Origin of the sequence: Halarcobacter sp. (assembly GCF_963676935.1) — a bacterium.
GTDB lineage: Bacteria > Campylobacterota > Campylobacteria > Campylobacterales > Arcobacteraceae > Halarcobacter.
This window is the reverse complement of the sequence record NZ_OY781470.1, coordinates 1,325,754-1,441,096: the sequence shown is the minus strand read 5'-3', so window position 1 is coordinate 1,441,096 and position 115,343 is coordinate 1,325,754. Positions and strand designations below refer to the sequence as shown.

The window sequence follows — 115,343 nt, the reverse complement described above, 5'->3', positions numbered from 1 at the left end:
AACAAAACTGGAAAGTGCAGATGAAGCTAAAAATTTAGTTCAATCTTTAGTAAATGAGTTTGTTAAAAATGGTGTAAGCAAAGATGAACTGGATTCAGCTAAAAAGTTTTTATTAGGAAGTGAACCTTTAAGAACTGAAACACTTTCTCAAAGACTAAATAGAGCTTTTACACTTTTCTACAAAGGCTTAAGTCAAGATTATAATAAAAAAGAGTTAGAAAAAATAGAAAATCTTAAATTAGAAGCTTTAAATAAATATATTAAATCTCATAAAGAGATAAATAATTTATCATTCTCAATAGTAAGGAAATAGATTGTTAAGATTTGCTGTAAATACAACAAAAGATTTAAGTGTATCTAGTTTAAGAGTGGCTCTATTTAATTATATGTTGTCAAAAAAAACTGATGAAGAATTGATTATTAGAATAGAAGATATTGATAAAAAGAATAATATAGAGGGAAAAGATAAAGAGATTATTGATTTAATCAATCTTTTTTCAATTGAATACTCAAGTATAATTTATCAAAGCGAGAATTTAAAATATTATCAAAAGTTAGCAATGCAATTAATGGCTCAAAAAAAGGCTTTTGCATGTTTTTGTTCTGATGAAAAATTAGAAGAATTAAAACAAAAAGCAGAGGAAAAAGGTAAGAAATACAGTTATGATGGTTTTTGTGAGACTTTATCTGACGAAACTGTATTAAATTGTAATGCACCTTTTACTGTAAGAATTAAAAAGCCAAAAGAAAGTATAAGTTTTAATGATGAATTAAGAGGTAAACTTAGTTTTAAACCTTTTGAAGTAGATTATTTTAGAATTTTAACACATGATAAGTTACCTACATATAACTATGCATGTGCCATCGATGATATGCTTTATAATATTTCTACTGTAATTAGAGATGAAGATTTCATTTCTGATACACCTAGACAAATATATTTAAGAGAATCTTTAAATTATGATAAAGAGATTAAATATATACATTTAGCAAAATTAGAAAATGATGTTTTAGTAAAAGATTTAATTGATGAAGGTTTTTTACCTAGTGCAATTGCAAACTATCTATTATCTCTTGGAAATAAGACACCAAAAGAAGTATTTGAATTGGAAGAAGCTTTAGAATGGTTTGATATAGAAAAGTTTCCAAAGAAAAGTGTCAAATTTAATATAGAAGAATTAAAAAATTTAAATAAAAAACATCTTGAACTTATTGATGAGTTAAGACTTTCAAAAATATTAGGGTTTGCAGATACCGATATTGGAAAGCTTGCTAAGCTTTTTTTAACTGAAGTAAGTACAATAAAAGAAATTAAAACAAATATAGAAAAAGTATTTTCATCTAAAACTATATATGATGAAAATCAAGAAACTTTTGATAAATTAAAAAATTGTATTAAAAAAGCTCCTTATTTCGAAAGATTAGATTCTCTTCAAGATTATATATCTAAAGAAATTAATTTATCAAAAGATAAATATATTAAACCCTTAAAATATATTTTAACAGGAAAAGAAAATGGACCAGATATTTCTGATATTTATCCATTAATTAAAAACTATTTAGGAGAAATTGTAAAATGATAGATGCATTTTTAGGTTCAGTTTTTACAGTTATTTTAGCTGTTATTTCACTTTATAAATGGGTAATTATTATCTCAGCATTATTATCTTGGGTTAGACCTGATCCATATAATCCTATTGTTCAAATGTTATATAGATTAACAGAACCAGCATATGCTTTTGTAAGGAGATTTATCCCTACAGTTGTTGGTGGTATGGACTTAGCTCCTTTAATCGTTATTTTTGCATTAATTTTCCTAGAAACTTTTTTAGGACGACTATTTATGGGAATGTAATTTAGTTTAAAATGAGAAAAATTTTATTATCATTATTCTTAGCACATTTATTATGTGCTAATGATATAATTGAAACTTCACCTTTACAAGAAAATATTATTAATACTAATAATGAATTAAATTATGACTATATTTCTAATATGAAAAAAGGATTAACAAGAGATTTTTATATTAATGAATACTTAAAAACTGACATCTCTAGTAATGAAGCTTTTAATATACTGAATTTAATTGATAATATTAATAATAAATTATTTTTTAATTTTTCTAGAAAATATGATCATGATGAAACAAAAGCAGTTGCACAATGCATGCAAATGGATTACAAACAATTAATCCATAGCTACTCTGATTGTATAGTAAATGGCTTAACACTAAAAAAAGCTTCAAAACTATCATCTCTAGAGCTTAATACTATTATTCAAAAGATTAAAAACAAATACCCTTTATTTAGTAATAAACTTAAGGTGCTAGCTTCCCCTATCCCTTTTACAAAATTAATTGTGCAAAATGAAGATATTTTTTATGATATATTTTTAGGGGTAGATGAAAGATTTAGAGAAAATTATTTTAATTATAAAATTCCAAAAAGAACATTAAAAAAAATTCATAATAATAGTAAATTTAAAGAATTCTTAAAAGTTTCATTAACAAACCCTACTTTGAATCTTCTTCAAAAAACATTTAAAGATTTCGAAGATACTTCAAAATTAGATAGTGAATCTTTATTTTATTTTGCTATAAACTCTATTATTTTAAAAGATTACAATAAGGCATACAAATATTTATTAGATGCTAAAAAAAATGAAAAAAAGCAATTCCAAATTGATAAAATAGACTTTTGGTTATATCTGATTACAAAAGATAATAATATACTAGAAAAATTATCAATAAGTAACAATTTTAATTTTTATTCATATTATGCAAATGAGCTATTAGGGAATAAATTAGATGATTCTAATATTAATATTTTACAAATAGATGAGATTAATAGTATTAAAAATGATTATAATCTTAAAAGAGTAGCACTACTTTACTCTTTTGCAAAAATAGAATCAAATTTTGATAGAAATAAGATTTCTAAAGATTTTAATGTAGGCATATTTCAATTAGACTCTAATGTTATAAAAAAGATTACATTACAAAATAACTTATCTTATAATATCAACAACTTTTTTACAATAGAAAATAATATTAAATATATGAATAAATATTTAGATAGTTTAGCAAATCAAAATAATAATGATGTCTTAAAGACTTTTATCTCTTTTTATAATGCTAATAAAGAATTGAATAAAATAAAAACTTATAAATTAGAACACTCTTTAAGTAAATACTTAAATTTTGAATTACTTAACATAGATAACAAACAAAACTTTGTTCTTTGGTACGTCTTATATTATAATAAATTATCAGAAAATAAAAAAGATTTTACTACTATTAAGGCTATTTTAGAAACTTTATAATAGTTTGACCCCACACTGGATGAGTTAATTTTAAATTTAAATTTTTTACTTGATCATCAATATTTTTAAAGTGTACAAGATAATAAGAAGCCCATTTATTTTTTAATGAAATATTTTTTAAAAAATCTGAGTCTTCTTTTAATTTAACTAAACTTAGAGGAGCTTCTTCATTAAGAGTTAATAAGAAACGATTTTCTATTAAATCATTATTATCAACATTTGCATAGTGTATTCCCACAATAAAACTATTTAATTTTTCATTTTCATATTTTGTAGAAATTTTATTTAAATATGTGGCAAATATCATTGCTTTTACTTCGTTATTATGTAATATATCTCTTTTTTTTGTGTATTGAACGGATAAGGCACTTTCAGGATTTTTTGTAAAATATTCCATAGATGTTTTGCTACTGCAACCTGATAAAACCATAATTAAAAATATAGGTAAAAGTGAATAATATTTATTCATTTAATTATCTCCAAATAATTGATAAATGAAATTCTACACTAAAGTTACTTTAACCATGATTTGGATAAAATCACCCTTATGAACAAGGAATATAAAAAGTTAGCAATTGCATTTAGTGGACCATCTAACAGTGGAAAAACAACTTTAGTTGTAAAAGTATCTGAACTATTACAAAAAAGTGGTTTTAAGGTTTGTATAGTTAAACATGATCCAAAAGACAAAGCAAATTTTGACGTACCAGGAAAAGATAGTGATAAATTTTCTAAAACAGGTGCAGATGTTGCGGTAGTAAGTCCCACGAGAACTACATTATTTAGGCAAAGCAGTTCTTCTATTGATGAAATAATTGAACTTTTTGATGAATTTGATTATTTACTTGTTGAAGGGTTAAAAAACTTACCTCTTCCTCGAATTTCAGTATTTAGAAATAAATTAGATGAAAACTATTTTTCTGTTACAAATGCTATAGCGTTTGATGAAACAATTGATGAAAATCAAATACCATCAGATATAGATAAATTAAATTTAAATAATCCAGAAGAGATAATTACTTGGATTGAAAATAATGCAAAGAGAGTATAATGAAAGAGATTTTAGAAGCAATTAAGACTGCTAGTATAGAAATTAAAAAAGTTATCGATAAAGGTGACACAAGTAAAAGTGAAAATGAAAACTCTACAGGAGATACCCAACTAAAACTTGATATAGCAAGTGATGTAATTATTGAAAAAATATTTTCTAAAATTTCGTCAATCAAAGAGATTGTAAGTGAAGAGCAAGAGGCTATTGTTCCTTTACATGAAGATGGAGAATATTTAATTGCATATGATCCTTTAGATGGTTCTTCTTTAGTAGATGTTAACCTTTCTGTAGGTTCTATTTATGGTATTTATAAAAATGAGTTCAATGCAGAAAATATTATTGCAGCAGTTTATGTAGTATTTGGCCCTAGAATTGAAATGGTTGTTGCAGCTGAAAATTGTGTTAAAATGCATAGACTTCATAATGGTGAATTTAAATATATTCAAGATATAAAGTTAAATAAGAAAGGTACTTTAAATGCAACAGGTTCTACACAAATGTGTTGGCCTAGTCATCATAGAAAACTACTAAATGATATGTTTGATGATGGATATTATTTAAGATATTCAGGAGGGATGGTTCCTGATTTACATCAGATTTTATTAAAAGGTGGTGGACTTTTTTCTTATCCTGGTACTACAGATAAACCAAATGGAAAATTAAGACAACTTTTTGAAGTTTTCCCTTTTGCATTAACTTATGAATTTGCAGGTGGTGCAGCTACAGATGGATTTAAAAGAGTTTTAGAAGTTAAAACTTCACACATTCATGATACAACTCCATGTTTTTTTGGTTCACAAGAAGAGATTTTAAAAGTAGAAGAAGTATATAAAGAATATGCAAACTAGCCAAGAATTAGATGAATGGGAACAAAAGCTTGAAGTAGTTCTTGAAGAATTAAAAGAGTGTCAAAAATCAAATAGTTTAAGTTCATGCACTCCATGCGAAAAGTTTTTTGAATGTGAACTTAGAAAAAAATATATTTTAGCCGTTTACGAATCTATGAACAAAGGTTCTGGCGGTGGATTTGAATTTTAATTAAATAAAAAGGTAATTATATGGAAAATAGTTCTAAAAATGTTTATATCACAACTCCAATTTATTATGTAAATGATGTTGCACATATTGGGCATGCTTATACAACAATTATTGCTGATATGTTAGCTAGATATTCAAGGTTAACAGGAGAAAAAACATTTTTTTTAACAGGTACTGATGAACATGGTCAAAAGATTGCACAAAGTGCTGAAGCTAGAGGAAAAACTGCAAAAGAGTATGCAGATGAAGTTTCAGGTAAATTTAGAAAACTTTGGGATGATTTTGACATTACTTATGATAAATTTATTAGAACTACAGATGAAGAGCATAAATTAGGTGTTCAAAAAGCATTTGAGACTATGTATAACAAAGGTGATATTTATAAAGGTGAATACGAAGGGTATTATTGTGTATCTTGCGAAACTTTTTTTACTGAAAAACAATTAGTTGATGAAGAGTTTTGTCCAGATTGTGGTAAACCAACTAATATTGTAAAAGAAGAGAGCTTCTTTTTTAAATTATCAGCTTATGAAGATAAACTTTTAAAATGGTATGAAGAAAACGAAGATTGTATATTACCTAGATCAAAGAAAAATGAAATAGTTAATTTTGTAAAAGGTGGATTAAGAGATTTATCTATATCTAGAACATCATTTGATTGGGGTGTTAAATTACCAGATTCAATTAATGAACCAAACCATGTAATGTATGTTTGGCTTGATGCATTATTAAACTATATTACTGCACTTGGTTATGGTAAAGACGAAGAGAATATGGAGTTTTGGCCAGCGAAAATTCAACTTGTAGGTAAAGATATTCTAAGATTTCACTCTATTTATTGGCCAGCTTTTTTAATGTCACTAGATCTACCTTTACCACAACATATTGCAGCTCATGGTTGGTGGACTAGAGATGGTGAAAAAATGTCTAAATCAAAAGGTAATGTGGTAAACCCTAAAGAGGTTGCTGATGCTTATGGTTTAGATGCATTTAGATATTTTATGTTAAGAGAAGTACCTTTTGGTCAAGATGGTGATTTCTCACAAAAAGCACTTATTGATAGAATAAACTCAGACCTTGGAAATGATTTAGGTAACCTACTTAATAGAATTTCTGGAATGAGTGGGAAATATTTTGATTTTAAAATAGATTCTAAAGATGTTGAAAAATTCCATAAAAAAGAGCTTGATGAAGTTAATGAAATATTAGCTGATGTTGAAAAATATATTTATAATATGCAAATAAATAGATATTTAGAAGATATATGGAAAGTATTAACAATAGCAAATAAAGCTATTGGAGATTATGAACCTTGGGCAAAAATGAAAGAAGGTAAAGAAGATGAAGCTATGGCTTTAGTTGCTTTAATTACTAATATAATGGCTAAAGTTGCCCTACTTTTAGATTCTGTAATGCCAGAAAAAATAGGAAAAATTGCAAATTCTCTTGGAATTACAATTAACACTCAAACATATAATAAGCTTATTTTAAACAAAGAGTTAATCTCTGAAACAGTTATTACAAAAGTTGAGCAATTATTCCCAAGAATTGAAGATATATTGTTAGAGCAAGCTAAACCTACTGATGTTTCAAAAACTGAAGTTGAAACTAAATCTTCTAAAAAAGTAGAAAATGATGAAGAACCTGACAATTTAATTACAATTGATCAATTTTTTGAAACAACTTTAAAAGTAGGAACTATAATTGAGGCAGAAGAGGTACCAAAATCAAAAAAACTTCTTAAATTACAAGTTGATTTAGGTGAAGGTAGAAATAGACAAATATTAGCAGGAATTAAAGAGTTCTATTCTGCTGAAGACTTAGTTGGGACACAAGCATGTGTTGTAGCTAACTTAAAACCTGCAAAATTAATGGGTATGCTTAGTGAGGGTATGTTAATGGCAGCTAAAGATGAAGATGGTTTATGTTTAATTAGACCAGAAAAATCGAAAAAATCTGGAACAAAAATAAGCTAGTGCAAATTTCATCTATTATTGATATTATTGATGGGAGATTATTAAATCGACCATCAATCTCTTTTATCTATTCAATTAAAACTAATGCAAAAAAAGTGAAAGAGGGAGATCTTTTTATTGTACAAAATGACGAAGATATCACTTTTGCTGTAAAAAATGGTGCATTTGCATTAATAGTTGATGAAAAATATGAGATTATAGATAATGAAATAGCTTGGATTCAAGTAAAATCTATAGAAGAAACTATAAAAAAACTAATAAGATATCTTCTTTCTACAAAAAGACTTACAGCATTTTATTGCAATGATGTATCTTATGATTTGTTTAATATCCTTAAGAAACCTACTGTTCATACAAATATAAAACTTGTTCCAAAAAATTTATCAAAATTTTTTAAAATATTAGATGATTTAGAAGAAAATGATACAATAATTTGTTCAAATCAAAGTGTATTAGAAGATATCTATCCTGTAAATTTTAAATTTAATACAAAAGATTATGAGATAAACAACTTAATAGAACATTCAATTTTTGAAACTACTTTTAGTTATAAAGAAAGATATTTTTCTAAAGTAAAGCTTTCAAGTTTATATATAAAAGAATTTTTAGATGTATATAGTTTCTTAGGTTTTGATGGGGACTTAAACAAATTAAAAAAATTTAATTGTTTAAAACCCATATTTGTTGATAAATTGATTAATCATACAGATTATGGACGAACAGATAAATTTTTAATTGCTCAGGACAATGAAGATTTAATTGAAAAAGAAGTTAAGTATTTAAAAAACAAATATAAATATGCAAAAATTTTATATCTTACAACAAATGAAATTGACGACAATAAAGATATAGATTATACTTTTATAAACTCATTAGATGAGATTAAAGAGTTTTTAAAGAAGGTTTCATTTAATGCTGTATATTTTATCGGTGTTAGTTATGATGAACTAAATGACCAAGTATCTAAACAAAATATTGAACCCTCTTTAATATAAACTTTTTTAATATATCATTCCAAAAGTGCTAACAACTTTTCCCACTACGAATATTTCATCTTTGTCTAAAATTTGTATTGGGTAATCCTTATTATCTGAAATTACATCAAACTTACCATCTATTCTTCTTTGAATTCTTTTTACAAATAATCCATGCGTAGTTGTAAATGCATAAATTCCATCTCTGCTTAAATCATTTTTTGTTTTATCAATAAATATTATATTATCACTATTTAAAGTTGGTTCCATAGAATCTCCAACTACATTAATAGCATCAATATTTTTTAAGTTCTCTTCTCCACCTAACATATTAATAAAATAAGGTGGCACTTCCAAACTTTCATATGAATCTTCAGCTTCATAAGCACCCCCACCTGCACTAACATTAACTTCTGGATAATATCTAATCCAATACTTATCAGTAGAATCTACAAGAGAACCTGGATTTTGATTATATAAAAGCCAATTAATAGAGATTTTCTTTTTTGCACAAAAATCTAAAATATTTGAGTAAGGAATTTTACCTCTATTTTTCATAGTCGCGAAATTTACTTGACTTAAATCTAATGCAGTAGCAACATCTTTATCAAAAATTTTTCCTAGTTTTCCATCTTTACTTAATATATCTTTTAATTTTTCAATAATTTCATTTACAACAAGCATATTTTCTCCTTTTTGTAATTATATTACATTTTGCAATATTTTTCAATAGTTTTTTAAAAAAAGTATAAAATTTTGAAAAATTAGTTAAAAGGAACTAAAAATGTCACAAAAAATTGAAAAAGCAGCAAATGGTTTAATTAAAATTTTATATAAACTAGATAACTTTTTACTATTATGTGGTAACAAAATATTATAATTATTATTTTGACATTATTTTGACATTAAATTATTAAATTTACTAAAAATTAATTAACATATAAATTTTACTAAAGCTTATTTAATATACAATACCATTACAAATTCACGGTGGTAACCACGGGGAGTAATATGGAAACAAACTTAATTGCTGAAGCATTAAAGTTTATGGTCTTAGGTATGGGAATTGTATTTACTTTTCTTATAGTCATGGTCTACGCTCTTAAATTACAAGCTAAGATAATAGGAAAGTATTTTCCTGAAAAGAAAGTAGAACCAAAAAAACCACAAACTACAACAACTTCAACTAACAACAACACTGCAAAAATGGCCGCTATCGTAGCTGCTGTACAACATCACAAAAATCTAAAAGGTTAATTTATATGGCTAAAAAATATATTGACGTCATGGATACTACATTTAGAGATGGATTTCAATCTGTCTTTGGAGGTAGAGTTTTAATGAATGATTTCTTTCCAGCTGTAGAAGCTGCAAAGGAAGCTGGTATAACACATTTCGAATTTGGTGGGGGAGCTAGATTTCAATCGTTATTCTTTTATTTACAAGAGAATGCATTCGAAATGATGGATAAGTTTAGAGAAATTGTTGGTCCAGAAGCTAACTTACAAACTCTTGCAAGAGGTATCAATACTGTTATGTTAGATACAGGTTCAAGAGAATTGGTTGAGATGCATGCAAAAATGTTTGCAAAGCATGGTGTATCAACTATTAGAAATTTTGATGCATTAAATGATGTTCAAAATTTAGAATATTCTGCTGAATGTATTAAAAAGTATGGCTTAAATCATGAAGTTGTAGTAACTTTAATGGATTTACCTCCAGGGTGTGAAGGTGCACATGATGTACCTTTTTATGAAAAAACATTAAGAAATATTCTTGACGCAGGTGTTCCTTATGATTCAATCTGTTTTAAAGATGCTTCAGGTACTTCATCTCCACAAAAAGTTTTTGAAACTATTAAGATGGCAAGAAAATTAGTTGGTGAAGATACACATATTAGACTTCATACTCATGAAACTGCTGGTGTATCTGTTGCTTGTTATTTAGCAGCATTAGAAGCGGGTGCAGATGGTATTGATTTAGCTGCATCGCCAGTATCAGGTGGTACTTCACAACCAGATATATTAACTATGATGCATGCTGTTAAAGATAAAGGTTATGACTTAGGTGGTTTAGAACTTGAAAAAGTATTAAAATATCAAGAAGTTTTAAATAATTGTCTTAAAGATTATTTTATGCCACCAGAGGCAACTCAAGTTTCACCATTGATTCCATTTTCACCAATGCCAGGTGGTGCTTTAACTGCAAATACTCAAATGATGAGAGATAATGGAACTTTAGATAGATTTCCTGAAGTTATTAAAGCTATGAGAGAAGTTGTTGAAAAAGGTGGTTACGGAACATCTGTAACACCAGTGTCACAATTTTATTGGCAACAAGCTTATGCAAATGTAATGTTTGGACCATGGAAACAAATTGCTCCAGGTTATGGGAAAATGGTATTAGGTTACTTTGGTAAAACTCCAGTAGAACCTGATTCTGAGATTATAAAACTAGCATCAGAAAAATTAAAACTTGAACCAACATCTGAAAATCCTTTAGATATTGCAGATAGAGATGAGAAAAAAACTTTTGTTTATTGGGAAAATAGATTAAAAGAAGAGAATATTGAAGCAACAGAAGAAAATATATTTATTGCTGCTGCTTGTGATGAAAAAGGTATTGCTTTCTTAAAAGGTGATGGTCCTTTAAGTGTAAGAAAAAATGATGATTCAACATGTGAAAACGATAAAGAATGTGTAGTAGGAGAAAATAAAGGTATGAGTAACGCAACTGGAAATTATACTGTAGTAGTAGATGGACAAAAATTTAATGTAACTGTAGCAGAGGGGAATGCTGATATTCAAGTAACACCTGCAACTGAGGCACCAGCAGCATCTAGTGCACCTGCACCAGCAGGAGGAACAGAGATTCCTGCAACTGTAGCTGGAAATGTTTGGAAAATGAATATCAAAGTTGGTGATGCAGTTAAAAAAGGTGATGTTGTAGCAATTCTTGAGGCAATGAAAATGGAAATTGATGTAGAAGCTCCTTGTGATGGAACTATATCTGCTATTTTAGCAAATCCTAGTGATCCAGTAGAAGAAGGTCAAGCAATAGCTACTATTAGCTAATTGTTTGAACAACTATTAAATTGGAGTATTTTAATGAATAAAAAAATTATGGCGTCAATGTTTTTGATTCTTTTTACTATTTTCTCAACTAGTCTTTTTGCTAGTGAAGCACATGTTGTTGCAGAAGATAGTGCTACAGAAGTTAAGCATGAATATAAGCCAAAATCAATTACAGATTTAATGGCATCATTTTATGAAACTACAGGTATAAATGCAATTTTAAACCCTAGTGATGATGTTATGACTTCTGAGCCAAATCCTGCTGATGCTAGAATTATGACTACCTTTGAACAAACATGGGGAAGAATTATCATGTTTGGTATTGTAATAGTGTTATTTTATCTTGCAATTGCAAAAGGATTTGAACCATTATTATTATTACCTATCGCATTTGGTGGCTTACTTGCGAATATCCCATTAGCAAATATGGGTGGGCCTCATGGAATGCTAGGAATTATTTATAATATGGGTATTGCTAATGAATTCTTCCCTCTTCTCATATTTATGGGTGTTGGAGCTATGACAGATTTTAGTCCATTATTAGCAAATCCAAAAGCAGCTATTTTAGGTGGTGCAGCTCAATTTGGTATTTTTGGTTCACTAGTTGGTGCAGTTGCATTGGGATTTGATTTACAAACTGCATCAGCAATATCTATTATTGGTGGAGCTGATGGGCCAACATCTATTTTTATTGCAAATAGATTAGCCCCTGAAATGCTTGGTGCAATTGCTGTTGCAGCATATTCATACATGGCATTAGTTCCTGTAATTCAACCACCAATTATGAAAGCATTAACAACAGAAGCGGAAAGAAAAATTAAAATGCCTAAATTAAGAAAAGTGCATAAGTTAGAAAACCTTTTCTTACCAATTTTAATTTTATTCCTTGCAATTATGTTTTTACCGGAGTCTACACCACTTATTGGAGCATTTGCATTTGGAAATTTCTTAAAACAATCAGGAGTTGTTGAGAGACTTTCTGATACAATGCAAAATTCATTGATAAATATTGTTACAATATTCTTAGGTCTTGGAGTTGGTTCTAAACTTGCGGCGGATAAGTTTTTAGTTTTAGAAACTTTAGGAATTATGGTTATTGGTCTTATTGCATTCGCTGCAGGTACTGCAGCTGGTGTTCTTATGGCAAAAGTAATGAATAAATTTTCATCTGAAGAATCAAAAGTTAATCCACTTATTGGTGCTGCAGGTGTTTCAGCTGTTCCAATGGCGGCTAGAGTTGTAAGTAAAGTTGGACAAGAGTATGATAGATCAAATGTATTATTAATGCATGCTATGGGTCCTAATGTAGCAGGAGTTATCGGTTCTGCCGTAGCTGCTGGTGTACTTTTATCAATTTTTAAATAAAAAAGAAAAATAGGGAAAAAAATGTCAGAAATCAAAGATACACTTGGACTAGAAAACGTAGGGACAGTGTATAGAAATCTTGATGTTGATACATTAATTCAACATGCTGTTGAGAATGAAGGAGCAAAGGTTTCTTCAACTGGTGCTTTAATGATAGATACTGGTATATTTACCGGTAGAAGTCCAAGAGATAAATTTTTTGTTAATCAAGATCCATCAAATAAGTATATAGCTTGGGGTGATATTAATTTTAAAGTATCAAAAGATGTTTATGAAGCGTTAGAAGTAATTTCTAAAAAACAATTAAGTAATAAAGATTTATATGTTACTGATGTATATTGTGGATCTTCTTTAGATAGTAGAAAGTCTGTAAGATTTATTACTGAAGTAGCTTGGCAAGCACATTTTATTCAAAATATGTTTATTGTTCCTCCAAAAGAGGATTTAGAAAATTTTGAGCCAGAGTTTACAATCTATAATTCATGCAAAACTATGGATATGGCATATGCTAGTCATGGTTTAAATTCAGAAGTTTTTGTAGTATTTAATGTTGAAGAAAATACTGCATTAATCGGTGGAACTTGGTATGCTGGAGAGATGAAAAAAGGTGTTTTCTCTATGATGAATTACTGGTTACCATTGGAAGGTAAATTATCAATGCATTGCTCTGCCAATGTTGGAAAAGATGGTGATACTGCCCTATTCTTTGGATTAAGTGGTACTGGTAAAACTACTTTATCAACTGATCCTCACAGAGCACTAATTGGTGATGATGAACATGGATGGGATGATGAAGGTGTATTTAACTTTGAAGGTGGTTGTTACGCAAAAGTTATTAACCTTGATGCTGAATCTGAGCCAGATATTTACAATGCTATTAAAAAAGGTGCAATTCTAGAGAATGTTGTTGCTGATGAAAATGGTGTTGTAGACTATACTGATGGTTCAAAAACTGAAAATACAAGAGTTTCATATCCAATCAATCATATTCCTAATCATAAAAAAGATATGAGGGGTGGACATCCTAAAAATATTATTTTCTTATGTGCAGATGCATTTGGAGTATTACCTCCTGTAGCAAAACTTGATAAAAGACAAGCAATGTATTACTTCCTGAGTGGATATACTGCAAAAGTTGCAGGAACAGAAAGAGGAATTACTGAACCTGTAGCTACATTTAGTTCTTGTTTTGGGGAAGCATTTTTACCTCTTAATCCAACTGTATATGCTGAACTTCTTGGAGAAAAAATAGATAAACATAACGTTAATGTTTATTTAGTAAATACTGGATGGACTGGTGGTCCATATGGTATTGGTTCAAGAATGAGTATAAAAAACACAAGAGCTTGTATTAATGGAATTTTAGATGGTTCTATTAATAATTCAGAATTTGAGACATTACCTATTTTTAATTTAGAAATCCCAAAAACTTTAAATGGAGTAGAAACAAAAGTTTTAAATCCAAGAAATACTTGGGAAGACAAAGAATCATATGATGAAACTGCAATAAAACTTGCTAGTATGTATATTGAAAACTATTCTAAAAAGTATTTAACTTTAGAAAGTGATTATGATTTTACAGCAGCAGGTCCTAAAATCTAATAAATTTTTTATTTATTTATTTTCAAAAAGGAGTGGAATTAATTCCACTCCTTTTTTTATTTTATAAAGGGTGTTATTATGCTTATTTCAAATTTTTTAAATGATTTAAAAGACAATTCAGATGAAATTGTTTATTTATGTGCTTTTCATATGTTAAATAAACAATTTGATATTGAATCAGATGAATTAAAGAGTTTGGAGATAATTAATTTTTTTATTGATTATAACAATTATGATAAATATTTAAATGATTATGCAAATGTTATTTATAATAAATATGAATCATCTAATAATGAGGTTTTTGAATCTTTATGTAACTATTTTAATGAAAATCCTGATAATAAATACCTTTATAAATATAGATTAAAAAGAGTTATCAATCAAGATCCAAAAAAATATTTAACTATTGAAGATTCTGAAATGAGAAACAATGCAATTTTTAGAGTTGAGGATAAAATTAAAGTTATTGAAGAGTCAGAATATTATAAAAGTAATTTAGAGACTTTAGATAAAAGTAAAATTGATGATTTAAAAAAAGATATTGTTTTAGTTAAACGAGCAGTAGGTCTTTAACCTACTACACTTTTAACACTCTATTTGTATCTCTTCAACTATTTCTAAACCAAATCCATTTAAACCAACAAAAGAGTGTTTACCTCCACTGGTCATAAGTTTGATTTTCTTTACATCTAAACAGTTTAATATTTGAGCCCCTATTCCATAATCCTTTTGAGATTCTTTATGGGCTGTATCATCATTTAAAAATACTAGTAGTCCATTTTTTGCTTGTAAAAAGTTAATTGTTTTTAACATAGAATGTAATTTTTCATCATTTAAGAAAAGTTCAATATCTGGAATTATAGTATGAAACTTAACATGTGTTAAGTCATTTAATTCTCCAAATTGAATTGCTGTATGAATTTGCCCAATATGGTCTTTAAATTCTTTTTTAATCACATCTGTATTAAAAAACTTTATTTCTTCTGAAGATATTTCTTCAACAAGCTTTTCATGAGATAGTCTATATTCAACTAAATCTGATATATAGATTTGTTTTAAATTGTGTTTTTGTGCAAATATATCTAAGTCATCACGTCTTGCCATTGTACCATCTTCTTTCATGATTTCGCAGATAACTGCTTCCCCATTAAGACCTGCTAATTTACATAAGTCTACTGAGCCTTCAGTATGACCCGTTCTTACTAAAACTCCACCATCTTTTGCTATAAGAGGAAAGATATGTCCAGGTCTTACAAGTTTTTCAGCCTGTGAGATTGGATTAGCTAATATCTTAATTGTATCATCTCTCTCCCCTGCACTAATACCTGTTGCAGCATCTACTGCATCTACTGATACAGTAAATGCTGTTTCATAAGATGATGTATTAGATGCTACCATAGGGTTTAATTCTAATCTATTTGCAGTTTCTTTTGTAACAGATACACAAATTAAACCTTTTGCATGTGTAGCCATGAAATTAACTTTCTCAGGAGAGCTTAGTGGTGCAGCGTAAACTAAGTCCCCCTCGTTTTCTCTATCTTCATCATCAAGCATAATAACCATATTACCTTTTTGAATCTCTTCAATTGCTTCTTTTACTCTTTGTATTGCATTCATAAATTCTTCTTTTATATTTTATTTTAAAAATTATATCAAAAATTTCAAAATTTAATCTAAAAACTCTTGACAAAAGAATAGATTTTTACTATAATTTCGGCACTTAAAAAGTTGGGGTATCGCCAAGTGGTAAGGCAACGGTTTTTGGTATCGTTATTCGCAGGTTCGAGTCCTGCTACCCCATCCACTTTTTTAAGTTCAAGTCGCGGAATAGAGCAGTCCGGTAGCTCGTCGGGCTCATAACCCGAAGGTCGTTGGTTCAAATCCAGCTTCCGCAACCAATTATTATATATGATGTCTTATGTCAAGGTAGCTCAGCTGGCTAGAGCGCTGGTCTCATAAGCCGGAGGTCGAGAGTTCAAGTCTCTCTCTTGACACCATAAAAAATCTGAAATCGTCAGATGGATAGACATCATTTTTCCATTCTCTTTTTATTGTTTGATAATAATTAATCTACTTAAATGAAGAGAATAAAATGCTGGTGTAGCTCAGTTGGCTAGAGCAGCTGATTTGTAATCAGCAGGTCGGGGGTTCGACTCCCTTCACCAGCTCCATTTTAGGCTCATTTGCGAGAACCAAAGTTGAAACAGAAAACTGAATAAAAATAAACTTTTATATAATTGAAAAATTCCAATGCTTTATATTCTGTTTCTTCTTTGTAATAACTCTCTTAATCACTTGTCGCTTCGTTTATTGCTTCTTTAGTATCTTCATATACTTCTACAGAAGTCTCTTTTGTTTTTTTCCAAACTTTTTTGCTAGTTTTTTTAGTTGCTTTCCATGCATCAGAAGAGTCCTTTTTAGCACCCTTCCAAGTAGCACATCCATTAAAAATAAAAATTATAATTGCAAAAGAAAATAAAAACTTCATCTTATATCCTTATATTGTAATCTCTTTAATATCAGCAATTTTTTTAAATGCTTGATAAACTTTACCAATAATATTCTTTCTATTAGTTTTTATTTTAATATCTTCATGATTTACAAATACATTATCAAAAAATGCATCAAGATTTTGTTTTAATCCAAATAATGCTTCTAATTCTTCATCATAAGTTGGATAATCTTTTGAAATAATAATATTAAAGCTTTCAACTAACTCTTTCTCTTCTTTATCTTCAAGTAAATTAGTATCAATCTCTAATTCTTGTTCTACATCAATATCTTTTATTATATTAGCAACTCTTTTAAAGGTTGCAGAATATTCTTTAAAGTTGTCACTAAGAACAATAGGGTTTAAAGCACAAAGTTTTTGAGAGACTTTATATATATCACCCTCTTTACTACCTAATACTGCTTTTAAAACAGATGGATTAACATCAAAAATTTTAAATAATCTTTCATTAAAGAATTCTAGTAATTGTTCTTTTTTTAAGCCTTTATAATTATTAGATAAAGAATCAATAATTTTCTCAAGATTTAAAGGTAGTTTATGTTCAATTGCTATTTTAACAATACCTGCTGCTGCACGTCTAAGACCAAATGGATCTTTTGAACCACTAGGAATTTTACCTACGCTAAATAATCCCATTAGATTATCAAGTTTATATGATAAGGCGATAATAGATGAGAATATATTTGAAGGTAATTCAGAATCTTCTCCATCAGGAAGATATTGCTCTTTTAAGGCAGTGCAAACTAAAGTGTTTTCTTTTGCAATATTTGCATAATAGTATCCCATAAGACCTTGAAGCTCTGTGAATTCATAAACCATTTCAGACATTAAGTCTGCTTTACTTAACATTACCGCTCTTTTTACAAGCTCTTTATCTTCAACATTAAAAATATCTGCTAAATAGTTTGCAATAACAGCTTCCCTTTCACATTTATCATACATAGAACCTAAACCTTCAACAAATACAAGTTTTTTAAGCCCTTCATTTGACAAACCATTATTTATATCATTTTTCCAGAAGAACATTGCATCTGCAAGTCTTGGTCTTAATACTTTTTCATTACCAGATATAATATGGGAGAAATCATCAGTTTTTGAATTAGATACAACAATAAAATTATTTGATAATTTTCCATCTTTATATACAGCAAAATATCTTTGGTGTTCTTTCATTGATGTTACTATTACCTCTTCTGGTAATTCTAAAAATTCTTTATCAAAAGTTCCAATTAATGCAGTAGGAAATTCAGTAATAGCAACTACCTCTTCTAATAAATCTTCATCAATCTCAATTTTAACATTGTTTGAAACTTCTATCTCTTTCATTTGAGAAAGAATTGTTTTTCTTCTCTCATCTGGGTAAAGAATAACACCATTTTTATCTAATTTACAAAAATAATCTCCTGCAAAGTCAAAACTAAATGGCTCATAAGATACCATTCTATGAGGGTATGAATTGTTTGATGACGTTACACCAAAAAGCTCTGCTTCAACTTTTTCTTCACCTAATAATATTGCAAGGTTTCTGATTGGTCTAATAAAGCTATCACTTCTGTTTGCCCATCTCATTGATTTACCAAAATTTAAAGAGTTGATAAATTCATTAAGCATTTCATTTAATAAAAGATTAGATTGTGTTCCTACAACCTCTCTTTTGAAGTATAAAACTTCCCCTCTTCCTTGGTCAATTTTTTCAAGTTCTTCAACACTAACACCACATTTCTTAGCAAAACCTATTGCAGCACCTGTTGGTTCACCATCTTTAAAAGCTATTTTAACAGGTGCACCAAACATCTCTTGAACAGAATCTTCTTGTTTAATTTGGAACTCTCTATGCCATAATACTAATCTTCTTGGTGTATAAAAAAAGTCAAATTCACACAATAATCTATTTTTTTCTAATATTTCAGCCCATTTTTTTTCAATATTTGGAAGTTCTTTTAAAAATGGTATAGCTGGTAGTTCTTCAACACCAATCTCTATTAATAGTGGTTTATTCATTAATTTTATCCTTATCAGAGTTCTTCTTTTCTTCAATTTCATCAAGTTTTTTTGTATGTTTTTCTATTTGTTGTTTATTAAAGCCTTTAATAAACATAAATATCATAAAAACAAATAAAACGAGTACAATTACATCTAAAATTTCTTTCACATTTATCCTAATTATTTATTATAAAAGGTAAATATGTTATCGAATTTTTGCTTATTTCTAGATTAGTGATTTTTGGATAAATAGATTAAAAAAGCCCCAAAGTAAACACTTTGAGGCTTTTAAAAAGTTTAAAATGATAGTATTAAAGAATATTTTTGAATAAAGTAACCATACCCCATCCAAAATATATTGCCATCCAAACAATCATAATATAAAGTGTGTAGTTACCAAGTCTTGTAACTGCTTTATCTTTTGTTCCATCAAATACACCTTGGATTTTTCCAACTTTCCAAGCCATAGTTAATAAATAAGCAACTCCAATAAATCCCATAATTACAAATGTAAGTAAAAACATTACAATTGATGGTAATTCTAAATTTACTGGATAATCATAAATGTTGTATCCTAATCCTGTCATCAAATCGAATCTAATTAATTCTCTTATTGCAGATATTAAAAGTGCTACAACAACTAATATACCCGTTGTAATATAACTATTACTATTTTTATAAGAAAAGAATAATAATATTAAAACACCTAAAATTGTTGTTAATGTTAAAGGATGTAATAAATAATCAGCTTTTGTCATCCAAATTACAAATGTTATAGCACTTATAATTAAACCAACTACTGCTAATTTTGTACCTAAAGTTGATGTATAAGAGATAAACTCTTTACTGAAATCCTCTCTAGTACTTAAAAATCTACTATAATTTTGAAGAAAAATACCAACTACTGGAATAGCTAAACTAACTAGAAATACTAATCTTGCTATATCCATATTAAATGTCCATCCACTATTATCTACAATACCATTTGGAGCATACATATTCATCCAGTCATTTGGCATAATAGAAGTTACTGCAAAGTTATGCATTAAAACACCTGCAAAAACTAAAATTAAAAATGAAAGTGTACCTATTAGTTTACCTCCACCCTCTTTTGCTTTATTTGCATAATAATACCAATAATAGAATGTATAACCTATAAGTAAAGTATAAATAAAAATAAATACCCACATACCAGAAAGTGTATTTGCTACATACCAATTTGGGTCATAAATAACTTGTGTAAATAGTAATGGTGCAACACCTAATACTATAAGTATAGAAACACTTATTTTACCTGTTTGAATTAAATGTGGTGTTAATATTTTCCATGAAGAATCACTTTTTTGATTAAAAGTACCATATAGTGACAATCCCATTGAACCTAAAGCTAATAAAACAAAAGCGGCATGTAATGCCCAAGTTAAAACATAAAGCGCTTGAAATACAACAGGATAAAAAGGTATACCTGCAGGATCTCTAAGAGCTAATAATACAGATGCGTCCATAAAACCTCCTTAATATTTCAAAGATGCAATATATTCTGCAATTGCATCGTATTCTTCGTCTGGAAGCTTAAGTTTTGGCATATAAGGAAAGCCTCCATCACCTATGGCATAAAGTATAGCTTTTACACCCTCTTTATCCATTCCTGTTAATCTATCTCTTAAAGGTCTAAATACACCTGTTTTTTCCAATGAATGACAATTTGAACATGACATCTTTGTAAGTAGTTCACCCACTTGAAGTTTATTCTCACTTGTTATTTCTCTTAAGTTCTCAGGTATAAAAGGGTTTACTTTTAATAAACCTTTTTCGGCAATAATAGGTAATTCACTTTTTATATTTTTCCCAGGAACATCCCTACTAATAATCTGATTTGAGTAAATATATTGTCCTGCAACATAAGGTTTTCTCATAGATTCTCTAAGCTTTTCACCTGGCCATAACCCAGCTAATAATACAACTGCTATCATAATTGATGCAATTGGAGTATTAATAATTTTTGGTTTAAAAATTGCAACTAAGAAATAAGCTGAGAAAAGAATTGAAAGTATAATTCTATTTTGAATTACAGAATCCTTACTTACTTGGAAAACAGCATGAGCATTGTCTGGTAATGTACCCATATACCACATAAAGAAGAACATGGTAATAAAACCACCACCTAAACTTACAAGCCCCATTTTTTTGGTTAATTCAGCTGAAACTTCAGGATTCTCTTTTTTCATTGCACTAGATATAACTAAACCAATCACACCAGACATCATAATCATAAATCCGATTCTTAAAAACATGTGAGGGAAAGTATTGATACCAAAGAATGCATCACTTGCACTACCTGTTTCATAATAAGCATTTGTTCCAGGCCACATCATAAAACTAATAATACCAATAATTAACGCCAAAGTACCAACAGATGCTAGTGCAAAAGTATATGTTAATTTTAAGTGTGATTTTCTATCTATCCTATCAATAAAATAGACTAAAACAAATACACCTATAACTTCATATACAAAAAATACCCATTCTGTAGCCCAAACCCAAACAAAGTTATGTATGAGGGCACTTATACCTCTTGGACTTGCAGCGGTTGCTGTATACCAAATTCCAGGTCCCGTAATTGAACCTACTACATAAGAGAAAATAAGTAGAAACATTCCGTATTTTTTCATATACGGATATAAATCTGATCTATTTTCTTTATATGCTTTAAAAGCTAAAAATGCAAAAAGCATTGCAGCACCAACAGAAGTGTGTGAAGCAAGTATATGTATCGTACCTGTAACACCCATCATCCAAGCACTTCCGTACTCAGGAAAATAAAACAATGGAAATTGCCCTATTATGTCCATAAAGCCTCCTTAATAAAAATTAGAAGAAATTATAAAAGTTATATGTTAATATTATGTTAGTTTATTTTTTTAAATTATTTTTAAGTAAATAGTAAACAAATAAAATGTTTACTATTTATTAAGTAAGTAGGAATATATTGCACCATCAATTTCACTAAGTGCAATTTTTTCAATTTCGTCATCTGATTCAATTATTGCTAAAATTTTTGAATCAAACATATAGTTTTCAGCTATTTTTTGTATATTTTTTGCAATTTTTCTATCACAAATAATATATTTAGAATTTAATGCATTGCAATATATTGCTTCTTTGATACTTGATATAACTACAGCGCAACTTATATGATTTTTTCTACAATATAAAAGTAGATTTTCATCATAATTAAATATAAGTGTAGAGTTAGGTTCTGTATGTTCAATATCCATTATTGAATCTATAAAGAAACAAGCTTTATGCGGTATTAAATTATCTCCGATTAAAATCATATTAGACTCCACTATTTATTTTGAAGACATTCTTTTGAACAAAAATAGTGTCCATTACTTAAAATACCCTCTTTTTTAGAAACAAAAGTTCCACAAGTTGGACATTCTACCATTTCATCTTCAATTTTCTCTTTTTTTACTTTAACCTCTTTTTCTCTATTTTTTTTAAAAAAAACTAAGTAGACAAGAAATAAAACAACTGCAACTGCAAGTATTTTAAAAATCATTATTTTCCTTTTTTATATAAAGATAATTTCTATCTTTTCTATTTACCACATCATAATTATTTATTTTTACTTGTTGAATCTCATCTTCTAGTAAAGTTCCTTTATAAAAAAGATATGCAGTATCATCTTTTTTAATATTTGTAGTTAAATCTAAAAGAAGTTTTGTATTAGTTACTGCTCTTGAAGTTATTAAGTCAACTTTTATATCATTAATTTTTTCTACTCTATTTGCAATTACTTCTACATTTTTAAGCTCTAAAGTGTTTTTTACAAAATTTAAAAAAGAAACTCTTTTTAAACGTGGTTCAATTAAATATGCTTTTGCATTTGCATTAGCCATAGCTAATATAAGTCCAGGATAACCTGCCCCAGTTCCAATATCAGCAAAGCTTTCATATTTTTCAATAAATTTTAATGGATAAATTGAATCTTCAATATTTTCAATAATATCTTCTTTATCTAATCTTCCACTAAGATTGTGAACTTTCCCCCATTGTTGTAACAATGTAATAAAGGTTTGGCATCTATGCTCAAACTCTTTATCAATATTTATCTCTTTTAAAAGTTCTTTTAATGCCATTAAAACATATGTCCCATCTGTTCTTTTTTTGTATTAATATAATGTTCATTAAATTTATTTGATTTTGTAATAGCTGGTATTCTTTCTACAATATCTACACCAAGTGATTTTATATATTCTATTTTTTTAGGATTATTTGTGATTAATTTTAATTTTTTAATATTTAAATCTTTTAATATCTCTTCAACTATACTATAATCTCTATCATCTTCTCCAAAACCAAGTTCTAAATTAGCTTCAATTGTATTTCTACCTTTGTCTTGCAATGCATATGCATTTACTTTATTTAGAAGGCCTATATTTCTTCCTTCTTGTCTGTGATAAATTACTAATCCACCATGTTGGGCTATAAACTTTAGTGCTAAATCTAATTGGTTTTGACAATCACATTTTAAACTGCCTAATGTATCTCCAGTTAGACACTCTGAATGTACTCTTACAAATGGAGCATCTAATTCCTCAAAATTTTGACTCATGATTGCTAAATGTTCTTGATTATTTTGTTTATAAGCTCTTATTTTAAATTTTCCATATTTTGTAGGTAAGTTAGCAATATTTGATTTTTCTATATTCATATCCTTTTAAACCTTAAATTGTTAAAATGTCGAGATTATAGCAAACAAAGGTAAATTTTATGTTTAAAAGATTTAGAAGATTAAGAATTAATGAGACTCTAAGAAATTTAGTACAAGAAACTACATTAACAAAAAATGATTTTATTTATCCACTTTTTGTAAAAGAGGGAGAAAATATTAAGATTGAAGTAGAATCTATGCCAGGTGTATTTCAAATGAGTATTGATGAGATATTAAAAGAGTGTGAATATATTAGAACAATTGGATTAAAATCTATTATTTTATTTGGTATTCCGGATGTAAAAGATTCAGTTGGTAGCGAATGTTTGTGTGAAGAGAGTATTATTGCAAGAACAATAAAAGCTATAAAAGCAAAATTTCCAGATATGTTTATTGTTACAGATTTATGTTTTTGTGAATACACAGACCATGGTCATTGTGGAATATTAGATCCAAAAACACAAACAGTTGATAATGATAAAACATTAGAAATTTCAGCACAACAAGCGATAGTTCATGCAAAAGCTGGTGTAGATATGATTGCTCCTAGTGGAATGATGGATGGAATTATAGAAACATTAAGAACTGCATTAGATGCAAATGGTTATAAAGACTTACCTATTATGGCTTATTCAACTAAATTTGCAAGTGCTTACTATGGGCCTTTTAGAGATGTTGCAGAATCAACTCCATCTTTTGGAGACAGAAGAACTTATCAAATGGATCCTTCAAATAGATTAGAAGCTTTAGAAGAATCTTTAGAGGATGAAAGACAAGGTGCAGATATACTTATGGTAAAACCTGCATTAGCATTTATGGATATTATTAGGGATTTAAGAAATAATACAAATCTTCCAGTATGTGCTTATAATGTTAGTGGTGAGTATGCAATGATAAAAAATGCAGGTGCAGCAGGACTTATAGATTATGAAAGAGTTATGATGGAAACTTTAATTGGATTTAAAAGAGCTGGTGCTGATTTAATAATTACTTATCATGCAAAAGAGGCTTGTGAATTATTAGATAAAAAGTAATTATTTATGGGACAAACCTATCAAGAAGCTATTGAAAACTCAAATATAGTTTCAAAAACAGATACAGATGGTATTATTACTTTTGTTAATGATGAATTTTGTAAAATATCTGGATATAGTAAAGATGAGCTTCTTGGTAGTGACCATAATATAGTAAGACACCCTGATGTTCCAAAGGAAAACTTTACAATACTTTGGGAAACTATACTTAGTAAGAAACCATACAAAGCAACCGTAAAAAATATTTGTAAAGATGGTTCAACTGTTTATTTAAATACAACAATTACCCCCATACTAGATAAAAATGACAATATTAAAGAGTTTATTGCAATTAGATATGATGTTACTAAAGAAGTAGAATTGAAAAAGACTCTTCAAAAGAAAGAGGAAGAATTAGAAGTTTTAAATAAAACTTTGGAACAAAGAGTTTTGGAACAAACCACCCAGCTAATAGAACTAAATCAAACTTTAGAACAAAGAGTAGAAGAAGAGATTGCTAAAAATGAAGAGAAACAAAAGATGTTGTTTTGGCAGTCGCGTATGGCAAGTTTAGGACAAATGTTAGCAAACATAGCACACCAATGGAGACAACCACTAACTGAATTGAGTTTAACAATGTTCAATATTAAGAAGAGTGCTAAAACTTCAAATTTAGAAAAATTAAATGAATATTATAAAGATTCAATGGAAATTATTGATAATATGTCACAAACTATCGAAGACTTTTCAAACTTTTTTAATCCTAATAAACCTAAAGAAAAATTTTTATTATGTGATTCAATTGAAGAAGCATTATTAATCACTAAAAAACTTTTGCAAAAAGAAAATATTCTTGTAGAAAAAGAGTTTGAAAAAATAGAACTTTTTGGAGTATTAAATGAATTATCACAAGTTTTAATTAATCTAATTCAAAATTCAAGTGAAGCTTTTAATATTAATAATATTGAAAAAAGAAAAATTTTAATAAAAAGCATTAAAGATAAAAATGGTGTAACACTAATATTTAAGGATAATGCTGGTGGAGTAAGTAATAAAAACTTGGAAAAAGTATTTGAACCCTATTTTACAACAAAACACCAAAGCAATGGTACTGGTTTAGGTTTGTTTATGTCAAAAATGATTATTGAAAAAAGTTTAGATGGAACAATAGAAGCTAAAAATAAAGATAATGGATTACTATTTATAATAAAAATTCCTATAGGAAGTGTAGTTTGAGAAATAATGAAAATATATTAAAAGAATTAAAAGTTTTATTTGTTGAAGATGAGGTAAATATCTCCAAATTATTAAAAGATGCAATTTCTGACTATTTTTTTTCTTTTACAATTGCAAATAATGGTGAAGAGGGCTTAGAAAAATATAAAAAGATTAATCCAGATTTAATCATTACTGATATTATGATGCCAAAATTAGATGGTTTAGATATGACAAAAGAGATAAGAAAAGAAAACGAAAATATTCCTATCATTGTACTTAGTGCTTTTTCTGACAAAGAAAAACTATTAAAAGCAATAGATATTGGTATAACTAAATATTTTATAAAGCCTTTTGATCCAGATGAATTATTAGAATATATAATTACTATTGCTTCAAAATTAGATAAAAGTAGAATTATATGCTTAAATAAACATTTTACTTTTGATAATAATACAAATAATCTTTTTGAAGATGAACAGCTGATTAATATTACAAAAAGAGAAAAAAATTTTATATATCTATTAATACAAAATAAAAATACTATTACAAGTACAGATGAATTAAAACAAAAACTTTGGGAAAATGAGACAGTAACTGATGAAAGAGTTAGAACTTTTATAAAAAGATTTAGAAAAAAAACTTCAAAAGAATTAATAAAAAATATTTCAGGACAAGGTTATTTAATCTCTGTAGATAATATTTAAGTGATTATTTACTTTAGTTTTATCAAAAAAGTTTATTGATTTTTTCATATTTGTTAAGTTTTCAACTTCTAAAAAATTTTGAATAAAATAGTCATTTTTGTATCCAATTTTATGCAAAGTTTCCTGCATTTCATTTATATCATTTTCATTTAATAAATCTTTATGAAGTGTTGTTCTAACTTCGTAATCTACACTTGAATTAAGTAAAACATCTAAACTTTGTATAAACTTGTCGTAAAAATATGATTTTGTAATTTTATTAAAATTTTTTTCATTTGATTTAAAGTCCAACGCAACAAAATCTAATAAGTTATTTTTTATAAGTGTATTTAATAATTTTGGATTAGAACCATTGGTGTCTAATTTTATCTTAAAGCCAAGATCTTTTATATCATTACAAATAGTTTGTAAATCATGAAGTGTAGCCTCTCCACCACTTAAAACTACAGAATCTAATAACCCTACTCTTCTTTTTAAAAAATCTATTAAATCCTCAAGAGTATATTCACCATTTTTAGAATTTACTATATTAGGATTATAGCAATACCTGCATCTCATATTGCATGATATAAACCATACAATACAAGATAAATGATCTTTATAATCAACAGTTGTAAAAGGTGTTATATTATAGATAATTTTTTTCAATAAATTTCACCCTTTGAGAATGTTCACCCTTTTTACCGATATTGAAACTTTCAACTGGTCTATGGTAACCCATAACTCTAGTGTATACAATACATCTAGTTCTCTTTTCTTTTAATTTACTAGGCTCTAAGCTTTTCATTATTTAACTCCTCATCTAAAATTTCTTCATCACATTTTGGACAATATTCATATTCTCCATCTATATAGCCATGTTTTGGGCAAATAGAAAATACAGGACTTATTGTTATATATGGCAAAGTGTAATTTGATATAACATTTTTAATCAATTTTCTACAAGCTTCTATTGAACTTATTCTTTCTCTCATATAAAGATGTAATACAGTTCCACCAGTGTATTTGCCTTGAAGTTCATCTTGCAAATTTAATGCTTCAAATATATCATCTGTAAAATCAACTGGTAATTGAGATGAATTTGTATAAAAAATATTTTTCCCAAATCCTGCTTGATGAATATCTGAATATCTTTTTTTATCTTCTTTTGCAAATCTATATGTAGTCCCTTCAGCAGGTGTTGCTTCAAGGTTATATAGATTTCCTGTTTCTTCTTGATATTTAATCATTCTCTTTCTCATGAAATCTAAAATCTCAATTGCAAAAGATATCCCTTCATCTTTTGATATATCATATTTCTTTTCTGTAAAATTAATAATCATCTCATTTATACCATTTACACCTATTGTTGAAAAATGGTTATTAAAACTTGGAAGATATCTTTTTGTGTATGGGAATAATCCTCTTTCATATAAATCATTTATAAAAACTCTTTTTTTCTCTAAAGTTGATTGTGCTAAATCCATAAGCTCTTCAAGTCTATTAAGAAGGGCTTCTTTATCATCTTTATATAGATACCCTAGTCTTGCCATATTGATTGTAACAACACCTATACTTCCTGTCATCTCCGCACTTCCAAATAGACCACCACCCCTTTTTAATAATTCTCTTAAATCTAATTGTAATCTACAACACATTGATCTTACATGCCCTGGTTTATAAGCTTCGTTATTTGGTATAAGTTTCCCATTTTTATCTTTTATATATTGACTACCTATAAAATTTTGAAAATAAGATGAACCAATCTTTGCAGTATTCTCAAAAAGTAAATCTGTATTTTCTCCATACCAATCAAAATCTTCAGTAATATTTACTGTTGGAATTGGAAAAGTAAAAGGTTGACCTGTTTTATCCCCTTCAGTCATAACTTCATAATAAGCTTTATTAATCATATTCATCTCAACTTGAAAAGCTTTATATGTCATATTCTCTAAAGTATCAAAACCTCTTTGTTTTGCTTTTTGAAGTAAATCTTTATCTTTTATATTAGTAAATAGATGTTTCTGGTTTTTTGTTGGTGTTTGATCTTTTAAATCACTAGGTACTGTCCAATCGATAGTAATATTTGTAAAAGGACTTTGTCCCCATCTTGCTGGAACATTTAGATTATAAATAAAACTTCTAATATTTTTTTTGACATCTTCAAAAGATAAGGCATCTTTAAATACATATGGTGCTAAATATGTATCAAATGAAGAAAAAGCTTGAGCTCCGGCCCATTCACTTTGTAATATACCTAAAAAGTTTGCCATCTGACCTAGTGCTTCTCTAAAATGGTTAGGAGCACAACTCTCAACTCTACCTCTTACACCATTAAATCCTTCATCAAGTAATACTCTTAAACTCCAACCTGCACAATATCCACTTAAACAATCTAAATCATGAATATGATAATCAGCATTCCTATGTGCATAACCTTCTTCTTTAGTATAAATTTTGTCAAGCCAATAATTAGCTATAATCTTCCCTGCACTATTATTAATTAGACCTGCATGGGAATATCCAGTATTTGAATTAGCATTAATTCTCCAATCAGTACCATTTATATACTCTTCTATAGTTTGTGTTGAATTTATATAAGTTGTATCTTCATTAAGTCCTAAAATTTGTTCTCTTTGCATTTTATGCATATGTCTATATAACATAAAAGATTTCATAACTTCAAAATATCTTGCTTTGTATAATTCATTTTCAATTAAATCTTGTACATCTTCTACTGCAAATACTCTTTTTTTATTTAATTGTTCAATTACATTTAAATAAACAGTAGCATCATAAGTTGTATGTACGCTTTTAAAAGCTTTTTTTATTACATCTTTTATTTTGTATGCTTGAAATTTTTCATAAGAGCCATCTCTTTTGAGTATATTTTCTATCATATTGATCCTTTTAAAAGTGTATAATAGGAGTATTCATCTTAAAAAATAATAATATAAAAAGTCACTAAAGTGTCACGAAATGGGCTTTAAAGAATAAATAATAATTTTTATGAGTACCTTTAAAAGAGAATTCATAATTTTTAAGTTAATAGTAAATGGTTTTTGGTTAAAATTGATTCTTTTTTAAAATGAAAGGTTAAATCATGAGACACTTTTTAACATTAAGAGACTATACAAAAGAAGAAATTTTAGAAATTTTAGACTTAGCAGCAAAAATCAAGAAAGAGACTAAAAATAGAGTTTATAAAGATTATTTACCAAGATATACTTTAGGTATGATTTTTGAAAAAAGTAGTACAAGAACTAGAGTTAGTTTTGAAACAGGTATTTATCAATTAGGTGGAATCGGACTTTTCTTATCTTCTAATGATATTCAACTTGGACGTGGCGAACCTATGAGTGATACAGCTAGAGTTATTTCAAGAATGGTTGATATGGTTATGATTAGAACATTTGAACAAAGTAAATTAGAAGAGTTTGCTAAATATTCAAAAGTTCCTGTGATAAATGGTTTAACAAATGAATACCATCCTGTACAACTTATGGCTGATTATTTAACTATTCAAGAAAAAGGTTTAGATAAAAATCTTGTAGCAGCATATGTTGGTGATGGTAATAATATGACACACTCTTGGCTTATGCTTGCATCAAAACTTGGTTTTGAATTAAGAATAGCTACTCCAATAGGTTATGAAGTAGATAAAAATATTTTAGATGATGCTTACGCTTTTGCTAAAGAATCAGGTGCAAAAATTATTGTTACAAATGATCCTAAAGAAGCAGTTAAAGGTGCAAATGTAATAACTACAGATACTTGGGTTTCAATGGGACAAGAGGATGAAAAAGAGAAAAGAATAAAAGACTTTGATGGGTATATCGTAGATGATGAAATGATGAAATTAGGTACGTCAGATGCAATATTCTTACATTGTTTACCAGCTTATAGAGGTTATGAGGTAAGTGAAAGTGTAATTGAAGGTGACCAAAGTTTAATTTTTGAAGAGGCTGAAAATAGACTACATGCACAAAAAGGTGTTATGGTTTGGTTAGATAGACAAAATACAAAATAAGAAGATATAATGATTGATTTTAAAAAATTTGAAAAATATTCAAAACCAGGGCCTAGATATACTTCATATCCTACAGCACCAGAGTTCTCTGAAGATTTTACTGAACAAGATTTAAAAGAGTACTATAAAAATCAAAGTGATGATAGAAATTTATCACTTTATATACATTTACCTTTTTGTAGAAGTGCCTGTTACTTTTGTGGATGCAATGTTATTTTTACTTCAAAAGAAGATAAAAAAGTTAAATACTTAGAGTATTTAAAAAAAGAATTGGATTTATTAAAAGATGCATTAAATACAAATAGAACTGTTACTCAAATGCACTTTGGCGGAGGAACACCAACTTATTTTTCGCCTGAACAATTAGATGAAGTTATAACTATGTTAAAAGAAACTTTTCCTAATTTTAGTGAAGATGCTGAAATTTCATGTGAAGTTGACCCAAGATATTTTACTAAAGAACATATGGCAGTATTAAAAAAAGGTGGATGTAACAGATTAAGTTTTGGAGTACAAGACTTAAATGAAGAGGTTCAAAAAACTATTCATAGAATCCAACCTTATGAAACAACTCAAAATGTAATGAATATAGCAAGAGATGCTGGGATTCACTCTATAAATGTAGATTTGATTTATGGACTTCCTCATCAAAATAAAAAAACTTTTCATGAAACAATTGAACAAATTATAAAATTAAATCCAGATAGATTAGCTGTATTTAACTATGCCCATGTACCATGGCTAATGAAAACTATGAGAAAGTTTGATGAATCAACTTTTGCACCACCAACAGAAAAATTAGAGATTTTAAAAGATACAATTGATTTTTTTACTACAAATGGTTATAAAATGGTGGGAATGGATCACTTTGCAAAGCCTGAAGATGAATTATTCAAAGCAATAGAAAAAGGCGAATTACATAGAAACTTCCAAGGATATACAACAAAAGGTGGTGCAGATTTAATAGGAATTGGTGTGACATCTATTGGAAATGGTGTTGATTATTATGCACAAAATTTTAAAGATTTAAAACAATATGAAGCCTCTTTAGATGAAGGGAAACTACCAACATTTAAAGGTTATAAACTTAGCGAAGATGATATATTAAGACAATATGTAATTATGGAATTAATGAGTAATTTTAGTTTAAATATAAAAAGAGTAGAAGAGAAGTTTAATATAGATTTTTATGACTACTTTAATGAAGACTTAAAAATGTTAACTGAGTTTATTGAAGCAGATTTAGTTTCTATTGTTGATGATAAAATACAAGTATCTCAAACAGGAACAATGTTAATTAGAAATATATGTATGCCATTTGATGCATATTTAAAAAAAGTACCAGAAAATAAAAGAAGGTTTAGTAAAACGATATAATGAGTGAAATTCAAAAATTTGATTATACAAAAATAAGTGATGATTGTGTTAAATGTGGTAAATGTAAACCAGTTTGTACAATTTTTAATATAAATCAAGATGAAACTACAAGTCCAAGAGGTTTTATCGATCTTCTTGGTGCTTATAAGCGAGATGAACTAGAATTAGATAAAAATGCAAAAGATATTTTTGAATCATGTTTTTTATGTACAAATTGCGTAGAAGTTTGTCCTAATGATTTACCTACTGATATGATTATTGAACAAGTAAGATCTGATATTGCAAAAAAATATGGTATTGCTTGGTATAAAAGAGCATTTTTTTATCTTTTAAGACATAGAAAAACTATGGATTTTCTTGCAAAACTTGGGTGGGTATTTCAAACATGTGGTTTAAAAATAGATAAAGCCAAAGAGAGTGCATTACCTAGATTTTCTTTACCAATTGTAAAAAAAGATAGAGCTCTACCTTTTGCTGATAAGAAAACATTTTTAAATAAATATCCTGAAAATATACCTGCAAAAAATCAAGTAGAATTAAGTGATGGCAGAAAAAATAAAGTTGCAATTTTTATAGGTTGTATGGGTAATTATTCATATACAAATATTGGTGATGCTTTAGTTGATGTACTTAAAAAATTGGATGTAAATATATTTATTCCCAAAAAACAACTTTGTTGTGGTGCTCCTGCTTATTTTACAGGAGATTTTGATACAGTTGATTATCTTGTGAAGAAAAATATTGAATATTTTGAGACATGGATTGATGAAGTAGATGCTATAATAATTCCTGAAGCTACTTGTAGTGCAATGATTAATCAAGATTGGGAACACTATTTACATAATCAACCAGAATGGAAAGAAAGAGCAGCAAAAATATCTAAAAAAGTTTTATTAGCAACAAAATGGTTAGAGAATTCTACAAAATTAAAAGAAAAATTAGCTGCATCAAACAAAAAAATCAATGAAGTTATTACATACCATGACCCATGTCATGCAAGAAAAATGCAAAATGTTTGGCAAGAACCAAGAGAACTTCTTAAGCAAAACTATGTAATTAACGAAATGAGTGATCCCAATAGATGTTGTGGATTTGGTGGTGTAACTATGCAAACAGAAAAATACCATTTTGCGAAAGCTGCTGGTGTACCAAAAGCTGCAATGATTAAAGATACAAAAGCACAAATTGTAAGTGCTGAATGTAGTGCCTGTAGAATGCAGATTACAAACTCTTTACACCAAGCTAATGTTGATGTTAAATTTAAAAATCCTATTGAATTAATAGCTGAAGCTTTAGATTAGGGAAAATATGGAATTTTGGCAAAATATTTATTCTAACTTTAATCCAGTTGCATTTAATATAGGTTCTATTGCTGTTCACTGGTATGGAATAATGTATGCCCTAGCACTAATCTCTGCAATATTTATTGCAAAATGGTTTATAAAACATGATAAGTTACCAATATCAAATGAACTTTTTGATTCATATATTTGGTGGGCAGAGATTGGTGTAATATTAGGTGCTAGATTGGGCTATGTATTATTTTATGATACTCAAACTATGTATTATTTGACTCATCCTTGGCAAATATTTAATCCATTTATTGATGGTGTATATACTGGTATATCAGGAATGAGTTATCATGGTGCATTTATAGGGTTTTTAATAGCCTCTTTACTTTTTTGTAAAAAACATAAGGTATCCTTCTGGTTTATTACCGATATTTCTGTTTTAGGTATTTCGGGAGCTTACGTATTTGGAAGAATAGGTAATTTTTTCAATCAAGAATTAGTTGGTAGAGTTACTGATGTTCCTTGGGGCATATATGTAGATGGTATTTTAAGACATCCATCTCAACTATATGAAGGGGCTTTAGAAGGTATTTTAGTTTTTGTAATACTTTTTATTTATAGAAAAAGAAAAACTTTTGATGGACAGTTAGCAATAATGTATGGAATTCTTTATTCAATAACTAGAATAATAGCTGAATTTTACAGACAACCTGATATTCAACTTGGGTTTTTATATGGTGGATGGCTAACTATGGGGATGCTTATCTCAGGAATATTTGCTTTTTTTTGTATTTTACTACTACTTTTTATTTCAAAAAAAACAGCGTCTAAATAGTGATTTTACCATGCTCCTTTTCATATGTAGCTATTACATCTTCTAAATCGCTGATTTTCTTTCTATATTCATCAATATAACCTTGTAAGGTTTTTATAGCTTCTTGAGATTTTTGTAATTTTTCTGTTATTATTCCATCTCTTTTTTTAATCTTCTGATACTCTTCTGCTGCAGTTATTGCAGTAGAATGAAGTTTCTCTATTCTTGTTTGATATCCCTTTTGAAGATCATCATTTTTATCTAGAGCATTTTTTAAGTTTTTTTCTAAACCTAATACTCTCCCTTTTTCATCTGCATTTTTTGCTCTTAGTATCTTAATTTGTTCATTTAATTCATGAATAAATTTTGCTACTTGTTGGTCTTTTTGCATTTTGGCATAATGTAAGGCATCATCAAATTCATCTTGAAGCTGTTTTTCATGTTTTACTTGTTGTGTTTTTTGATGCATTATGTATTTTTTTAATTTATGTCTTTCTTCCTCATCTTCAGTGATTAGAAATCTACTTGCAACATATTTTTCAATATTTCCATCTTCATCTAAAATAGGAAAAACTGTAGATTTGACATAATATGCAGAACCATCTTTTGCTTTATTCTTAATTTTTCCCTTCCAAACTTGTTTATTTTGGATAGTATTCCACATATTTTCATATATTTTAGGTGATACATCAGGGTGTCTTACTATATTATGGTTTACACCAATTAATTCCTCTTTTGTGTATCCTGAAACTTCACAAAAAATATCATTAGCGTAAGTTATAATACCATTTAAGTCTGTTTCACTAACTAAATTTTCTTTATCTAAAATATCTTTATAGATTTGAAGTTCATTTTTCTGCTTCAAAACCATTTTTTGATTATGTTTATTTATAAGTATCTTATTTAATATTTTTAATGTAGCATTCATTTGCATAGGTTTTACAATATAATCAGATACATTAAGTTTAATAACTTTTATAAGCAATGAAACATCATTAAATGCAGTTACTACAAGAACTGGTGTTTCATCATCTTCTTTTCTAACTTCAGTGATAAATTCAATACCATCCATTATAGGCATATTTATATCTGTAAGTATTAATTCAATATCTGATTTGTTTTCATGGTAAATGTCAAGAGCTTCTTTACCATCTTTTGCAATAAATACTTTTTTGAAAAATCTTTCTAAAATTGAAAATGTTTCATTTCTAATAAGTTCATCATCTTCAACATATAAAATTTGTGATTGATTTAATATACTATTATCAAGTGTAATATTAGTATTATTTTGTTTCAATGAATCCATACTCTACTGCTAATTCATCTATCTTTTTTTGCAGTAAATCAATTCTCCAACCATGTCTATTTGCGAAGTTTTCTATCTCTTTTTCTCTTTCTTCAGGAGTACTAAATATAAAGATTCTTTTTAAAAATGGTTTTGGAACTTGTATTGCAATCAATTGAAAATAGTTCTCTTTACAACTACGCGAGCAAAATGCTTTACTCATAGCTATTTTTTTTCCACAGTATGGACAGTGTGACATTATTTATTTCCCCTCTTTTGGTTTTAACTTATAGAACTTTGCATTTGTTACATCTTGCAAAAATTTAGGATCTATTTCATGAAGTGCGATAATTTCCACTTCATAATCACCCATCATCCAACCTTTCCCAGTATCAAGTAATTTTTGATCCTCGAAAAGTTGAATAAGTTCCTCTTTAGATACAATTTTTTCTTCCATTGAATTTATTAATATTAATTTTACAATTGACTATTTTTTCGGACTATCAATTGTATAACCTTTATTTGAATGATTCTTTATAATTTCATAGTAAGTTTTTTGTCTAATTTTATTTACAATATTTCTCATTGTATAAATAGACATATTTTTACCTTTCCAAACTACACTCTTGATTGTATCATAATCTACAATATCACCTTTTTTACTAATTAGAAGTTTCATAAAACCTTTTTCAAGTCTTGTAAAGTCAATAAGTACACCACCAGGTTTAAAGAATTGATCTCTATATTCATCAAAATAAATACCATCTTGGAATTCTATTTTGTCACCTCTTTTTGTTTGATTTAAACACATTATAACTGCCAACTTTATATCTTTTGATTTTAAAGGTTTTGTTAAAAATGTGTATGCACTACTATTTATAGCTGTAACAATATCATCATTGTTATCATTATTTGAAATAATAATTTTAGGTAATGATGGTGCAGCATTTGATATAGCAGAGCATGCTTCTTCAAAATCTTTAGCAGAAACATCAGTATCAATTATAATCATATCAAAATTTGTTTCTTCTAGTTTTTCTATTGCTTCATCTGAGCTTTCTACCAAAGATAATTCTTTGAAGTATTCATCAAATTCATTTTCTATAGTTGTACTTAATGAACTATCATTACTAACAAAAAGTAATTTTGCATTGTACAATTTTCTAATGTTTTTTAATGTTTTTATCATGTTTGACTCTTTTGTAAATATTTTAGAAACTTATTTTAACAAAATTGAATTCAAATGTCAAAAGAAAATTATTAAAAAATAAAGAAAAAGTAAATATTTTTAATCTATTTAAGTTCTTGCCAAGACATTCCTATACTTTTTGAGACCTTTAGAGGTACATTTAATTTATATATATTTTCCATTATATCTACAATATCTTTCGTTATTTTATCTACTTCTGATTCTTCTATTTCAAATATTAATTCATCATGGATTTGCAATAACATATTGATTTTATCGTTGTTTTTATACTTTTTATATATATCAATCATTGCTAGTTTTATTAAATCTGCTGCACTACCTTGAAAAAGTGTATTTACTGATTCTCTTAAAAAAGCAGCTTTCATCATAGCATTTGCAGAATCAAAATCAAAAACTCTTCTTCTACCTATTAAAGTCTCTACAAAACCATTTTCTAATGCTTTATTTTCAATAGATTTTAAATATTCTTTAACACTAACAAAGTTTTCAAAATAAGCATCAATATATTGTTTTGCTTCTTTTGCAGGTATTCCTAATGTATCTCCAAGTTTTCTACTACCCATTCCATAAAGTAATCCAAAGTTTATTGATTTGGCGATAGATCTTTTAGAATCAGCTAACTCTTCTCCAAATATTTTTACAGCTGTTTGTCTATGAATATCTTTATTTGCTTTAAATGCTTCAACTAAAGCTTCATCTTGAGAAAAATGTGCTAAAAGTCTTAATTCTATTTGTGAATAATCAATACCAACAAGCTTATATCCATCTTTAGGTATAAAGGCACTTCTAATTAGTCCCCCTGCTTCACTTCTAACAGGGATGTTTTGTAGGTTTGGATTTTTTGAACTTAATCTACCTGTTGCAGTTCCGGTTTGTAAAAATGATGTATAGATTCTATTTTTATCATCTTTTTTTGCTAAATTTAATAAGGGTTCAATATATGTAGATTGTAATTTATAAGATTCTCTGTAGTCTAATAATAAAGGAACAATCTCATGAGCATCTTTTAGTTTTTGAAGTACTACTTCGTTTGTACTATAACCACTTTTTGTTTTCTTAGATGGTGGAAGTTTTAATTCATCAAAAAGTAATGTACCTAATTGTTTAGGAGAATTGATATTAAACTCTCTTCCTGCTTTTTCATAAATTTTTGATGTTAATTCTTGAATATATATATTGCTTTTTTGTTTTAATTCTTTTAGTTTTTCAATATCAAGTTTTATTCCATTTTCTTCCATATTTTCTAAAACATAAATAAAATCAAATTCATAGTCATGAGCGATTTTTACCAAGTTTTCTGCTTGGATTTCTTTAAATTCTTCTAAAAGTTTAAAATAGATTTTATAAGTAAATAGTGCATCTTCAGCAGCATAATTACAAGCTTCATTTATATCTACATTAGAAAAATTTTCACCTTTTTTAACTACATCTTTAAAAGCTATCATAGTGTGGTCAAAATATTTTGAAGCTAAAGCATCAAGCCCTACTCTTTCACTACTGTTTAATAACCATGCTAAAATCATTGTATCTGCATAAAGTTTTAATTCAATATTTAGTTCATTTTTAATAATTGAAAAATCGTATTTGAAGTTTTGCAAAACTAATTTTTTAGTATTTAATTTGTTTATAGCTTCAGAAACAATTTCAAAAGAGATTTGTGCAGGTGCACCTAAATATTGGTGATTTATAGGGATATAATATGCTTTGTTATTCTCAAAACAAAATGAAAAACCTACCAATGAAGCATTTTTTGTATCTATATCTGTTGTTTCTGTATCAAAAGCAACAATTGTATCTTCAGGAATTGAATTTATAACTTCTAATAATTTTTTTTCATCATCTAAAAGTATATATTCATAATTTTCTACTTTTTTTTCAATTTTTATAGGAATATTAGTTTTATAATTTAAACCCTCTTTATTTACTCTATCAATGATTCTATTTAAATCATATTCCAATAAAATATCAGCAATCCTTAATATTGGATTTTCTTTTGGTAATTGATATGTTTCTATCTCATCAATACAATGACAATCTGTATTTAATGTTACTAATTGTTTTGAGATATAAGCCATCTCTTTACCTTCAGTTAAAAGATTTTTCCATCTTGTCTTTTCTATATTTTCAAGATTTTCATAAATCTTATCTAAAGAACCATATTCTTTAATCAATGCTTCTGCAGTTTTTGCACCTACACCCTTTACTCCAGGCACATTATCAGCACTATCACCTAAAAGTGATTGATAATCTATAAACTGTGAAGGTCTCACCCCATATTTTTCAAAACACTTATCTTCATTAACTATACTTTTTTTAATTGGATCAAATAGATATATTTTATTATCATCAATTAATTGATATAAATCTTTATCGTGTGACACAATTCTAACTTCTAAATCTTTTTCTCTTGCATCATGTGCAATTGAAGCAATAATATCATCAGCTTCAAATCCTGTTTTCATAGCTGTTTGAAATCCCATTTTTTCTATCCACTCAATTGCAATTGGTAATTGTTTTAATAAATCTTCAGGTACATCAGGTCTATGAGCCTTATATTGGTCATAAATCTCATTTCTAAAAGTATCACCTTTTGCATCAAGAGCAAATACTAAATAATCTGTTTGAAAATCTTTTCCTATGTTTGAAACAAAATTCATAAATCCAGTTAAAAGACCTGTAGGAAATCCACTCTTTGATTTTAATGGTGGTAAAGCAAAATAACTTCTAAATAAAAAGCCAAAAGTATCAATAATTGTAATAGTTTTTTTCATTAATATCTTCTTTCATATGGTTGTTTAAAGATTTTATAATATAATAATATCACTTAAAAACAAGGTTTTGTATTGTCTTTAGAAGATATTGAAAAATTAAAAAGAAACAACAAAGAGTTGCAAGAAATTATTAATAACTCATGGGATGGAATAGGTATAATTGATAAATCAACAAAATTGATCTATGTTAATAATGCCTTTATGCCAATTCTTGGATTTAATAAAGATGAATTAATAAATACAAAACTTATAAATTATATGAAAAGCGAATTTATAAACCCTTTTTTGGAGTTATTAAATGTCGATACTTCTCAAAGTAAAAAATACAAAGCAGAAATAGATTTAGTATGTATAAGAAAAGATAAAGAGAAGGTTTATCTTAAAATTACAATCTCAACAATGTTAAATAAATCTTTGTTTGTAATAAATACAAAAGATATTACATCACAAGTTTCAGACGATGAAATTTTAGATGATTATGTAGTTTCGATGCATATTGATTTACATGGTTACATTACAAAGGTTAGTAATGCATTTTTAAAACTTTTTGGATATAAAAAAGATGATATCATAAACACCCCATATAAAAAACTTTTAGATGAAAATACTGATAAGATTATATTTGAAAACATTGATAAGACTTTAGAAGCACAACAAGAGTTTAGTGGGAAAATTAAAGCTTTAAAATATAATAATGATTCATTTTTTATTAATATAAAAATCAAACCAATGTACAATAAATATGGAGATGTTACCGGTTATACTTCTTTGATATTTGATATATCAAATCAACTTGATCTAAAAGATGAAGCAATAATTTTAGAACAAGAGATTCTTAATGCAAAAAAAGAGATTATTGAAAAAAATAATATTTTAAAAAACCAATCAAAACTATTGATTATTACAGAAACTTTACAAAAATTATCACATGAATGGAGACAACCTCTAAATCTTATTTCAGTACAAGCACAAAAATTAGAACTTGATTACTCTATGGGAATTAATCCTAATCAAGATGATGCCATAAAATCTTTAGATAAAATAAAAAATGAAGCAGACAAGTTATCTAAAACTATTGAGAACTTTCAACATTTTATAAAAAATAATTCAAAAGAAACTATTACAAATGCAGAAAAAATAATAAATACTGTTCTAAGAAGAATTGATATAGATAAAAATATTAATATAAATACAAAACTTGATAAAGATTTTGAATTTTCAACATTTGAAGAAGAATTAATAACTGTACTTACAAATATATTAATAAATTCTAATGAACAATATAAAAGAAAAAGTAAAAATAATGCAAAAATAGAAATCCTACAATACCATAATGAGGATAAAATTATATTTGAAATAAAAGATAATTTGGGTGGTATTTCAGAAGATATACTACATAAAATTTTTGAACCATACTTCTCAACAAAAGAGAAAAAGCATGGTGTAGGATTAGGACTATACATAAGTAAATTAATTGTTAATTTACAATTGCAAGGTGTTATTACAGTAACAAATGACAAGGATGGAATTTTAGTTAAAATTTCTATACCAATAAATTAAGGATTTTATATGATTATTATACCTGCACGACTTAATTCTAGCAGATTTGAAAATAAAATATTAGTAGATATTTTAGGTTTACCAATGGTAATAAAAACTGCAAAGCAAGTTAGTGATTTAGATGAAGTAGTTATAGCAACAGACTCACAAGAAGTTATTAAATTAGCACAAGAACATGGATTTAAAGCCGTATTAACTTCAAGTGAGCACCAAAGTGGTACAGACAGAATAAATGAAGCAGCAAATATTTTGAATTTAGCTGAGGATGATATTATTATAAATGTGCAAGCAGATGAGCCATTTATAGAAACTAGTGTAATTGAAAAAGTTATAAATAGAGTTAAGCGTGTAAAAGAGAATAAAGAAGATATAATGATTGTAAGTTGTTATAAATCAATTAGTTCAGAGTTAGCAGATGACCCAAATCATGTTAAAGTAATTTTAGATGAACACTTAAATGCTATCTATTTTTCAAGAGCAAAAATACCATATCATAGAGACCACTATGAAAACTCTTCTTATAATGGACACTTGGGAATTTATGGTTTTACTAAAAAATCATTAAATAATTTTTGTAAGTTATCTACATCTAAATTAGAAAAAATAGAAAAATTAGAACAATTAAGAGCCTTGGATAATGGTAAAAATATAGCAATGGTAAAAGTTGAATCGAAGTCATTTGGTATTGATACTGAACAAGATTTAAGAAATGCTTTAAAAATTTTTGTAAATTAAATAATTTATGATACAATAATATCTTATATTTTTTTAAAGGTATATATTAGTATGAATAAAGAGATTTTAAAAGACATTAATGTTTTATATGTAGAAGATGAAGATGAAGTTCGTGAATTTACAAGTAAAACAATTAGTAGTATAGTAAATCAGGTTGTTGTTGCTAAAGACGGTAAAGAAGGACTTGAAAAATATTATGAAAATAGTCAATTAAATCTTATTTTAACAGATATAAATATGCCAAGAATGGGTGGACTTGAGATGTGTAATATTATTAGGGAAAAAGATAAAGAGATCCCTATTGTTATAACAAGCGCACATAGTGACCCAAATTTTTTAAAAGAAGCAATTGATGTAAAAGTTAGTTCTTATGCTATGAAACCAATTGATTTATATCATTTAATTGATAGTATGATAAAAGCAGTTGAACCAATATTTTTAAGAAAAAGATTAGAAAAAATCACAAAAAACCTTGAAGATAAAGGTGGAAGAAGTAACAAAACAAACTAAACTTCTTCTTGATGCTCAAGATAATATTGTCTTTTTAACAAATTTTTCAAAGATAGTTGAAGTTAATAAAAAGTTTTTAGAGTTTTTTAATGTTTCCTCTTATGAAGATTTTTTAAGTACAAAAAAATCAATTGTTAGTCAGTTTAAAGAGGATAAGAGGTTTTTTAATAAAGCTATAGTTGATACAGATAGTCATTGGATTTTAGAGATTCAAAAACTAACTGAAGCTGATAGGGTTGTTAAAATGGAAAATAAAGATGGTGAAGATAGAATTTTTACAGTTACTATTGATGATTATGAAAATAAAAAAGAGCATTTTGTTATATCATTAACTGATATCACATCATTAAAAGAAAAATCAAACCTTTTGGAATATCAAGCTAGCCATGATCAATTAACTGGTTTATTTAATAGACAAAAATTTAATGATATATTTTTAAAAGAGATAAAAAGAGATAAAAGATATGATAATGCTTTATCTATTATAGTTTTTGATATAGACAACTTTGTAGATCTAAATAATGAATTTACAAAAGAAACATGTGATAATGTATTAAAAGATATTGCACAAATTATAATTAATAGTGTTAGAGAACATGATATTGTCGTAAGATGGGCAACAGAAAAATTTTTAATATTACTTCCACAAACAAAAGTTCCTGGGGCAAATAAAGTTGCTCAAAAAATTTTAGAGAGTATTCAAGAACATAAGTTTTCAAATATATCAAAAGAGATTACTACAAGTTTTGGTATATCAAAACTACAAGAAGAAGATAATGATATATCTATTTTAAAAAGAGTTGAAGAAGCTTTAGCAAAAGCTAAAAATGAAGGGATAAATAGGATAGTTTGTAATTAAAAATTAAAACTTTCTCCTAAATAGTGTTCCCTTACACTTCCATCACTTTTAATTTCATCTGCATTACCAGACGCAAGTAAAGCTCCATTTTTCATAACATAAGCTCTATCACATATTTCAAGGGTTTCTCTTACATTATGATCTGTAATTAGTACCCCTATCCCAATTTTGGTTAATTCATGAATAATCTCTTGAATATCTTTAACTGCAATTGGATCAACTCCAGCAAAGGGTTCATCAAGAAGTAAAAATTTAGGTTTAGATACCAAAGCTCTTGCTATTTCAGTTCTTCTTCTCTCCCCTCCTGACAAAGACACACCTTTTCTTTGTCTAATTGGTTCAATATTAAATACTTCAAGTAACTCTTCCACTCTTTTATGTTGTTCTTTTTTATCTTTTGTAACTATTTGTGCTGCTAACATTAGATTGTCTTCTACAGATAAATCTTTAAAAATAGAAGACTCTTGGGGTAAATATCCTATCCCTTTTAAAGCTCTTTTATGTAATGGCAAAGATGTGATATTCTCTTCATCAAAATATATTTTACCAGCGCTTGGAATTATTAGCCCACAAACCGTATAAAATGTAGTTGTTTTACCTGCACCATTTGGTCCTAAAAGTCCAACAATTTCTCCTGAATTAACCTCTAAAGATATTCCATGCAAAATTTGTGTTTTTTTAATACTTTTTTTTATATCTTCTACTCTTAATTTACTCATTTATTGTATATAACCTTTTATTATCTCTTTTTTCAATATTTAGGACAATGATATTAAATCCATATGAGTTTAATATCTCTTCTAACTTCTCATCACCCCACTCTACAAAGTGCACGCCCTCTTTTTCAAATTCTTCAAGTAATCCTAAAGATATAAATTCTTCTAAAGTTTTATTATAAACATCATAATGAAATATATTTTCACTATATATAGATTGTAAAGAAAATGTTGGTGACGTAACAAGTTCATCTACATCAAGAGACTTAACAAAATTTTTAACAAATGTAGTTTTACCACTAGCTAAATCTCCTCGCAGAATTACCACACAATTAAAATCTAAAACTTCTAATTTCTCTTTTAATTTTTTTACAATTTTATCAATCTCATTTAATTCTAGTAAAAAAGTCAAATTCTAAACCAACTGTGATGATATTTTTATTAATTCTTCAAGCTTTTCTTTCGCTTTATTATTATTAATTGTATCTTTGGCAATTTCAATTCCCTCTTTTATGTCTCTTGCTTTATTATCAACAACTAAAGCTGCAGCTGTATTTAAAAGTACAATATCTAGTTTTGCACCCTTTGTTACTCCAGTTAAAATATCATATGTAATTTTTGCATTTTCTTTACCATCACCACCAACAATCTCATCTTTAGGAGCTAATTTTAGTCCATACTCTTGTGGGTCAATAACAAAATCTTCTATTTTTCCATTATCTAACAATGTTGCATAAGATATATCTGATATTGATATTTCGTCCATGCCATCATTTGATGATACAACCATTGATTTTTTAGCTTCTAACATATCTAAAGCTGTTGCAATTTTATTAATATATGATTTATCAAATACACCAATTAATTGTTTTGAAACTGAAGCAGGATTTGATAAAGGACCTAAGATATTAAAAATAGTTCTATGTGGAATTGATTTTCTAATTGGCATAATGTATTTCATTGCTGGATGGTGATTTTGTGCAAACATAAAACAAAAACCAGTCTCTTCTAACATTTTTACAGAATTTTCAATTGAAAGATTTAAATTAATACCTAATGCTTCTAGCATATCAGCACTTCCAGATTTACTTGTTATACTTCTATTTCCATGCTTTGCCACAAAACAACCAGCTGCAGCTAATAGTATTGATACTGTACTTGAAATATTAAAACTATAACTTTTATCTCCACCCGTTCCTACTACATCAATAGCTTTAGATTTTAAATCATAATGTATTGGAAGAGGAATCATATGATCTCGCATTGCACTTGCTGCTGCAGCTATTTCTGCTGCTGTTTCTCCTCTTTCATATAATTCAATTAAATATTCTCTAACTTCCTCTTCTGGTAATTTGTTTTCAAATATATCATCAAATTTTAATTTAGCCATATTAAACATTTTTTATCCTTGCATCACTTCAACATATTCTGACATTTTAGATTTAGGTGTAGATTTAGTAACTGGTATTTGAAGAACTTTAAACTTATCTGTTCTCTCAAGATATCTAATCTCTATAATATCCCCTATTTTAACCTCTTTTGCTTTTTTAACTGGAAGATTGTTTATGAAAACAACTTTATGTTCTAACATATCTTCAGCAACAGCCCTTCTTTTTGTAATATTTACTGCATTTAAAAATTTATCTATTCTCATGGCTTAGATTATATCTAATTTTTATTAAAAACTTTTTTGTTTATTAAAATATTACTTGTAAAGAAAAATATTCATATTTAATTCATTTAATAGTTTATTTTTGATAAAATATGCGCTTAAAATCGATTATCATAGGAATTTTATTATGAGTAAAAAAGAAGTAAAAAAAGTTGTATTAGCTTATAGTGGTGGGCTTGATACTTCAACTATTTTAAAATGGCTTCAAGATGAATATAATGCAGAAGTTATTACATTCACTGCTGATTTAGGACAAGGTGAAGAGGTTGAGCCAGCACGTGCAAAAGCTTTAGCTTGTGGTATTAAACCAGAAAATATTTTTATACTAGATATTAAAGAAGAATTTGTTAAAGATTATGTTTTTCCAATGTTCCGTGCAAATGCAATATATGAAGGAGAATATCTTCTTGGTACATCTATTGCAAGACCTTTAATTGCAAAAAAACAAATTGAAATTGCAAATAAAATGGGTGCAGATGCTGTATCTCATGGTGCAACAGGTAAAGGTAATGACCAAGTAAGATTTGAACTTGGATATTTAGGACTAAAGCCTGATATTACAGTTATTGCCCCTTGGAGAGAGTGGGATTTAAATTCAAGAGAAAAACTACTTGCCTATGCAAAAAAACATGGTATTGAGATTGATAAAAAACACCTTGATGCAGATGGTAACCCAGCAATTAGTCCATACTCTATGGATGCAAATCTTTTACACATCTCTTATGAAGGATTACATTTAGAAAATCCAAATAATGAGCCAGAAGATTCAATGTGGTTATGGACAAACTCTCCTGAAGAAGCTCCAGATGAAGCTGAATATATTACAATTGGATATAAAAATGGAGATCCAATTTCAATAAATGGTGAAGAGTTGTCACCTGCAACTTTACTTAAAAAGTTAAATGACTATGGTAATAAACATGGTATAGGAAGAGTTGATATTGTTGAAAACAGATATGTTGGTATGAAAGCTAGAGGATGTTATGAAACTCCAGGTGGTACAATTATGCTAAAAGCTCATAGAGCAATTGAATCTATTTGTTTAGATAGAGAAGAAGCTCACTTGAAAGATGAATTAATGCCAAAATACGCAAAACTTATCTATCAAGGATACTGGTTTTCTCCTGAAAGAGAGATGCTTCAAGCAGCAATTGATAAAACTCAAGAAAATGTTGAAGGTACTGTTAGACTTAAACTTTATAAAGGTAATGTTACTGTAGTTGGTAGAGAATCATCAAAATCTCTTTACTCAGAAGCTCACTCAACATTTGAAGAAGATGAAGTTTATAATCAAAAAGATGCAGAAGGATTTATTAGATTAAATGCATTAAGATTTATTATTGCAGGACAAAAACAAAAATAGATTACATTCTGTATAATTTTTATAGAAAATGGTTATTTAATGACCATTTTCTGTCTCCATATTGTATCAAAAGCCTAGTATAATAATTCTAATCGATATATTAATGCTTTTGCTTATCAAATTCTATTAAATATAAGATTTCTATATTCTATTATTATGGAAAATTTTATGAACTACTTAAAAGACTTAGAAAAAATTATCAATATAAACTCTTATACCCAAAATAAAAATGGTGTTGATGAAGTTGGAAATATTATGAGCTCATGGCTAACACCTTTAGGTTTTCAAATGACTACTTTTAAAAGAGAACTAATCGGTGATCACTTATTATTTAAAACTACAAAAAAAGAAGGGAAAAAAATACTTCTTTTAGGACACAATGATACTGTTTTTCCTCAAGGATATTTTGAAAGCTTTAAAGAGGATGACGAATGGGTTTATGGCCCTGGTGTTTGTGATATGAAAGGTGGCAACATTGTAGCTTTACAAGCTTTAAGAAATATCTATGAAAAAAACAAAGAGATTATTAATATAGATTTCTTATTAGTATCAGATGAAGAAACAGGAAGTGATGATTCAAAAGAAGTTACCTCTTCAATCGCAAAGGATTATGATTATTGTTTTGTATTTGAAGCTGCAGGGGCTAATTTAGAATTAGTTACAGCAAGAAAAGGGGTAGGAAGATATATTATAAAAATTGAAGGAAAAGCAAGTCATGCTGGAACTTCGTATAAAAAAGGCATAAATGCTAATTTAGAAGGTGCTATAAAACTACAAAAATATCATGAACTAATCAATTTTGAAGAGGGAACTATCATTAATGTTGGAAAAATAGAAGGTGGTATTGGTATCAATACTGTATCTCCACACTGTGAACTTATGATGGAGTTTAGGTTTGATAAAAAAGAGGAAGAAACAAGAATCATAAATGAAGTAGAAAAAATTACATCTATTTCTTATGTAGAAGGTACAAAATCTCATGCTGATGGTATTATACAGCGTGGAGTAATGGAAGAAAATGAGAAACAATTAGAACTAATAAGTTTTTTTGAAAAATTAACTAAACAAAAAATATTAACAGAAAGAAGAGGTGGTGTAAGTGATGCAAACATCGTTTCGAGTTGCGGTACCACAACTTTAGATGGTTTTGGACCTTTTGGGGATGGAGACCATACTATAAATGAAAGAGCACTAAAAAGTTCTTTTGAGCAACGAATTTCAATGATGACAAAAATATTAGACTACTATCAAAAAAATTAAAAACTAAATTTACATAGGGGATAAAATGGAAAGAAAAAAGATTGGTATGTGGTTATACCAAAATGGTGGTGGAGATAAGATACAAGAGAAAATAATTACATTATTAGATAAAAAAGGGATTGATGTTATTCCAAATATCAATTTAAGAGATGCGATTGCCAAAAATGGTCATATAATTTGGAATGATATTAAATTAGATAAATTAGATCTTTTCTTCTCTTATAACGCAGGGGAACAAACACAATATCAAATGTATTTGTATAAAGCATTAAATAAAATTATTCCAATGATAAATACTTATGAATCATTTGAACTTACTGAAGATAAATTTCATACTTCTTTCTTGCTAAGAAGAAATAAAATACAAACAGCAGATTACAAATTATGCCATAGAGATGACACTCATCAATTAAAAGCAATTATAAAAAAATGGGATAAGATGGTATATAAACCAACTGATGGTTGGGGTGGAGTTGGATTAACTAAAATTGAAAATGAAGAAACACTTGATGTCTTACTGCCATTTTTAAATCAAATGGATTTACGATATTTTTATGTTGAAAAATTTATTGATTATGATAACACAGATTTTAGAATAGATGTAGTTGATGGAAAATTTGTTGGTGGTTATGGAAGAAAAGCAGGTGGTAGTGATTGGAGAACAAATGTTACTAGTGGAGGTAGTGTTTTTAAAAGAGAGATTCCTGAAAGTGTAATCAAATTGGCACTCAAAGCTGTTAAAGTTACTGGCCTTGACATTGGTGGAGTTGATATAATTTATGACAGAAAAAAAGAAGAATATGTAGTACTTGAAGTAAATGGTATCCCTGCATTTATAACACCAGAACAAGAAAAAATTGGTATTGACTATAATGATAAAAAAATTGAATTAATTGTTGATTTAATAGATAAAAAAATAAATAAAAAATAAAGGAAAATGTATATGAAGAATTTGCCAAAATTAGGTTTTTTATATCTTGATTATGTTTTAAGATTTTTTGACCATTCTAATTTTAAAGGTTGGCCTGACAAAATTGAATCTGTTACTTATCATTGGAAAAATGATAAAGATAGGTTTGTTAAAGAGGTTAAAAAGAAAAAGATTGATATCTTAATCGGTAATATTCCTGCTACAGCATATGATACATTTGTTGAGATATCAAAAGAGCTTCCCAATGTTAGATTTGTACCATCTTTAGAAACACAATTTTCAAATAAATCTAAAGAGAATGTTACATTATTTTGTAAAAAATATGCTTTATCAATTCCAAAAACAAAAATATTTTATGATAAAGAAAAAGGTTTTAATTATCTAAAAAACAAAGCAAAATATCCTCAAATAATAAAAAGATCATATGGTCCATCAAATTATGGTGGATATTTTGTACATAAAGCTGATAATTATAAAGAAGCTAAAAAACTACTAGAAAAAGAGAAATATAATCCAATTTATACTCAAGATGCTATTGATTTAAAATATTCAGGTGATATCAGAGTTATGTTAGTAGGACATAAACCTGTGTGTGCGTTTTGGAGATTTTCAGGCGATGGTGAATGGATTACAAATACTTCTCAGGGTGGTTCAATGTCATATGATAATATTCCAATGAATGCACTTGAATTAGCTGTTGAAGCAAGTAAGGCTGCTAAAGCAGAGTATTGGGCTTGTGATATTGCCATTGATGCTAAAACAGATAAGGCATATATTTTAGAGTGTGCTACTGCATTTGCAGCTTTTCCTTATATTCGAGATTGGATTTGTCAATATTTGATGTGGGATTTTTCTAATGGAAAATATTCTATGCCACATATTCCTCTATTTTCTTGGGAAGAGCTAGGGAAAATTGATTCATCATTGTTAAGAACAATGAGGCATATTGGCTTTAGTAAATATAAACCATCTTGTGATGGAACATGGTATTTAAATGAACCAAAAGATAGTTTTGATATGGAAAAAGCTAAGTTGAGTACTCCAAATGATGTACCAGAATCAATTGCACCTGATAAATTGCCTATTAAAAAAGATTTAAATAAGGAACCAAAAAAGAATGAACTTATAATCCAAAAAATAAACTTTAATAGTGCATCTTTAACTGATATAATGACTCTTCATGGGATGGAAGAGAATCTTGCCATCGAGATACATGAATATACAAAAGAGAACATTATTACAGACTCAAGTGATTTATTAGAATTAGAATCAATAGATGAACAAATATTAAAAACTTGGAATGACAACCTTGATGACATGAGAGTAGATATAAATGATGCTGATGAGTCTGTATTAAAGAAAATAAAAGGTATCGGTGCTAAACTTGCAAAAATTATTTTAGAATATAGAGAAAAAACAAAAGGTTTTAATTCTATTGATGAACTAAAAGATATAGATGGTATTGGTAAAAATAAACTTGTTCAATTAAAATCAAGACTTAAAGTAGGAGAATAATATTTGAAGCAGCTATATCGCTCATATGAAGAATCAACAGATATTTTTAAAGAGTATCAAAAAAAATTCCCTAATAATTTCAAAATAGAATCGATTGGAGAAACATGGGAAAAAAGAGAGATAAATCTTATTACTATTTCAGGAGATATAAACACAGCAGATGAAAAACCTGCACTCTTTTATACTGGGACTATTCATGCTAGAGAATGGATAGGACATGAATTAGCAATAGAGTTTACAAAATATATTTTAGAAAATATTCAGCATGACCCAACATTACAAAAATATTTAAAAAAATCAACTATTTATATGGTTCCATGTGTAAATCCAGATGGGTATGAATATTCAAGAACACATTTTTCTTTTTGGAGAAAAAATAGAAGAGTTAATGCAGATGGTTCATATGGAGTAGATTTAAATAGAAACTTTCCAATAGGATATGTGAAATCAACATCTACTACTTCAAATGTTTATGGGGGTCCAGAACCCTTTAGTGAACCAGAAACAAAAGCATTGAGAGATTTTGTAGAAACTCATGAAAATATTACTATAGCATTAGATTATCACTCACAAGGAAATGTGTTTTTCCCAGCACATGATTTTAGACATGAAGATACTGTTGATACTACAGATATGAATATTTTATGTGCAAATATGGCTGAAGAGATTAGAAAAATTTCTGGTAGAGAATATGGTATTCATCAAGGAAAACCACCAATAAAACTTATATCTGGCAGCGGTAGAGAGTTTTATCACTCAAAAGGTATTATCTCTACGGTTGTAGAGGTTGGAACTAGAAATATATCTGATTATATGAATGATATGGATGAAAATATTAGAGAACATATACCAGCTTTATTGCTTGCTTTAAAAGAAACACGAAATTATTCTAAAAAGAACTCATTAAAAAGAGTTAACTCTTTTGAAATTACAGAAATAGGTTCTAATCATGTTAATTTAAAATGGGATTATCAAACCCACGAAGATATATTTTTTGAAATATATAGGGCAAAAAGAAATAAATATTTTTGTAAAACTTCAAACTTGATAGCTAGAACACAAGCTTTAGAGTTTACAGATATAAATCTAGAAACAAATAAAGATTATTTTTATAACATAAGGGTTGTAAATAAAAAAACATTTGAAAAATCGCCATTTTATCCACAAATTAGTTTAAGAACAGATCCAGAATATGATGAGTTTAGTAGAACTTATTATGCAACTGCAAAAGAAACAGGATATGTAGCAGAAAATTTAAATGATAATGCAAAACATTTTGGAATCAACTCATTATTTGTTGGAGTAGATGAAAATAAAGGTGTATCATATGCTATTGTTACAGTTAGTTTGCAATCACTAGCAGAGAACACAATCATAAAAAATGCATCATTTAATTTATATCCTATAAATAGAGTTTCAACAACAATAGAAAAATATGGTGAATGGAATGTGGGTATTGTAAATCAAGATACAATGGGTAATATTACAAATTTTGATGATGTAGATAATATGGAAATTGTTAAATATGTAGGTAGACCTACTCAATCCCACCAATTAACACAAGGTATTTGGCGAACATGGGAATTTTCAGGTATTGAATGTAAAGCCCTTCAAGATGTATTTGAAAGATATGGGAAAGTTGTTTTTAGAGTAGAAGGACCAAAAGAGTTAATTATTGGTAGAACTAGACAGATGATGCAGTGGGATATTGGTTATGGTAAATTTGGTTATGGTTTACCTTTTAGACCCAGATTAGAAATAACATATACAGTAAAACCAAATATTATTGAACTTTATCCAAAAGCTGTTTATACAGTATCAAAAGATGATGTAGTAGAAGATGAAGTTAGTGCAGGTTTTGATAATGAAGGGAAAAAGATTTATTCAACATTTGAGTTTAATCTTTCTTCTCTTCCAAGTTTTGATTATACTATGATTACTAAAGCGTACTTTGAATTAAACTCAAAAAATATTTATATAAAAGATGATATTAGGTTTCATTTAGAGTTCGTTGATGAAAATATTGATAAAGATTACAATGGTATTACAAATAGAGAGATAATTCAAACAATAGGATATGATGTTAGTGCAGCAGAATTAAAAAACAACCAAACACAATATTTTCCTTTTGATAGTTATTCTGAAATTAATTTAAATGAAAAACTAAAAGACAAATCAGATATTGCATTTGTTTTAAAACCAACTTCCTCACAAAAATTGATTAAAGATAAAAAAGTATCATGGGAAATAAAAAATCAAAACTTATCTCCTAAATTGATAATTGAATATATCCCAAAAAGAAGATATCCTATTGAAAAAGTAACTAATGCAAAACTTACAAAAGAAAATGGAAAATTAAAACTTACTTGGGATAATCCTAAAACCCCTGATTTAAAAGGTGTAAAAGTTATTAAAAATGCATTTAGAAAGCCCTACTCTACCCATGATGGTCAAAAACTTTATGCAGGAATGGATAATTATACTTTTGATGATTTTGGTGCAAAAGATATTGATAAGTATTATGCACTGTTTACTTATGATGAAGTTCCAAATTACTCAGAACCCGTAATTATTGAATATAAAGCAAATTAAGAGTTTACTCTTTTTTGCTTCTTGCAATTTTTAAATTCAAAAGCTATAATAATTTTTTTTAAATCAATAATAGGACTTAAAAATGTTAATGAAATTTAAAGAATTTTATCCAAAAGTAGATCCTACTGCTTGGGTTGCACACAGTGCTGATGTTATAGGGGATGTAGAGATAGGCGAAAACTCATCTGTTTGGTTTCAATGTGTAATTCGTTCAGATGTAAATAGTGTAAGAATTGGTAAGAATTCAAATATACAAGATTTATCAATGATACATACAGATGTTGATTCACAAACAATTATAGGAGATAACGTAACTATTGGGCATAAAGTTATGCTTCATGGCTGTAAAATAGAAAATAATTGTTTAATTGGCATGAGTGCAACAATCTTAGATAATGCGGTTATTGGTGAAGGTTCAATAGTTGGAGCTAATTCACTTGTTACTTCAGGTAAAGTATTTCCTCCAAAAAGTTTAATTATGGGAAGTCCTGCAAAAGTTGTTAAACAATTAACACAAGAAGATGTAAACAAACTTATAAAGCATGCACAACATTATGTTGAATACAAAAATGAGTATACTTAAGCATAAAGATTTTCTTTGTGCTTATACTATTTATTAGTACATACAAATTTTTTTTCATATACTCCTGTTCTATAATTTAACACAGTTTTATATTCATAAGTCATACCTTTATTTAAGCATTCTTCTTTTGTTATTTTTTCATTACTAGAACAAGCACAAAATAGTATAATACTAATAAATGATAACAAGATTGACTTTTTCATCTTTTTTACCTTTACATCACCTCTAATGATTTAAGACAATTATTTAATAACTCTTTTATATCAAAAGGTTTACTAATATAATCGCACGATTCAAATGCACAAGATTGATCAAATAGTTTAGGGTCATATGCTGATGTAACTATACAAGGCACGCTTGGATTTAATTGTTTAATATCTGATAACATAGTTATTCCATCTTTTTCTGGCATATATACATCAGTAATAATTAAATCAACTTTATTATTACTAAAAAGTTCTAAACCTTCTTGACCATCTTTTGCGACTAATACATTAAACACATAGTTTAAACATTTTTCCACATTTGATCTAATAACCCCTTCATCTTCTACATAAAGGACTGTAAAATCTTTAAAATCCATAATAGACTCCTTCTATATTAGAAGTATATTAAGCAATAGTATCAAAATAGTATTATTTTTAAAGAAATAGTATTATTTTAGATTAATTCTGTATCCAAAACCATAAACATTTTCAATATCAAGTTCTGGAACTTTTTTTCTAAGTCTAGAGATTATATTCTTTAAATTTGAAATATCGGGTGCAGTATTAGAATCATCTGCCCAAATAAAATTTAATATTTCATCTACAGTATGTGTCTTTTCACAGTATTTAAAAAGTATTTCTAGTAGTAATAATTCTTTTTTTGTTAACTTTACTGGCTCATTGTTTTTTAATAATTCATAAGAATCTTTATTCCAAGAAAGATTTTCATTTATTTTTAAAACAGGAGATATATCTTTTTGAATTGTATTATGTACTTCATAATACTCTTTTAATTTTGTATATAAAACATGAACAAAACTATCATATATTAGAGGTTTAGTTATAAAATGAGAAATCCCTATATTTACTAATTCTAAAAGATATTTAGTTTCACTATGAGCTGATAACACTATTAAAAGTTGTTCTTTATTCTCTTTGTATATTAGTTTAGATAACTCAATACCATCCATATTTGGCATTTTAATATCTGTTATAACTAAATCATAAAAAGATTCATTCTCTTGCTTAAATAGTAAATATTTTTCAATACCCTCTTTCCCATCTCTAGCTATATCAACATGATTGAAAATCAAACCTAAAAGTTCAGAGGTCTCTTTTATAATATTTTCATCATCTTCGACAAAAAGAACTTTTATATCTTTAGCATATTTTTCAAATAACACATAATCAACCATTTTAGCTCCAAAAAAGAATTAATAAATTATACTATAAAATAATTTATTTTATTAATAGGCAAAAAATGGAAAAGAGATTTTTTAAAGAGCTTCTAAACAATACAATTGAAGGTATATTAATTATTAAAGATGGTTTTATCGAAGATATAAACAATTCTATGTTAAATATTCTTGATTATAAAGATAAAGATGAAGTAGTAGGTAAGCTTGCTACAGGGATATTAATTCCAAATGTTCAAAAAAAATATTTAGAATACAATAATGAAATTTTTGAAGAGGTATCATTAGTTTCTAAAAATGCAAAAATTGTTCCTGCTATTATTAAAATAAAAGATATAGATTTTAAAAATGAAATCTATAAGTTAGTATTTATACAAAACCTAACAGAACTAAAAAAGAAAGAGATGTTATTGTTAGAGCAATCTAGAATGGCAGCCATGGGAGAGATGATATCAATGATTGCTCATCAATGGAGACAACCTTTATCCTCGATTGCTGCAGCTACATCAAACTTAAAGTTTAGAGTAAATTTAGAAAAATATGAAAAAGATGTTTTTAATAAGAAATTAACAGATATTGATAAATATCTAAATTATATGTCGACAACAATTGATGATTTTAGAAATTTTTTTAAAACCAAAAAAGAAAAAGAAGCAGTTAGTTTGGATGAAGTTATTGAAAACAGTTTAGAGATGATAGAAAAAGCTTTTGAGAATAACAATATTAAAATAATTAACAATAAAAAAAATCTTCCTAAAGTTTATATATTTAAAAATGAATTATTACAAGTAATATTAAATATTTTTAACAATTCAAAGGATGCTTTTAAAGAACAAAAAATAAAATCAAATGCACATGTTACAGTAGACTATAAAGATGAAGAATATTATCAAATTATCGAAATATCAGACAATGCAGGGGGGATAAGAGAAGAGATTATTGATAAAATCTTTGATCCATACTTTTCTACAAAAGATAAAAAGAATGGTACAGGTATTGGTTTATATATGTGTAAAATTATTCTTGAAAAACATTGTGATGGTCAAATAACAGCAAATAATATTCCAAATGGAGCATGTTTTAAAATTAAGATTGCAAAGTAACTATATAAACAAATTCTAACCAAAGTTTAGATATCCTAATTGCCTTTTAAAAGAATAAAAATTAGGTAGATAGATGAAAGTAGTAACAGGAGTAGTAGGTAACGATATACACGTCGTTGCAAATAGACTAATTGAACTATCACTACAAGCTAGAGGCTTTGAGGTATTTAACTTAGGAGTTAATACATATCTTGAGGAGTTTGTTGATGCAGTGATTGAAACAAATGCTGATATATTATTAATCTCATCATTAAATGGTGAGGCTGAGGGTTGGTGTAGAGAAGTAAAAGTTCTTAAAGCTAAGTATGGCTCTCTTCTAGATAATGTTGTTTTTATGATAGGTGGGAACCTTGTTGTTGGTACAGGGAATGCTGATGATATTGTGCCTAGATTTAAAAATTATGGTTTTGATTTAGTATTCCATCAAGTCGATTTAAATACTGGACTAGATCAATTAGAAAAATTTCTGGAAGAGAATAAAAAATGAGTTTACTACAAGAAGAAAGAAATATCATATTAAGTAATGAATATGTTGATAATTTTGACTTTGCAGAAGTAGAAGATTTTGTTAAAAATGCTTCAAAAGATCTTTTTATATCACACAACTTTAAAACCAAAAACAAAATGCTTGTACAACCAAGGGGTGGTTTTCCTACATACAATAAGATGTTTGCTCTTTATGAGTTTTTTGATAAAGCTAATGTAGATGTTTTACCATGTACAATTGATTCAAATACAAGACTTAATGATTATGCGACATCTGAAAAGATGCTTAGACTCAGTGAAGAGAGTGAAGTTGATATGTTAAATGGTTATCCACTAATTAACCATGGGTATAGAACAACAAGAAAAATGATGACTCATTTTAATAAACCAATCTCTTTAAGACATGGTACACCTGATGCAAGATTATTGATTGAAACAGCAATTGCTTCAGGAATTTTTGAGGTAGAGGGTGGTCCAATCACTTATCTTTTGCCCTACTCTAAAAACTTTCCATTAGACAAGGCATTTTTATATTGGAAATATGTAGAAAGAGTATGTGCAAACTATTCAAAACTAAATGAACCAATAAATAGAGAATCTTTTGGTCCTTTAACAGCAACATTAGTTCCACCTTGCATTACAATAGTAATTCAGCTTTTAGAGATGTTATTATCTCTTGAAGAGGGAGTAAAATCTTTCTCTGTATCATTTTCACAAAGTGGTTCAGTAAACCAAGATATAGTTATGGGAAATGTTATTAGAAAGCTAGCTAAATACTATGCCCAAGAGATTGATTGCGCAGATGCTCAAATACACTTAGTGTATCATCAATGGATGGGAGCTTTCCCTGAGGATCAAAACTATGCAACACAGTTAATTAGTATGAGTACAGCTATTGCTTCTATGGTTGGGGCAGATAAAATTATTACAAAAACAAAACAAGAGGCTTCAGGAATACCTACAAAAGAAGCAAATGCAGAAACTGTTGCAAATACACAGTACTTACTAAGAATTTTAAATGGTTTACCTAAAATTACAGATGAAGAGGAAGAGGAAAACTTAACAGCTGAAGTTATGGCAATAATGGAAGCAGTATTCAATGATAATGCTGATACCTTATGGAGAAAAGTATTTAACTCTATTAAAAATGGAATAATAGATGTACCTTTTTCACCTCATATTATTAATCATAATAATATGATAACTATTAGAGATAGAAATAAAAATATTAGAATCATAGATAGAGGAAAAGTTCCAATTCCTGATAAATGTTTTGAATATGAAAAATCTAAATGTGATTTAACAAAAGATACAACATCAATTGTTAATGATATTATTCATGATATAGGGATTATGCAATGAGTGAAATAAATGAAAAACTATTAATAGATGTAGGAAGTACATATTTTAAAGTTTGTACTCCTCAAAAAGTTGAACAACATTTTAGAGACTTTAATAAAGATATATTTGATGACTTAACTTATAAATGTGGTGAAACTATTCATAATTATCATAAAGATGATGTATTTATATGTTCATCTGCAAATGGTGGATTAAGTACTTTAATCATAGGTATTACTAACTCTTTTTCACTTAAATTTGCTACAAATATTGCTTTTAATTCTGGAATCAATATTATTGATACAGTTTTATACAAAGATATTGAAAAAACATCTGTTCCAAGTGATTTAATTGATGTTGTTATTCTTGTAGGGGGTATTGATTCTGTATCAAATATTTTTGATGAAAAACTTTTCTCTTATTTAGAAAAAATTAATTACTCAAATATAGTTTATGTTGGAAGTAAACAAGATAGCAGTTATCTGCAACAAAACATAGAGAACTTAGTTGTTTTACCAAATATTATAACTGATAGACTTCATGTTGAAGAGGAGTATTTAAAAGAGTATTTAACAAACCTTTACCAAGCTGATATTATGGGTAAAGATGATATTAAACATTTATATGAAATCACTTCAAACCAAATATACTCTACACCATATATTGTAAATAAAACTCTCCCTTTGGTTGGTACTAAATTTGCTGTTGCTAACCCATTTATTTTGATTGATATTGGTGGAGCTACAACAGATATTCACTATTCTAAAGATTTAGTTGATGAAAATATGGTAACCGAAAATGAATATGATAGATTAGTATTTAAAAAACTTGGAGTATATAAATCAAAAGAGTCTTTAATCTTTGCTGCAAAAAACAATGAGTTTGTATATGAACTTTTAGCTCATTTAAAAGTTACGGAAAATATTTTTAATGAAAACAGTGAAAAAGCGACAAGAATACTAATGCAACTTGCGATATTCTTAGTATTATGTAAGGTATCAACATATAGAAAAGCATATATAAATTTAAAACTTTTATCTTTAAATTCCATTGTTTTAACGGGTGGAATAACTAAAGTCTTAAAAAAAGAGGAGATAGAAGATATTGTATCATTCTTCTATCAAAAAATATTAAACTCAGGCCATAAACCAGCTGTTGTAATGGATTTAAATTATGATATCTGGACTTTGGGTATGAATAAAGGATAAATGATGTCAATTAATTGTATTAGAGCACTTATTGAAGATGCAAATTTATCTCATCCAGATAAAATTGCTATTAAACATGATGATAAGAGTATTACATATAAAGAGCTTTTTGCAAAAGTAAATCAAGTAGCCTTTTATCTAAATGAATTAGACCTTCCAAAAGGTAGTAGAGTTGGAATCTATTCTAAAAAAGGTATAGACCAAGTTATAGCAATACTTGCTATTCTATCTACCAATTATGTACTTGTACCACTTACAAGATTACTTAAAAGTGAACAAGTAGAATATATTATAAATGATTGTGATATTAGATGCATTATAACTGATAGAGTAAAACTTGAGTCTATAGAAGAGATTGCTTTTGATGGTCATATTATCTCTTATGAAACAACACATAAGGATATTCCTTCTTTTGAAGAGATATTTAAATACTACAATAAACCTTATACATATGAAGTAAATGGACATGATAATGCAGTTATTACTTATTCATTTGGCTTAACTGGTACACCAAAAGGAATTGTAATATCTCATAGAAATCTAATTGATAGTGCCAGAGTTGTATCACAATATCTAAATTTAGAAGAAGATGATGTATTATCTGGGGTATTAATTTTTAATCTAGATTATGGACTAAATCAAATCTTTTGTTCTTTATATAAAAGAGCAACCTTAGCTTTACATAGATTTATATTACCTGGAGATTTTTTCAATCATTTAATAAATGATAAAGTTACGGTTGTTGCACTTATGCCTGTAACTATTACATCAATGTTTGATGAAGATGAGCATAGACTTCCTAGTCCTGAACTTTTATCAAATATAAAAACTATGACCTCTTCTGGTGGAAATGTAACATCAAAAATGGTTCAAAAAGTTAAAAAATATTTTACAAATGTTGACTTTTATTCTATGCATGGATTAACAGAAGCTTTTAGATCAACTTATTTAGATCCTTCACAAATAAATATTAGACCAGAATCTATTGGAAAAGCTATTCCTGATGTTGAACTTTATGTTATAAATGAAGAAGGAAAAGAGTGTAAATCAAGAGAAGTTGGAGAACTTATTCATAGAGGTGGATATATCTACAAAGGTTTTTGGAATGCCCCTGAAGAAACTTCTCAAAGATTCAAATCAATACAAATATTAAAAGATGTAATTAACCTAGAGGGACAACTAAGAGATGAGATAGTTGTTGCAACAGGAGATTATGTTTATAAAGATGAAGAGGGGTATTTCTATTTTGTTTCTAGACGTGATGATATGATTAAAACTAGAGGTTTTAGAGTGAGTCCACTTGAAATAGAATCTGTAGTTAGAAAAAATCTACCAATGATTGAACAATGTGCAATCTTTTCTATTCCTAACTCTGAAATAGAAGAAGAGATTGTAATGGTATATAGTGCAAGAAGTGAAATCGCTCCAAAAGAGATAACTTTTGAATTAAAAAAACATTTAGCATCTTATATGATTCCAAGTAAAATCATTTATAAAAAATCACTTCCTTTAGTACCTAGCGATAGAAATAAAATCAATAAAGAAGAATTAAAAGCTGAACTTTTAGATAAAGTTAATTAAATTATAGTACAGTAAATTTTACTGTACATAATTTAAAAAAAATACAATTACTTGACCTAGGTCTATTTTTTTATAATTTTTTTAATCTATAATTTTTAAATTAAATAAAAAAAGGATTGAAAATGAAAAAAGTAATTGTATTAACTACAATATTAGCATCAACAATATTTGCTAATCCATATACTAAGTGCGTAGCATGTCATGGAGCAAATGGTGAGAAAAGTGCATTAGGAAAATCAAAAATTATTAAAGATATGACAAAAGCAGAAATAATCGAATCTTTAAATGGTTATAAAAATGGCACTTATGGTGGAGCCTTAAAAGGTATGATGAAAGGGCAAGTAAATAATTTAAGTGATGATGATATTAATGCTATTGCAAATCAAATTGGTAAATAATAATTTATTATTTTCTTTTGATTATTGAAAATTTTTATTTTTTTATATCTTTATTGAGAATTAAATAAAAATATTAGTGAACTTATATTAAAATAATTTCAACTAAAAAAGAAAAAAAGGAAATCTATGAAAAAATTAGTAATGGCTGTGACTGTTGTAGCATGTTCAATTTCATTTTCAAGTGCAACTGAACTTTATACAAAATGTGTACAATGTCATGGAGCAAATGGGGAAAAAGTGGCATTAGGTAAATCTAAAATTATAAAAGATATGTCAAAAGCTGATTTTGTAGCAGCAATGAAAGGTTATCAAGATGGATCTTATGGTGGACCTATGAAAGCTATTATGAAACCACAAGCAGCAGGATTATCTGACGCAGATATTCAGGCTATTGCTGATTTTATAATAAAATAATAGAGTAGGAACTCCCTACTCTATACTTATTCAAACTCTATTCTATCTCTACCATTAGCTTTTGCTTTATAAACATTATTATCAGCTTTTTTTATCATTTCATCTTTTGATTTGCAATTTCTATAAAATGAGATTCCCATACTAACAGTAATAGAAATATCCCTTCTAGGATGATAGATTCTTTGAGATTTAATATCTGCTCTTAATTCATTTAGTTTAATAATTAAGTTCTCTTTATCTATAAAACATAATATAATAAACTCTTCCCCACCATATCTATAAACTTGGCCATTTAAACCTATTGCATGTTTCTTTAGTTTTTCACCAAGTAAAGATAAAACCCTATCGCCTGCATCATGTCCAAAGTTATCATTTATCCCTTTAAATCTATCTGCATCAATAAATATTGCACAAAGGTCTCTACTATTATTTTGATTAATGTAAATATTTAAGTCTGCTTCCATTTTTCTTCTATTGTAAACATCAGTTAAATGATCTCTATGCATTTTATCTTCTAGTAAAGCTTTCTCTCTCATTAACTGTTCTATTAAATTATCTTTATAATCTTCTTGTATATCTGTATTTTTTTGTTCTAAAATTTTTCCAAAATGAAATTCAAAAATATCATTTTTAAAAGAATAATCTATTTTTTTGCATTCAATAATTAATTGGGGTTTATCTTCACCTAAACCATTTGTAATAGTCACTTTATCTAATTGTTTTATAGTATATTTAATTCTATCTTCTTGAATAATTGGTTGGAGTAATTCTTTTTTCCAGTATAATGAAGTTTCTTTTTCTAATATAGTAGCTTTTTTATATAGTATATCTTTAAAAAGTTCTTTGTTTACTGAAATTTTGTACATATGAAATAATATCAATAAATTACTATAAGCAATATAAATATCAATAAATTTTATTTTTATTTATAAGAATTACTTATTAAAATACTTATCTACTTTTAATATTTATTAATGTATTATTCAACAAAATTTCTTAAATTTTAAAGGACAATTATGCAATTAAGAGAAAAATTTGATCCTATGTGTTTTTTATCATCACTAGGAGCTGGTGGACTTTCTGTCTCATTTTTTATGTATCTTATGTTTTTGGTTCCACACAAAGATACACCTATGCCAACATTTAACCATATATATCCTGAACTTATAAAAGGAACTTGGTTATCTTTTGTTATAGTATTTGCTTTAGTTTTTATTATACTTTTTGCTTTTTTTCATTTTAAATTATTAATTTGGAATATAAAACAATTTAATATGTATAAAAAAACTGATTCATATAAGAATTTATTAAATTCTAATGCAGAAATTACACTTATGACTATACCTTTAACATTTGCAATGACTATTAATGTTTGTTTTGTTTTAGGAGCAGTTTTTGTACCAAATCTTTGGTCAATTGTTGAGTATATGTTTCCTTTTGCACTTTTAGGTTTTATGGTTGCTGGTTTTTATGCACTTAAAATCTCATTTGAATACTTTTCGAGATTATTAACAACAGGTGACTTTGATTTTACAAAAAACAATAATTTATCTCAAATGATTTCAATATTTTCTTTATCTATGATTGCTGTTGGTTTTGCAGCCCCTGGAGCTATGAGTCATAATTTAACAGTTAATGCAATTGGTATTTTCGGTGCCCTATTCTTTGCTTCTTTTGCAATTTTACTTGTAATTATAAAAATTACAATGGGATTTAAAAATATGTTTGAACAAGGGATATCTTTAGAAGCATCACCATCATTATGGATTCTTTTACCAATTTTAACACTTTTAGGAATTATGATGATTAGAGTATCTTTTGGTTTAGACCATAATTTTAATTCTCCAATAGATAAATCTTCTTTATTTACTTTAACTACTTCGATTCTTTCATTAGAGATTATATTTGGGATATTAGGTTATAAAGTTATGAAAGCGAATGGTTATTTTGATAAATACATCTATTCTAAAGATGATAAATCTTCAATATCTTTTGCTTTAATTTGCCCAGGAGTTGCATTTTTTGTTTTTGGAATGTTTTTTCTAAATTTTGGACTAGCATTTAATGGTGTAGTTGACAAGTATTCAATAATATTTTTAATACTTATGTTGCCATTTATATTTGTTCAATTTAAAACAGCAAAAGTGTTTTTCGTATTAAAGTCTAAATTTAAATTTTAAATAAATAGAACCTTTTGGTTCTATTTATCCAGGATAATTACTTTCTAATTTTTCATATAAATCTTTAAAACTTACATCTTCCATTTTTTCTAATATAGAAACCATAACTACATTATCTTCGTCACCATTCCAGATTTTAGTATAAGTTCCCTCTTTATATCCATGGTCTTGTCTAAATTTATTTAAACAGTTTTTACCAATATATAGTTTCTGAAGCCAATTAAATGATAAACCAGAGATTTTACAACATCTAAAGAATTGATCAATAAATCTTTCAACTCCACTAAAAGTAGGCATATTTCCAGTCTCAATAGCTAATGAAATATAAGATAATTTTTCTGCTTCTTTAACCATAGATTTAACATCAATCTCTTCTAAAGCTTCATAAATACAATGTGTATTTACTAAAGATACAGCTTTTGGTACATTTGTTTCTTGTAAAATATAAGACATCAAAAAATGCCAAATATCTACTAATTCTACATGAATATTGTTCATATCAGGTTCAGCATTAATGTTTTTCCAATGTTTCCAAGGTGTAGATTCAATTAATTCTGCAACCTCCATATGGATACATCTAAGCCAATTAATCTCTTTACCAAATTTATTAACACCTAATTCCCAGTTTTTACCGTTTGTTGAATCATTTAACTCTTTTTGTAGTAGAAACATCTCTTCTAATTTATGAGGAAATGATGAGGCCTCTTCTAAAAGCTCTGCTAAAGGTAAACACTCCTCAACTAAATTATCTAAAGTTTTATTATTAGGCAGGTTTTTATCCCCTTTTAATAAATGAATAATCAATGAAACTGTATAAGGAATATCATCTTTCTCTTCCCATTCTAATATATCTGATGGAGTAACTCCAATATAATGTACAAAATCCTCTATTGACGGGAACCCTAGCGCTTTTATACTATCTTTTAACTCTTTATATAACAAATTTCTACTCCTAAATTAAGTAAATAAGGTGAATATTTTACTGTAAAATCACTTTATTTATGATATTGGTAACTTAATTATAAATTTAGCTCCTAAATCAGTGTTTTCTACACTTAATGAACCTAAACTCTGTTTTTCAATAATTGTTTTACACATATACAAACCTAAACCGGTACCATTTCTATTATCTTTTGTAGAAAAATATGGTTCAAAAACTTTATTAATTATCTTATTTGGAATACCACCAGCATTATCTTCTATAGATATATTTAAAAATGAATTATCTTTATAAGCTTCAATTATTATTTGACTATTTTTAATTGATTTTTCAACTAATATATCTCTTGCATTTTTAATTATATTAATAAACACTTGTATTATTTCATTTACATATATCTCTAAACTGATGTTATCTTTTATTATAGTTTCTATTTTTATGCCATCATTTTTTAACATAAATCCTAAAAAATCCATCGTTTTTTCTATTAAATCTTTAATAAAAATTTTCTCTTTTGGTTTATCAGGCAGAAAATAGTCTCTAAAATCATCAATTGTTTTACTCATATATTCTAGTTGAGATGTGACATTTTCAACTACTTGAGAAAGAAGTTCATCACTAATATTTCCATCTTGCATTTTTGTTAAAGGTAATTTCTGAATTAAAATAGAAACTGCTTGTAAAGGTTGTCTCCATTGATGTGCAATCATAGAGATCATCTCCCCTATAGCAGCAGATTTTGATTGTTCAATTAGTATGGATTGTTGTTCTTCTAACTCTTTTTTAGTTGTAATATCTTGACGTATAGAATCTATATATAATACATTTCCTTTTTCATCATATACAGGAGTAAAAGTAGCATCAACCCAATATGTAGCATCAAATTTATCTTTATTTTTCATCTCTCCATGCCAAGTTTTCCCATTTTGCATAGATTTTTCTATATCTTTCAAAGTATCTTCATCTAAATCTGGATGTTTGATTTCCCTAAAAGATTTTCCAATAATCTCTTCTTTTGTATATCCTGAAATATCACAAAATGCACTTGATACATCAATTACTTTACCTTCAAGATCATATTTAGTCATAATGATAAACTTATCTATAATATCATCTTTTCTAATAAGTTTATTTTCAATCTTTTTATTAACTTGAGTATACTTATTTAATATATTAGAAAAACTTTTTTCATAAACATAATTAATCTCTTTAACAATCTGAAGTTCAAATAAATCTTCCTCATAGAAATACTCTATAAAAGTTTCTTTTAATCCATTACAGATATTAAATAGTTCTACTAATAAAATATCATGTTCTTTTAAATACTTTACAAAATCATCAACTCTTTCAATATTTTCTAAAATTAGCTTCTCATCAAAATTAGTAAAATGATTAACAATACTTAAAGCATATTTTTTTACAAATAAATCAAAATTAACATTATGTTTTTTCAAAATTTTAAAAATATCAGGTTTTGTCAACCACATCTTTAATAATTTAATTTTTTGATTTTTTTGATTTAATGAATTAAAATAGTTATTAAGTTTTACTATTTTCATTAATTACTATTCTTTAATTGAAAAAATGAACAATCACTTCCACTACTGTTTTTAACTACAACTGAAGGAATAAGTTGAGATTTAAAACCGTATGCTTTACAACCATGTGGTTTAGTTGGTTGCCATGTTACAAAATAATATATACATTTTTGACAAACTATTCTTTTTTCCATTAAATATCCACTTTACTTTGAATTGCTTTTGCTAAAGATAAGATATCAACATTTTCTAAACTAACTCCTGTAGGAACACCTTGTGCGATTTTTGTAAATGTTATATCTTTATCTTTTAATTTATCTTCTATATATAAAATAAATGCATCATTGGATAAAGATGGAGTGATAGCAAAAAGTACATCTTTTGTTTGATTTTCACTAATAAAACTAAGTAGTCTATCTAAAGAATCTGGGTCTAATTCTTCAATTACAAAATATAACCCATCAAATTGTTTTGATTCTTCTATTATAAATATGTCTTTGGCACTTTGTACGATACAAACTTTTTCTCTTTGTCTTGTTTCATCTAAACAAACTTCACATATTTCATGTTCACTCATTGAACCACATTTTATACATCTTTGAATACTATTTAATGCATTTTCAATACTATGAGCTATTTTTATACCACAATAATTGTCATTCATAATTATATGATATGCAAGTCTTAATGCCGATTTTTTACCTATTGTTGGGAGGCTTTCAAAAGCATCAACCAAATCATAAAACTTTTCTAAACCTTTTTTCATAAAATTATTATATCAAATCTTAATGGGATTTTAGATAAAATCGCCCAAAATATTGATTTAGGAGTTAGTAATTGACTGAATTAGACTATTATGAATTATTAGAGGTTACTAAAGATAGTGATAAGAGTACTATTAAAAAAGCTTACAGAAAAATGGCAATGAAATATCATCCAGATAAAAACCCTGATGATACAGATGCTGAAGAGAAATTTAAAGCTGTAAATGAAGCTTATCAAGTATTAAGTGATGATGAAAAAAGAGCTATCTATGACAGATATGGTAAAGCTGGATTAGAAGGTCATGGACAAGGTGGAGGTTTCTCTGGTGGTTTTGATGACATTAGTTCTATATTTGAAGAGATGTTTGGAGGCGGAGGCTTCGGTGGTTTTGGAGGCTCAAGCAGAAGAGAGAGAAAAACATACAATTATAATCTGGATATTGCTGTTGAAGTTAGTGTAGAATTTAATGAAGCTGTTTTTGGAACAAAAAAAGAGATTAAATATACATATAAAGATGCTTGTCCTGACTGTAAAGGAACAGGAGCAAAAGATGGTAAGTTAAGTACTTGTCCACATTGTCAAGGACAAGGTCAAATCCATATGAGACAAGGGTTTATGACTTTTGCTCAAACATGTCCACACTGTCAAGGTACAGGTCAAGCTGCTACAGATAAATGTGGTACTTGTAATGGACTTGGTTATAAAGAAAAAGAAGATAAATTTGATGTTTCAATTCCAGAAGGTGTAAATGATGGAAATAGAATCAGAGTTTCAAATAGAGGGAATATTGCTCCAAATGGTCAAAGAGGAGACTTATATTTACAAATAAATGTAAAAGAGGATTCTCATTTTATCAGACATGGTGATGATATCTATTTAGAAGTTCCTATCTTCTTTACACAAGTTGCCCTTGGTGCAAAAATTAAAATTCCTGGTTTAAGGGGAGAATTACAATTAAAAATCCCTGCAGGAACAAAAGATAAAGAGCAATTTAAATTTGAAGGTGAAGGTGTAAAATCAGTTCAAGGTTATGGAAAAGGTGACTTAATTGTACAAATTAAAATTACTTATCCTAAAACATTAAATAACGAACAAAAAGAGCTTTTAGAAAAACTGCAAGAGAGTTTTGGTCTTGAAAGTAAACCTCACGAATCTAACTTTGAAAATATGTTTGACAAAGTAAAAGGTTGGTTTAAATAAACTTCGTAAAGACTTCTATTTAAGTGAAGTCTTTACTCTTTTTAAAATTAAATTTTATCCCTTATTATTTTTTTTAATTACTTTATTAAATTCATTATTGTATAAATATAATAAAAAAGGCTTATTTTGCTATACAATTCTCAACGAATGGTAATGTATCCCCATTTAAATGCTGCAGGGATACTTTTTGGTGGCCAAGCAATATCTTGGATTGATGAAGAAGTTATTATTTTTGCTGCACAACTTTTAGATACCCAAAGACTTGCAACAGTAAAAATGAGTGAAGTATACTTTAAAAGTCCTGCTAATATTGGTGATATTGTTGTTATTGGAACTGAACTAATTAAAACTGGGCAAACATCTATAACAGTTAGATGTGAAATTAAAAATAAAACAACAAATAAAATAATTGTCTCAGTGGATGAGATTGTAGTTGTGGCTTTAGATTTCAATAAACGTCCAACGAAACATATTTTGGCAGATAGAGATAAGATATTTCCTAAATCTAAAGAGAAATAATCTCTCTTTAGATTAAGAACCAAAACATTTATTTAAATGTTTATTATTCATAGGTTTAGTTATAAATGATACAATTATTGCTGTTATAATTGATAAAGGTAATGCAATAATTAAAGCATCAACAAAAATGATTTTCCCACTCAAAATAGAATCCACACCAAATAAAGCTTTAGCAAGACCTAATTCTTTTGCTTCTTTAAAATGAACAAACAAAAGCCAAAAAGATGAACTTACAAATCCAACTAACATTGATGATATTGCCGCTATTTTAGTCATTCTTTTCCAAAATAAAGCAGCAATAAATGATGGCAAAAAAATAGATGCACATAATGCAAAAAATATTGCTGTACTTCTTGCAATAATTGCAGGTTGCTTATCGAAAAAATATGCTAAACAAACAGATATTAAAATAACTATAACGATACCTACTCTTGTAACAAATACTGAATTTCCTTTTGAACTAATCTGTTCTATTAAATCTCTTCCTACAGCAGTACCCATTGTATGAAATTGAGAAGATAGAGTAGACATTGCTGCACTAATTAAAGCGAATAAAAAAATAAAACTAAACCATTTTGGCATTGCAGTATTTATAAAATGTGGTATAACTTTTCCAATACTACCTGCACTTTGTAAAGCATTTTTACCTCCATTAAATTCAAAATACCAAGCATTTGTTAAACTACCAACTACAAATATAATTCCAGTCATACATACAATAAACAATCCACCTATTAGAACTGCTCTATTTAATTCTTTTTTAGATTTAACAGTCATAAATCTAACTATCAATTGAGGCTGGGCTAATACACCTATACCTACACCTAAAGTTATTGTAGTTATTACAAATAGCCACCCCTCACTTAAAAAAGTGGGCATCTGATTCCAACCCTTAAAGCCCCAAAGTGTTGATAACTTCATCATAAAATCTGGACTCCCAGGTATTAATTCATTTAAAGGTTTTGAATTTAATGGATTTATAGTAAGATCCCAAACATTATTTAGTTTTGTAAATGCAGTTTGAACTCCACCTAGTGAATCAAAAGTAAAATATAATAAGATAATCATTGCTATAAACATGATAGAACCTTGTAAAGCATCAGTTAACATAACCCCTTTTAATCCACCAGCAATTACATATGCTGTTATAATTACAGAAAAAACAAGTAAAGCTGAATGATAATCTACATTAAAATATAAAGTAAGAAAATGTGTACCACCTATAAGGACTGCTGTTGCATATAATGGCATAAAAAGTAAAATAATTACTCCTCCAAAGATTTGTATAAACTTAGAATCGTATCTTTTGGCTAAAAATTCTGGAAATGTATGTGCATTTAATCTATATCCCATTTGTCTAGTAGGATTACCTAAAAAAACAAAAGCAACAAAAATACCAATTATAATATTAAAAAAAGTAAGCCAAAGTAAAGAATTACCAAGCCAAGCAGCAACACCACCAAAACCAACAATAGCAGCAGTTGATATAAATGTTGCGCCATAAGATAAAGCCATTATAAAAGGATGAGTATCTCTTCCTGCAACTAAATAATCACTTGTAGTTTTTGTTTTTTTATATCCAAGAAAACCTAAATAACCAACAGTTGCTAAGTAAATAATTATAATAATATTTTCAAAAATCCCCATTATAATCCTTCATCAATTTTATCTTCAACTTTTGCCCAAGTTTTTTGTTTCCTATCTAAACTTGAAACCCCATCATTATTCCAATTTTTTGTTCCATACCATACACACAAAATAGTTGAAAGTATAGTTAGCCAAAAAGCTAAATTTACACCAAAATCTGCTCCATTCATATTATTCTCCCTAGTTATTTTAAATAAAACTTAAAAAAATTTTATATTATTTATAATTACATTTATATAAAGAAAATTAAATTATTGGTTGTAGTAGAGAATATTAGTTAAAAAATATACAATAATTAAATTATTTAATTTATAATATTTAAATAATTAAAAATATCTACATATAAAAATAACTTTTTATATTTTTTAGTTAAATTAAGTATATTTTTTAACAAATTTCAAAATTTGTATACAATCAAAAATTAAATAAACTTTAAAACTTAATTTTTTTCTATAATAATTATATTTTGATAATTAAATTTTTAAAATATTTATAAATATTAATTAAAATATTTACTTTTTTATTCTAATTATTTTAATTTATTTTAATATTTGTGAAAAATAATTATTTAAAGCTTAATAAATAGAACTATATGTATAATATTTGAAATTTTTAATATATGGGAAGAATATGAAACAAACATTAATGGGTAATGATGCAATAGCATTGGGTATGATTCATTCTAATATTGATATGGTTTCAGGATACCCTGGAACACCATCAAGTGAAATATTGACTAATGTTCAAAAGTTAAAAGCTCAATATGATTTAGATTTGTATGCACAATGGGCAACAAATGAAAAAGTTGGGTTTGAAGTTGCATATGCAGGAGCTATGACAGGTAGAAGAGCTGCTGCTACTATGAAGCAAGTTGGATTGAATGTTGCAGGTGATGCACTTATGAGTGCAGCATATATAGGTAACTTGGGAGCATTTATTTTAATTGTTGCTGATGATCCTGGCTTTCACTCTTCGCAAACAGAGCAAGACAGTAGAGTTTTTGCTAAATTTGCAAAAATACCTGTTTTAGATCCAGCAACACCACAAGATGCTTATGATTTTGTAAGTTTAGCTGCAGAAATATCTGAAAAATTTCAAACACCAACAATGCTAAGACCAGTTATGAGAGTATGTCATGCAAGACAGATTGTTGAAGTTGATGATAAAATCAATTTTACTCCTCAAAAAGGTTCATTTAAAAGAGATATTTCCAGATGGGCTGCAGTACCGCGTGCAGGTAGGCTTAGACAGGGATATGAAATGATTGATAGAATTAATGCTATCAAAGAATACAATTGGGAAAAACTTATAAAGCCTGAGTTTGAAAAGTGTAAAGGTGGAAAGTTATTAATTTTAAGTTCAGGTACTGGTTATGGCTTTGCAAAAGAAGCCTTAGATGATTTATCTATTGAAGCAGATATAATAAAATTTAAAATGCCTTATCCCCTTCCAGAAAATAAAATTAAAGAGCAATTTAAAAATTACGAGCATATACTAGTAGTTGAAGAACCAATGGCCTGTATCGAAGAGCAAATTATGGCACCAAATGTTCATGGAAGATTAGACTTAACAATGAATATTATCGATGAGTTACAAAAGGTATATATACAAGATGCTCTTAGTAAACTTGGAATATATAAAGGTGAAAACTTATACCCTTCTATTCCTTATAAAGAAGAGATACCTTCAAGACCTCCAAATTTATGTCCAGGATGTCCACATAGAGATGTATACTATTCTATTATGAAAGTTTTTAAAAAGAAAAAATCTATTTATCCATCAGATATTGGATGTTATACTTTAGGTATAAATCAAGGTGCAATTGATACTGTTTTATGTATGGGTGCATCTGTATCTATGGCTAGTGGTTTTTCAATTGCAGATCCAGATAAATATATTGTTGCAACAATTGGAGATAGTACATTTTTCCATGGAGGTATTCCACCTTTAATCAATGCTGTGTATCAAAAACATAAATTTCTATTAGTTATTCTAGATAATTCTGTTGTTGCAATGACAGGGAGACAAAAACCACCGCAAAGACAAAATGGAGAAGTTGATATAGTAAAAGTTGCAGAAGGTTGTGGTGCAGAAACATACGAATATGAATATTCAAATGATATAAATCAAACAATGAATTTCTTTAAACAAATAAAAGAAAAATATGATAATGCTACTGGTCCAATTGTTGCTGTAGTTAGAGAGTTTTGTGTATTAGATAAAGAGATTGTAAATCTACACTTGCCTCAAGAGTTTTCTAAGGTTAATCCGGAAGAATGTATTGCTTGTGACCAATGTACTACTGTTTATAAATGCCCTCCTATGTCATATAATGATGATGGAAAAATTGAAATTGATCCTTTCTTATGTATTGGTTGTGGTTCATGTCTAAATGTTGTTTGTCCAACAGAAGCATTTGTTTTAGATGAAGAAAGGAGTTTGAAAAAATGAAATATCAAATAGTAATAGCTGGATTTGGTGGTCAAGGTTCTGTTTTTTTAGTAAAAATATTAGCACTTTGTGCAGGAAATAAAAATGTTGCATGTCTTGGTACAGAAAACCATGGGATGTCTCAAAGAGGTGGTGCAGTATCTTGTACAATCAAATTAGGAAATTATACTAATCCTATAATTGATTCGGCACAAGCAGATCTATTAATCGGATTAGAAAAAAATGAAGCTTTAAGAAATATAAACTTTTTAAAAAGTGGTGGTTCTTTAGCTGTAAATGCAGAAGATAGTTTTCCTAATAATGATTTAGATGCAAAAACTTTTCAAATAGATGCTTTTGAAAAAGCAAAAAATAAAGAGTTTCCTATACAAGGCTTAAACGTTTATATGTTGGGTGTAGTTTTAGCTAAATGTGAAGATTTCCCATTTTCTTTAGATGATGTGAAAGAGGCTTTAATACAATTTAATCCAAAAGTTGCACAACAAAATATTGAAGTATTAGAAAAAGCAATTAATGATATAAAGGGTAAATAATGATTTGGAATAACATTGAATGTGCTTCAAAAGAGGAATTAACCAAATTACAATCTGATAGATTAAAAGAAACAGTCGAAAGAGTATATAATTTAACTCCATTCTATAAAGAGAAATTTAATGAATTAAATATAACTCCATCAGATATTAAAAATATAAATGATATAAAAAAACTGCCTTTTACAAAAAAACAAGATTTACGAGATCATTACCCTTTTGGCTTATTTACTGTACCTATGAGTCAAATTGTAAGAGTTCATTCTTCATCAGGAACTACTGGTAAACCTACAGTTGTCGGTTATACAAAAAAAGATATGGATGTCTGGGATGAAGTTATGGCTAGAGTTTTTACTATGGCTGGTGCAAATCAAGATGACATTGTACATAATGCATATGGCTATGGACTATTTACTGGTGGTTTAGGACTTCATAATGGTGCTGAAAAAATTGGAGCTACTATTATTCCTAGTTCTGGTGGATTTACAGATAGACAAGTTATGCTTATGAAAGATTTTGGGGCAACAATTCTTGCTTCTACTCCTTCTTTTGCTTTACATATTGCAGAAATAGCTTCAAAATCTGGTGCATGTTTTAAAAATGATTTTAAATTAAAAGCAGGAATATTTGGAGCAGAACCAACTTCAAAAGGATTAAAAGAAGAGGTTTCAAAAGTTTGGGGTATAGATTATCATGAAGTTTATGGTTTATCTGAAATAATAGGACCTGGAGTGAGCTGTTCTTGCAAAAAATCTGAATACCTACATGTATTTGAGGATCATTTTTATCCAGAAATTATAGATCCAAAAACAGGAGAACAACTTCCAGATGGTCAAAGAGGTGAACTTGTAATAACTTCATTAACAAAACAAGCCCTACCAATAATTAGATATAGAACTGGGGATATAACATCTTTGATAAGAACACCATGTGAATGTGGAAGAACTATTGTTAGAATGGAGAGTGTTGTTGGTAGAGTTGATGATATGATTATAATAAATGGTGTTAATGTTTACCCATCACAAGTAGAACATGTAATATCCCAAACAGATGGTCTAAGTTTAAATTACCAAATTATTATAGAAAAAAAAGGTCATTTAGATAAATTAGATATATTAATTGAGATAAGTGATGAAATAATGATGGATTCTATTGGAGAGATGGAAAAGATAAAGAAAGATATTCAACATAATTTATTAACTAATCTTTATATAAAAACAGATGTTAAACTTGTGGAACCAAGAAGTATAGAAAGAAGTGTAGGCAAAGCAATAAGAATAGTAGATAAAAGGAAATAGTATGAAAAATGCGATAAAACAATTGTCAATTTTTTTGGAAAATAAAAAAGGTGAATTGACTGATATAACAAATATATTATCTACAAATAAAATATCTATTAAAGCTTTAAATTTAGTGGATGGTAGTGAGTTTGGGATATTAAGACTATTAGTAGATGATTTAGAAAGTGCAAAAAGGATTATGGATGATAATGGCTTTTCATCAACCACAACAGAAGTTTTTGCTGTTTTAATTGATGATCATATTGGTTCATTTAATGAAGTATTAACAGTATTAACAGAAAATAATATAAATGTTGATTACACCTATACTATTAATTCATCAAATAGTGGAGCATTTATTTTTAAAGTTTCAGTTGATGATTTTGAAAAAGCAACTAAAGTTTTAGCAAAATCAAAAGTTAAATTGTTAAAGAATGTATAAAAAGAGATTTTCTCTTTTTATCATTATTAAAAAAAATCAATAATGTAAAGATTTATTAACAACTATTAGAATATAATTTATCACTATTTTAAAGAGGATATCCAATGTTAACTCCAAAAGAGATAAGTCAACTTTTTGAAGTACAAGTTAATACACTTTATAATTGGAGAAAAAGTAAACCAAAACTTTACTCCTATCTTCAAAATGCAGATTATAACTCAAAAATAAATAATGAAATCAATGCTTTGTTAAAATATTTTTCAAACACTATACAAAAATATTTTACATTAAAAGAGATTGATTTTCTTATTATTAATGATTTTGAACTAAATTCTATTGAAGAGGTTAACGAGTTTCAAGATTATTTTATAAAAGCAAATTATAAAATACTTCCTACAAAACACAAGTTTGTATTAAATATTTATAACAAAATAAAAGAGTTAAATATTGTAGAAAAATATCTTCTATATAAAAAAGTATTTAAAATAAGAAAATTTGGAGACAAAGACAGAGCAGTCTATTTCAAAGAGTTTTTAAAAGAGGAGAAAGATTAATGTCTAACTATTTGGATAACCATCCTGATGAAAATGGATATTTTGGTAAATTTGGAGGTTCTTTTATACCACCAATTCTTGAAGAACCTTTTGCCAAAATAAATGAAGAATATAAAAAATTAAAAAATGACCCAAAGTTTATTGAAGAGTTAAAATATGTAAGAAAACACTACCAAGGTAGACCAACACCAATATCTTTTGCAAAGAACTTAACACAGCATTGTGGTGGAGCAAAAATCTATCTAAAAAGAGAAGACTTAAATCATTCAGGTGCACATAAATTAAACCACTGTATGGCTGAAGTTATTTTAGCAAAACATATGGGCTTTAAAAAAGTTATTGCAGAAACAGGAGCTGGTCAACATGGAGTTGCCTTAGCTACAGCTGCAGCATATTTTGGATTAGAATGTGAAATACATATGGGTGAAGTTGATATAAAAAAAGAGCATCCAAATGTAGTAAGAATGAAAATTTTAGGAGCAAAAGTAGTACCTGCTACCCATGGTCTTAAAACATTAAAAGAGGCAGTTGATTCAGCTTTTGAATCATATATATCTCAAGCTGACACAGCAATATATTGTATTGGTTCTGTTGTAGGTCCTCATCCTTTCCCTATGATGGTTAGGGATTTTCAAAGTGTAGTTGGTTTTGAATCAAAAGAGCAGTTTTTAGAGCATGAAGAAAAATTACCTGATAATATTGTAGCTTGTGTAGGTGGTGGTTCAAATGCTATGGGAATATTTTCAGCTTTTATTGATGAAAAAGATATAAATCTTTATGGTGTTGAACCTATGGGAATAGGAGAGAAAATTGGTGAACACTCTGCAACACTTAGTTATGGAGAAGAGGGAGTAATGCATGGTTTCAATTCTATAATGTTAAAAGATGAAAAAGGGGAACCTGCTCCTGTATATTCTATTGGTTCAGGAATAGATTATCCATCAGTTGGTCCAGAACATGCATATCTAAAAGAGATAGGAAGAACAAAAGTTGGCTTATGTGATGATAAAGAAGCTGTTGATGCTTTTTATAAACTATCTCAACTTGAAGGTATTATTCCTGCACTAGAATCTGCACATGCAGTAGCATTTGCAATGAAACTTGCAAAAACTTTACCAAAAGAAAAAACAATTTTAGTTAATTTAAGTGGTAGAGGAGATAAAGATATTGATTTTGTGGTAGAGAACTACCCTATTCCAAACGCAAAATTTTAATATATTACAAAGGGAGTTTACCCTTTGTAAATTTTCTTATACACCAGCAGCTAAAAGTTTATCTCTAAACTCATTTCTAACTGTTACAAACCAAGTTGGTTCTTCTGGATACCACCATAAATTTTTAATTGCATCACCAGGATATGCCTCTTCAAAATTTGTTTTAGCTTGAGCAGATAAATATTTTGATGCACCCGCTGCACAAGAGTTATATCCTGAAGCATTTGCATGCATTGCTCCAGATTTTCCACCATTATAATACCAATTTATCCACGCATATGCTGCAGATACATTTTTTGCACCTTTTGGAATAGCCATACCATCCATCCATGTAATAGCACCCTCTTTTGGAGCCATAAACTTGATTTTACCATTAGTTTCACTCATCATTCTCATAGCTGGACCATCCCAAGTTTGTCCTATTACACAACCATTTTGCATAAAAGCATTTGTTGTTTCTTGGGCATTTGACCAAAATTGTCTAATATTATTTTTATGTTCAATCACATAATCAGTAATTTTAGAATAAATATCTCTCATAGTTTGTTCATCTTTGTAGGTATCAAACATTCTATTTGATTTAACTTTTCCTATTCTATCAAGATATAAACCAACACCTATTAAAGATGAATGAGCTCTAACTGTAACTTTTGAATCTAAATTATCTTTCCATAAATCTCCATATGAAACCTCATTTGCTTTTGCATCAATTTTTTCTGTATTAACAGTAATTGCTTCAGTTCCCCAGTTAAATGGAACTATATATCTTTTTCCTCTAAACTCTCCACCAAAAGATGCAGATGAATCCCACATTGATTTCTCACAACCAGCAACATCTAATTTTGTTAAATCTAATGGTTGTAAAAGTCTATGTTTATACCATTGTTGACCATAAGTTACAGATGGCATAACAATATCAAAACCTTTTCCTTTTGAAGCTCTTAATTTATTTAATACTTCATCATTTGAACCATAAGTAGTTAAATTAACTTTAATCCCTGTTTCTTTTTCAAATGCTTTAATCATATCTTCTGAGATATAATCAGACCATGCATATAAGTTTAACTCCATTGATGATGCCATAGTATTTGAAACAATAGCTGGTGCGACTAATGCAGCACCACCTAAACCTAAACCTTTTTTAAGAAAATTTCTTCTATTCATAAACACACCCTTTAATATTTGATAATGTGAATTTTAAATCTGCGTGATTACTAAATGGTTACATCTATTGTAACTGTACTGTAATATACTCTACGTAAGGTTTCATAATAAAAAAATCTTAAAGGTATAAAATGGGTGTAAAAATTGAAGATATTACAATGGAATTTGAAAAACTTCATGCACTTAAAAATGTAAATTTGGATATAGAAAAAGGGCAATTCTTTTCTATACTTGGACCATCTGGTTGTGGTAAGACAACATTACTTAAAATAGTTTCAGGGTTTTTAGAACCAACAAAAGGAAAAGTTTATATAGCAGATAAAAACATGAAAAATGTTACTGCTAATAAAAGACCAACTTCACTTGTATTTCAAAATTTAGCTTTGTTTCCAAATATAACTGTTAAAGAGAATATTGCTTTTGGATTAAGAGTAAAAAATATAGATAATAAATTGATTGATAAAAAAGTAAATGAGCTTTTAAAAATGGTTTCACTTGAAGAGTATGAAAACAGTTCAATTGATGATTTATCAGGTGGGCAAAAACAAAGAGTAGCAATAGCAAGAGCTTTAGCTGTTGAACCAAAGGTTTTACTTCTAGATGAGCCTTTGTCAGCTTTAGATTTAAAACTTAGACAATATATGAGAAAAGAACTTAGAGCTTTACAAAAATTAACTGGTATCACATTTATATATATTACACATGATCAAGGTGAAGCCTTATCTATGTCTGATAAAGTAGCTGTTATGTCAAAAGGTAGAGTTGAACAAGTTTCTACGCCTCAAGAGTTATATAACAACCCTAAAACAACTTTTGTAGCAAGTTTTGTTGGTGAAAACAATGAATTTGATGGGAAAATCATCCGTAATTTAGATAAAAATGTTTTAATCAAAACAATTTATGGAAACTTTAATATCCTAAATGAAAAGAATTTAAAAGTTGGTGATAAAGTAAAATTATTTATTAGACCAGAAAGATTTTCTTTAAAACAAAAAATAAATTCAATATCTTTAGAGATTAATACTTCATCCTTTGAAGGTTCTCTATTAAATATTTATTTAAAAAGAGATGAAAATGATTTAATAAAAAAAGATGTAGTTCTACACAAAAAAAACAATAATCAATTACAATCTAAAATTACTAAAGAAAAAATGACAATATTTTTTGATGAAAATGATGTTGTTCTACTAAAGGCTGAATAATGTCAAACCTAATAAATAGATATGGTAAATTTTTAAGTACTTATATCTTATTTTCTGTAACATTATGGCTTAGTATATTTATAATCTTTCCACAAGCTTTAATGGTTGAGTATTCATTTTGGAAATATGATGAAACTGCTCAACAAAAACTGTGGGAAAAAACAGATAAATTGGATGCAAAAAGATATGAATTAGAAAAAAAACTGGAAGAAAATCCACAAGATAAAAAAATTGAACAGCAGATAAACAAATTAAGTAGACAAATTGAAAAAAATGATTTATTATCTCAAGAACCACCTAAAATATACACTGATGAAAACTATGAATATCTATTAACAAATACACTACATAGATCTATATTTTTTAAAACAATTTGGTCTTCTATTCTTGTTACTGTACTTGCTTTTATAGTATGTTATCCTATAGCATACTATTTAGCTCATGTAGCAAGTAAAAAGGGTAAAATATTTATTTTTCTGGGATTGATTATCCCTTATTGGGTAGATGAACTCTTAAGAACATTTGCTTGGTTTATGATTTTATCTTTTAATGGAATAATCAATAATATCCTTATCTCCTTTGGACTTATTGAAACCCCTATTGATTTTTTTCAAAATAATTCTGCAGCATTAATTGGTATGGTTTATGCTTATATTCTTTTTATGCTTTTTCCTATTTACAATACCCTTGAAACATTAGATAAAAATCAAATATTAGCAGCAAGAGATTTAGGTGCATCTTGGTTTACAATCCATAAAAAGATAATTATCCCTTATGCAAAGCCAGGTATTGCTGTGGGATCGATATTTGTGTTTATGTTAACAGCTGGAACCTATGCTGTTCCATCAATATTAGGTGGAACAAAAGGTTTATGGTTTACTCAAATCATCTATAGCTGGTTCTTTGATGGGGGTAATTGGAATCAAGGTTCAGCATATGGAATTGCTTTATTAGTACTATGTATATTGTTTATAGTTTTAATGCTTAAACTATTTAAAGTTAAACTAGAGGATATGTCAAAATGAGAAATTTTGATTCAAAAAAAATTATTGATATAGCAATAAAGTTTTATTTTTTTAGCTTTTTTCTATATCTGTTCCTACCTTTATTAGTTGTTTCTTTTGCAGCTTTTAATGAGAGTTCAATTCCAACTGTTTACCCATGGAAAGGTTTTTCACTACATTGGATAAATGAATTTTTCCACGACTATAAACTTTTTCAAGCTATAATAAACTCATTAATTATAGGTATTGGAGTTGTAATTTTATCTATTCCAATAGGATTAGCAGGTGCACTGTTTTTACTAAATGTAAATAAAAAGACTAGAGATGTTTTTTATGCAATATTAGTATCTCCAATACTAACGCCAGGTGTAATTATAGGTATTGCAACACTAGTGATGTGGAATAATCTTTTTGAAGTTTCAGGAGGTATTATATTAACTATTGTTGGACAAACAACATTTATCTCCTCTATGGCAATGTTACTATTTATGTCAAGACTTCAAAAGTTTGATAAGAATTTAGAGCTTGCAGCCTTAGATTTAGGAGCTAAACCCACACAATTATTTTTTAAAATAACAGTTCCCTTTTTAAAACCTGCCATTTTTTCTGCAACAGCATTAGCTTTTTTACAATCAATTCAAAACTATAATACAACGCTGTTTTTAATAGGTACTCAAAGTACAATCACTATTCATATTGGAAGTATGGTAAAACTTGGACTAACACCAGTACTAAATGTACTTGCTTTAATAATAATATTAATGACTATAGTTTTATCAACACTTTATGTGTTAAAAAAAAGAAAGGAAAATAAATGAAGTTATTCCCACGTGTAATACCTTTAGATAAAATAATATCATTTACATTAAATCTAAAAAACCCAAATAATATAAAAAATATAGAATCAATCAATATATTTTCAAAAAATGATTATTTTCATAATGAAAAAATAAAATTTGAAGTTAAAAAACAAGATATAGTTTTTGAATATAAAATGGAAACTTATGGAGAATATATTTTAAAAGTAAACTTTAACTATAAAGAATCTAAAACAATAAATATATTTGCTGTAGAGAAAGATATTTTAGCTTTATCTGCTTTAAAAGGTGACTTACATATGCACACTACATACTCAGATGGAAAAAGAACACCTATTGCTATGGTTCTTGAATCTTTAGAGTTTGGTATGGATTTTATTTCAATAACAGACCATGATAATTATACAGGAAGCCAAGAGGCTATAAAAAAGAAAAATGAAAATAAAATTGATATAACTATTCTTCCAGGGGAAGAGGTAAGTATAGGTAAAGGAGATACTAACTTATCAAAAGGTAATGGACATATGTTGAGTATCAATGCAAATTGTTCTATTGATAAATTAAGAGATGATGAAGAGATTTATAAGTGTGAATTAGAAGAGATTGTAAATAAGATAAAAGGTAAAATACCTAAAGATATTGAACCTTATCATTATGCTAGAAATTTGTGGACAATAAAAAAGATACAAGAGAATAATGGTCTTGCAATACTGTGTCATCCCCATTGGATCTATTATGATGATAAATACCATTTACATCAACCAATATATAAAGAATTACTAAAAAACTCAAAAGTTGATGCAGTAGAAGTATTTGGAGATATAGATCAAATTGAAGAGTGCAATAATTTATCTTACCTTAATTACTATCAATATAAACAAAAACATATTGCTGCCATTGGAAATAGTGATGCACATGATATAAAAGTTGGAATTGGAGATAGATTTTCTATAGTTTTTTCAAAAACAAAAAATGAAGCACATATAACAGAAGCAATAAAACAGTTATTATCTGTTGCAATATTAAAAAGATCAAAAGATGAATACCAAGCAATTGGAGATGAAAAACTTGTATCATATACTTTATTTTTATTAAAAGAGTTTTATCCTACCCATGATAAATTTAAATCAAAAGAGGCTAGACTTATAGTTGATGGTTTAATAAATAAAGAAGATTTTAGTCATAAAATTGATATTGTAAAATCAAAACTATTGAGATTCAAAAAAAACTTCTTTTATAAAGGTTAAAAATGAAAGTAGATTTACATAACCATACGTATCTTTGTAAACATGCAGTGGGTATTATGGATGACTATATAGAAAAAGCGATAAAAGAGAAAATAGATATATTAGGTTTTTCAGATCACAATCCTATGAAATATGATAAAAAACATAGAATGGAAAATAAGTATAAAAAAGACTATATTCAAATGTTTGAAGATGCAAAAATGAAGTATAACAATAAAATCAAACTTCTTTTTGCCTATGAGTTTGATTATTTAGATTATGGGATGAACAAAAAACTATTAAAAGAGGATGTAGATTATCTAATAGGCTCAGTTCATTTTTTAAATCAATTTTTAGTAGATGACCCAAAAATGATAAAAGAGTACAAAAAAGGAAAAAATCTGTTTAAAGATGTAGATGCTACTACTTTATGGAATAATTATTTTGAACAAATAAGAAAAATGGCTAAAACAGAATATTTTAATATAGTAGGACATATCGATTTAGTTAAAATTCTAACAAATGAGGAACCTAAAAAAGATATTAGACTTATTGCAAAAGATGCTTTAAAAGAGATAAAAAAATCTGGTATGGCAGTTGAGATAAATGCTTCTGGATTAAGAAAGAGTGTTAAAGACACATACCCTTCTAAAAAGCTTCTTGAAGAGATTTATTCTTATGATATACCAATAACCTTTGGTAGTGATTCCCATGCTGTTGAACATGTAGGTTATAAAAAAGATTATTGTGAAAAATTTGCAAAAAATATTGGTTATACCAATTGCGTGTATTTTGAAAAAAGAGAGATGATAAAAGTTAAGTTTTAAACTACACTTTTAAAATGAGTACATAAATCTTCTAGATTTTTATACTCATATGCATCTAGCTTCAAAGTATTATAGCTATCATCGTTTGTAGTTTGTAAGTGAATTGGAATTAAACCCCAATCATGAGCACCTTTTATATCTGTTTCGTAAGTATCTCCAACCATTGCAATATATTCTTTAGGGATATTTAGTTTTCTAATAGCAAAATCAAAAGCATACTTTGAAGGCTTTCCTATAATTTCTGGTTCTTCATGAAGATGTGGTTTAAATAATTCTACCATTACACCACATTCAAAATCATAACCAGTTGAAGTAGGAGAATAGTAGTCAGGATTTGTAAAAATTACTTTTTTCTTAGCTTGAATATGTTTTCTTATTTTTGATAAATCATCAATAGAAATTTTAGGATCCATACCAATAACTATTACATCTACATCTACTACACCTATTTTATACTCTTGATAAATTACACTTTTTAAGGCTTTACTTCCATAAACTTTTACATTTGCATCTGGATAGTTTTCTTTTAGATAGTTTCTTGCTAATAAAGATGAGGTAATAATTTGATTTTTATCTATATATATTCCAACACGAAATAAAAGCTCATGGAGTTCATCAGGTGTTTTAGTTGTAAGGTTACTTAAAAATACAAATGGAATCTCTTTGTTTTTTAAAATTTCAATAAAATCTTTTCCACCAGGTAAGATATGAAAGTCTTTAAAAAATGCACCATCAAAATCTATAATAAATCCACCTATATTATCAAACATTTATCCCCAACCTAAAATTATTTTTGTGATTATATCTAATAACAAATGAGAAAAACTGAACTTTTATGTAATCAAATTGTAACTAAAGATTAAACTCTTCATCATCTAAAACATATCTATATTTTAGTTTTATTCTATTATTATTTATGTATTCTAAAGTAGAATGTGAAATATGCATCAAAAAACCATTTTTTGTATTTATTTCATCAAGAATATTACTTGCTTGTAGATAATTTAAATGGTTCCCTTTTGATTTTGTTTCATCATAACATGCATCAATAAAAGTGTAATCTATTCTCTTTGATTTTAAAAACTCTAAACTATTTTTAGGTACTTCATAACAATCTGTCAAATAAGTAATATTTGCCTCTTTTGTCTCAATAAAATATCCTAAGGTATTTTTTGAATGTTTTAAAGGAATTGCAGTTATTTTTATATCATCAATATAAATTGATTTAAAAGGGTCAAATACTTCATAAAAAATCGAATGTTTATGTTTAAAAAGGTCTGAAAAGCCCAGCTCATCTTTTGGATGAAAACATTTAATATTTTTAGCTGAATGCCTTAATCTTAAAAGTCCCATACAATGATCTGCATGAAAGTGTGTCAAAAAAATTGCTTTTATATCTTTCATATCAAAAATATTAGAAATCAAATCATTCCCTGCATCTAAAAGTATATACTTTTCGTTATATTCAAGATAAGCAGATGTAGAAAAGTTAATTTTTTTATTTATTCTATATTCACTACAAACGCTACAATTACAGTTAGCAACAGGTATTCCAGCACTATTGGAAGATCCTAAAAATTTTAATTTCAAAATAAACCTCCTATAGAAAATTTATGATATTAAGTAAACAATGATGATCACTAAAACCTTTTAATAATACTTTTGATTCAATAGATATGTCTCTTTTTGATTTATTTAAAATATAATCTAAAATAACTCTACTTTCATGAGTAAATTCACTATTTTTATCACTAAAACCATACTCTTTTAAAAGTTTAACTTCTGAATAACTAGGAAGAGCATTTAAATCACCACAAAATATTATTGTATTAAAGTTTTTATATTCGTTAATTTTTTTTAGTATTGCTCTTATTTGCTCAATTCTATTATTACTGCTTAAATGACAAAGATGGGTATTGATTAATAAAATCTCTTTACCTTTAAAACTCAATTGGGAAAAAACAGCGGCTCTTTCTATATCCTCTTTCCCTTTATTAAAAAAAAGTTTATCTAAGAGTTTTATGGGATATTTGGAAAGAATAGTTAAATTTGAACTACTATTTATTCCATTTCTAAATTTTTCCCTTGTTTTTATGGAAATATAATTATAGTTTAACTCTATATTTAAGAACTTACCTGTTGAAAATTTTTTTGAATTATAATCTTCTTGTAAACATAAAATATCAAATCTATTTTTATAAATCACATTAGAAAGATTATATATTCTATCTGGGAATATATCATTATCTTTATCTAAATTAAATGTCGCAACTTTTAATTTAGTCATTTTCTATACTTTTTAAAAGTTCTAAAAACTTTTCTTTTGATTCATCAATAGGACTTGAATTATCAAATTCAATCAATTTATTACATTGAATTTTTTCGTAACTTCTATTTAATCTTTGCTCAATCTCTTTACTAGACTCTCTACCTCTAGCAATAAGTCTCTCTTTAAGTTTTTCTTTTGGGATACTTATATTTAAAGTATAAACATCTTTATACAAATTCTCAAAATCTTTTATTCTAGCTCTTGATATTGAGATTATATTTACACCATTTTTAATAAATCTTTTGGGAATTCCATAAAAATTTCCATGGGCATTCCAACTTGAAGCAAAATAACCATTATGTCTTAAAATCTCAAATGCATACTCATCAATATAATAGTTACTTTCATTAACATCTGCTTCTCTTGTAATATATCTTTTAACAAAACTAAAATTTTCATTTAATTTTTCTTTTGCATATCTTAGAAGAGTATCTTTTCCTGCACCGCTAGGTCCTACAACAAGTACAATTTTACTGTTCATTATATACTCCTATTTTGAATACTTATAAATAAATGTTCTAATATCTTTTAAATCATCTATTCTTTCTTTTATCTCTTCATGGCTCCAATTCCACCAAGCAATCTCTTCAATTTTATCTATTATATCTTTTGAAAACCTATACTTCAATATTTTTGCACTTACTCCAGCAACTATAGCATATGGTGGTACATCTTTAGTTACAACAGCATTTGAACCAATAATTGCTCCATTTCCTACTTTTACGCCAGGCATGATAACCGCACCATGACCTATCCAAGTATCATGCCCTATAATTACCTTTTGAACTTTTCTAAAATTAAAAAATGCCTTATCATCTTCACCAAAACCATACATCCCTTTTCTATATAAAAAGTGATGCTGACAAGGCATTTCATAGGGATGAAAACCAGGATTTATTCTAACTTGAGCTGCTATATTTGAAAATTTCCCAATAAAAGTATTATATATTTGGGTATATTCACTTATATAAGAATAATCATCTAATGTAGAATCCAAAATATTTGAAAACTGACCAACTTCTGTATATTTTCCAAAATATGAATTTTCTATAATGGCATTATTAGGTATATATGGTTTTATCCCTAGTTTTATATTTTCTTTTTTATTTATACTCTCTATTTTTGTCATTATAATTAACTCTTAAATCTAAAATACTTCTATATATAGTTACCATAACTACTCCTTAAAGTCTAAACCCTCTAATACCATTGTAGATTGATTCTCCATCCTTTATAGTTAATATAACTTTAGGAATATTTGAATCATCAATCACTATAATATCAGCTTTTTTACCCTCTGTGATTTCTCCTCTATCCGCTAAATTTGCATATTTTGCAGGTGTTGAAGTTATCATTGAAAAACCTTTTGCCAAATCTAAATTTACATCTTTTTTCATTCTATAAACTGCTTGTAACATTGAAGTTGGATGATAATCAGAACATAAATATTTACAAACACCCTCTTTAACTAAATCAATAGCAGCTATATTTCCACTTTGGCTACCACCTCTTACTATATTTGGAGCACCCATTCCTGTTGCAATACCTTTATCTACTGCATATTTTGCAACTTCCAAACTAAGTGGAAATTCAGAGATTTGCACTCCTAGTTTTAATAATCCATCAAGTTTTTCAACACAATCATCATCATGACTTAAAAGTGTTATATCTTTTTCTTTTACAAAAGATATTAACTCATTTATTTTCTCTTCATTTTTATTCATTTTTTTGTCAATTACAGCTTTTATATCCTCATCATCTAAACCATAATGTTTTCCATAATAGGTTTTAAATGTTTCAAGGGTTTTGAATTGACCTTGTCCTGGTGAGTGATCCATTAACGATACTAATTTAACCATTCCTTTATTTATAACCTCTTTTATAGGTTCAACAGCTTCACTTGAACTAAGCTCAAACCTTGCATGTACAAAGTTATCCACACCTAAGTGTTTTGCATTTGCATGGAATATCTCTTCAATTTGATTTATTGCTAAGTCAACAGACCTTCTTTTTTTAGGATTCTCTTCAAACCCTATTGCATGAAACATAGTTGTAACACCAGCTATAGATAGTTTTTTGTCTAATTCTGTGATTGCTAACTCTACAGGGAAAGTTGCATGAGGTCTTGGCTCAATCTCTTTTTCTATGGCATCTGAGTGTAAATCTACAATCCCTGGAGCAATTTTTTTATCTCCTAAATCAATTGCAATTTCATTTTTTCCATATTCATCAACTCTTTTAATTGTATCTTTATAAATTACTACATCAGCAGGGATAAACTCTTCATTTATTAATACATTTTTACTTCTTAATATAGTTTCCATTAATTTACTCTCTTTAACTTATATATATTATCACTTATCATATCCATAGCTTCCAAATCATGAAATATTCCTACCATGGCAACACCTTGTTCTTTAAGCTCTTTTAATTTTTCTACAACTTTCATTGTATTTGTTTTATCTAAAGATGCTGTTGGTTCATCAAGTAATAATAACGATTTTGGTGCAATTATCCCTTTTGCTATATTTACTCTTTGTTGCTCCCCTCCACTAAATGTTAAAGGTGATAAATCAAATAACTCTTCTCTAATAGATAGATAATCTAACATCTCTCTTGCTTTTTGTCTTGAGATTTTTTCATCTTCACCTTTGAAAATAAGTTGTTGAGAAACTACATCAACAGCACTTACCCTTGGCAATACTTGTAAAAATTGAGATACATATCCTATTTCAGAATGTCTAAGTTCTAAAATCTGACTCTCACTTGCTTTTGCTATATCAACAACTTCACCACTATCTCTATAAAATAAAATCTCTCCACTTGTTGTTGTATATGTTCTAAATAAAGTTTTTAAAATAGATGACTTTCCAGCACCACTTGGGCCAAAAAGAGATATAAACTCTCCATTTTTCACATTAAAACTTATATTTTCAAAACCTTTAACCTCTATTCCACCTTGAGTATATAGTTTAAAACTCTTATTCAAATTATTAATTTTTAATCTAACCATTTCTTTTCCTATAAAACTGAAGATACTAAAAGTTGGGTATATGGATGTTGTGGATCTTCTAATATTTGATCAGTAAGTCCTCTTTCAACTATTTGTCCATTTTTCATCACAACTGTAATATCTGTTAAGTGTTTTATTACACCTAAATCATGTGAAACTACAACCATTGCAAAACCAATCTCATGTTGTAACTCTTTTATCAAATCTAATATTTTTGCTTGAACTGATAAATCAAGACCTGTAGTTGGCTCATCTAGCAATAAAATTTTGGGATTTGAAGACAAAGCTTTTGAGATTTGAATTCTTTGTTGTTGTCCTCCTGAAAAATATTCTGGATAATCATCTATTCTACTTGTAGGAATCTCTGTTTTATCAAGAAAATATAAAGCTTTGTCTCTTATCTCTTTATATTTTTTATTTCCACTCATAATTACTTTTTGTGCAATATTTCCTCCAGCACTAAAGTTATAATTTAATCCCAATCTAGGATTTTGATAAATCATTGACATTAATGAGTTTCTTAAAAAAGACAATTCATTTAAATTTGCATCTAAAATATTCTTTTTATTTCCATTTTTATCAATAAAATCTTTAATAAAAATTTCACCTTTTGATGCTTTTTGATCTTGATATATTAACTGTAACAAAGTTGATTTACCTGAACCACTCTCCCCAACTATACCAAGAACTTCACCTTTTTTTAAATTAAGGTTTACACTATTTACCCCAACTACACTATTACATGTAGGACAAATAGAACTATTATATTTAGATCCTGTTTTTTCCAAACAATCTTCACAAAAATTTCCAAATACTTTTGAGACATTTTGAATATCTAATATCATCTATATCTCCTTTTTAGCAAGATTGTTATCACAAAAATCTGTATCATTACAATAATAATGAACAATACCTTCATCATCATAAACTTCATCCAAAAAGCTATTATTGCTTCCACATCTTTCACAAACCCTATTATCAAAGTTTTCAACTTTAAACTCTTTATCTTCAAATTTAAGTGGTACCACTTTTGTAAAAGGTGGAATTGCATAGATTTTTTTCTCTCTACCTGCACCAAAAAGTTGTAAAGCTTTTGAATTATTTAATCTTGGTGTATCATATTTTGGTATTGGACTTGGATCCATAGCAAATCTATCATGTACCATTACTGGATATCTATTAGAGATTCTTGAATCTCCAAATTGTGATGTATCTTCATATAATAAAACCCATAACTTCGAATAGTCAGCATTTGCATGCATAATTTTTGCTTTTGCCGTATTTGGTTCAACTGTTTCTAAAATATCTGGCATTGGTACTTGAAATACTAAAGTTTGTTTTTCCTCTAATTCTATCTCTGGTATTCTATGTCTAGTTTGAATAATAGTAGCCTCTTTTGTACTTGTAGTTGTTTCTACATTTGTAACAGATTTAATAAAATTTCTAATATTTACAGCATTTACACTCCCATCACAACCTTGGTCAATAACTTTTAGAGTATCCTTTTCATTTATTATCGATAAGGTAACTTGAAGACCTCCTGTACCCCACCCTCTTGCTACTGGCATCTCTCTGCTTGCAAAAGAGACTATATATCCAGGAATAGCAATAGCTTTTAAAGTTGCTCTTCTAATCTCTTTTTTTGCTTCTTCATCTAAAAATGCATATCTCATACTATTTTTTGCCCTCTTTCTCTTCTACATATTTTTGTGCAGATTTAAATATTTGATAATCAGTTTGAAAAGTAACATAATGTGGCAATTTATAATGATTACAAAAACCAAATGATTCTATACCATCCACATGATGCATCATCATTTCAAAATCTGCTGCAACTATTTGGTCAGTTCCTACACTATATGAACTGTTATATAAAGTTAAATCTATAATAGACATCGATATTGCTTTTGTTTCATTTTTTCCAAAACAAAAACCAAAACCAGTTGTAAGTTTAGTATCTCCATTTTCATCTTTGTTAAAAGTTCCTACACTCTCAACAGCAGTTGCTTCAATAGAACCAACTTTTACCTCATTTTTTGTAAATGGATGGGTAAATTTTATATCTAAATGACCAACTCTTAAATCACCAATTGTAGGGTGAACATCTCCATAACCTCTCATTGAAGTGTATGAAAACCCCAATAAACTTCCACTCTCACCCCTACTCATTACTTGAAGTATTGAGCTTCTAGGATATGGTGAAGTTGGAAATGTTCTTGTAATATCCCAAGGCTTACTTTCTTTTGGAAGTTTTTTTATTAAATCATCATTTCTTAATGGGGTTAATGCAGATTTTATGATATTTTCTTTATCTGAATAATCTTCAAAAGATAACTCTTTTTCTTTTACATCAATTAATAGTTTTATCTCATAATCATTTGATGAGCCAAGAAGCTGACCACCTTCAATATCCTTAAATGCAGATGAAACTCTTCTACTAAGTTTCATCTCATTTGTATCTAAGGTTTTACACTCCCCAACTCTTTGACAAGAACTTCTATGTGCTCTTATAAAAAATGAAGCATTTAACAAATCCCCTGCACTTCTTTTTATTGCTTTACTTGCTAATTTTTTAGAATATAATGAGCCTTCACTAATAACCTTATCTATTGAAAAAGTTAATCCTTCTATTAATTGTTCATCATCTAATTGTTGTGCTTTTTGTGTAGTTTGTGCATAAAAATTCAAAGAGTTTTCAATAGCTTTTTCTCCACCTTTTACTGCATAATAAGCCATTATAAAACCTCCATTTTTGTTGTTCTTGAAAGAGCTAAAACCTGTGCTTTTTCATTTATAAAAAACACTTCATTTCCCATAGGAAAAGTAGAATTCTTATTGTTAAATTTTTCTATAAAATCTTTTGATATGGGAAGAGTATGATTACTGCTTCCATTTATTCCAGGACCACTTAACTTTACTTCTATTCCTTCAAAATTTTTACATTTAAATATATATGTTGATGAAAACTCTGGATCTTTCATAGTTCCTATTTTTCCGGCTTCAAACAACTCTTCATCCAATTTGTCACAGAAAACATAATCAGCTTCATTTTCTGATAATTCTTTTGAATTTGTAATTGCATTTATAAGCTCAAAATCTTCATTTCCTTTATAAAAATATGAAACCTCTGCATATAAAAGTGTATTTGCCACTGCTAATAGGTTGGATTTAAAAAGAGGTTTAATCTCTTCTATACTTCCAGGTCTTGATAAAGCATTCATCATTGATCTAAAATTTTCTCTATTTAATTTTTCAATATCAATTTTGTCCATAATTTACCTTTACATCAAATCAAAAGAAACTCTTGTTGAGTTAACTTTTTTATTATAAATTGCATTTTTATTAACTATCTCATTTTTTGTTTTTTCAAGTAAATCTAAAATCTCTTCTTTTAATATATTTGCTTCAAAAGAAGCATCTAATACAGCTGTTTTTAAAGATAATTCTTCATTTGTATCTAATACCATTGACCAACCTTTTACTCCATTTACTTCTACTATTGTTGAAGTAACTAAAACTTCACCAGCATAAAAATCCCCACCAGATATAGGATCTTTTACAGGGACTAAAAGTGTTTGTTCTGTTGGATTTGTTAAAACCTTTATCTCATAATCTTTTTCTATTTTTTTATATAAGTTTTCTAACTTATTTTCTTGTATAAATTGCGATAAAAAATTAATATCTTCTCTATTCATTTTTATATAAACCTTTTTCTAATAAGTGCACTAATTTTGTCTAGTGACCAAACAGTTAAAATTATTACTATAATAATGGTACAAACATCACCATTTTCAAAACCTCTCATTTTGTCAAATAGATAAAATCCAATTCCTCCTGCACCAACAAATCCAAGAATTGAGGCACTTCTTACATCAGATTCAAATCTATATAAAGCCATAGATACAAAATGTGGCATTGTTTGAGGAATAACTGCATATATTAAAACCTTAATAAAACCTGCACCAGTAGTTGTAAGAGCTTCAACTGGTCCTGGGTCAATTGCTTCATTACCCTCACTTAATAGTTTTGATAATACCCCTGCTGTATGAACTCCTAAAGCTAAAATACCAGCCATAGGGCCTAGACCAACTGCACTAACAAAAATAAGTGCCCAGATAATCTCATTTATTGACCTAAATATATTTGCTACTAATGTAGCACTTCCATATATCACTCTTTTAAAAAAAATATGAATTGGAGTTTTTCCTGGGATTAAAATATCTAAGATATTTCTTGAACTTAAATATGATAATGGAACTGCAACAACTACCGATAAGACTAAAGCAACAACAGCCATTTCTATAGTTTCTAACATAGATAATGCATAAGTAATTACATCATCTTTATTTAAATTTGGAGGGAAAAAACCACTATTTTTTATCTCTGGATTACCTGATATATATTCAACCATATAATCCCATCCACCAAATAGTGAAGAAAAACTCATCTCTGTGTCTTGCCAACTTTTAAAAAAAACAAGTAAAAATATAACTATTACTATAGATTTAGAAAAAGAAAAAGGGTTGGTTTTTCGCTTTAATTCTTCAATGTTCATAAAATTGTCCTTGGATTAAAGTAGGCAAAAAGCCTACTTTGATTATTGTTTTTTCTTTAATTCATTTTTTAATTTAATTAATTCTCTAACTGGATTATAAACTGAATCATCACCTTTAATAAATCCTTTATTTTTAAGTCTTTTAAGACCTTCTGGATCATTGTAAGAGATAAATGCACCCTTAATAGCCATTTTTAAAGAAGTTGGTAAATCCTTTCTAGCAGCCATTGGAGCTCCTGGAATTAAATCTGAAGTCCATAGAACATTGAAATCATCTTTTTGCCATTGTTTTCCTACACCTCTATTAAAATCTAAGTTATTAGTAGATGCTGCATCAACTTTTCCAGCTTTAACTGAAAGAATAGAAGCTTCATGTCCACCTGAGTAAAGCACTTTTGAGAAATATTTTGTTGGAACAATACCTTTTTTAGAGAACATTACAGTTGGAACTAAAGTACCAGATGTTGATTGAGAAGATGTAAATGCCCAAGTTTTACCTTTGATATCTGCTAATGTTTTAAGACCACTACCTTTTTTAGTGATAATAATTCCGTTATATCCTGGTAATCCCGATTCACCATCTACTTCAACAACTAAAGCTTCTGCATTTGCTCTTTTAGCTGCTTCTACATAAGATTTTGGTCCAAAATAAGCAACATCAATATGTTTATGTTGCATACCAGTAATAATACCTGTATAATCACCAGCTAATTTCATCTCAACTTTAATCCCTAAAGATTTTGCTAGATAATCAGCCAATGGTCCAAAGTTTTCTTTCATAGATGTAGCACCAGCAACTGGAATTACACCAAATGTGATTTTATCTGGCCATTTTTCTTGTCCTAACATAGAAGTTACACCTAAAGTTAATGCTAATGCACCTACTGCAAGTTTCTTTACAATTTTCATTTTTTTATTCCTTTTTTGTTTTGCTACTAATTTGTAGCATAGATTTTCTCAACTAACTTTTCAGTTAGATTCTCACTTTTGTCATCAAAGACTACTGTACCGTTGTTAACACCAACAATTCTGCTACAATACTCTTTGGCGTACTCCAGATGATGAAGATTTGTAACAACAGTTACCCCATAAACCTCATTTACTTTTTTTAATATTCCCATTACCTTTTTTGCACTCTTTGGATCCAATGCTGACACAGGTTCATCTGCCAATATTATTTTCGGTTCAGCGGCCAAGGCACGTGCAATAGCTACACGTTGTCTTTGACCTCCCGAAAGTTCATCACATCTTTTTAATGAATGTTTTGTGATATCAACGATATCCATGTATTCTTTTGCCTTTTCCAACTCCTTTTCTTTATATAATTTAAGTATTGCTCTTGATAATGGTATATCTTTTAACATCCCACTAACAACATTGTCTAATACGTTTAATCTATCTACTAAGTTATATCCTTGAAAAATCACACCAATTTGTTCCCTTAACTTAACTAGATTTTTTTTCTTTATATTTTCTAAATCAAAATCTAATACTTCAAATTTTCCATTAAAAACTTTTATTCCACCAGTTATAGCCATAAGCATTGTAGATTTTCCAGCACCACTAGGACCAATTATCCCTACAAATTCACCCTTTTTCACTTTTATATTTACATCGCTTAATATTTTTTCTTTTTTATAACCTAAAGTTAGATTTTTCATTTTTATCACTATGTTCTCCTAATTAAACTAAGTCAACTTTTATTTTTACTGCATCTGCTCTTGAATATGAACTTCCATACTCTACATAATCACCATATTGATTTTTTGAAATTGTACTTGCAACTATTACAGGGGTATTTGCTGGCATCATTAAATAATCACTTATTTGACTATTTGGAATTTTTGCTTCAAAAACAGTTGATATTTTTGTAATTTCCATTTGGGGATAACATTTGTCTAAAATGTTGTAAATTGAGAAGGGTTCAATATCTAAGTTATCTATAATATCTCTATAATGAAAAGCGTCAAAATATGAATAAGATACTGATATAGGAAGGTCATTTGCAAATCTCAAAAGTTTTAATTCGATTACTTTTAGTTTTTTATTAAGTCCTAATTGTTTTGCAATCTCATCGTTTGGTTCAATAATATCTGCACTAAGAAGTTTTGTTTTAGGTTCATACCCTAAATCAATAATTTTTTGAGAAAAAGAACTCTTATCTGAGATAGAGTAAGGCACTTGAATATTTGATATATAATTGCCTTTTCCTTTTATTGTATAAATATACCCTTCATCTTTAAGTAAAGATAACGCTTGTCTTACAGTATGTCTATTTACATCAAACTCTTTTGCAAATAGATTCTCTGAAGGTAATTTATCACAACAATTATATTTTTTCTTATTAATATTTTCTAGAATTTTTTCATATATAACCACATAAAGTGGCTTTGAAATATTTTTCACAACAAAACCTTTGCTTGTCTATACAAGTTTAATTGCGAAAGTATAAAAAAGGATAATTACAGCTAAGTTACAAGTTGTCTATACAAGTAAACATAGCTGTATAGTTAATATTGTTTAATTACAATCTTTAGACTTAGAAAGAAATTTTAATTCATCACATGAAAAGCCTGCTTTTTTGCGGGCTTCAAAATTCAGATGATATTTTTTACTAGTACTTCCAGGGAATACTTTTTCCAACATCTTAATATATGTTTCTTCAGGTTCTAAATTTTCAAGTTTACAAACATATTTAAACCATTTATCACCTTTATATACATGAGTAATCTCTTCTTCTAATATAATATTTAAAGCTTCAAGAATTTTTTTATTAAAATTATCAGGATTTGATTTTAATTTTTCCATTATTTTGGGATTTTGTTCTAGACCGTTTGCTTCCAAATACCTAGGAACAACAGCCATTCTAGATACTATATCAGGAGTATTTTTCATAGCTTCAAAAAGATTAGTATGTACCTCTAAATCTCCATAAAATGAACCTAATTCTTTAAGAAGTTTTTCTATCATCAAGAAATGTCTTATTTCATCATCTGCAACTTCTAACCAATCTTTGTAATACTCTTCTGGCATATTTTGAAATCTTAAAGCTGCATCTAAAGCCAAATCAATAGCAGAATACTCAATATGAGCAATTGTATGAAGAAGATTAATTTTACCCTCTTTTGTATTTACATATTTCCTTTGTTTTGACTCTTGTGGTAATACAATTTTTAATATATTTGAATAGGATGGTTTTTCCATTTTATATGGTAAATAATTTTTTTCTATATAAAATTTATTATTCTTAAAATTTATATAAAACTCTTTAAATTTAGCAATCTTATCCTCAGGGTTTGAGGTTAATACAATATTTTCTAATAAATTATAATATTTCATAAACTACCTTACAGCTTCAATAATATATACTATAATAACTAATTAAAAATTAAATATAGTAGGGAAATATGAGTATTAAAATTCAACCAATGGGTGATTATCAAACAAACTGTTATATTATTACAGTTGATGGGAAAGATTTTATTATAGATCCAGGCGTCGGAGCTACAAATTGGGTAAAACAAAATGTTACTAACCCTGTTGCAATTTTAAATACCCATGGTCATTTTGATCATGTTTGGTCAAATGACGAGTTAAGTAAATTATTAAATATAAAAATCTATACACCAAAACAAGATGAATTTATGTTAGAAAAAGACCCTTATGGTTTAGGTATGCCACCTTCAACAGCTGATTATTTAGTTGAGGAGGATGAAGAATTAGATTTTGATGGAACAAAAGTAAAATACCATTTTTTCCCTGGACATACCCCTGGTTGTTCTGCAATTGAAATAGATAATAACCTATTTTCAGGAGATTTTATATTTTATAACTCTATAGGAAGAACAGATTTCCCTTTTTCTAGTCCAAATGATATGAGAAAAAGCATTGATAAGATTTTGAGTTGGAATAAAAATATTAGAATATATCCAGGTCATGGTCAGGCAACTTCATTAAATCAAGAAAGAGCCTCTTTAGAAAACTGGAAAAATTATTTATAGGAATAATTATGAATATAGATAGATATAATTTTCAAACTGCAATTGCTTTAAATGATCATTTAATTACTATAAAAAAACTAGAAGATGTACTTGAATATATATCTTCTTATTTAAAAAATGATTTATCTATTGAGTTTTTAGAAATAAAATTAAAAGAAACTTTAATATATAAAAATTTTGAAGAAGAAACTGGTTTAGAAAAACAGAGTTTTGATATTAGCTTAAATGAAAAAGATAATTTAACAATTTCAATTTATTACGATGATTTGTCAAAAAATAATATAATTGAGTCAATTGAATATGTAGAAATCATATTCAAAATAATTTCTCAAACTCTATATAATAGATACCTTGAATTTAAGTTAGTTGAATCAAATTTAAAAGATAATTTAACAGGACTATATAATAGACAATATGTTGATGAATACCTTAAAACAGTACTTCCTTTATCAAAAAGAGAACATAAAAAAATTGCATTTTTAAAAGTTGGAATTGATCATTTTAAAGCTGTAATTGATGAATTTAATTATGAAGTAGGAGATAAGGTTTTAAAAGAGTTAGCAAAAAGTTTGGAGAATTCAGTAAGAAAATCGGATATTATTGCTAGAATAGAATCAGATGAATTTTTAATTGTACTACACAATATTACAAATGAGAATAATGCTATAATGATTGCAAATAAAATTATAGAAAATTTTAAAGGTGTAAGGGTTGTTGTAGATGATAATACAAATCAAACACTAATGAAAACTATTTGTACAGGTATTTCTATCTATCCTGATGATGCAGAAAAAGCTGAAGAGATTTTCAGATCATCAGATATAGCTTTATATGAGGCTAGAAATAGAGGGAGAAGTCAATTTTTCAAGTTTGAAAAAGACAATGAAACAATAGAATTATTTTAAGGTAAATTATGAAAAACAGTATTTTAGAACTGATTAAAAAATCTGCAAATGATGAAAAAGCTTTTAAAGCATTAGAAAAAATTTATCATTTATACGATCAGCTTCAATACTCATCAAATATCAGACAGATGGCTGAAGATATCTATTTATGGTTACATACAAATTTTGACATAGATAATGTGACTTTTGCCCTATTTGATATAGAAAGAAATAATAGAGAAAATATATTTATAGAGGGTGAAGAGTTTTATTTAGATGATTCCTTATCTTTCTTTTTTATAGTAAATACTCATACAAATTTAAATGCAATTGTTTCTTTTTCTGCAACATCAAAAGAGCATTTTGATGAGATAGATGCCCAATACAATATTATAGAAGCAGCATTATTTCAAATATCACCAATACTACAAAATGGTATTATAAAGAAAAATTTCATAGAAACATTATCTTTAGACTCTGTAACTAAAGTTTATAATAGACACTATTTAATTGAAAACTTAAATAAACAAATAGCTTTATCAAAAAAAGATTATAAGACAATCTATTTTTTAATGATTGGAGTTGACCATTTTAAAGCTGTTATTGATGAATTTGATCATGATATTGCTGATCAAGTTTTAGTTGAATTGGCAAAAGTTATCCATACAAATATTTCAGAATTTGATATGGTTGCAAGACTTAGTGGAGATGAGTTTTTAATCTCTATGTTAAGTTCAAATAGTGAAAATGAGATATTAAAAATTTCACAAAATATTATTGAAGGTTTTGCAAAAGTTGAAGTGCCTGTAACTAGTGATGGACAAGTACTTAAAAAAACAGTTTGTGTTGGTATTGATATTTTTGAAACACACAACCCTGATGATTCAATTGATAAAACAATAAAAAATGCAGATATTGCTCTTTATGAAGCTAAAAATAGAGGAAGAAGTCAACTATTTAACTACAAAGAGCTAAAAGTTGAAGATACAATTGAACTTTTTTAGTTTTATTGTATCTTTCTAGCCTTCATATAAACTCTTTTTGGTGCAGGATAACCTTCAACAGTTTTTGTACTATCATTCGGATCTAAAAAATCCTCTAAACTTTGATCAAAAGACCACTTTGTTTTTCTTTGTTCTTCACTTGTAGTAGTTGTAACAGCAAGAACTTCAATATTTTCAAACCCTGCTCTACTTAACCAATTTTTTAGTGCAGAAATTGTTGGTATAAAATATATATTTGGTATCTTTGAGTATCTTTTATTTGGGGTTAAACATATTTCATCTTCACCATCAATCATAAAAGTATCAATTAATATTTCACCTTTACTATTTAAACCTCGAGCTAAAGATTTAAGAGTACCAACGGGATCTGGTCTATGATATAAAACACCTAACATAAATATGAAATCAAATTTATGATTATAAAACTCTAAATGTTCAACACCAAGCATTTCGTATATAATTTCAGATTTTACAAAATGGTTTATAAACTCAAATTGATGTAAAGTTAAAGGTGAAGGATCAAAACCAATCAATCTTTTTGGTTTATCTTCAAGCATTCTAAACATATAATAACCATTGTTGCACCCTATATCAGCCACCACTTTATCTTTTAAATTAAAAAATGGTCTTATAAGATTATATTTTATATTACTTTGCCATTCACTATCAATTTCAAGTCCAAAGATATTAAAAGGACCTTTTCTCCATGGGATTAATTTTTTTGCAGTTTCTTCTATAAGAGCAAACTCTTGTTGTGTTAAATTCTCTTTTCTTCCAATACTAAACCAATCTCCATAATCAACTTTTAAATTACCTTTATCTAAGTCAAAAACTTTTTGTAACTGTTCATACCAAGGGTTAACATTTTTCCAATATCGACAATCATCTTTTTTCTTTTTTAATTCTTCTAAATTCATATCTAATTATATTCTTAATTTATTAAATAGATGATTACAATCAAGGTTTTAAGAAACACTTTTTAGTTATAATTACAAAATTTTTCAAATATGATTAACTCTCCACGTTAAGTTCATATTGTAAATGTATAATTTATTATTATATTAAAAAAGGATTTATATTGAAGAAAATTTCACAATTGTTATTCTCTTTTAAAACTACCTTGTTTTTATTAGCTATTTTAGCTATTGGTGCAGGTGTAGCAACTTTTATTGAGAATGATTTTGGAACATCAACAGCAAGAGTACTTGTATATAACAATATATGGTATGAAGCAGCATTAGTTCTTACAACAATAAACCTAATAGGTATTATTATCAAATTTAAAATGTGGAAAAATCCAGCTAGATTTATATTTCACTTATCGTTTGTTGTAATACTTTTAGGTGCAGGTGCAACTAGATATATAGGGTATGAAGGTATTATGCATATTAGAGAAGGTTTTACAGAAAATAAAATGATGTCTTTAGAACCATATTTGCAAATTAAAATTAAACAAGAAAATGCAAGCTTTTATAAAGAATACCAAAAAGAATTTGCTGCAGCTATACTTAGAAAAGGGATGGGAGATGAAGCTTCTATAGGTATTGTTGAACTTTTAAGTGAATACCAAAATAGATTTGAACATGATATAAAGTTTAATGATAAAACATTAAATGTTAAATATGTAAATTATCTAGTAAGTAAAAAGGGTAAAGCCGAAATGGGTATTCTAACTGTTGATCTGACACTTAACGGTCAAACAAAAACTGTGAGATTACCTGGAAAAAGAGGTCAACCAGGAATTCCTAAAATTGAAGATTTTGGAGACACTATTGTAACTTTAGAGTATGGTTCAAAAACACTTGAATTACCTTTTTCTATTACACTTAGAGATTTCCAATTAGATAGATATCCAGGAAGTATGGCTCCATCTTCTTATGCTTCAGAAGTTACAGTAAATAAAAACGACAATAAACAATATGATTATAGAATTTTTATGAATAGAACTTTGCATGAAGGAAATTTCTTATTTTTCCAAAGTTCATATGACCAAGATGAAAAAGGAACTATCTTGTCAGTAAATAATGACCCAGGAAAGTGGCCAACATATTTAGGATACTTCTTACTAACATTAGGTTTAATTTGGAATCTTTTTGATAAAAAATCTAGATTTTGGAAAATGACAAAATATGTAAGTACAAGAAATGCAGCGGCAGCTTTTATTACAGCGATAATATTAGGACTTTCACCTAACTCTTTACAAGCTGAAGAACAAAATAACCATGGTATTGATTTTGAGAAAACTAAAAATGATATGACTGCTTATTTAGAAAATTTCCAAAAAGCATCAAAAGAAACTGCAGAAAAATTTTCTAAAATAGTTGTACAAAGTAATGGTGGAAGAATGAAACCATTAAATTCTTTAAATCATGAAATTGTGAGTAAATTAACTGGAAAAAGTTCAATGTTTGGGATGAATTCTGACCAAATTGTACTAGGAATGCTAACACGTCCTGAAGTTTGGCGTAATGTTAAAATGTTGAAAATAAAAACTCCAAAACTAAAAAAAGTTCTAGGGATTGAACAATCAAGAAAATATTTAGCCTTTGGAGAAGTTTTTGATAAAGATGGTAAATATATCCTTACAAAAGAGGCACAAAATGCTTCAATGGCTAAACCAAATGAAAGAGGAACTTTTGAAAGAGAGATTATAAAACTAGATGAAAAATTAAATATCTCATATTTAGTTTACAATGGAAATCTATTTAGAATGTTTCCTCAACAAAATGCAAATGATAATAACAGATGGTATAATCCTTTAGAAGCTATGAATACTTTTACAGGAGATAATCAAGTAGCGATTGAATCGTTAATTAGAGGATTTATAAATTCAGTAATTAGTGAAAACTGGGAATTATCAAATAAGTTTATTGATATGATTATTCAATACCAAACTAAAGTTGGTGCAGATATTATGCCTCCTCAATCTCAAATTGACAATGAAATAATGTTCAATAAATTGTCTATTTTCCCTAAATTAACTGTTGCATATATGCTTTTAGGTTTAATTATGCTAATCGTTGCATTTATAGTTGTATTTAATCCGAAAATCAAACCTAAAAAAACTACATTTGTATTTTTTATTCTATTAGCTATCCTTTTTGCGTTACATACATTTGGTATGGGATTTAGATGGATTATTTCGGGTCATGCACCATGGTCTGATACTTATGAATCATTATTATATATCTCATGGTCAGCCGTATTTGCAGCTGTAATCTTCTTTAGAAAATCTCTATTGGCACTTAGTGCTGGGGTTATTGTAGCAGGTATATTTATGTTTACGGCGCATCTAACAAGTATTGACCCACAAATCACAAACTTAGTACCTGTTCTTAAATCATATTGGTTAACGATTCACGTTTCAGTATTAACTGCTTCATATGGTTTCTTTGGACTTGGGGCAATATTAGGATTTATGTCACTTATTATGTTTATTTTTAGAAAAGGAAGACCTCACCTAGATGAAAATATCAAATATATTACAGCTATCAATGAGATTGCTTTAATTATTGGTTTAAGTGCAATTACAATTGGTAACTTCCTTGGAGGAGTTTGGGCAAACGAATCTTGGGGTAGATATTGGGGTTGGGATCCTAAAGAGACTTGGGCATATGTTTCAATTGTAGTATATGTTTTAGTTTTACACTTAAGATTTGTAAAAATATTTAATAATCAATTTGTGTTCTCTGTTGCATCATTATTAGCTTTCGCAACAATTTTAATGACATATTTTGGAGTTAACTTCTACTTATCAGGAATGCATTCATATGCTACTGGTGACCCTGTTCCAATTCCAATGTGGGTTTATTATGTTACTGCAACCGTATTTGTTACAATTGCATTAGCATATAAAAATAAAGATCTTACTATAAAATAACAATTTCTTGTTACCTTCTTTCACAAAATAATAATTTAGGCGATTATTCGCCTAAGTTAACTTACTTTAAAAGTTTTTTTTAATATTATATGAAGTTAGTTTACTAAGACAATTAGTTAAGTTTAAAATAACTCGAAGGTTAAAATGAATCAAGAAAAACTAAAAAAGATTATCAATATTACAAAAAAATTAAATATATTATATCTGGAAGACAATATTGATGTTAGAGAACAAACTCTAAAAATGTTAAATCTTTTTTTTGACAATATTACTGTAGGTACAAATGGTAATGAAGGTTTATCAATCTTTAAAGAAAAAAATAAATATGAATCATCATCACTTGATTTAATTATCACAGATATTGAGATGCCGGAAATTGATGGTATTTCAATGATTAATAAAATTAGAGAAATAGATAAAAAAATTCCAATACTTATATTTTCAGCTCATAGTAGAACTGATTATTTTTTAAAAACAATTGATGCGGGGATTGTAGGTTATGTATTAAAACCTTATAATGCTGAACAGATTTCAAATTCATTGATGAATTTGATTGAAAAAGAGGAATTATCTAGCTTAAATGAACATATATTACCTTTAGAAAATAATTTTGTTTGGAACAATGAAGAGAATGCACTTTTTAAAAATGAAAAGATAATTAAATTAACAAAATCTGAGATAAAACTTTTTAAATTGTTTTCTAATTCAAAAGGTTCACTTAAAAGTTATAATGAAATAGAAGAATATGTATTTGATGATTTAACTTCAAATAGTAAAAGAGTTCGAAATTTAATGTCTAGATTGAAAACAAAATTAGGATATGAACTATTTGAATCAATTTATGGACATGGGTACAAACTAAACTTTAAAAATGAATAAAAATCTTATGAGATGAACTTTTGACACTCTTTAGATAAAAATTCTAAAAAACAAGAATGAGAGTATTATGAAACTAATCAATTTATCTTTTTTATTAATCATAATATTAACTACTAATTTATTTTCTCAAACAACTATAAAACTAACACAAAAAGAAAAAGATTTTTTAGAAAAAAGAACACCTTTAAAACTACACAATGAACTAAACTGGCCCCCATTTAATTATAATGAAAATGGAGTAGCAAAAGGTTTCTCTATAGATTATATGAATCTTTTAGCTAAAAAACTAGGTGTAAAAGTTGAATATATAACAGGACCATCTTGGGATGAATTTATGAAGATGCTTCAAGATGGTGATATCGATGCAATGGTAAATATTTCAAAAAACAGTGAAAGAGCTAAAACTATAGAATTTACATCTATTTTCCATACAGCAGTAAATGCTATATATGTAAAAGAGGGAAATGAAAATATAGATTCTCTTGAAAAACTAAAAAACAAAACTATTATTATGCCAAAAGGTTTTTTTGCACAAAAAGCTATTGAAAAATATTATCCTGATATAAAACAAATATTAGTAAAAGATTCTTTAGAAGCATTAAAAGAGTTATCTCTTGGTAAAGCAGATGCTACCATTGGAAAGAAAAATGTTATTGATTATATTATTGCACAAAATAATATTTCAGGAATAATTCCAACCAATTATGTTGATGATAATAGGATGGTTAGTTTAATTCGTATTGGAGTAAATAAAAAAAATAAAATATTAAAAGATATACTAGAAAAGGCACAAAAAAGTGTATCTGATGCAGAACTACTAGAATTAAAAAGGAAATGGTTTGGTACAAAAGATATAACTTATACATCAAAAGATTTTTTTAATGAAGATGAACTTAGTTATATAGCAAATAGAAAAGTATTTAGAGTATGTGCAAGAGATGATATAAAACCTATAGAATTTAAAGAAAATAGTAACTATAAAGGTATAGTTATAGATGTTCTTAAAATAATCACAGAATTAACTAATATGAGATTAGATTATGTTAATACTTTATCATGGTATGATGCAAAACAGTATTTAAAAAGTGGTCGATGTGATTTTATATCTACAGTAACAAATAGTAGTGACCTTATAGACTTTGCAAATACAACAAAACCTTTTCTTAACTATAAACTTGCAATTATAACTCAAAATAACAAACCCGTAGTTTCAAGTTTGAATAATATTCTAGATAAAACAATTGCTTTAAAACAGAATTCAGAACTAATACCATTTATTAAATCACTTAATCCAGATATAAAAGTAATATACGCCAGTTCTCATAGAAAAGCATTAGAAGCAGTTAGTTCAGGTCAAGCTTATTTTGCATTAGAACCTTTGCCTATTGCTTCATACTATATTTCCAAATATGCCATGAAAAACCTTTATATATCAAGATATACAAATATGTCTTATAGTGTAAATATGGCAGTAAATAAAGATAATACAAGATTATTAAATATCTTAAATAAATCATTAAATTTAATTACAGAGAATCAATACAAAGAGATATCTGATAGATGGACTACTATTTCATTTGAAACAATTTTTGATTTTAAATATTTTTGGGAAGCAGTTACAATTTTATTTTTATTAATTTCAATATTTGCATATAGACACTATATTTTGGATAAATTAAATAAAGAATTAACACAAGCAAATGAAGAGATTGAAAATAAAACAATAGAGTTAGCAAAACAAAAACTACTTTTTGAAAATATTTATAATAAATCTGCTGATGGGGTTATACTAATTAATAATGGAATATTATCAAGTTGTAATGAATCAACAATAAAAATATTAAAATACAAAGAGAATGAAATTTTAAATAAAACTATAGATGAATTATCACCTCCCAAACAACCATGCGGTGTAGATTCAAAACAAAGAGCTGAAGAATATATTAATAAATCACTTAAAGATGGTGTTGTGAATTTTGAATGGGTATTTACAAACGGTTCAAATGAAAATATATGGACAGAAATAGTTTTTACAGTTATAGAGATTGAAGAAAGAAAAGTTATACATGCTGTTATTAGAGATATTACTAATAGAAAATATCTAGAACAAAAACTTGAAGATTTAAATACAAATCTAGAAAGAAGAGTAAAAGAAGAGATAGAAAAAAATGAGATAAATACTCAACAGTTAATCCAACAAAGTAGACTAGCTCAAATGGGTGAAATGATTTCAATGATTGCACACCAATGGAGACAACCACTTTCTGCTATATCTGCTACAACTAATAACCTTGTATTAAAAATGATTCTTGAAGATACTATAGATAAAAAATATTTTGATACAGAGCTAAAACTTATAACTGATTACTCTCAATACTTATCATCTACAATTGATGATTTTAGAAACTTTTTTAAGTCAGATAAAGAAAAAGTTGTATTTCAACTAAATGATATAATTGAAAAATCCTTATCTATCATTAAAACCTCTTTAGATGCAAGGTCAATATCATTAATAAAAAATTTAAACGATGACTATAACCTTTTTACCTACCCTAGTGAACTACAACAAGTAATACTAAATCTATTAAAAAATGCTGAAGATGCCTTAATTGAAAAGAAAGACTTTGATAGAAAAATTTTTATAAATACTTATAAAAAAAATGAAAAAACTGTAGTGATTGATATTGTAGATAATGGTGGAGGAATTGATAAAGCTATTATTGAAAGAATATTTGATCCCTACTTTTCAACAAAAAATAAAAAAGATGGTACAGGGCTAGGATTGTATATGAGTAAAATAATTATTAATGAACATTGTAAAGGAAATTTAAAAGTTACAAATAGAGACAAAGGTGCTGCTTTCTCAATCGAATTACCATTATTAAATAGAAAAGAGAAAAATAATGCTGAATAATATAAAAGACCTGCTGATTTTTAGTCAAAACCTTAATGTATTATTTGTTGAGGATAATTATGATGTAAAAGTTCAACTATTTAAACTCTTTAACAACTTTTTTCCCAATATAGATGATGCAACTGATGGGCAAATTGCTTTAGAAAAGTATAATAAATTTAATGAAGAAAATGATAAATTTTATGATTTAGTTATCACAGATATAAGTATGCCAAAACTCAATGGAATCGAACTATCAAAGCGTTTAATAGAAAAAAATCCAAATCAACTTATATTAGTTATTTCAGCACATACAGAATCAGATAAACTATTAGAACTATTAAATATTGGTATTTATAAATTTATACAAAAACCAATAGAATACGAAATACTAGTAAATACTCTATCTTCAGTTATAAGTAAAATAAAAAGGGAAAAAACATATTTAGAATTAGAAAATAAATATAAAGAGATAAAAAATGACAATATAATTTTGAATAAATTAGCAATAACTGATAACCTAACATCAATCTACAATAGAAGATATATAGATAATAAACTATTTGAATGCTTTCAAAATATAGATAGTTACAGTTTACAACATTTATCAATAATATTTTTAGATATAGATAATTTTAAAAGTATAAATGACACCTATGGACATATAATTGGGGATAAAGTACTTATAACTATAGCTAATTTACTAAAGTCAAATATAGAAAATAAAAATATTGTTGGAAGATGGGGTGGAGAAGAATTCATAATAATATGTGAAAATCAAGATATAAAAACTAGTTGTATTTTAGCAAATAAAATAAAAGATATAATTGCAAATCACCATTTTGATAAGGTAGAAACTGTTACAGCAAGCTTTGGCGTTGCTTCTTATAAAAAAGGTGAAAATATTACAAGCTTAATACAAAAAGCAGATTATAACCTTTATCAAGCCAAAGAAGAGGGTAAAAATAGAGTTTATTATTAAATTAGAAGAATTATATCTCTTCTAATTTTTTATCATACTCTTCCATTATTTCATCTAGTTCAAGTTGGTTTTCTTCTAACTTTTCAAATAACTCTTCGACTTTTTTCTCACTAGTTATTACATTTTTTGAAAGTTCAATTACTTTACTATTGTCTCCAGCATTTGAAGCTTGTATAAGTTGGGCTTGCTCTTTTTCTATATAATCTTCAAGCTCAATAATCTCTGCTTCGTATTTCTCAACTGCTTTTCTTAAAGGATTTGTTAGTTTATTTCTTTCTTGAATAATTGAGGCTCTTAATTTTTTGTTCTCTTTTTTGTTTACTTTAGGCTCTTTTTTAACCTTCTCTTCTACCTCTTCTTCATCCCAACCAATTTTTTCTAAAAACTCATCATAAGTTCCATCAAAATAATCTGCACCCTCTTTTGAGAATACAATAAGTCTATCACAAACTTCTCTTAATAGTTTTTCACTGTGTGTAACGACTATAGTTGAGCCTGAGAAGTTCTTAATAGCTTCAGTCAAGGAATCAATCGATTGCATATCTAAATGGTTTGTAGGCTCATCTAGGAACAATAGATTTACATCTTTTGCAATAATCTGTCCTAACATCACCCTACTTTTCTCACCACCTGACAAAAGTGAGATTTTTTTCTTTACATCATCACCACTAAACATCATAGCACCACAAATACCTCTTACAGTAGATTCAGGAAGTTTTGGTTCAGCAACATATATCTCATCCATAATAGTATTGTTTGGATTAAGATGGGAAATATTAGTTTGTCCAAAATGACCATACGAAGTACTTACATGGTAATCAATAGTCCCACTTATAGGTGTTAATTCTCTTGCAATGTTGTTTAATAAAGTAGATTTTCCCTTACCATTTTTACCAATAATCCCTAAAGTCTCACCTTTTTTAAGTGTAAAGGAGATATTTTTAAAAAGAATATTATCTTCACTATATCCAAAAGTTAAATCTTTAACATCAAGTAAAACTTTCGCTGGTGTATCTTTATAATTGAAATCAAATTTTAATGTAGCTTCTTCAACTATACCATCCATCTCATCCATTTTTTCTAACAGTTTTACTTTTGATTGTGCTTGTGCAGCTGTTGAGGCCCTTGCTTTGTTTTTAGCAATAAACTCCTCTAACTCTTTTCTTTTTTTATCTTGTGCCTCTTTTTGTTTTTCATAGTGTTCATCATTTGCTTCAAGTTGAGAATAAAACTTATAAGTATCACCTTCAAGTATAGATAAAGATTTTCTAACAATACCCATCGTATGAGTTGAAACTGCATCCATAAAATCTCTATCATGAGTGATAAGGATAACTTCTCCATCAAAATTTTTTAAAAAGTTCTTTAACCATCTCAAAGATAAAATATCCAAGTAGTTTGTAGGCTCATCTAGTAATAATAGATTTGGCTCAGTTATCAAAAGTTTAGCTAGATTTATACGAATTTGATACCCACCTGAAAAAGATAAAGGATCTTTATCTAAATCTTCTTGTGTAAATCCAAGTCCAAAAAGTATCTTCTCTACTTTGTAAATAGAATATTTATCATCTTCATTAAGTGCAAGTGCAGTTTCATCTACCAATGTTTTCTCTGTAAATTCCAAATGCTGTTTAAGTGCACCTATTTTATACCCCTTAGGTATAGAAATCTCACCATCATCTGCATGCTCTTCACAAAGTATTAGTTTAAAAAGTGTAGATTTTCCAGTTCCGTTTCGACCTACTAACCCTACTCTTTGCCCTTGTCCTAAGATAAGATTCAAGTCTGTAAAAAGTGTTTTTTCACCAAAATGTTTTGAAAGGTTTTTTAGTTGTATCATAATGCTCTTTGTTTATAAAAATTAAATTGTTTTTTTGAATATGGGATTATATGATAATGTGGGTTATAAAATAGTTTAGCATTCTTTTTTATTTTATATTTGACAATTATGTTTAAATGGTATATATTCATTTATTAGAAGGACATATTATGGAAAACTATTTTGATAAAGAGTTTGAATTAAGATTTTTTGAAATGAATAGATTAGGTGAAGCTTCGGCTATTTCTATATTAACTCTACTTCAAGAGACTGCCGCTGAACATTGTCATTATGCTGGGCATGACCTTTTATCTTTAATGTCTGAAAATCTTGGCTGGGTACTCCTTGCTGGAGCAATGGAAATGGAACGTTATCCACTTTATAAAGAAAAAATAATTATAAGAACATGGATATCAAAATATCATTCTATAAGAGGTTTTAGAGAAAATATTATTTATGATGAAAACTACAATATAATAGGTAGAGCCAGAGGTTTATGGGTATTTTACGATATAAAAAAAAGAAGACCTAAAAAAATACACCCTGATTTTATAGAAAAATGGTCATCTTGTAATACAATATCTCTTGAACATGATATAAGTAATAAAATTGAACCTCTCAATTCTTTTGAATACAAAAAAGAGTTTAAAGTTAATATGTATGATACAGATACCAATAAACATGTTAATAATCTTAGATATCTACAATGGCTTATGGAATCAATTCCTGATGAAATATTAGACAATTACTATTTATACTTTATTGATGGACGTTTTATTTCAGAGGCTCATTATGGTGATTCGATTTTATCTTTAACAAAAAAGGATGTTGAAGAGAACTCTTTTATACATACTATAAAGATAAAAGGGAGTGATGTAGTTTGTGCAACTGGTAAATCAGTTTGGAAGAAGATAGAAAAATAGATTTTTTTAGGAGTTAGATACTCCTCTTTGCTCTCTTATACTCACAGAGATGAGTTCTTTGGTACTTTCTTTTTCATAAAAGAAAGTACCAAAAAGTAAAATATAGAATGAAAGTTCATTTAAAAACATAATATATTTATCATTTTGTTAAACTATCAAAGAATTTGTCCAATAGTCATACAAAATGATAAGATATTAAGAATATACTTTGATAATCTAACATAAAAAAATCATGAAAACCCTCTAAAAATATTATATTTTTTCTTATATTATTTTGTATATCGTTGACTTTAGACTATTTAAGCCTTAATTAAGTCAATATCTTTACATTTTTAATGTTAAGATATTAGATGTTTTTATATATTATTTATATATAATGTATTATTAATAATTAGTTATGTAAATATAAGTTATTAATCAATGACAAAAAAGGAAAAGTTGATTTTGAACATTGCTAATACTTCCAAACCTAATTTATATCAAAATGGCAATTTACCTTTAGGTGAACTTTCCTCTGACTCTTTTGAAGATTTTGTGTATCGGTCCTTAGTTGTACTTGGAGAAGAAAAAAATTTCCAAATGCAATCAGGTCGTCAGCCATCAAGGGATGAAGGTTTTGACTGCACAGCAAAAAAGACAACGGATAATGAATTAGTTTGTATACAATGTAAACGATACAATAGCACTTTATATACGGGAACAGTTGTTGAAGAAATAGTAAAGGTCGCTTTAAATGGTGTACTGGATAATGCGATACCAAAATACCACTATATAATTACATCTGGAAACGTAGGTACACAGCTCAGAAAAGAACTTAGACAAGCTGGATATACTGACTTAAAAGCAGCTTCAAAAAAACTAATAGATGAAAAAAAATTGCAGTTGACTTTGATTGAAAAAGCAAAAAGTCAAAATATAGATCCATATGATGCAATATGTAGTTATCTTGATTCTTTGAATGATTTGATTGTTTGGTCTGGTGTAGACTTTCAAAATGAATTAGTAGTAATATGGAGTAGATTGCACGATATTTTAGAAAACCACTTCTCCTTAGCGGTTGTATTTAAAGAACATCCACGTCCAGATTTCAATCTTTCTGATTATCTAAAAAAAACACAAAGTAAAAATCAAAATTTAATACCTTTACAGTTTCAACAAGCACCTTTGCCAAACAATTTAACTGTGGTAGGAAACAGAAATAGTATCGAGGGTCAAGTATGGTCAACAAATGATGTTATTTCATCTTTAAAAGAAGAGAAGAGCATTCTCATTTCATCATTAGGTGGTAGTGGAAAGTCTAGTACACTCTCAATAATTGAAAATGAATTAATAAATTCTCTTAATGATATTCAATTTTTACCAATTAGAATAAATTTGAGAAACTACTCTCGAAATACTTTGAAGCAAAAAATAGATCAAGAGTTAAATATAAACTATGGATCATGGAGAAGTCTTCCCTTTAAATTTATATTTTTATTTGATGGGCTTGATGAAATGCTTCAGCATGATACGAAGGCATTTATTGATGAGATTAGTACAGTCATTGATGGTAATAGTTTTATTCTTACCACAAGAAGTACGGGGCTAAATATTGAAACTGTATTACCTTCATTAGATTATTCAATCTCAATTCAACCCTTATCATATCGTAGTGCATTTCAGATAGCTGAAAAAACTTTTCAAGGTGAAGAGTTGCAAAAATTTTATGATGAATATAGACAAAGGCTAAGTTCCATAGGCTTTAATTTCCTATCTTTGCCTTTTTTCCTTTCTATAACCATAGAGTTTTATAAAAAAAATAAAAACATACCTAATAAAATTGAAGACATTTTAGAAAATTGGATTCAATCAAAAATTAAAAATGATGCATCAAAAGTCAGAGATACTAGTAATAAAGTGAATCAGGTACCTTCCAAATATATAGAGCAAGCTTTTTCACTAATTCTATATAAATCTAAGATTGAGAAAAATTTATTTTCAATTCCAAAGGACAGTTTTCATGAAATTATCATAGAGTCTTATGACGAACTATCATCATCTAATTCATATATAGCTAAATGTTTAAACTTGAATGAATTTGTATCTATGATTTCTCATTATGAGATATTGCTTCTAGAAGATGATAGCTATTTTTCTACTCCACATCCAATTATCTCTGATTATCTTGTTGCAAAAGTCTTTGCAAAAAACTGGAGGAGCCATTTAGATACATCTTTAGTCAACTCTTTTTATGATATATGGCTATACACAAGTAACTTTATAGATGAAGAAGAAAGAGAAGAATTTCTCGCTGCATTATTACCATTCAATCTCATATTAGCTGCAAAAGTAAGTAAGAAGTTTGGCCAAGAACTTATAGAAAAAGTCGAAAAGATTATTTTAGAAAATGAACAGAGTGAAAAAGTTCTTAAAAGAGGTGAAGCTATTTATGCATTAGGAATACTCGGAACTGAAAATTGTTTAGAAAGACTTCGTTCAACAACGAACGACATTGATGCACATCATTTAGGACAAAAGTTACGTTCACTTGCTGTAAATGGTGATAAGAAAACTTTGCATACAATTCTTGCCAAAGAAGAGCGTATGGCACAAGCTCCAGTTAGAGTTTCAGGAGGAACATATGAGATTTGGTTTAAATCTCCTCCATCAATTATTACAGATATTGCAAGATCTCGTTTAGACAAATGGATTAATAATAAAAGAATACCTCTATGCTTTTCTTTAGAAACCATAGAATTGTTTGGAGATAGTTATGATATAGAAATTTTAGTTTTAGTTATTGAAAATACAAAAATAAGAAAAGAATTCAATCAAGCATGTATGGCCTTATATGCAATTAACCAAGATTTATTAATAACCAAATTAAATGCACTTATTCATGATAGACACGATAATGCACATAATGCAAAAAAAGTACTTTTGTTTTTAGGAATTAAGACTGATATTAGTGAAGAATTTAATTTCTTTATTGAGCAATGTAATAAATCAGAAGCAGAACTAATTGAGATACAACATGGGTTGATGGAACTGATGGAATTTATTAAAAAATTTGAATTAACTTCATCACAAATTAACATATTAATAAAAACATATAAAAGTTTAAAATTTCCACATGATTTTTATATTTACTGGTTTATATGGGAGATAGCTTCTGAAAGTAAAACTAATTTTTTCCTTCCTGTTGTTGATTTGACTTTTTCTCGAAATTATTCAGAAGAAAAAAACCAAGCAATGTTTTACTTGACATCCCGAGAAAAATTAAATATTAGCGATGATCTTGCGAATAAAATTGATAATTATTTTTCTCATGTTGAAGAAGAAAGTTATGGAATTAAATTGAATTATGCCAAGTACTATTTAAAACTCGATAAGAATGAAACAGCTATTCAAATAGTATCTGAAACTGTAGAAAAACTATTAATAAATCTATCTCCTGAAACAATAACTCATGATCAATATAGCTATTCTAATTACCTAACTACAAGAGTGTTTGATTTTTTTAACTTAGATGAAAACATAACTTTTGATGATTCAACAGCCCTAAAACTCCTTTTAATAGATACAAAGCATACCCTTGAAAGTGATGAGATAAAAACAAAAGTTCTCAGTAAAATTGATCTCTCTAAAATTGAAGACTTTGCAAACAAGATAAAAGATGAAGAAGTAAAGATTTATGTATCAGACTATTTACTAAAAAATAATTTCACTGTTGATCCAATAGGACTTATTAAACAATATTTACCTTTTTTTATATCGCACCATATGTTTTATCCAACGATTCAAATAGTATGTGAACAAAATTGGAATGATGAGTTATCAAATATATTTTTGTCTAGTTTTCTTAACTACAATTGGGATCAAATATCTGCACAAATGTTTGAAAAATATACAGATTTTTATGCTCAAATATTAACTCGAGAACAACTAATAAAATTTGAACAACAACGAGATAAACTAATTAACCCGTTAGTAGGTAGAATTTATAAAATTTGGCTGGAACACAATGGATTGAGTGAATCAGTTTCAAATTAACGGTGATACATAATTTTAAATAAAAAACATAACAAAATCTAGCAGTGAACGCACAGCATCACTGAAGTCAACCGTTACCCACCTTCAAAAAATAAAGATGTTTTTAATTTTTTTAAAAATAGCCTAAAAAATATTTATTCTTAACAGCCTTGACATTAAATACTTCCGTAAAATATCTCCACATACATACTTACAAACTCATAAATATTAAATTAGCATAAATTGCAAATCCAATATCTTCTGCATCACAATCTATTTTAAGAAATACACTTAATAGTAACATTAAATTATATATAACTTAAACCATTATTAATAAAACAAATAATACAATTCTTTTTAATAGTCTAAAGAGAATTCATATGATAATAGAATCTTCAAATAATGTATCAAATTCTTTTAAAGAGATATTACCTTTACCAAAAATACAAAACATTTAGCATATGATGACAAAAACTACATAAGAGAAAGTCAAAGAAGAGTTAGCAGAATTGCTTTTCATACTAGATACTATCGAAAATTATTTAAAGATGATAATTCAAAATTAATCAAGCAATTGGAAAAAACTAGGGCTTGATGACTCTACACTGAAACATAAAGGAAATATAATGGAAAAATCTCATAAAAACATCTATAGTATTTATATATTGATTTGGATTATTCTAGCAATAAACCCTAAATATCCAGAAGACTGGTTTCTAGAGAATATATTAGTATTTTTATTTTTTCCATTTGTACTTTGGTCTGATATAAGATACAAATACACCCTTTTAAGTATTATTTTTCTTTTAGTATTTGCAAGCTTACACTCTTTGGGTGCTCATTTTACCTATGCTGAGATGGAATACTTTGATTTTATAACACAACTATTTGGCTTTGAAAGAAATCATTTTGATAGAATAGTACATTTTCTTTTTGGACTACTTGTTTTTAGAAGTTTATTTGAAATAGTCCTTGTTTATTCAAGTAGTTTAAAAAGTGCCCTATTTTTTACTTTTTCTTTAATCGTTTGTATTTCTACAATTTATGAATTAGTAGAATGGTTTGTTGCTATTAATTTCTATCCTAAATTAGGAATGGCTTTCTTAGGCACACAAGGAGATATGTGGGATG

General features: G+C 27.5%; 116 protein-coding genes and 4 tRNA genes (2 of these 120 cut by a window edge). 66 read left to right on the top strand and 54 right to left on the bottom strand.

Translation table 11 applies throughout. From position 1 onward, the window contains the following. The 4 genes in view from ACKU4C_RS07010 to ACKU4C_RS06995 are tightly spaced (at most 11 nt apart) and all read left to right on the top strand, a layout consistent with a single transcriptional unit that may run on beyond the window. A protein-coding gene (locus ACKU4C_RS07010; protein WP_321315648.1) for a pitrilysin family protein crosses the window boundary here: on the top strand, positions 1 to 313 show its 3' end. Its footprint begins 926 nt before the window's first position; 313 of the gene's 1,239 nt are visible here — the last part of the coding sequence; its start codon lies beyond the left edge, outside the window; its stop codon occupies positions 311 to 313. A gap of 1 nt (position 314) precedes the next feature. Further along, positions 315 to 1,580, top strand: a complete 1,266-nt coding sequence (gene gltX / locus ACKU4C_RS07005; RefSeq protein WP_321315646.1) for a glutamate--tRNA ligase — start codon at positions 315 to 317, stop codon at positions 1,578 to 1,580. Continuing rightward, the gene (locus ACKU4C_RS07000) at positions 1,577 to 1,855 is read left to right on the top strand and encodes a YggT family protein (protein ID WP_320034008.1); all 279 of its coding nucleotides are present in this window, start codon (positions 1,577 to 1,579) and stop codon (positions 1,853 to 1,855) included. The genes gltX and ACKU4C_RS07000 overlap by 4 nt, the downstream gene beginning before the upstream one ends. A gap of 11 nt (positions 1,856 to 1,866) precedes the next feature. Beyond that, a complete protein-coding gene (locus tag ACKU4C_RS06995; protein WP_321315643.1) occupies positions 1,867 to 3,321 on the top strand; it encodes a transglycosylase SLT domain-containing protein in 1,455 nt (484 codons plus the stop codon). Here ACKU4C_RS06995 and ACKU4C_RS06990 read toward each other — a convergent pair. Beyond that, positions 3,302 to 3,790 (bottom strand): hypothetical protein, encoded by a 489-nt coding sequence (locus tag ACKU4C_RS06990; protein ID WP_321315641.1) that lies wholly within the window; start codon positions 3,788 to 3,790, stop codon positions 3,302 to 3,304. The genes ACKU4C_RS06995 and ACKU4C_RS06990 overlap by 20 nt on opposite strands. Before the next feature lie 78 nt (positions 3,791 to 3,868). On the opposite strand from ACKU4C_RS06990, the gene mobB reads away from it, so the two are divergent. From mobB to ACKU4C_RS06965, 5 genes are read left to right on the top strand one after another with little or no spacing between them, the layout of a single operon-like run. Next, positions 3,869 to 4,372, top strand: coding sequence for a molybdopterin-guanine dinucleotide biosynthesis protein B (gene mobB / locus ACKU4C_RS06985; RefSeq protein WP_321315638.1), 504 nt, complete (start codon positions 3,869 to 3,871; stop codon positions 4,370 to 4,372). Next, positions 4,372 to 5,220 carry a class 1 fructose-bisphosphatase gene (locus tag ACKU4C_RS06980; protein ID WP_321315636.1) on the top strand — a complete coding sequence of 283 codons (849 nt, stop codon included), beginning with the start codon at positions 4,372 to 4,374 and terminating at the stop codon, positions 5,218 to 5,220. Before mobB ends, ACKU4C_RS06980 begins: the two co-directional genes overlap by 1 nt. Continuing rightward, complete coding sequence (locus tag ACKU4C_RS06975; protein WP_321315634.1) at positions 5,210 to 5,410, top strand: hypothetical protein; 201 nt, start codon at positions 5,210 to 5,212, stop codon at positions 5,408 to 5,410. Before ACKU4C_RS06980 ends, ACKU4C_RS06975 begins: the two co-directional genes overlap by 11 nt. A gap of 20 nt (positions 5,411 to 5,430) precedes the next feature. Next, the gene (gene metG, locus ACKU4C_RS06970; protein WP_321315632.1) at positions 5,431 to 7,386 is read left to right on the top strand and encodes a methionine--tRNA ligase; all 1,956 of its coding nucleotides are present in this window, start codon (positions 5,431 to 5,433) and stop codon (positions 7,384 to 7,386) included. Beyond that, positions 7,386 to 8,381, top strand: a complete 996-nt coding sequence (locus ACKU4C_RS06965; RefSeq protein ID WP_321315630.1) for a peptidoglycan synthetase — start codon at positions 7,386 to 7,388, stop codon at positions 8,379 to 8,381. The genes metG and ACKU4C_RS06965 overlap by 1 nt, the downstream gene beginning before the upstream one ends. A gap of 6 nt (positions 8,382 to 8,387) precedes the next feature. Here the strand turns inward: ACKU4C_RS06965 and ACKU4C_RS06960 are convergent, their stop codons facing one another. Continuing rightward, positions 8,388 to 9,044 carry a S24 family peptidase gene (locus tag ACKU4C_RS06960; RefSeq protein WP_321315628.1) on the bottom strand — a complete coding sequence of 219 codons (657 nt, stop codon included), beginning with the start codon at positions 9,042 to 9,044 and terminating at the stop codon, positions 8,388 to 8,390. 327 nt (positions 9,045 to 9,371) lie between these two features. Between ACKU4C_RS06960 and ACKU4C_RS06955 the strand changes: the two genes are divergently transcribed. The 5 genes from ACKU4C_RS06955 to ACKU4C_RS06935 all read left to right on the top strand — a co-directional run bounded on the left by ACKU4C_RS06955 (position 9,372) and on the right by ACKU4C_RS06935 (position 14,974). Beyond that, positions 9,372 to 9,617 carry an OadG family transporter subunit gene (locus ACKU4C_RS06955; RefSeq protein WP_321315626.1) on the top strand — a complete coding sequence of 82 codons (246 nt, stop codon included), beginning with the start codon at positions 9,372 to 9,374 and terminating at the stop codon, positions 9,615 to 9,617. A gap of 5 nt (positions 9,618 to 9,622) precedes the next feature. Beyond that, positions 9,623 to 11,434, top strand: a complete 1,812-nt coding sequence (locus tag ACKU4C_RS06950) for a biotin/lipoyl-containing protein (protein ID WP_321315624.1) — start codon at positions 9,623 to 9,625, stop codon at positions 11,432 to 11,434. Positions 11,435 to 11,467: 33 nt separating this feature from the next. Further along, the gene (locus tag ACKU4C_RS06945; RefSeq protein ID WP_321315622.1) at positions 11,468 to 12,799 is read left to right on the top strand and encodes a sodium ion-translocating decarboxylase subunit beta; all 1,332 of its coding nucleotides are present in this window, start codon (positions 11,468 to 11,470) and stop codon (positions 12,797 to 12,799) included. A gap of 21 nt (positions 12,800 to 12,820) precedes the next feature. Beyond that, the gene (pckA, locus tag ACKU4C_RS06940) at positions 12,821 to 14,401 is read left to right on the top strand and encodes a phosphoenolpyruvate carboxykinase (ATP) (RefSeq protein WP_321315621.1); all 1,581 of its coding nucleotides are present in this window, start codon (positions 12,821 to 12,823) and stop codon (positions 14,399 to 14,401) included. Between the two features lie 78 nt (positions 14,402 to 14,479). Next, positions 14,480 to 14,974: a hypothetical protein gene (locus tag ACKU4C_RS06935; RefSeq protein WP_321315619.1), complete on the top strand. Its 495-nt coding sequence runs from the start codon at positions 14,480 to 14,482 to the stop codon at positions 14,972 to 14,974. Between the two features lie 12 nt (positions 14,975 to 14,986). On the opposite strand, the gene ACKU4C_RS06930 is transcribed toward ACKU4C_RS06935, so the two are convergent. Further along, positions 14,987 to 16,018 carry a bifunctional 3,4-dihydroxy-2-butanone 4-phosphate synthase/GTP cyclohydrolase II gene (locus ACKU4C_RS06930; RefSeq protein ID WP_321315617.1) on the bottom strand — a complete coding sequence of 344 codons (1,032 nt, stop codon included), beginning with the start codon at positions 16,016 to 16,018 and terminating at the stop codon, positions 14,987 to 14,989. A gap of 112 nt (positions 16,019 to 16,130) precedes the next feature. Between ACKU4C_RS06930 and ACKU4C_RS06925 the strand changes: the two genes are divergently transcribed. The 4 genes from ACKU4C_RS06925 (at position 16,131) to ACKU4C_RS06910 (ending at position 16,572) form a co-directional block, all read left to right on the top strand. Further along, a tRNA-Gln gene (locus tag ACKU4C_RS06925) sits at positions 16,131 to 16,205 on the top strand. Between the two features lie 17 nt (positions 16,206 to 16,222). Continuing rightward, positions 16,223 to 16,299, top strand: a tRNA-Met gene (locus ACKU4C_RS06920). Between the two features lie 22 nt (positions 16,300 to 16,321). Beyond that, a tRNA-Met gene (locus tag ACKU4C_RS06915) sits at positions 16,322 to 16,398 on the top strand. Between the two features lie 97 nt (positions 16,399 to 16,495). Further along, positions 16,496 to 16,572 (top strand) — tRNA-Thr (locus tag ACKU4C_RS06910). Between the two features lie 116 nt (positions 16,573 to 16,688). Here ACKU4C_RS06910 and ACKU4C_RS06905 read toward each other — a convergent pair. The 9 genes from ACKU4C_RS06905 to ribA all read right to left on the bottom strand — a co-directional run bounded on the left by ACKU4C_RS06905 (position 16,689) and on the right by ribA (position 23,616). Then, the gene (locus ACKU4C_RS06905) at positions 16,689 to 16,889 is read right to left on the bottom strand and encodes a hypothetical protein (protein WP_321315615.1); all 201 of its coding nucleotides are present in this window, start codon (positions 16,887 to 16,889) and stop codon (positions 16,689 to 16,691) included. A gap of 9 nt (positions 16,890 to 16,898) precedes the next feature. Beyond that, positions 16,899 to 18,914, bottom strand: a complete 2,016-nt coding sequence (gene glyS / locus ACKU4C_RS06900; RefSeq protein ID WP_321315613.1) for a glycine--tRNA ligase subunit beta — start codon at positions 18,912 to 18,914, stop codon at positions 16,899 to 16,901. Then, positions 18,907 to 19,065, bottom strand: coding sequence for a hypothetical protein (locus ACKU4C_RS06895; RefSeq protein ID WP_321315610.1), 159 nt, complete (start codon positions 19,063 to 19,065; stop codon positions 18,907 to 18,909). Before ACKU4C_RS06895 ends, glyS begins: the two co-directional genes overlap by 8 nt. 142 nt (positions 19,066 to 19,207) lie before the next feature. Further along, positions 19,208 to 20,401, bottom strand: coding sequence for a hypothetical protein (locus tag ACKU4C_RS06890; RefSeq protein WP_321315608.1), 1,194 nt, complete (start codon positions 20,399 to 20,401; stop codon positions 19,208 to 19,210). Positions 20,402 to 20,410: 9 nt separating this feature from the next. Then, positions 20,411 to 21,748: a c-type cytochrome gene (locus tag ACKU4C_RS06885; RefSeq protein ID WP_321315606.1), complete on the bottom strand. Its 1,338-nt coding sequence runs from the start codon at positions 21,746 to 21,748 to the stop codon at positions 20,411 to 20,413. A 111-nt stretch (positions 21,749 to 21,859) separates the two neighbouring features. Next, the gene (locus ACKU4C_RS06880; protein ID WP_321315605.1) at positions 21,860 to 22,234 is read right to left on the bottom strand and encodes a hypothetical protein; all 375 of its coding nucleotides are present in this window, start codon (positions 22,232 to 22,234) and stop codon (positions 21,860 to 21,862) included. Between the two features lie 11 nt (positions 22,235 to 22,245). Continuing rightward, positions 22,246 to 22,461: a PP0621 family protein gene (locus ACKU4C_RS06875; protein ID WP_321315603.1), complete on the bottom strand. Its 216-nt coding sequence runs from the start codon at positions 22,459 to 22,461 to the stop codon at positions 22,246 to 22,248. Further along, a complete protein-coding gene (rsmG, locus tag ACKU4C_RS06870) occupies positions 22,451 to 23,041 on the bottom strand; it encodes a 16S rRNA (guanine(527)-N(7))-methyltransferase RsmG (protein ID WP_321315602.1) in 591 nt (196 codons plus the stop codon). The genes ACKU4C_RS06875 and rsmG overlap by 11 nt, the downstream gene beginning before the upstream one ends. Next, positions 23,041 to 23,616, bottom strand: a complete 576-nt coding sequence (gene ribA, locus ACKU4C_RS06865; RefSeq protein WP_321315600.1) for a GTP cyclohydrolase II — start codon at positions 23,614 to 23,616, stop codon at positions 23,041 to 23,043. Before ribA ends, rsmG begins: the two co-directional genes overlap by 1 nt. Before the next feature lie 59 nt (positions 23,617 to 23,675). On the opposite strand from ribA, the gene hemB reads away from it, so the two are divergent. The 3 genes from hemB to ACKU4C_RS06850 are packed head-to-tail and all read left to right on the top strand — an operon-like array spanning position 23,676 to position 26,551. Next, positions 23,676 to 24,650, top strand: coding sequence for a porphobilinogen synthase (hemB, locus tag ACKU4C_RS06860; protein ID WP_321315598.1), 975 nt, complete (start codon positions 23,676 to 23,678; stop codon positions 24,648 to 24,650). A gap of 6 nt (positions 24,651 to 24,656) precedes the next feature. Beyond that, the gene (locus tag ACKU4C_RS06855; RefSeq protein WP_321315596.1) at positions 24,657 to 25,865 is read left to right on the top strand and encodes a PAS domain S-box protein; all 1,209 of its coding nucleotides are present in this window, start codon (positions 24,657 to 24,659) and stop codon (positions 25,863 to 25,865) included. Then, positions 25,862 to 26,551, top strand: a complete 690-nt coding sequence (locus ACKU4C_RS06850) for a response regulator transcription factor (RefSeq protein WP_321315594.1) — start codon at positions 25,862 to 25,864, stop codon at positions 26,549 to 26,551. Before ACKU4C_RS06855 ends, ACKU4C_RS06850 begins: the two co-directional genes overlap by 4 nt. Here the strand turns inward: ACKU4C_RS06850 and ACKU4C_RS06845 are convergent. From ACKU4C_RS06845 to ACKU4C_RS06835, 3 genes are read right to left on the bottom strand one after another with little or no spacing between them, the layout of a single operon-like run. Next, positions 26,528 to 27,199: an anaerobic ribonucleoside-triphosphate reductase activating protein gene (locus tag ACKU4C_RS06845; protein WP_321315592.1), complete on the bottom strand. Its 672-nt coding sequence runs from the start codon at positions 27,197 to 27,199 to the stop codon at positions 26,528 to 26,530. The two genes, ACKU4C_RS06850 and ACKU4C_RS06845, sit on opposite strands and share 24 nt — an antisense overlap. After that, positions 27,180 to 27,338 (bottom strand): anaerobic ribonucleoside-triphosphate reductase, encoded by a 159-nt coding sequence (nrdD, locus tag ACKU4C_RS06840; protein WP_321315590.1) that lies wholly within the window; start codon positions 27,336 to 27,338, stop codon positions 27,180 to 27,182. The genes ACKU4C_RS06845 and nrdD overlap by 20 nt, the downstream gene beginning before the upstream one ends. Continuing rightward, a complete protein-coding gene (locus ACKU4C_RS06835; protein ID WP_321315587.1) occupies positions 27,319 to 29,430 on the bottom strand; it encodes a ribonucleoside triphosphate reductase in 2,112 nt (703 codons plus the stop codon). Before ACKU4C_RS06835 ends, nrdD begins: the two co-directional genes overlap by 20 nt. Positions 29,431 to 29,633: 203 nt before the next feature. Between ACKU4C_RS06835 and argF the strand changes: the two genes are divergently transcribed. From argF to lgt, 4 genes are read left to right on the top strand one after another with little or no spacing between them, the layout of a single operon-like run. Beyond that, positions 29,634 to 30,560, top strand: a complete 927-nt coding sequence (argF, locus tag ACKU4C_RS06830; RefSeq protein ID WP_321315586.1) for an ornithine carbamoyltransferase — start codon at positions 29,634 to 29,636, stop codon at positions 30,558 to 30,560. Between the two features lie 9 nt (positions 30,561 to 30,569). Next, a complete protein-coding gene (hemN, locus tag ACKU4C_RS06825) occupies positions 30,570 to 31,937 on the top strand; it encodes an oxygen-independent coproporphyrinogen III oxidase (RefSeq protein WP_321315584.1) in 1,368 nt (455 codons plus the stop codon). Beyond that, on the top strand, positions 31,937 to 33,238 hold the full coding sequence (locus ACKU4C_RS06820) for a (Fe-S)-binding protein (protein WP_321315583.1): 1,302 nt from the start codon (positions 31,937 to 31,939) through the stop codon (positions 33,236 to 33,238). The genes hemN and ACKU4C_RS06820 overlap by 1 nt, the downstream gene beginning before the upstream one ends. A 7-nt stretch (positions 33,239 to 33,245) precedes the next feature. Beyond that, positions 33,246 to 34,064: a prolipoprotein diacylglyceryl transferase gene (gene lgt, locus ACKU4C_RS06815; RefSeq protein WP_321315580.1), complete on the top strand. Its 819-nt coding sequence runs from the start codon at positions 33,246 to 33,248 to the stop codon at positions 34,062 to 34,064. Here the strand turns inward: lgt and ACKU4C_RS06810 are convergent. The 5 genes from ACKU4C_RS06810 to polA form a co-directional block, all read right to left on the bottom strand. Continuing rightward, positions 34,057 to 35,349 (bottom strand): response regulator, encoded by a 1,293-nt coding sequence (locus tag ACKU4C_RS06810; protein WP_321315578.1) that lies wholly within the window; start codon positions 35,347 to 35,349, stop codon positions 34,057 to 34,059. The genes lgt and ACKU4C_RS06810 overlap by 8 nt on opposite strands. Further along, on the bottom strand, positions 35,327 to 35,551 hold the full coding sequence (locus tag ACKU4C_RS06805; protein ID WP_321315576.1) for a hypothetical protein: 225 nt from the start codon (positions 35,549 to 35,551) through the stop codon (positions 35,327 to 35,329). The genes ACKU4C_RS06810 and ACKU4C_RS06805 overlap by 23 nt, the downstream gene beginning before the upstream one ends. A 39-nt stretch (positions 35,552 to 35,590) precedes the next feature. Further along, on the bottom strand, positions 35,591 to 35,785 hold the full coding sequence (locus tag ACKU4C_RS06800; RefSeq protein ID WP_321315574.1) for a hypothetical protein: 195 nt from the start codon (positions 35,783 to 35,785) through the stop codon (positions 35,591 to 35,593). 30 nt (positions 35,786 to 35,815) lie between these two features. Beyond that, positions 35,816 to 36,517 carry a response regulator gene (locus tag ACKU4C_RS06795; RefSeq protein ID WP_321315572.1) on the bottom strand — a complete coding sequence of 234 codons (702 nt, stop codon included), beginning with the start codon at positions 36,515 to 36,517 and terminating at the stop codon, positions 35,816 to 35,818. Between the two features lie 104 nt (positions 36,518 to 36,621). Further along, positions 36,622 to 39,309, bottom strand: a complete 2,688-nt coding sequence (polA, locus tag ACKU4C_RS06790; protein WP_321315571.1) for a DNA polymerase I — start codon at positions 39,307 to 39,309, stop codon at positions 36,622 to 36,624. Between the two features lie 72 nt (positions 39,310 to 39,381). On the opposite strand from polA, the gene ACKU4C_RS06785 reads away from it, so the two are divergent. The 4 genes from ACKU4C_RS06785 to ACKU4C_RS06770 are packed head-to-tail and all read left to right on the top strand — an operon-like array spanning position 39,382 to position 42,973. Continuing rightward, positions 39,382 to 40,869, top strand: a complete 1,488-nt coding sequence (locus ACKU4C_RS06785) for a PAS domain-containing sensor histidine kinase (RefSeq protein ID WP_321315569.1) — start codon at positions 39,382 to 39,384, stop codon at positions 40,867 to 40,869. Positions 40,870 to 40,878: 9 nt separating this feature from the next. Next, positions 40,879 to 41,604, top strand: a complete 726-nt coding sequence (gene kdsB / locus ACKU4C_RS06780; protein ID WP_321315567.1) for a 3-deoxy-manno-octulosonate cytidylyltransferase — start codon at positions 40,879 to 40,881, stop codon at positions 41,602 to 41,604. A gap of 51 nt (positions 41,605 to 41,655) precedes the next feature. After that, positions 41,656 to 42,114, top strand: a complete 459-nt coding sequence (locus tag ACKU4C_RS06775) for a response regulator (RefSeq protein WP_321315566.1) — start codon at positions 41,656 to 41,658, stop codon at positions 42,112 to 42,114. Further along, positions 42,089 to 42,973: a GGDEF domain-containing protein gene (locus ACKU4C_RS06770; RefSeq protein ID WP_321315564.1), complete on the top strand. Its 885-nt coding sequence runs from the start codon at positions 42,089 to 42,091 to the stop codon at positions 42,971 to 42,973. Before ACKU4C_RS06775 ends, ACKU4C_RS06770 begins: the two co-directional genes overlap by 26 nt. Here ACKU4C_RS06770 and lptB read toward each other — a convergent pair. Genes lptB through ACKU4C_RS06750 form a run of 4 tightly spaced genes read right to left on the bottom strand, consistent with a single transcriptional unit; the run spans position 42,970 to position 45,343 of the window. After that, on the bottom strand, positions 42,970 to 43,692 hold the full coding sequence (gene lptB, locus ACKU4C_RS06765; protein WP_320033966.1) for an LPS export ABC transporter ATP-binding protein: 723 nt from the start codon (positions 43,690 to 43,692) through the stop codon (positions 42,970 to 42,972). The two genes, ACKU4C_RS06770 and lptB, sit on opposite strands and share 4 nt — an antisense overlap. Further along, a complete protein-coding gene (gene tsaE / locus ACKU4C_RS06760) occupies positions 43,685 to 44,101 on the bottom strand; it encodes a tRNA (adenosine(37)-N6)-threonylcarbamoyltransferase complex ATPase subunit type 1 TsaE (RefSeq protein ID WP_321315561.1) in 417 nt (138 codons plus the stop codon). Before tsaE ends, lptB begins: the two co-directional genes overlap by 8 nt. Positions 44,102 to 44,104: 3 nt before the next feature. Then, a complete protein-coding gene (gene trpD, locus ACKU4C_RS06755) occupies positions 44,105 to 45,088 on the bottom strand; it encodes an anthranilate phosphoribosyltransferase (RefSeq protein ID WP_321315559.1) in 984 nt (327 codons plus the stop codon). Between the two features lie 3 nt (positions 45,089 to 45,091). Continuing rightward, entirely contained in the window at positions 45,092 to 45,343 is a 252-nt protein-coding gene (locus ACKU4C_RS06750; RefSeq protein ID WP_321315557.1) for a S4 domain-containing protein, read from the bottom strand. A 145-nt stretch (positions 45,344 to 45,488) separates the two neighbouring features. Here ACKU4C_RS06750 and ACKU4C_RS06745 point away from each other — a divergent pair, with 145 nt between their 5' ends. The 6 genes from ACKU4C_RS06745 (at position 45,489) to ACKU4C_RS06720 (ending at position 53,605) form a co-directional block, all read left to right on the top strand. Continuing rightward, the gene (locus tag ACKU4C_RS06745) at positions 45,489 to 46,724 is read left to right on the top strand and encodes an argininosuccinate synthase (RefSeq protein WP_321315555.1); all 1,236 of its coding nucleotides are present in this window, start codon (positions 45,489 to 45,491) and stop codon (positions 46,722 to 46,724) included. 168 nt (positions 46,725 to 46,892) lie between these two features. Next, positions 46,893 to 47,984 carry a M20 family metallopeptidase gene (locus ACKU4C_RS06740; RefSeq protein WP_321315552.1) on the top strand — a complete coding sequence of 364 codons (1,092 nt, stop codon included), beginning with the start codon at positions 46,893 to 46,895 and terminating at the stop codon, positions 47,982 to 47,984. A 25-nt stretch (positions 47,985 to 48,009) separates the two neighbouring features. Continuing rightward, positions 48,010 to 48,915, top strand: a complete 906-nt coding sequence (locus tag ACKU4C_RS06735; RefSeq protein WP_321315550.1) for an ATP-grasp domain-containing protein — start codon at positions 48,010 to 48,012, stop codon at positions 48,913 to 48,915. A 12-nt stretch (positions 48,916 to 48,927) separates the two neighbouring features. Beyond that, complete coding sequence (locus ACKU4C_RS06730) at positions 48,928 to 50,430, top strand: helix-hairpin-helix domain-containing protein (RefSeq protein WP_321315548.1); 1,503 nt, start codon at positions 48,928 to 48,930, stop codon at positions 50,428 to 50,430. A gap of 3 nt (positions 50,431 to 50,433) precedes the next feature. Then, complete coding sequence (locus ACKU4C_RS06725; RefSeq protein ID WP_321315546.1) at positions 50,434 to 53,022, top strand: M14 family zinc carboxypeptidase; 2,589 nt, start codon at positions 50,434 to 50,436, stop codon at positions 53,020 to 53,022. 82 nt (positions 53,023 to 53,104) lie between these two features. Continuing rightward, entirely contained in the window at positions 53,105 to 53,605 is a 501-nt protein-coding gene (locus tag ACKU4C_RS06720) for a gamma carbonic anhydrase family protein (RefSeq protein WP_321315545.1), read from the top strand. A 26-nt stretch (positions 53,606 to 53,631) separates the two neighbouring features. Here ACKU4C_RS06720 and ACKU4C_RS06715 read toward each other — a convergent pair whose 3' ends face one another. The 3 genes from ACKU4C_RS06715 to ACKU4C_RS06705 form a co-directional block, all read right to left on the bottom strand. After that, the gene (locus tag ACKU4C_RS06715; RefSeq protein ID WP_321315544.1) at positions 53,632 to 53,808 is read right to left on the bottom strand and encodes a hypothetical protein; all 177 of its coding nucleotides are present in this window, start codon (positions 53,806 to 53,808) and stop codon (positions 53,632 to 53,634) included. 11 nt (positions 53,809 to 53,819) lie between these two features. Further along, positions 53,820 to 54,188, bottom strand: coding sequence for a response regulator (locus ACKU4C_RS06710; RefSeq protein WP_321315542.1), 369 nt, complete (start codon positions 54,186 to 54,188; stop codon positions 53,820 to 53,822). 72 nt (positions 54,189 to 54,260) lie between these two features. After that, the gene (locus ACKU4C_RS06705) at positions 54,261 to 55,007 is read right to left on the bottom strand and encodes a response regulator transcription factor (RefSeq protein WP_321315540.1); all 747 of its coding nucleotides are present in this window, start codon (positions 55,005 to 55,007) and stop codon (positions 54,261 to 54,263) included. A 65-nt stretch (positions 55,008 to 55,072) separates the two neighbouring features. Here ACKU4C_RS06705 and ACKU4C_RS06700 point away from each other — a divergent pair, with 65 nt between their 5' ends. From ACKU4C_RS06700 to ACKU4C_RS06670, 7 genes are all read left to right on the top strand, one after another. Continuing rightward, entirely contained in the window at positions 55,073 to 56,110 is a 1,038-nt protein-coding gene (locus ACKU4C_RS06700) for a HAMP domain-containing sensor histidine kinase (RefSeq protein ID WP_321315539.1), read from the top strand. Between the two features lie 73 nt (positions 56,111 to 56,183). Next, positions 56,184 to 56,597 (top strand): methylaspartate mutase subunit S, encoded by a 414-nt coding sequence (gene glmS, locus ACKU4C_RS06695; protein WP_321315537.1) that lies wholly within the window; start codon positions 56,184 to 56,186, stop codon positions 56,595 to 56,597. Continuing rightward, complete coding sequence (locus ACKU4C_RS06690; RefSeq protein ID WP_321315535.1) at positions 56,594 to 57,958, top strand: methylaspartate mutase; 1,365 nt, start codon at positions 56,594 to 56,596, stop codon at positions 57,956 to 57,958. The genes glmS and ACKU4C_RS06690 overlap by 4 nt, the downstream gene beginning before the upstream one ends. Continuing rightward, complete coding sequence (locus tag ACKU4C_RS06685) at positions 57,955 to 59,145, top strand: glutamate mutase L (protein ID WP_321315533.1); 1,191 nt, start codon at positions 57,955 to 57,957, stop codon at positions 59,143 to 59,145. Before ACKU4C_RS06690 ends, ACKU4C_RS06685 begins: the two co-directional genes overlap by 4 nt. A 3-nt stretch (positions 59,146 to 59,148) precedes the next feature. After that, positions 59,149 to 60,726: an AMP-binding protein gene (locus ACKU4C_RS06680; protein WP_321315532.1), complete on the top strand. Its 1,578-nt coding sequence runs from the start codon at positions 59,149 to 59,151 to the stop codon at positions 60,724 to 60,726. A 122-nt stretch (positions 60,727 to 60,848) separates the two neighbouring features. Continuing rightward, complete coding sequence (locus tag ACKU4C_RS06675) at positions 60,849 to 61,124, top strand: c-type cytochrome (RefSeq protein ID WP_321315530.1); 276 nt, start codon at positions 60,849 to 60,851, stop codon at positions 61,122 to 61,124. Between the two features lie 126 nt (positions 61,125 to 61,250). Continuing rightward, positions 61,251 to 61,538 (top strand): c-type cytochrome, encoded by a 288-nt coding sequence (locus ACKU4C_RS06670; RefSeq protein WP_321315528.1) that lies wholly within the window; start codon positions 61,251 to 61,253, stop codon positions 61,536 to 61,538. Between the two features lie 26 nt (positions 61,539 to 61,564). On the opposite strand, the gene ACKU4C_RS06665 is transcribed toward ACKU4C_RS06670, so the two are convergent. Further along, entirely contained in the window at positions 61,565 to 62,404 is an 840-nt protein-coding gene (locus ACKU4C_RS06665) for a GGDEF domain-containing protein (protein ID WP_321315527.1), read from the bottom strand. A gap of 150 nt (positions 62,405 to 62,554) precedes the next feature. On the opposite strand from ACKU4C_RS06665, the gene ACKU4C_RS06660 reads away from it, so the two are divergent. Beyond that, positions 62,555 to 63,718, top strand: coding sequence for a TsoY family (seleno)protein (locus ACKU4C_RS06660; protein WP_321315525.1), 1,164 nt, complete (start codon positions 62,555 to 62,557; stop codon positions 63,716 to 63,718). Positions 63,719 to 63,742: 24 nt separating this feature from the next. Here ACKU4C_RS06660 and ACKU4C_RS06655 read toward each other — a convergent pair whose 3' ends face one another. The 4 genes from ACKU4C_RS06655 to recR are packed head-to-tail and all read right to left on the bottom strand — an operon-like array spanning position 63,743 to position 66,962. Further along, on the bottom strand, positions 63,743 to 64,660 hold the full coding sequence (locus ACKU4C_RS06655; RefSeq protein WP_321315523.1) for a dUTP diphosphatase: 918 nt from the start codon (positions 64,658 to 64,660) through the stop codon (positions 63,743 to 63,745). Positions 64,661 to 64,717: 57 nt separating this feature from the next. Further along, positions 64,718 to 66,217: a PAS domain-containing sensor histidine kinase gene (locus ACKU4C_RS06650; RefSeq protein WP_321315522.1), complete on the bottom strand. Its 1,500-nt coding sequence runs from the start codon at positions 66,215 to 66,217 to the stop codon at positions 64,718 to 64,720. After that, positions 66,217 to 66,390, bottom strand: a complete 174-nt coding sequence (locus ACKU4C_RS06645) for a uracil-DNA glycosylase (protein WP_321315520.1) — start codon at positions 66,388 to 66,390, stop codon at positions 66,217 to 66,219. The genes ACKU4C_RS06650 and ACKU4C_RS06645 overlap by 1 nt, the downstream gene beginning before the upstream one ends. Beyond that, positions 66,390 to 66,962, bottom strand: coding sequence for a recombination mediator RecR (recR, locus tag ACKU4C_RS06640; RefSeq protein WP_321315518.1), 573 nt, complete (start codon positions 66,960 to 66,962; stop codon positions 66,390 to 66,392). The genes ACKU4C_RS06645 and recR overlap by 1 nt, the downstream gene beginning before the upstream one ends. Positions 66,963 to 67,033: 71 nt before the next feature. Between recR and dnaJ the strand changes: the two genes are divergently transcribed. Beyond that, positions 67,034 to 68,161 carry a molecular chaperone DnaJ gene (gene dnaJ, locus ACKU4C_RS06635; RefSeq protein ID WP_321315516.1) on the top strand — a complete coding sequence of 376 codons (1,128 nt, stop codon included), beginning with the start codon at positions 67,034 to 67,036 and terminating at the stop codon, positions 68,159 to 68,161. Positions 68,162 to 68,287: 126 nt separating this feature from the next. Then, the gene (locus tag ACKU4C_RS06630) at positions 68,288 to 68,680 is read left to right on the top strand and encodes a hotdog domain-containing protein (protein ID WP_321315515.1); all 393 of its coding nucleotides are present in this window, start codon (positions 68,288 to 68,290) and stop codon (positions 68,678 to 68,680) included. A 12-nt stretch (positions 68,681 to 68,692) separates the two neighbouring features. Here ACKU4C_RS06630 and ACKU4C_RS06625 read toward each other — a convergent pair whose 3' ends face one another. Together ACKU4C_RS06625 and ACKU4C_RS06620 are read right to left on the bottom strand one after the other, a co-directional pair. Continuing rightward, on the bottom strand, positions 68,693 to 70,327 hold the full coding sequence (locus ACKU4C_RS06625; RefSeq protein WP_321315512.1) for a sodium:solute symporter family protein: 1,635 nt from the start codon (positions 70,325 to 70,327) through the stop codon (positions 68,693 to 68,695). Then, positions 70,327 to 70,497 carry a symporter small accessory protein gene (locus ACKU4C_RS06620; protein WP_321315511.1) on the bottom strand — a complete coding sequence of 57 codons (171 nt, stop codon included), beginning with the start codon at positions 70,495 to 70,497 and terminating at the stop codon, positions 70,327 to 70,329. Before ACKU4C_RS06620 ends, ACKU4C_RS06625 begins: the two co-directional genes overlap by 1 nt. 460 nt (positions 70,498 to 70,957) lie before the next feature. Here ACKU4C_RS06620 and ACKU4C_RS06615 point away from each other — a divergent pair, with 460 nt between their 5' ends. From ACKU4C_RS06615 to trpB, 6 genes are all read left to right on the top strand, one after another. After that, positions 70,958 to 72,778, top strand: coding sequence for a thiamine pyrophosphate-dependent enzyme (locus ACKU4C_RS06615; protein WP_321315509.1), 1,821 nt, complete (start codon positions 70,958 to 70,960; stop codon positions 72,776 to 72,778). After that, positions 72,775 to 73,311, top strand: coding sequence for a 2-oxoacid:acceptor oxidoreductase family protein (locus ACKU4C_RS06610; RefSeq protein WP_321315507.1), 537 nt, complete (start codon positions 72,775 to 72,777; stop codon positions 73,309 to 73,311). The genes ACKU4C_RS06615 and ACKU4C_RS06610 overlap by 4 nt, the downstream gene beginning before the upstream one ends. Continuing rightward, positions 73,311 to 74,606, top strand: coding sequence for a phenylacetate--CoA ligase (locus ACKU4C_RS06605; protein WP_321315505.1), 1,296 nt, complete (start codon positions 73,311 to 73,313; stop codon positions 74,604 to 74,606). Before ACKU4C_RS06610 ends, ACKU4C_RS06605 begins: the two co-directional genes overlap by 1 nt. A 1-nt stretch (position 74,607) precedes the next feature. Continuing rightward, the gene (locus tag ACKU4C_RS06600; RefSeq protein ID WP_321315503.1) at positions 74,608 to 75,030 is read left to right on the top strand and encodes an amino acid-binding protein; all 423 of its coding nucleotides are present in this window, start codon (positions 74,608 to 74,610) and stop codon (positions 75,028 to 75,030) included. A gap of 104 nt (positions 75,031 to 75,134) precedes the next feature. After that, entirely contained in the window at positions 75,135 to 75,584 is a 450-nt protein-coding gene (locus ACKU4C_RS06595; protein WP_321315502.1) for a hypothetical protein, read from the top strand. Then, the gene (gene trpB, locus ACKU4C_RS06590; protein WP_321315500.1) at positions 75,584 to 76,798 is read left to right on the top strand and encodes a tryptophan synthase subunit beta; all 1,215 of its coding nucleotides are present in this window, start codon (positions 75,584 to 75,586) and stop codon (positions 76,796 to 76,798) included. Before ACKU4C_RS06595 ends, trpB begins: the two co-directional genes overlap by 1 nt. 36 nt (positions 76,799 to 76,834) lie before the next feature. On the opposite strand, the gene ACKU4C_RS06585 is transcribed toward trpB, so the two are convergent. After that, positions 76,835 to 77,962: a substrate-binding domain-containing protein gene (locus ACKU4C_RS06585; RefSeq protein ID WP_321315496.1), complete on the bottom strand. Its 1,128-nt coding sequence runs from the start codon at positions 77,960 to 77,962 to the stop codon at positions 76,835 to 76,837. Between the two features lie 131 nt (positions 77,963 to 78,093). Between ACKU4C_RS06585 and ACKU4C_RS06580 the strand changes: the two genes are divergently transcribed. From ACKU4C_RS06580 to ACKU4C_RS06560, 5 genes are read left to right on the top strand one after another with little or no spacing between them, the layout of a single operon-like run. Further along, a complete protein-coding gene (locus ACKU4C_RS06580) occupies positions 78,094 to 79,164 on the top strand; it encodes an ABC transporter ATP-binding protein (protein WP_321315494.1) in 1,071 nt (356 codons plus the stop codon). Then, complete coding sequence (locus ACKU4C_RS06575; protein WP_321315493.1) at positions 79,164 to 80,189, top strand: ABC transporter permease; 1,026 nt, start codon at positions 79,164 to 79,166, stop codon at positions 80,187 to 80,189. Before ACKU4C_RS06580 ends, ACKU4C_RS06575 begins: the two co-directional genes overlap by 1 nt. Further along, a complete protein-coding gene (locus tag ACKU4C_RS06570; protein WP_321315492.1) occupies positions 80,186 to 80,986 on the top strand; it encodes an ABC transporter permease in 801 nt (266 codons plus the stop codon). The genes ACKU4C_RS06575 and ACKU4C_RS06570 overlap by 4 nt, the downstream gene beginning before the upstream one ends. Beyond that, positions 80,983 to 82,233: a PHP domain-containing protein gene (locus ACKU4C_RS06565; RefSeq protein ID WP_321315490.1), complete on the top strand. Its 1,251-nt coding sequence runs from the start codon at positions 80,983 to 80,985 to the stop codon at positions 82,231 to 82,233. The genes ACKU4C_RS06570 and ACKU4C_RS06565 overlap by 4 nt, the downstream gene beginning before the upstream one ends. A gap of 2 nt (positions 82,234 to 82,235) precedes the next feature. Continuing rightward, positions 82,236 to 83,039 carry a histidinol-phosphatase gene (locus ACKU4C_RS06560; protein WP_321315488.1) on the top strand — a complete coding sequence of 268 codons (804 nt, stop codon included), beginning with the start codon at positions 82,236 to 82,238 and terminating at the stop codon, positions 83,037 to 83,039. Here ACKU4C_RS06560 and ACKU4C_RS06555 read toward each other — a convergent pair. From ACKU4C_RS06555 to ACKU4C_RS06475, 17 genes are all read right to left on the bottom strand, one after another. Continuing rightward, on the bottom strand, positions 83,036 to 83,809 hold the full coding sequence (locus ACKU4C_RS06555) for an HAD hydrolase-like protein (protein ID WP_321315486.1): 774 nt from the start codon (positions 83,807 to 83,809) through the stop codon (positions 83,036 to 83,038). The genes ACKU4C_RS06560 and ACKU4C_RS06555 overlap by 4 nt on opposite strands. 82 nt (positions 83,810 to 83,891) lie before the next feature. Continuing rightward, positions 83,892 to 84,629 (bottom strand): MBL fold metallo-hydrolase, encoded by a 738-nt coding sequence (locus tag ACKU4C_RS06550; protein WP_321315485.1) that lies wholly within the window; start codon positions 84,627 to 84,629, stop codon positions 83,892 to 83,894. Positions 84,630 to 84,639: 10 nt separating this feature from the next. Beyond that, a complete protein-coding gene (locus tag ACKU4C_RS06545; RefSeq protein WP_321315484.1) occupies positions 84,640 to 85,326 on the bottom strand; it encodes an endonuclease/exonuclease/phosphatase family protein in 687 nt (228 codons plus the stop codon). Further along, a complete protein-coding gene (locus tag ACKU4C_RS06540) occupies positions 85,319 to 85,849 on the bottom strand; it encodes an AAA family ATPase (protein WP_321315482.1) in 531 nt (176 codons plus the stop codon). The genes ACKU4C_RS06545 and ACKU4C_RS06540 overlap by 8 nt, the downstream gene beginning before the upstream one ends. Before the next feature lie 9 nt (positions 85,850 to 85,858). Next, the gene (locus ACKU4C_RS06535; RefSeq protein WP_321315480.1) at positions 85,859 to 86,497 is read right to left on the bottom strand and encodes a DapH/DapD/GlmU-related protein; all 639 of its coding nucleotides are present in this window, start codon (positions 86,495 to 86,497) and stop codon (positions 85,859 to 85,861) included. A gap of 55 nt (positions 86,498 to 86,552) precedes the next feature. Further along, a complete protein-coding gene (locus ACKU4C_RS06530; RefSeq protein WP_321315478.1) occupies positions 86,553 to 87,692 on the bottom strand; it encodes an alpha-D-ribose 1-methylphosphonate 5-triphosphate diphosphatase in 1,140 nt (379 codons plus the stop codon). After that, positions 87,692 to 88,381, bottom strand: coding sequence for a phosphonate C-P lyase system protein PhnL (gene phnL / locus ACKU4C_RS06525; protein ID WP_321315477.1), 690 nt, complete (start codon positions 88,379 to 88,381; stop codon positions 87,692 to 87,694). The genes ACKU4C_RS06530 and phnL overlap by 1 nt, the downstream gene beginning before the upstream one ends. Positions 88,382 to 88,389: 8 nt before the next feature. Further along, on the bottom strand, positions 88,390 to 89,226 hold the full coding sequence (locus ACKU4C_RS06520) for an ATP-binding cassette domain-containing protein (RefSeq protein ID WP_321315475.1): 837 nt from the start codon (positions 89,224 to 89,226) through the stop codon (positions 88,390 to 88,392). Beyond that, a complete protein-coding gene (locus ACKU4C_RS06515; protein ID WP_321315473.1) occupies positions 89,227 to 90,054 on the bottom strand; it encodes an alpha-D-ribose 1-methylphosphonate 5-phosphate C-P-lyase PhnJ in 828 nt (275 codons plus the stop codon). Position 90,055: 1 nt separating this feature from the next. Beyond that, entirely contained in the window at positions 90,056 to 91,117 is a 1,062-nt protein-coding gene (locus ACKU4C_RS06510; RefSeq protein ID WP_321315471.1) for a carbon-phosphorus lyase complex subunit PhnI, read from the bottom strand. Further along, entirely contained in the window at positions 91,117 to 91,653 is a 537-nt protein-coding gene (locus ACKU4C_RS06505; RefSeq protein ID WP_321315470.1) for a phosphonate C-P lyase system protein PhnH, read from the bottom strand. The genes ACKU4C_RS06510 and ACKU4C_RS06505 overlap by 1 nt, the downstream gene beginning before the upstream one ends. Before the next feature lie 9 nt (positions 91,654 to 91,662). Further along, positions 91,663 to 92,076: a phosphonate C-P lyase system protein PhnG gene (locus ACKU4C_RS06500; protein ID WP_321315469.1), complete on the bottom strand. Its 414-nt coding sequence runs from the start codon at positions 92,074 to 92,076 to the stop codon at positions 91,663 to 91,665. 2 nt (positions 92,077 to 92,078) lie between these two features. Next, positions 92,079 to 92,936: a phosphonate ABC transporter, permease protein PhnE gene (gene phnE, locus ACKU4C_RS06495; protein ID WP_321315468.1), complete on the bottom strand. Its 858-nt coding sequence runs from the start codon at positions 92,934 to 92,936 to the stop codon at positions 92,079 to 92,081. A 42-nt stretch (positions 92,937 to 92,978) separates the two neighbouring features. Continuing rightward, positions 92,979 to 93,845: a phosphonate ABC transporter substrate-binding protein gene (gene phnD / locus ACKU4C_RS06490; RefSeq protein WP_321315466.1), complete on the bottom strand. Its 867-nt coding sequence runs from the start codon at positions 93,843 to 93,845 to the stop codon at positions 92,979 to 92,981. 26 nt (positions 93,846 to 93,871) lie between these two features. After that, on the bottom strand, positions 93,872 to 94,597 hold the full coding sequence (gene phnC / locus ACKU4C_RS06485) for a phosphonate ABC transporter ATP-binding protein (protein ID WP_321315465.1): 726 nt from the start codon (positions 94,595 to 94,597) through the stop codon (positions 93,872 to 93,874). A 22-nt stretch (positions 94,598 to 94,619) separates the two neighbouring features. Then, the gene (locus tag ACKU4C_RS06480; protein WP_321315462.1) at positions 94,620 to 95,342 is read right to left on the bottom strand and encodes a GntR family transcriptional regulator; all 723 of its coding nucleotides are present in this window, start codon (positions 95,340 to 95,342) and stop codon (positions 94,620 to 94,622) included. A gap of 114 nt (positions 95,343 to 95,456) precedes the next feature. Then, positions 95,457 to 96,275, bottom strand: a complete 819-nt coding sequence (locus ACKU4C_RS06475) for a ferritin-like domain-containing protein (protein WP_321315461.1) — start codon at positions 96,273 to 96,275, stop codon at positions 95,457 to 95,459. Between the two features lie 68 nt (positions 96,276 to 96,343). Between ACKU4C_RS06475 and ACKU4C_RS06470 the strand changes: the two genes are divergently transcribed. The 3 genes from ACKU4C_RS06470 to ACKU4C_RS06460 are packed head-to-tail and all read left to right on the top strand — an operon-like array spanning position 96,344 to position 98,825. Beyond that, entirely contained in the window at positions 96,344 to 96,937 is a 594-nt protein-coding gene (locus ACKU4C_RS06470; RefSeq protein ID WP_321315459.1) for an MBL fold metallo-hydrolase, read from the top strand. Positions 96,938 to 96,945: 8 nt separating this feature from the next. After that, complete coding sequence (locus tag ACKU4C_RS06465; RefSeq protein WP_321315458.1) at positions 96,946 to 97,842, top strand: GGDEF domain-containing protein; 897 nt, start codon at positions 96,946 to 96,948, stop codon at positions 97,840 to 97,842. Between the two features lie 8 nt (positions 97,843 to 97,850). Continuing rightward, a complete protein-coding gene (locus ACKU4C_RS06460) occupies positions 97,851 to 98,825 on the top strand; it encodes a GGDEF domain-containing protein (protein WP_321315457.1) in 975 nt (324 codons plus the stop codon). Positions 98,826 to 98,827: 2 nt separating this feature from the next. On the opposite strand, the gene cmoB is transcribed toward ACKU4C_RS06460, so the two are convergent. Next, complete coding sequence (gene cmoB, locus ACKU4C_RS06455; protein WP_321315456.1) at positions 98,828 to 99,742, bottom strand: tRNA 5-methoxyuridine(34)/uridine 5-oxyacetic acid(34) synthase CmoB; 915 nt, start codon at positions 99,740 to 99,742, stop codon at positions 98,828 to 98,830. A gap of 161 nt (positions 99,743 to 99,903) precedes the next feature. Here cmoB and ccsA point away from each other — a divergent pair, with 161 nt between their 5' ends. The 4 genes from ccsA to ACKU4C_RS06435 all read left to right on the top strand — a co-directional run bounded on the left by ccsA (position 99,904) and on the right by ACKU4C_RS06435 (position 107,459). Further along, a complete protein-coding gene (gene ccsA / locus ACKU4C_RS06450) occupies positions 99,904 to 102,705 on the top strand; it encodes a cytochrome c biogenesis protein CcsA (RefSeq protein ID WP_321315453.1) in 2,802 nt (933 codons plus the stop codon). Between the two features lie 144 nt (positions 102,706 to 102,849). Then, positions 102,850 to 103,584 carry a response regulator transcription factor gene (locus ACKU4C_RS06445; protein WP_321315451.1) on the top strand — a complete coding sequence of 245 codons (735 nt, stop codon included), beginning with the start codon at positions 102,850 to 102,852 and terminating at the stop codon, positions 103,582 to 103,584. A gap of 67 nt (positions 103,585 to 103,651) precedes the next feature. Further along, the gene (locus tag ACKU4C_RS06440; RefSeq protein ID WP_321315449.1) at positions 103,652 to 106,498 is read left to right on the top strand and encodes a transporter substrate-binding domain-containing protein; all 2,847 of its coding nucleotides are present in this window, start codon (positions 103,652 to 103,654) and stop codon (positions 106,496 to 106,498) included. Continuing rightward, entirely contained in the window at positions 106,488 to 107,459 is a 972-nt protein-coding gene (locus ACKU4C_RS06435; RefSeq protein WP_321315448.1) for a diguanylate cyclase, read from the top strand. Before ACKU4C_RS06440 ends, ACKU4C_RS06435 begins: the two co-directional genes overlap by 11 nt. A 10-nt stretch (positions 107,460 to 107,469) precedes the next feature. On the opposite strand, the gene ACKU4C_RS06430 is transcribed toward ACKU4C_RS06435, so the two are convergent. Continuing rightward, on the bottom strand, positions 107,470 to 109,299 hold the full coding sequence (locus tag ACKU4C_RS06430) for an ABC-F family ATP-binding cassette domain-containing protein (protein ID WP_321315447.1): 1,830 nt from the start codon (positions 109,297 to 109,299) through the stop codon (positions 107,470 to 107,472). 149 nt (positions 109,300 to 109,448) lie between these two features. Here ACKU4C_RS06430 and ACKU4C_RS06425 point away from each other — a divergent pair, with 149 nt between their 5' ends. From ACKU4C_RS06425 to ACKU4C_RS06415, 3 genes are all read left to right on the top strand, one after another. Then, positions 109,449 to 110,201: an acyl-ACP thioesterase domain-containing protein gene (locus tag ACKU4C_RS06425; protein WP_321315446.1), complete on the top strand. Its 753-nt coding sequence runs from the start codon at positions 109,449 to 109,451 to the stop codon at positions 110,199 to 110,201. Positions 110,202 to 110,645: 444 nt separating this feature from the next. Then, positions 110,646 to 114,233 carry a restriction endonuclease gene (locus tag ACKU4C_RS06420; RefSeq protein WP_321315445.1) on the top strand — a complete coding sequence of 1,196 codons (3,588 nt, stop codon included), beginning with the start codon at positions 110,646 to 110,648 and terminating at the stop codon, positions 114,231 to 114,233. Between the two features lie 605 nt (positions 114,234 to 114,838). Continuing rightward, positions 114,839 to 115,343 carry the 5' portion of a DUF2238 domain-containing protein gene (locus tag ACKU4C_RS06415; protein WP_321315443.1) on the top strand. 98 nt of this gene lie beyond the right edge of the window, so 505 of the gene's 603 nt are visible here — the first part of the coding sequence; it begins with the start codon at positions 114,839 to 114,841; the stop codon falls past the right edge of the window.

What these genes read in the sequence shown, in the direction of transcription:
- ACKU4C_RS07000 (WP_320034008.1), top strand. Translation starts at nt 1,577, where the DNA reads ATGATAGATGCATTTTTAGGTTCAGTTTTTACAGTTATTTTAGCTGTT.
- ACKU4C_RS06995 (WP_321315643.1), top strand. Translation starts at nt 1,867, where the DNA reads ATGAGAAAAATTTTATTATCATTATTCTTAGCACATTTATTATGTGCT.
- ACKU4C_RS06990 (WP_321315641.1), bottom strand. Translation starts at nt 3,790, where the DNA reads ATGAATAAATATTATTCACTTTTACCTATATTTTTAATTATGGTTTTA.
- mobB (WP_321315638.1), top strand. Translation starts at nt 3,869, where the DNA reads ATGAACAAGGAATATAAAAAGTTAGCAATTGCATTTAGTGGACCATCT.
- ACKU4C_RS06980 (WP_321315636.1), top strand. Translation starts at nt 4,372, where the DNA reads ATGAAAGAGATTTTAGAAGCAATTAAGACTGCTAGTATAGAAATTAAA.
- ACKU4C_RS06975 (WP_321315634.1), top strand. Translation starts at nt 5,210, where the DNA reads ATGCAAACTAGCCAAGAATTAGATGAATGGGAACAAAAGCTTGAAGTA.
- metG (WP_321315632.1), top strand. Translation starts at nt 5,431, where the DNA reads ATGGAAAATAGTTCTAAAAATGTTTATATCACAACTCCAATTTATTAT.
- ACKU4C_RS06960 (WP_321315628.1), bottom strand. Translation starts at nt 9,044, where the DNA reads ATGCTTGTTGTAAATGAAATTATTGAAAAATTAAAAGATATATTAAGT.
- ACKU4C_RS06955 (WP_321315626.1), top strand. Translation starts at nt 9,372, where the DNA reads ATGGAAACAAACTTAATTGCTGAAGCATTAAAGTTTATGGTCTTAGGT.
- ACKU4C_RS06950 (WP_321315624.1), top strand. Translation starts at nt 9,623, where the DNA reads ATGGCTAAAAAATATATTGACGTCATGGATACTACATTTAGAGATGGA.
- ACKU4C_RS06945 (WP_321315622.1), top strand. Translation starts at nt 11,468, where the DNA reads ATGAATAAAAAAATTATGGCGTCAATGTTTTTGATTCTTTTTACTATT.
- pckA (WP_321315621.1), top strand. Translation starts at nt 12,821, where the DNA reads ATGTCAGAAATCAAAGATACACTTGGACTAGAAAACGTAGGGACAGTG.
- ACKU4C_RS06935 (WP_321315619.1), top strand. Translation starts at nt 14,480, where the DNA reads ATGCTTATTTCAAATTTTTTAAATGATTTAAAAGACAATTCAGATGAA.
- ACKU4C_RS06930 (WP_321315617.1), bottom strand. Translation starts at nt 16,018, where the DNA reads ATGAATGCAATACAAAGAGTAAAAGAAGCAATTGAAGAGATTCAAAAA.
- ACKU4C_RS06905 (WP_321315615.1), bottom strand. Translation starts at nt 16,889, where the DNA reads ATGAAGTTTTTATTTTCTTTTGCAATTATAATTTTTATTTTTAATGGA.
- glyS (WP_321315613.1), bottom strand. Translation starts at nt 18,914, where the DNA reads ATGAATAAACCACTATTAATAGAGATTGGTGTTGAAGAACTACCAGCT.
- ACKU4C_RS06890 (WP_321315608.1), bottom strand. Translation starts at nt 20,401, where the DNA reads ATGGACGCATCTGTATTATTAGCTCTTAGAGATCCTGCAGGTATACCT.
- ACKU4C_RS06885 (WP_321315606.1), bottom strand. Translation starts at nt 21,748, where the DNA reads ATGGACATAATAGGGCAATTTCCATTGTTTTATTTTCCTGAGTACGGA.
- ACKU4C_RS06880 (WP_321315605.1), bottom strand. Translation starts at nt 22,234, where the DNA reads ATGATTTTAATCGGAGATAATTTAATACCGCATAAAGCTTGTTTCTTT.
- ACKU4C_RS06875 (WP_321315603.1), bottom strand. Translation starts at nt 22,461, where the DNA reads ATGATTTTTAAAATACTTGCAGTTGCAGTTGTTTTATTTCTTGTCTAC.
- rsmG (WP_321315602.1), bottom strand. Translation starts at nt 23,041, where the DNA reads ATGGCATTAAAAGAACTTTTAAAAGAGATAAATATTGATAAAGAGTTT.
- ribA (WP_321315600.1), bottom strand. Translation starts at nt 23,616, where the DNA reads ATGAATATAGAAAAATCAAATATTGCTAACTTACCTACAAAATATGGA.
- hemB (WP_321315598.1), top strand. Translation starts at nt 23,676, where the DNA reads ATGTTTAAAAGATTTAGAAGATTAAGAATTAATGAGACTCTAAGAAAT.
- ACKU4C_RS06855 (WP_321315596.1), top strand. Translation starts at nt 24,657, where the DNA reads ATGGGACAAACCTATCAAGAAGCTATTGAAAACTCAAATATAGTTTCA.
- nrdD (WP_321315590.1), bottom strand. Translation starts at nt 27,338, where the DNA reads ATGAAAAGCTTAGAGCCTAGTAAATTAAAAGAAAAGAGAACTAGATGT.
- ACKU4C_RS06835 (WP_321315587.1), bottom strand. Translation starts at nt 29,430, where the DNA reads ATGATAGAAAATATACTCAAAAGAGATGGCTCTTATGAAAAATTTCAA.
- argF (WP_321315586.1), top strand. Translation starts at nt 29,634, where the DNA reads ATGAGACACTTTTTAACATTAAGAGACTATACAAAAGAAGAAATTTTA.
- hemN (WP_321315584.1), top strand. Translation starts at nt 30,570, where the DNA reads ATGATTGATTTTAAAAAATTTGAAAAATATTCAAAACCAGGGCCTAGA.
- ACKU4C_RS06820 (WP_321315583.1), top strand. Translation starts at nt 31,937, where the DNA reads ATGAGTGAAATTCAAAAATTTGATTATACAAAAATAAGTGATGATTGT.
- lgt (WP_321315580.1), top strand. Translation starts at nt 33,246, where the DNA reads ATGGAATTTTGGCAAAATATTTATTCTAACTTTAATCCAGTTGCATTT.
- ACKU4C_RS06810 (WP_321315578.1), bottom strand. Translation starts at nt 35,349, where the DNA reads ATGGATTCATTGAAACAAAATAATACTAATATTACACTTGATAATAGT.
- ACKU4C_RS06805 (WP_321315576.1), bottom strand. Translation starts at nt 35,551, where the DNA reads ATGAGTAAAGCATTTTGCTCGCGTAGTTGTAAAGAGAACTATTTTCAA.
- ACKU4C_RS06800 (WP_321315574.1), bottom strand. Translation starts at nt 35,785, where the DNA reads ATGGAAGAAAAAATTGTATCTAAAGAGGAACTTATTCAACTTTTCGAG.
- ACKU4C_RS06795 (WP_321315572.1), bottom strand. Translation starts at nt 36,517, where the DNA reads ATGATAAAAACATTAAAAAACATTAGAAAATTGTACAATGCAAAATTA.
- polA (WP_321315571.1), bottom strand. Translation starts at nt 39,309, where the DNA reads ATGAAAAAAACTATTACAATTATTGATACTTTTGGCTTTTTATTTAGA.
- kdsB (WP_321315567.1), top strand. Translation starts at nt 40,879, where the DNA reads ATGATTATTATACCTGCACGACTTAATTCTAGCAGATTTGAAAATAAA.
- ACKU4C_RS06775 (WP_321315566.1), top strand. Translation starts at nt 41,656, where the DNA reads ATGAATAAAGAGATTTTAAAAGACATTAATGTTTTATATGTAGAAGAT.
- lptB (WP_320033966.1), bottom strand. Translation starts at nt 43,692, where the DNA reads ATGAGTAAATTAAGAGTAGAAGATATAAAAAAAAGTATTAAAAAAACA.
- trpD (WP_321315559.1), bottom strand. Translation starts at nt 45,088, where the DNA reads ATGTTTAATATGGCTAAATTAAAATTTGATGATATATTTGAAAACAAA.
- ACKU4C_RS06750 (WP_321315557.1), bottom strand. Translation starts at nt 45,343, where the DNA reads ATGAGAATAGATAAATTTTTAAATGCAGTAAATATTACAAAAAGAAGG.
- ACKU4C_RS06745 (WP_321315555.1), top strand. Translation starts at nt 45,489, where the DNA reads ATGAGTAAAAAAGAAGTAAAAAAAGTTGTATTAGCTTATAGTGGTGGG.
- ACKU4C_RS06740 (WP_321315552.1), top strand. Translation starts at nt 46,893, where the DNA reads ATGAACTACTTAAAAGACTTAGAAAAAATTATCAATATAAACTCTTAT.
- ACKU4C_RS06735 (WP_321315550.1), top strand. Translation starts at nt 48,010, where the DNA reads ATGGAAAGAAAAAAGATTGGTATGTGGTTATACCAAAATGGTGGTGGA.
- ACKU4C_RS06730 (WP_321315548.1), top strand. Translation starts at nt 48,928, where the DNA reads ATGAAGAATTTGCCAAAATTAGGTTTTTTATATCTTGATTATGTTTTA.
- ACKU4C_RS06720 (WP_321315545.1), top strand. Translation starts at nt 53,105, where the DNA reads ATGTTAATGAAATTTAAAGAATTTTATCCAAAAGTAGATCCTACTGCT.
- ACKU4C_RS06715 (WP_321315544.1), bottom strand. Translation starts at nt 53,808, where the DNA reads ATGAAAAAGTCAATCTTGTTATCATTTATTAGTATTATACTATTTTGT.
- ACKU4C_RS06710 (WP_321315542.1), bottom strand. Translation starts at nt 54,188, where the DNA reads ATGGATTTTAAAGATTTTACAGTCCTTTATGTAGAAGATGAAGGGGTT.
- ACKU4C_RS06705 (WP_321315540.1), bottom strand. Translation starts at nt 55,007, where the DNA reads ATGGTTGATTATGTGTTATTTGAAAAATATGCTAAAGATATAAAAGTT.
- ACKU4C_RS06700 (WP_321315539.1), top strand. Translation starts at nt 55,073, where the DNA reads ATGGAAAAGAGATTTTTTAAAGAGCTTCTAAACAATACAATTGAAGGT.
- glmS (WP_321315537.1), top strand. Translation starts at nt 56,184, where the DNA reads ATGAAAGTAGTAACAGGAGTAGTAGGTAACGATATACACGTCGTTGCA.
- ACKU4C_RS06690 (WP_321315535.1), top strand. Translation starts at nt 56,594, where the DNA reads ATGAGTTTACTACAAGAAGAAAGAAATATCATATTAAGTAATGAATAT.
- ACKU4C_RS06685 (WP_321315533.1), top strand. Translation starts at nt 57,955, where the DNA reads ATGAGTGAAATAAATGAAAAACTATTAATAGATGTAGGAAGTACATAT.
- ACKU4C_RS06680 (WP_321315532.1), top strand. Translation starts at nt 59,149, where the DNA reads ATGTCAATTAATTGTATTAGAGCACTTATTGAAGATGCAAATTTATCT.
- ACKU4C_RS06675 (WP_321315530.1), top strand. Translation starts at nt 60,849, where the DNA reads ATGAAAAAAGTAATTGTATTAACTACAATATTAGCATCAACAATATTT.
- ACKU4C_RS06670 (WP_321315528.1), top strand. Translation starts at nt 61,251, where the DNA reads ATGAAAAAATTAGTAATGGCTGTGACTGTTGTAGCATGTTCAATTTCA.
- ACKU4C_RS06665 (WP_321315527.1), bottom strand. Translation starts at nt 62,404, where the DNA reads ATGTACAAAATTTCAGTAAACAAAGAACTTTTTAAAGATATACTATAT.
- ACKU4C_RS06660 (WP_321315525.1), top strand. Translation starts at nt 62,555, where the DNA reads ATGCAATTAAGAGAAAAATTTGATCCTATGTGTTTTTTATCATCACTA.
- ACKU4C_RS06650 (WP_321315522.1), bottom strand. Translation starts at nt 66,217, where the DNA reads ATGAAAATAGTAAAACTTAATAACTATTTTAATTCATTAAATCAAAAA.
- ACKU4C_RS06645 (WP_321315520.1), bottom strand. Translation starts at nt 66,390, where the DNA reads ATGGAAAAAAGAATAGTTTGTCAAAAATGTATATATTATTTTGTAACA.
- recR (WP_321315518.1), bottom strand. Translation starts at nt 66,962, where the DNA reads ATGAAAAAAGGTTTAGAAAAGTTTTATGATTTGGTTGATGCTTTTGAA.
- ACKU4C_RS06625 (WP_321315512.1), bottom strand. Translation starts at nt 70,327, where the DNA reads ATGGGGATTTTTGAAAATATTATTATAATTATTTACTTAGCAACTGTT.
- ACKU4C_RS06620 (WP_321315511.1), bottom strand. Translation starts at nt 70,497, where the DNA reads ATGAATGGAGCAGATTTTGGTGTAAATTTAGCTTTTTGGCTAACTATA.
- ACKU4C_RS06615 (WP_321315509.1), top strand. Translation starts at nt 70,958, where the DNA reads ATGAAACAAACATTAATGGGTAATGATGCAATAGCATTGGGTATGATT.
- ACKU4C_RS06610 (WP_321315507.1), top strand. Translation starts at nt 72,775, where the DNA reads ATGAAATATCAAATAGTAATAGCTGGATTTGGTGGTCAAGGTTCTGTT.
- ACKU4C_RS06605 (WP_321315505.1), top strand. Translation starts at nt 73,311, where the DNA reads ATGATTTGGAATAACATTGAATGTGCTTCAAAAGAGGAATTAACCAAA.
- ACKU4C_RS06600 (WP_321315503.1), top strand. Translation starts at nt 74,608, where the DNA reads ATGAAAAATGCGATAAAACAATTGTCAATTTTTTTGGAAAATAAAAAA.
- ACKU4C_RS06595 (WP_321315502.1), top strand. Translation starts at nt 75,135, where the DNA reads ATGTTAACTCCAAAAGAGATAAGTCAACTTTTTGAAGTACAAGTTAAT.
- trpB (WP_321315500.1), top strand. Translation starts at nt 75,584, where the DNA reads ATGTCTAACTATTTGGATAACCATCCTGATGAAAATGGATATTTTGGT.
- ACKU4C_RS06585 (WP_321315496.1), bottom strand. Translation starts at nt 77,962, where the DNA reads ATGAATAGAAGAAATTTTCTTAAAAAAGGTTTAGGTTTAGGTGGTGCT.
- ACKU4C_RS06580 (WP_321315494.1), top strand. Translation starts at nt 78,094, where the DNA reads ATGGGTGTAAAAATTGAAGATATTACAATGGAATTTGAAAAACTTCAT.
- ACKU4C_RS06575 (WP_321315493.1), top strand. Translation starts at nt 79,164, where the DNA reads ATGTCAAACCTAATAAATAGATATGGTAAATTTTTAAGTACTTATATC.
- ACKU4C_RS06570 (WP_321315492.1), top strand. Translation starts at nt 80,186, where the DNA reads ATGAGAAATTTTGATTCAAAAAAAATTATTGATATAGCAATAAAGTTT.
- ACKU4C_RS06565 (WP_321315490.1), top strand. Translation starts at nt 80,983, where the DNA reads ATGAAGTTATTCCCACGTGTAATACCTTTAGATAAAATAATATCATTT.
- ACKU4C_RS06560 (WP_321315488.1), top strand. Translation starts at nt 82,236, where the DNA reads ATGAAAGTAGATTTACATAACCATACGTATCTTTGTAAACATGCAGTG.
- ACKU4C_RS06555 (WP_321315486.1), bottom strand. Translation starts at nt 83,809, where the DNA reads ATGTTTGATAATATAGGTGGATTTATTATAGATTTTGATGGTGCATTT.
- ACKU4C_RS06545 (WP_321315484.1), bottom strand. Translation starts at nt 85,326, where the DNA reads ATGACTAAATTAAAAGTTGCGACATTTAATTTAGATAAAGATAATGAT.
- ACKU4C_RS06540 (WP_321315482.1), bottom strand. Translation starts at nt 85,849, where the DNA reads ATGAACAGTAAAATTGTACTTGTTGTAGGACCTAGCGGTGCAGGAAAA.
- ACKU4C_RS06535 (WP_321315480.1), bottom strand. Translation starts at nt 86,497, where the DNA reads ATGACAAAAATAGAGAGTATAAATAAAAAAGAAAATATAAAACTAGGG.
- ACKU4C_RS06530 (WP_321315478.1), bottom strand. Translation starts at nt 87,692, where the DNA reads ATGGAAACTATATTAAGAAGTAAAAATGTATTAATAAATGAAGAGTTT.
- phnL (WP_321315477.1), bottom strand. Translation starts at nt 88,381, where the DNA reads ATGGTTAGATTAAAAATTAATAATTTGAATAAGAGTTTTAAACTATAT.
- ACKU4C_RS06520 (WP_321315475.1), bottom strand. Translation starts at nt 89,226, where the DNA reads ATGATATTAGATATTCAAAATGTCTCAAAAGTATTTGGAAATTTTTGT.
- ACKU4C_RS06515 (WP_321315473.1), bottom strand. Translation starts at nt 90,054, where the DNA reads ATGAGATATGCATTTTTAGATGAAGAAGCAAAAAAAGAGATTAGAAGA.
- ACKU4C_RS06510 (WP_321315471.1), bottom strand. Translation starts at nt 91,117, where the DNA reads ATGGCTTATTATGCAGTAAAAGGTGGAGAAAAAGCTATTGAAAACTCT.
- ACKU4C_RS06505 (WP_321315470.1), bottom strand. Translation starts at nt 91,653, where the DNA reads ATGGACAAAATTGATATTGAAAAATTAAATAGAGAAAATTTTAGATCA.
- ACKU4C_RS06500 (WP_321315469.1), bottom strand. Translation starts at nt 92,076, where the DNA reads ATGAATAGAGAAGATATTAATTTTTTATCGCAATTTATACAAGAAAAT.
- phnE (WP_321315468.1), bottom strand. Translation starts at nt 92,936, where the DNA reads ATGAACATTGAAGAATTAAAGCGAAAAACCAACCCTTTTTCTTTTTCT.
- phnD (WP_321315466.1), bottom strand. Translation starts at nt 93,845, where the DNA reads ATGAAAATTGTAAAGAAACTTGCAGTAGGTGCATTAGCATTAACTTTA.
- phnC (WP_321315465.1), bottom strand. Translation starts at nt 94,597, where the DNA reads ATGAAAAATCTAACTTTAGGTTATAAAAAAGAAAAAATATTAAGCGAT.
- ACKU4C_RS06475 (WP_321315461.1), bottom strand. Translation starts at nt 96,275, where the DNA reads ATGAAATATTATAATTTATTAGAAAATATTGTATTAACCTCAAACCCT.
- ACKU4C_RS06470 (WP_321315459.1), top strand. Translation starts at nt 96,344, where the DNA reads ATGAGTATTAAAATTCAACCAATGGGTGATTATCAAACAAACTGTTAT.
- ACKU4C_RS06465 (WP_321315458.1), top strand. Translation starts at nt 96,946, where the DNA reads ATGAATATAGATAGATATAATTTTCAAACTGCAATTGCTTTAAATGAT.
- ACKU4C_RS06460 (WP_321315457.1), top strand. Translation starts at nt 97,851, where the DNA reads ATGAAAAACAGTATTTTAGAACTGATTAAAAAATCTGCAAATGATGAA.
- cmoB (WP_321315456.1), bottom strand. Translation starts at nt 99,742, where the DNA reads ATGAATTTAGAAGAATTAAAAAAGAAAAAAGATGATTGTCGATATTGG.
- ACKU4C_RS06445 (WP_321315451.1), top strand. Translation starts at nt 102,850, where the DNA reads ATGAATCAAGAAAAACTAAAAAAGATTATCAATATTACAAAAAAATTA.
- ACKU4C_RS06440 (WP_321315449.1), top strand. Translation starts at nt 103,652, where the DNA reads ATGAAACTAATCAATTTATCTTTTTTATTAATCATAATATTAACTACT.
- ACKU4C_RS06435 (WP_321315448.1), top strand. Translation starts at nt 106,488, where the DNA reads ATGCTGAATAATATAAAAGACCTGCTGATTTTTAGTCAAAACCTTAAT.
- ACKU4C_RS06430 (WP_321315447.1), bottom strand. Translation starts at nt 109,299, where the DNA reads ATGATACAACTAAAAAACCTTTCAAAACATTTTGGTGAAAAAACACTT.
- ACKU4C_RS06425 (WP_321315446.1), top strand. Translation starts at nt 109,449, where the DNA reads ATGGAAAACTATTTTGATAAAGAGTTTGAATTAAGATTTTTTGAAATG.